This window comes from Paenibacillus sp. FSL R10-2782 (assembly GCF_038592985.1).
Classification (GTDB): Bacteria; Bacillota; Bacilli; order Paenibacillales; family Paenibacillaceae; genus Paenibacillus; species Paenibacillus terrae_C.
In genome coordinates, this window is sequence record NZ_CP151951.1 from 115,001 (window position 1) to 230,343 (window position 115,343).

Annotated in this window: 101 protein-coding genes, 12 tRNA genes, 5 rRNA genes, 1 other RNA gene and 1 riboswitch (1 of these 120 cut by a window edge); of the genes, 98 read left to right on the forward strand and 21 right to left on the reverse strand. The window is 48.1% G+C overall.

Annotated features, from left to right (window positions below):
* Window positions 1–324 precede the first annotated feature (324 nt).
* The 13 genes from NST83_RS00430 to NST83_RS00490 all read left to right on the forward strand — a co-directional run bounded on the left by NST83_RS00430 (window position 325) and on the right by NST83_RS00490 (window position 12,809).
* Window positions 325–3,254: ribosomal RNA gene (locus NST83_RS00430) — 23S ribosomal RNA — on the forward strand.
* Between the two features lie 152 nt (window positions 3,255–3,406).
* Window positions 3,407–3,523 (forward strand): 5S ribosomal RNA (gene rrf / locus NST83_RS00435).
* Between the two features lie 346 nt (window positions 3,524–3,869).
* Window positions 3,870–5,327 carry an IMP dehydrogenase gene (guaB, locus tag NST83_RS00440; RefSeq protein ID WP_014279078.1) on the forward strand — a complete coding sequence of 486 codons (1,458 nt, stop codon included), beginning with the start codon at window positions 3,870–3,872 and terminating at the stop codon, window positions 5,325–5,327.
* Between the two features lie 192 nt (window positions 5,328–5,519).
* The gene (locus NST83_RS00445) at window positions 5,520–5,912 is read left to right on the forward strand and encodes a hypothetical protein (RefSeq protein WP_342416179.1); all 393 of its coding nucleotides are present in this window, start codon (window positions 5,520–5,522) and stop codon (window positions 5,910–5,912) included.
* 212 nt (window positions 5,913–6,124) lie between these two features.
* On the forward strand, window positions 6,125–7,516 hold the full coding sequence (locus NST83_RS00450) for a D-alanyl-D-alanine carboxypeptidase family protein (RefSeq protein WP_342416180.1): 1,392 nt from the start codon (window positions 6,125–6,127) through the stop codon (window positions 7,514–7,516).
* Between the two features lie 143 nt (window positions 7,517–7,659).
* Window positions 7,660–8,541, forward strand: coding sequence for a pyridoxal 5'-phosphate synthase lyase subunit PdxS (gene pdxS, locus NST83_RS00455; RefSeq protein ID WP_014279080.1), 882 nt, complete (start codon window positions 7,660–7,662; stop codon window positions 8,539–8,541).
* A gap of 16 nt (window positions 8,542–8,557) precedes the next feature.
* Window positions 8,558–9,124 carry a pyridoxal 5'-phosphate synthase glutaminase subunit PdxT gene (pdxT, locus tag NST83_RS00460; RefSeq protein ID WP_342416181.1) on the forward strand — a complete coding sequence of 189 codons (567 nt, stop codon included), beginning with the start codon at window positions 8,558–8,560 and terminating at the stop codon, window positions 9,122–9,124.
* 36 nt (window positions 9,125–9,160) lie between these two features.
* Entirely contained in the window at window positions 9,161–10,441 is a 1,281-nt protein-coding gene (gene serS, locus NST83_RS00465; protein ID WP_342416182.1) for a serine--tRNA ligase, read from the forward strand.
* Window positions 10,442–10,534: 93 nt separating this feature from the next.
* A tRNA-Ser gene (locus NST83_RS00470) sits at window positions 10,535–10,623 on the forward strand.
* 145 nt (window positions 10,624–10,768) lie between these two features.
* Window positions 10,769–11,110 carry a hypothetical protein gene (locus NST83_RS00475; protein WP_025683476.1) on the forward strand — a complete coding sequence of 114 codons (342 nt, stop codon included), beginning with the start codon at window positions 10,769–10,771 and terminating at the stop codon, window positions 11,108–11,110.
* Between the two features lie 26 nt (window positions 11,111–11,136).
* Window positions 11,137–11,307 (forward strand): hypothetical protein, encoded by a 171-nt coding sequence (locus NST83_RS00480; RefSeq protein ID WP_170970755.1) that lies wholly within the window; start codon window positions 11,137–11,139, stop codon window positions 11,305–11,307.
* A gap of 71 nt (window positions 11,308–11,378) precedes the next feature.
* Window positions 11,379–11,534 carry a small acid-soluble spore protein P gene (locus tag NST83_RS00485; RefSeq protein ID WP_137061028.1) on the forward strand — a complete coding sequence of 52 codons (156 nt, stop codon included), beginning with the start codon at window positions 11,379–11,381 and terminating at the stop codon, window positions 11,532–11,534.
* 198 nt (window positions 11,535–11,732) lie between these two features.
* Window positions 11,733–12,809 (forward strand): hypothetical protein, encoded by a 1,077-nt coding sequence (locus NST83_RS00490; protein WP_342416183.1) that lies wholly within the window; start codon window positions 11,733–11,735, stop codon window positions 12,807–12,809.
* Window positions 12,810–12,900: 91 nt separating this feature from the next.
* On the opposite strand, the gene NST83_RS00495 is transcribed toward NST83_RS00490, so the two are convergent.
* Window positions 12,901–13,500, reverse strand: coding sequence for a GNAT family protein (locus NST83_RS00495; RefSeq protein ID WP_342416184.1), 600 nt, complete (start codon window positions 13,498–13,500; stop codon window positions 12,901–12,903).
* Between the two features lie 91 nt (window positions 13,501–13,591).
* Entirely contained in the window at window positions 13,592–14,092 is a 501-nt protein-coding gene (gene tadA / locus NST83_RS00500) for a tRNA adenosine(34) deaminase TadA (protein ID WP_342416185.1), read from the reverse strand.
* A 328-nt stretch (window positions 14,093–14,420) separates the two neighbouring features.
* Between tadA and NST83_RS00505 the strand changes: the two genes are divergently transcribed.
* Together NST83_RS00505 and rluF are read left to right on the forward strand one after the other, a co-directional pair.
* Window positions 14,421–16,724, forward strand: coding sequence for a PAS domain S-box protein (locus NST83_RS00505; protein WP_342416186.1), 2,304 nt, complete (start codon window positions 14,421–14,423; stop codon window positions 16,722–16,724).
* A 24-nt stretch (window positions 16,725–16,748) separates the two neighbouring features.
* Window positions 16,749–17,450: a 23S rRNA pseudouridine(2604) synthase RluF gene (gene rluF / locus NST83_RS00510; RefSeq protein ID WP_342416187.1), complete on the forward strand. Its 702-nt coding sequence runs from the start codon at window positions 16,749–16,751 to the stop codon at window positions 17,448–17,450.
* Window positions 17,451–17,584: 134 nt separating this feature from the next.
* Here rluF and NST83_RS00515 read toward each other — a convergent pair whose 3' ends face one another.
* Together NST83_RS00515 and motA are read right to left on the reverse strand one after the other, a co-directional pair.
* On the reverse strand, window positions 17,585–18,412 hold the full coding sequence (locus NST83_RS00515; RefSeq protein WP_137061034.1) for a flagellar motor protein MotB: 828 nt from the start codon (window positions 18,410–18,412) through the stop codon (window positions 17,585–17,587).
* Window positions 18,405–19,199, reverse strand: a complete 795-nt coding sequence (gene motA / locus NST83_RS00520) for a flagellar motor stator protein MotA (RefSeq protein ID WP_137061035.1) — start codon at window positions 19,197–19,199, stop codon at window positions 18,405–18,407. Before motA ends, NST83_RS00515 begins: the two co-directional genes overlap by 8 nt.
* A 187-nt stretch (window positions 19,200–19,386) precedes the next feature.
* Here motA and NST83_RS00525 point away from each other — a divergent pair, with 187 nt between their 5' ends.
* Both NST83_RS00525 and NST83_RS00530 read left to right on the forward strand, forming a co-directional pair.
* Window positions 19,387–19,680, forward strand: coding sequence for a hypothetical protein (locus tag NST83_RS00525; protein WP_342417843.1), 294 nt, complete (start codon window positions 19,387–19,389; stop codon window positions 19,678–19,680).
* Between the two features lie 119 nt (window positions 19,681–19,799).
* Window positions 19,800–20,099: a 4a-hydroxytetrahydrobiopterin dehydratase gene (locus NST83_RS00530; RefSeq protein ID WP_137061036.1), complete on the forward strand. Its 300-nt coding sequence runs from the start codon at window positions 19,800–19,802 to the stop codon at window positions 20,097–20,099.
* Window positions 20,100–20,174: 75 nt separating this feature from the next.
* Here the strand turns inward: NST83_RS00530 and NST83_RS00535 are convergent, their stop codons facing one another.
* From NST83_RS00535 to NST83_RS00550, 4 genes are all read right to left on the reverse strand, one after another.
* Window positions 20,175–20,681, reverse strand: a complete 507-nt coding sequence (locus NST83_RS00535) for a GNAT family N-acetyltransferase (RefSeq protein WP_137061037.1) — start codon at window positions 20,679–20,681, stop codon at window positions 20,175–20,177.
* Between the two features lie 303 nt (window positions 20,682–20,984).
* Complete coding sequence (locus NST83_RS00540; protein ID WP_137061038.1) at window positions 20,985–21,485, reverse strand: C40 family peptidase; 501 nt, start codon at window positions 21,483–21,485, stop codon at window positions 20,985–20,987.
* 5 nt (window positions 21,486–21,490) lie between these two features.
* Window positions 21,491–21,628, reverse strand: a riboswitch (cyclic di-AMP (ydaO/yuaA leader).
* Between the two features lie 284 nt (window positions 21,629–21,912).
* Entirely contained in the window at window positions 21,913–22,740 is an 828-nt protein-coding gene (locus NST83_RS00545) for a hypothetical protein (protein ID WP_342416188.1), read from the reverse strand.
* 11 nt (window positions 22,741–22,751) lie between these two features.
* Complete coding sequence (locus tag NST83_RS00550; protein WP_137061040.1) at window positions 22,752–24,764, reverse strand: M1 family metallopeptidase; 2,013 nt, start codon at window positions 24,762–24,764, stop codon at window positions 22,752–22,754.
* 124 nt (window positions 24,765–24,888) lie between these two features.
* Here NST83_RS00550 and NST83_RS00555 point away from each other — a divergent pair, with 124 nt between their 5' ends.
* Together NST83_RS00555 and NST83_RS00560 are read left to right on the forward strand one after the other, a co-directional pair.
* The gene (locus NST83_RS00555) at window positions 24,889–25,395 is read left to right on the forward strand and encodes a YwhD family protein (RefSeq protein WP_342416189.1); all 507 of its coding nucleotides are present in this window, start codon (window positions 24,889–24,891) and stop codon (window positions 25,393–25,395) included.
* 304 nt (window positions 25,396–25,699) lie between these two features.
* Window positions 25,700–26,206, forward strand: coding sequence for a PTS glucose transporter subunit IIA (locus NST83_RS00560; protein WP_342416190.1), 507 nt, complete (start codon window positions 25,700–25,702; stop codon window positions 26,204–26,206).
* Window positions 26,207–26,324: 118 nt separating this feature from the next.
* On the opposite strand, the gene NST83_RS00565 is transcribed toward NST83_RS00560, so the two are convergent.
* On the reverse strand, window positions 26,325–27,074 hold the full coding sequence (locus tag NST83_RS00565) for an MBL fold metallo-hydrolase (protein WP_342416191.1): 750 nt from the start codon (window positions 27,072–27,074) through the stop codon (window positions 26,325–26,327).
* 226 nt (window positions 27,075–27,300) lie between these two features.
* On the opposite strand from NST83_RS00565, the gene NST83_RS00570 reads away from it, so the two are divergent.
* Window positions 27,301–27,846: a histidine phosphatase family protein gene (locus NST83_RS00570; RefSeq protein ID WP_342416192.1), complete on the forward strand. Its 546-nt coding sequence runs from the start codon at window positions 27,301–27,303 to the stop codon at window positions 27,844–27,846.
* A 161-nt stretch (window positions 27,847–28,007) separates the two neighbouring features.
* Here NST83_RS00570 and NST83_RS00575 read toward each other — a convergent pair whose 3' ends face one another.
* A complete protein-coding gene (locus NST83_RS00575; protein WP_137061045.1) occupies window positions 28,008–28,949 on the reverse strand; it encodes a YafY family protein in 942 nt (313 codons plus the stop codon).
* A 183-nt stretch (window positions 28,950–29,132) separates the two neighbouring features.
* Between NST83_RS00575 and NST83_RS00580 the strand changes: the two genes are divergently transcribed.
* Complete coding sequence (locus NST83_RS00580) at window positions 29,133–29,450, forward strand: hypothetical protein (RefSeq protein WP_342416193.1); 318 nt, start codon at window positions 29,133–29,135, stop codon at window positions 29,448–29,450.
* Between the two features lie 27 nt (window positions 29,451–29,477).
* Entirely contained in the window at window positions 29,478–30,341 is an 864-nt protein-coding gene (locus NST83_RS00585; protein WP_342416194.1) for an NAD(P)-binding domain-containing protein, read from the forward strand.
* Between the two features lie 25 nt (window positions 30,342–30,366).
* On the opposite strand, the gene NST83_RS00590 is transcribed toward NST83_RS00585, so the two are convergent.
* Complete coding sequence (locus NST83_RS00590; protein ID WP_342416195.1) at window positions 30,367–31,248, reverse strand: LysR family transcriptional regulator; 882 nt, start codon at window positions 31,246–31,248, stop codon at window positions 30,367–30,369.
* A gap of 118 nt (window positions 31,249–31,366) precedes the next feature.
* On the opposite strand from NST83_RS00590, the gene NST83_RS00595 reads away from it, so the two are divergent.
* The 8 genes from NST83_RS00595 to NST83_RS00630 all read left to right on the forward strand — a co-directional run bounded on the left by NST83_RS00595 (window position 31,367) and on the right by NST83_RS00630 (window position 40,689).
* The gene (locus NST83_RS00595; protein WP_014279106.1) at window positions 31,367–32,326 is read left to right on the forward strand and encodes an NmrA family NAD(P)-binding protein; all 960 of its coding nucleotides are present in this window, start codon (window positions 31,367–31,369) and stop codon (window positions 32,324–32,326) included.
* A gap of 250 nt (window positions 32,327–32,576) precedes the next feature.
* On the forward strand, window positions 32,577–34,406 hold the full coding sequence (locus NST83_RS00600; protein WP_342417844.1) for a sensor histidine kinase: 1,830 nt from the start codon (window positions 32,577–32,579) through the stop codon (window positions 34,404–34,406).
* Window positions 34,394–35,974 (forward strand): response regulator, encoded by a 1,581-nt coding sequence (locus tag NST83_RS00605; RefSeq protein ID WP_342416196.1) that lies wholly within the window; start codon window positions 34,394–34,396, stop codon window positions 35,972–35,974. The genes NST83_RS00600 and NST83_RS00605 overlap by 13 nt, the downstream gene beginning before the upstream one ends.
* Window positions 35,975–36,092: 118 nt before the next feature.
* Window positions 36,093–37,406 (forward strand): extracellular solute-binding protein, encoded by a 1,314-nt coding sequence (locus tag NST83_RS00610; RefSeq protein ID WP_342416197.1) that lies wholly within the window; start codon window positions 36,093–36,095, stop codon window positions 37,404–37,406.
* 67 nt (window positions 37,407–37,473) lie between these two features.
* A complete protein-coding gene (locus tag NST83_RS00615; protein ID WP_342416198.1) occupies window positions 37,474–38,346 on the forward strand; it encodes a sugar ABC transporter permease in 873 nt (290 codons plus the stop codon).
* Between the two features lie 21 nt (window positions 38,347–38,367).
* Window positions 38,368–39,225, forward strand: coding sequence for a carbohydrate ABC transporter permease (locus NST83_RS00620; RefSeq protein WP_043922591.1), 858 nt, complete (start codon window positions 38,368–38,370; stop codon window positions 39,223–39,225).
* A gap of 115 nt (window positions 39,226–39,340) precedes the next feature.
* Window positions 39,341–39,967: a polysaccharide deacetylase family protein gene (locus tag NST83_RS00625; RefSeq protein WP_342416199.1), complete on the forward strand. Its 627-nt coding sequence runs from the start codon at window positions 39,341–39,343 to the stop codon at window positions 39,965–39,967.
* A gap of 275 nt (window positions 39,968–40,242) precedes the next feature.
* On the forward strand, window positions 40,243–40,689 hold the full coding sequence (locus tag NST83_RS00630; RefSeq protein WP_342416200.1) for a transporter: 447 nt from the start codon (window positions 40,243–40,245) through the stop codon (window positions 40,687–40,689).
* 144 nt (window positions 40,690–40,833) lie between these two features.
* Here the strand turns inward: NST83_RS00630 and NST83_RS00635 are convergent, their stop codons facing one another.
* The gene (locus NST83_RS00635; protein ID WP_342416201.1) at window positions 40,834–42,891 is read right to left on the reverse strand and encodes a PBP1A family penicillin-binding protein; all 2,058 of its coding nucleotides are present in this window, start codon (window positions 42,889–42,891) and stop codon (window positions 40,834–40,836) included.
* A 604-nt stretch (window positions 42,892–43,495) separates the two neighbouring features.
* Here NST83_RS00635 and NST83_RS00640 point away from each other — a divergent pair.
* The gene (locus NST83_RS00640) at window positions 43,496–44,788 is read left to right on the forward strand and encodes an MFS transporter (RefSeq protein WP_342416202.1); all 1,293 of its coding nucleotides are present in this window, start codon (window positions 43,496–43,498) and stop codon (window positions 44,786–44,788) included.
* A 180-nt stretch (window positions 44,789–44,968) separates the two neighbouring features.
* Here NST83_RS00640 and NST83_RS00645 read toward each other — a convergent pair whose 3' ends face one another.
* From NST83_RS00645 to NST83_RS00660, 4 genes are all read right to left on the reverse strand, one after another.
* Complete coding sequence (locus tag NST83_RS00645; RefSeq protein ID WP_342416203.1) at window positions 44,969–45,550, reverse strand: TIGR00730 family Rossman fold protein; 582 nt, start codon at window positions 45,548–45,550, stop codon at window positions 44,969–44,971.
* A gap of 12 nt (window positions 45,551–45,562) precedes the next feature.
* The gene (locus tag NST83_RS00650; RefSeq protein WP_137061054.1) at window positions 45,563–45,877 is read right to left on the reverse strand and encodes a MazG-like family protein; all 315 of its coding nucleotides are present in this window, start codon (window positions 45,875–45,877) and stop codon (window positions 45,563–45,565) included.
* Window positions 45,878–46,082: 205 nt separating this feature from the next.
* Window positions 46,083–47,822: an ABC transporter ATP-binding protein gene (locus tag NST83_RS00655; protein WP_342416204.1), complete on the reverse strand. Its 1,740-nt coding sequence runs from the start codon at window positions 47,820–47,822 to the stop codon at window positions 46,083–46,085.
* Window positions 47,819–49,573, reverse strand: coding sequence for an ABC transporter ATP-binding protein (locus tag NST83_RS00660; RefSeq protein ID WP_342416205.1), 1,755 nt, complete (start codon window positions 49,571–49,573; stop codon window positions 47,819–47,821). The genes NST83_RS00655 and NST83_RS00660 overlap by 4 nt, the downstream gene beginning before the upstream one ends.
* A gap of 150 nt (window positions 49,574–49,723) precedes the next feature.
* Here NST83_RS00660 and NST83_RS00665 point away from each other — a divergent pair, with 150 nt between their 5' ends.
* The 3 genes from NST83_RS00665 (at window position 49,724) to argS (ending at window position 52,825) form a co-directional block, all read left to right on the forward strand.
* Window positions 49,724–50,614, forward strand: a complete 891-nt coding sequence (locus NST83_RS00665; protein ID WP_137061057.1) for a LysR family transcriptional regulator — start codon at window positions 49,724–49,726, stop codon at window positions 50,612–50,614.
* Window positions 50,615–50,708: 94 nt separating this feature from the next.
* Window positions 50,709–51,149: a DUF1934 domain-containing protein gene (locus tag NST83_RS00670; protein WP_342416206.1), complete on the forward strand. Its 441-nt coding sequence runs from the start codon at window positions 50,709–50,711 to the stop codon at window positions 51,147–51,149.
* Complete coding sequence (gene argS / locus NST83_RS00675; protein WP_342416207.1) at window positions 51,146–52,825, forward strand: arginine--tRNA ligase; 1,680 nt, start codon at window positions 51,146–51,148, stop codon at window positions 52,823–52,825. The genes NST83_RS00670 and argS overlap by 4 nt, the downstream gene beginning before the upstream one ends.
* A gap of 83 nt (window positions 52,826–52,908) precedes the next feature.
* Here argS and NST83_RS00680 read toward each other — a convergent pair whose 3' ends face one another.
* Window positions 52,909–53,769, reverse strand: coding sequence for a hypothetical protein (locus tag NST83_RS00680; protein WP_137061060.1), 861 nt, complete (start codon window positions 53,767–53,769; stop codon window positions 52,909–52,911).
* 127 nt (window positions 53,770–53,896) lie between these two features.
* Entirely contained in the window at window positions 53,897–54,790 is an 894-nt protein-coding gene (locus NST83_RS00685; protein ID WP_342416208.1) for a LysR family transcriptional regulator, read from the reverse strand.
* A 199-nt stretch (window positions 54,791–54,989) separates the two neighbouring features.
* Between NST83_RS00685 and NST83_RS00690 the strand changes: the two genes are divergently transcribed.
* Genes NST83_RS00690 through NST83_RS00705 form a run of 4 tightly spaced genes read left to right on the forward strand, consistent with a single transcriptional unit; the run spans window position 54,990 to window position 60,097 of the window.
* A complete protein-coding gene (locus NST83_RS00690; RefSeq protein ID WP_342416209.1) occupies window positions 54,990–55,994 on the forward strand; it encodes an ABC transporter ATP-binding protein in 1,005 nt (334 codons plus the stop codon).
* Between the two features lie 20 nt (window positions 55,995–56,014).
* Entirely contained in the window at window positions 56,015–57,085 is a 1,071-nt protein-coding gene (locus NST83_RS00695; protein WP_137061063.1) for an ABC transporter substrate-binding protein, read from the forward strand.
* A 4-nt stretch (window positions 57,086–57,089) separates the two neighbouring features.
* Window positions 57,090–58,760, forward strand: coding sequence for an iron ABC transporter permease (locus NST83_RS00700; RefSeq protein WP_342416210.1), 1,671 nt, complete (start codon window positions 57,090–57,092; stop codon window positions 58,758–58,760).
* A complete protein-coding gene (locus NST83_RS00705; RefSeq protein ID WP_342416211.1) occupies window positions 58,757–60,097 on the forward strand; it encodes an MBL fold metallo-hydrolase in 1,341 nt (446 codons plus the stop codon). Before NST83_RS00700 ends, NST83_RS00705 begins: the two co-directional genes overlap by 4 nt.
* 22 nt (window positions 60,098–60,119) lie before the next feature.
* Here NST83_RS00705 and NST83_RS00710 read toward each other — a convergent pair whose 3' ends face one another.
* Window positions 60,120–61,280 (reverse strand): S8 family peptidase, encoded by a 1,161-nt coding sequence (locus tag NST83_RS00710; protein ID WP_342416212.1) that lies wholly within the window; start codon window positions 61,278–61,280, stop codon window positions 60,120–60,122.
* Between the two features lie 405 nt (window positions 61,281–61,685).
* Between NST83_RS00710 and rpoE the strand changes: the two genes are divergently transcribed.
* The 52 genes from rpoE to NST83_RS00970 all read left to right on the forward strand — a co-directional run bounded on the left by rpoE (window position 61,686) and on the right by NST83_RS00970 (window position 106,010).
* Window positions 61,686–62,234, forward strand: coding sequence for a DNA-directed RNA polymerase subunit delta (gene rpoE / locus NST83_RS00715; RefSeq protein ID WP_137061067.1), 549 nt, complete (start codon window positions 61,686–61,688; stop codon window positions 62,232–62,234).
* 400 nt (window positions 62,235–62,634) lie between these two features.
* Window positions 62,635–64,236, forward strand: a complete 1,602-nt coding sequence (locus NST83_RS00720; RefSeq protein ID WP_137061068.1) for a CTP synthase — start codon at window positions 62,635–62,637, stop codon at window positions 64,234–64,236.
* Between the two features lie 214 nt (window positions 64,237–64,450).
* Window positions 64,451–64,837, forward strand: coding sequence for a response regulator (locus tag NST83_RS00725; protein WP_342416213.1), 387 nt, complete (start codon window positions 64,451–64,453; stop codon window positions 64,835–64,837).
* Between the two features lie 229 nt (window positions 64,838–65,066).
* A complete protein-coding gene (gene fba, locus NST83_RS00730) occupies window positions 65,067–65,921 on the forward strand; it encodes a class II fructose-1,6-bisphosphate aldolase (RefSeq protein WP_342416214.1) in 855 nt (284 codons plus the stop codon).
* Window positions 65,922–66,129: 208 nt separating this feature from the next.
* Window positions 66,130–67,383, forward strand: a complete 1,254-nt coding sequence (locus tag NST83_RS00735) for a UDP-N-acetylglucosamine 1-carboxyvinyltransferase (protein WP_025683194.1) — start codon at window positions 66,130–66,132, stop codon at window positions 67,381–67,383.
* Window positions 67,384–67,761: 378 nt separating this feature from the next.
* Window positions 67,762–69,096, forward strand: coding sequence for a transcription termination factor Rho (rho, locus tag NST83_RS00740; RefSeq protein WP_342416215.1), 1,335 nt, complete (start codon window positions 67,762–67,764; stop codon window positions 69,094–69,096).
* 150 nt (window positions 69,097–69,246) lie between these two features.
* Window positions 69,247–70,518, forward strand: a complete 1,272-nt coding sequence (locus NST83_RS00745; protein ID WP_342416216.1) for a radical SAM protein — start codon at window positions 69,247–69,249, stop codon at window positions 70,516–70,518.
* 157 nt (window positions 70,519–70,675) lie between these two features.
* Window positions 70,676–70,873, forward strand: a complete 198-nt coding sequence (rpmE, locus tag NST83_RS00750) for a 50S ribosomal protein L31 (protein ID WP_134911660.1) — start codon at window positions 70,676–70,678, stop codon at window positions 70,871–70,873.
* A gap of 107 nt (window positions 70,874–70,980) precedes the next feature.
* Window positions 70,981–71,247: signal recognition particle sRNA large type (gene ffs, locus NST83_RS00755), an RNA gene on the forward strand.
* 159 nt (window positions 71,248–71,406) lie between these two features.
* Window positions 71,407–71,817, forward strand: coding sequence for a GNAT family N-acetyltransferase (locus NST83_RS00760; protein ID WP_342416217.1), 411 nt, complete (start codon window positions 71,407–71,409; stop codon window positions 71,815–71,817).
* A gap of 201 nt (window positions 71,818–72,018) precedes the next feature.
* Complete coding sequence (gene dnaX / locus NST83_RS00765) at window positions 72,019–73,761, forward strand: DNA polymerase III subunit gamma/tau (protein ID WP_342416218.1); 1,743 nt, start codon at window positions 72,019–72,021, stop codon at window positions 73,759–73,761.
* 45 nt (window positions 73,762–73,806) lie between these two features.
* The gene (locus tag NST83_RS00770) at window positions 73,807–74,118 is read left to right on the forward strand and encodes a YbaB/EbfC family nucleoid-associated protein (protein WP_013308226.1); all 312 of its coding nucleotides are present in this window, start codon (window positions 73,807–73,809) and stop codon (window positions 74,116–74,118) included.
* 26 nt (window positions 74,119–74,144) lie between these two features.
* Complete coding sequence (gene recR / locus NST83_RS00775; RefSeq protein WP_025683200.1) at window positions 74,145–74,744, forward strand: recombination mediator RecR; 600 nt, start codon at window positions 74,145–74,147, stop codon at window positions 74,742–74,744.
* A 213-nt stretch (window positions 74,745–74,957) separates the two neighbouring features.
* Window positions 74,958–75,269, forward strand: a complete 312-nt coding sequence (locus NST83_RS00780; RefSeq protein WP_342416219.1) for a DUF2508 family protein — start codon at window positions 74,958–74,960, stop codon at window positions 75,267–75,269.
* A complete protein-coding gene (locus tag NST83_RS00785; RefSeq protein WP_342416220.1) occupies window positions 75,266–75,541 on the forward strand; it encodes a pro-sigmaK processing inhibitor BofA family protein in 276 nt (91 codons plus the stop codon). The genes NST83_RS00780 and NST83_RS00785 overlap by 4 nt, the downstream gene beginning before the upstream one ends.
* Before the next feature lie 451 nt (window positions 75,542–75,992).
* Window positions 75,993–77,550 (forward strand): 16S ribosomal RNA (locus NST83_RS00790).
* A 159-nt stretch (window positions 77,551–77,709) separates the two neighbouring features.
* Window positions 77,710–77,826: ribosomal RNA gene (rrf, locus tag NST83_RS00795) — 5S ribosomal RNA — on the forward strand.
* Window positions 77,827–77,864: 38 nt separating this feature from the next.
* Window positions 77,865–77,941, forward strand: a tRNA-Ile gene (locus NST83_RS00800).
* A gap of 21 nt (window positions 77,942–77,962) precedes the next feature.
* Window positions 77,963–78,038 (forward strand) — tRNA-Ala (locus NST83_RS00805).
* A gap of 254 nt (window positions 78,039–78,292) precedes the next feature.
* Window positions 78,293–81,222: ribosomal RNA gene (locus NST83_RS00810) — 23S ribosomal RNA — on the forward strand.
* Together the 16S, 23S and 5S rRNA genes with 10 tRNA genes alongside form the textbook arrangement of a ribosomal RNA operon.
* Before the next feature lie 134 nt (window positions 81,223–81,356).
* Window positions 81,357–81,448, forward strand: a tRNA-Ser gene (locus tag NST83_RS00815).
* Window positions 81,449–81,479: 31 nt separating this feature from the next.
* Window positions 81,480–81,556: transfer RNA gene (locus NST83_RS00820), tRNA-Met, on the forward strand.
* A gap of 10 nt (window positions 81,557–81,566) precedes the next feature.
* Window positions 81,567–81,642: transfer RNA gene (locus tag NST83_RS00825), tRNA-Val, on the forward strand.
* Between the two features lie 4 nt (window positions 81,643–81,646).
* Window positions 81,647–81,722: transfer RNA gene (locus NST83_RS00830), tRNA-Thr, on the forward strand.
* A gap of 16 nt (window positions 81,723–81,738) precedes the next feature.
* A tRNA-Asp gene (locus tag NST83_RS00835) sits at window positions 81,739–81,815 on the forward strand.
* A gap of 77 nt (window positions 81,816–81,892) precedes the next feature.
* Window positions 81,893–81,965 (forward strand) — tRNA-Phe (locus NST83_RS00840).
* A gap of 9 nt (window positions 81,966–81,974) precedes the next feature.
* Window positions 81,975–82,060 (forward strand) — tRNA-Tyr (locus NST83_RS00845).
* Between the two features lie 7 nt (window positions 82,061–82,067).
* Window positions 82,068–82,140, forward strand: a tRNA-Lys gene (locus tag NST83_RS00850).
* 163 nt (window positions 82,141–82,303) lie between these two features.
* On the forward strand, window positions 82,304–83,452 hold the full coding sequence (locus tag NST83_RS00855) for a helix-turn-helix domain-containing protein (protein ID WP_342416221.1): 1,149 nt from the start codon (window positions 82,304–82,306) through the stop codon (window positions 83,450–83,452).
* A 103-nt stretch (window positions 83,453–83,555) separates the two neighbouring features.
* On the forward strand, window positions 83,556–84,680 hold the full coding sequence (gene ugpC / locus NST83_RS00860) for a sn-glycerol-3-phosphate ABC transporter ATP-binding protein UgpC (protein WP_342416222.1): 1,125 nt from the start codon (window positions 83,556–83,558) through the stop codon (window positions 84,678–84,680).
* A 294-nt stretch (window positions 84,681–84,974) separates the two neighbouring features.
* Complete coding sequence (hprK, locus tag NST83_RS00865) at window positions 84,975–85,913, forward strand: HPr(Ser) kinase/phosphatase (RefSeq protein WP_342416223.1); 939 nt, start codon at window positions 84,975–84,977, stop codon at window positions 85,911–85,913.
* Between the two features lie 43 nt (window positions 85,914–85,956).
* On the forward strand, window positions 85,957–87,015 hold the full coding sequence (lgt, locus tag NST83_RS00870; RefSeq protein WP_137061189.1) for a prolipoprotein diacylglyceryl transferase: 1,059 nt from the start codon (window positions 85,957–85,959) through the stop codon (window positions 87,013–87,015).
* Window positions 87,012–87,665 (forward strand): pyrophosphatase PpaX, encoded by a 654-nt coding sequence (gene ppaX / locus NST83_RS00875; protein WP_342416224.1) that lies wholly within the window; start codon window positions 87,012–87,014, stop codon window positions 87,663–87,665. The genes lgt and ppaX overlap by 4 nt, the downstream gene beginning before the upstream one ends.
* Entirely contained in the window at window positions 87,662–88,156 is a 495-nt protein-coding gene (locus NST83_RS00880) for a DapH/DapD/GlmU-related protein (RefSeq protein WP_342416225.1), read from the forward strand. Before ppaX ends, NST83_RS00880 begins: the two co-directional genes overlap by 4 nt.
* A gap of 323 nt (window positions 88,157–88,479) precedes the next feature.
* Window positions 88,480–89,685, forward strand: a complete 1,206-nt coding sequence (locus tag NST83_RS00885) for an ATP phosphoribosyltransferase regulatory subunit (protein ID WP_137061192.1) — start codon at window positions 88,480–88,482, stop codon at window positions 89,683–89,685.
* Complete coding sequence (hisG, locus tag NST83_RS00890; protein WP_342416226.1) at window positions 89,682–90,332, forward strand: ATP phosphoribosyltransferase; 651 nt, start codon at window positions 89,682–89,684, stop codon at window positions 90,330–90,332. Before NST83_RS00885 ends, hisG begins: the two co-directional genes overlap by 4 nt.
* A 56-nt stretch (window positions 90,333–90,388) precedes the next feature.
* Window positions 90,389–91,702 (forward strand): histidinol dehydrogenase, encoded by a 1,314-nt coding sequence (hisD, locus tag NST83_RS00895; protein ID WP_342416227.1) that lies wholly within the window; start codon window positions 90,389–90,391, stop codon window positions 91,700–91,702.
* On the forward strand, window positions 91,686–92,294 hold the full coding sequence (hisB, locus tag NST83_RS00900; protein WP_342416228.1) for an imidazoleglycerol-phosphate dehydratase HisB: 609 nt from the start codon (window positions 91,686–91,688) through the stop codon (window positions 92,292–92,294). The genes hisD and hisB overlap by 17 nt, the downstream gene beginning before the upstream one ends.
* Before the next feature lie 3 nt (window positions 92,295–92,297).
* On the forward strand, window positions 92,298–92,927 hold the full coding sequence (gene hisH / locus NST83_RS00905; protein ID WP_137061195.1) for an imidazole glycerol phosphate synthase subunit HisH: 630 nt from the start codon (window positions 92,298–92,300) through the stop codon (window positions 92,925–92,927).
* 44 nt (window positions 92,928–92,971) lie between these two features.
* Entirely contained in the window at window positions 92,972–93,703 is a 732-nt protein-coding gene (gene hisA, locus NST83_RS00910; protein ID WP_044645048.1) for a 1-(5-phosphoribosyl)-5-[(5-phosphoribosylamino)methylideneamino]imidazole-4-carboxamide isomerase, read from the forward strand.
* Window positions 93,704–93,714: 11 nt separating this feature from the next.
* On the forward strand, window positions 93,715–94,473 hold the full coding sequence (gene hisF, locus NST83_RS00915; RefSeq protein ID WP_025684761.1) for an imidazole glycerol phosphate synthase subunit HisF: 759 nt from the start codon (window positions 93,715–93,717) through the stop codon (window positions 94,471–94,473).
* On the forward strand, window positions 94,470–95,210 hold the full coding sequence (gene hisIE, locus NST83_RS00920) for a bifunctional phosphoribosyl-AMP cyclohydrolase/phosphoribosyl-ATP diphosphatase HisIE (RefSeq protein ID WP_342416229.1): 741 nt from the start codon (window positions 94,470–94,472) through the stop codon (window positions 95,208–95,210). The genes hisF and hisIE overlap by 4 nt, the downstream gene beginning before the upstream one ends.
* A 36-nt stretch (window positions 95,211–95,246) precedes the next feature.
* Window positions 95,247–96,071 carry a histidinol-phosphatase HisJ gene (gene hisJ, locus NST83_RS00925; protein ID WP_342416230.1) on the forward strand — a complete coding sequence of 275 codons (825 nt, stop codon included), beginning with the start codon at window positions 95,247–95,249 and terminating at the stop codon, window positions 96,069–96,071.
* A gap of 239 nt (window positions 96,072–96,310) precedes the next feature.
* The gene (locus NST83_RS00930; RefSeq protein WP_342416231.1) at window positions 96,311–98,092 is read left to right on the forward strand and encodes a tetratricopeptide repeat protein; all 1,782 of its coding nucleotides are present in this window, start codon (window positions 96,311–96,313) and stop codon (window positions 98,090–98,092) included.
* Between the two features lie 39 nt (window positions 98,093–98,131).
* Entirely contained in the window at window positions 98,132–99,085 is a 954-nt protein-coding gene (gene trxB, locus NST83_RS00935) for a thioredoxin-disulfide reductase (RefSeq protein WP_137061200.1), read from the forward strand.
* Between the two features lie 288 nt (window positions 99,086–99,373).
* Entirely contained in the window at window positions 99,374–100,324 is a 951-nt protein-coding gene (locus NST83_RS00940; protein WP_342416232.1) for an ROK family glucokinase, read from the forward strand.
* 53 nt (window positions 100,325–100,377) lie between these two features.
* Complete coding sequence (gene rapZ, locus NST83_RS00945) at window positions 100,378–101,277, forward strand: RNase adapter RapZ (RefSeq protein ID WP_342416233.1); 900 nt, start codon at window positions 100,378–100,380, stop codon at window positions 101,275–101,277.
* A 12-nt stretch (window positions 101,278–101,289) separates the two neighbouring features.
* On the forward strand, window positions 101,290–102,276 hold the full coding sequence (locus tag NST83_RS00950; RefSeq protein WP_137061202.1) for a YvcK family protein: 987 nt from the start codon (window positions 101,290–101,292) through the stop codon (window positions 102,274–102,276).
* Between the two features lie 5 nt (window positions 102,277–102,281).
* A complete protein-coding gene (gene whiA / locus NST83_RS00955; protein WP_014279171.1) occupies window positions 102,282–103,226 on the forward strand; it encodes a DNA-binding protein WhiA in 945 nt (314 codons plus the stop codon).
* Between the two features lie 135 nt (window positions 103,227–103,361).
* The gene (locus NST83_RS00960) at window positions 103,362–103,631 is read left to right on the forward strand and encodes an HPr family phosphocarrier protein (protein WP_007428150.1); all 270 of its coding nucleotides are present in this window, start codon (window positions 103,362–103,364) and stop codon (window positions 103,629–103,631) included.
* 271 nt (window positions 103,632–103,902) lie between these two features.
* Window positions 103,903–104,661: an SIMPL domain-containing protein gene (locus NST83_RS00965; protein WP_342417845.1), complete on the forward strand. Its 759-nt coding sequence runs from the start codon at window positions 103,903–103,905 to the stop codon at window positions 104,659–104,661.
* A gap of 236 nt (window positions 104,662–104,897) precedes the next feature.
* On the forward strand, window positions 104,898–106,010 hold the full coding sequence (locus NST83_RS00970) for a DUF4163 domain-containing protein (protein WP_342416234.1): 1,113 nt from the start codon (window positions 104,898–104,900) through the stop codon (window positions 106,008–106,010).
* A gap of 128 nt (window positions 106,011–106,138) precedes the next feature.
* On the opposite strand, the gene clpP is transcribed toward NST83_RS00970, so the two are convergent.
* Window positions 106,139–106,735, reverse strand: coding sequence for an ATP-dependent Clp endopeptidase proteolytic subunit ClpP (gene clpP / locus NST83_RS00975; RefSeq protein ID WP_025686039.1), 597 nt, complete (start codon window positions 106,733–106,735; stop codon window positions 106,139–106,141).
* Window positions 106,736–106,943: 208 nt separating this feature from the next.
* Window positions 106,944–107,018: transfer RNA gene (locus NST83_RS00980), tRNA-Arg, on the reverse strand.
* Between the two features lie 235 nt (window positions 107,019–107,253).
* On the opposite strand from NST83_RS00980, the gene NST83_RS00985 reads away from it, so the two are divergent.
* The 8 genes from NST83_RS00985 to rnr all read left to right on the forward strand — a co-directional run.
* On the forward strand, window positions 107,254–108,291 hold the full coding sequence (locus NST83_RS00985) for a sugar-binding domain-containing protein (RefSeq protein WP_137061204.1): 1,038 nt from the start codon (window positions 107,254–107,256) through the stop codon (window positions 108,289–108,291).
* 86 nt (window positions 108,292–108,377) lie between these two features.
* The gene (gene gap / locus NST83_RS00990; protein WP_014279176.1) at window positions 108,378–109,388 is read left to right on the forward strand and encodes a type I glyceraldehyde-3-phosphate dehydrogenase; all 1,011 of its coding nucleotides are present in this window, start codon (window positions 108,378–108,380) and stop codon (window positions 109,386–109,388) included.
* 123 nt (window positions 109,389–109,511) lie between these two features.
* Window positions 109,512–110,693, forward strand: coding sequence for a phosphoglycerate kinase (locus NST83_RS00995; protein WP_342416235.1), 1,182 nt, complete (start codon window positions 109,512–109,514; stop codon window positions 110,691–110,693).
* A gap of 59 nt (window positions 110,694–110,752) precedes the next feature.
* Window positions 110,753–111,505 carry a triose-phosphate isomerase gene (gene tpiA / locus NST83_RS01000; protein ID WP_044645033.1) on the forward strand — a complete coding sequence of 251 codons (753 nt, stop codon included), beginning with the start codon at window positions 110,753–110,755 and terminating at the stop codon, window positions 111,503–111,505.
* A 1-nt stretch (window position 111,506) separates the two neighbouring features.
* Window positions 111,507–113,051, forward strand: coding sequence for a 2,3-bisphosphoglycerate-independent phosphoglycerate mutase (gene gpmI, locus NST83_RS01005; RefSeq protein ID WP_342416236.1), 1,545 nt, complete (start codon window positions 111,507–111,509; stop codon window positions 113,049–113,051).
* Window positions 113,052–113,114: 63 nt separating this feature from the next.
* Window positions 113,115–114,401: a phosphopyruvate hydratase gene (gene eno, locus NST83_RS01010; RefSeq protein ID WP_044645031.1), complete on the forward strand. Its 1,287-nt coding sequence runs from the start codon at window positions 113,115–113,117 to the stop codon at window positions 114,399–114,401.
* A 340-nt stretch (window positions 114,402–114,741) separates the two neighbouring features.
* Window positions 114,742–114,975 (forward strand): preprotein translocase subunit SecG, encoded by a 234-nt coding sequence (gene secG / locus NST83_RS01015; RefSeq protein WP_043922593.1) that lies wholly within the window; start codon window positions 114,742–114,744, stop codon window positions 114,973–114,975.
* A 187-nt stretch (window positions 114,976–115,162) separates the two neighbouring features.
* Window positions 115,163–115,343, forward strand: the 5' portion of a protein-coding gene (gene rnr, locus NST83_RS01020; RefSeq protein ID WP_342416237.1) for a ribonuclease R. It continues 2,447 nt past the right edge of the window; only the first 181 of its 2,628 coding nucleotides appear in the window; the start codon lies at window positions 115,163–115,165; its stop codon lies off the right edge, out of view.

Here is a 115,343-nt window from a genome sequence, read left to right on the forward strand (position 1 = left end):
TCCTGCAACGGAAACATTCAAATATGAAGCGTAAGCTTCAAACACTTACTCACTCGTTGCTCAGTTTTGAGAGCTCAAACTCTCTAGCTTCGACGAATGTTTCATTCACACATCCGTGTGGAACCGAAATATTCATCGGGTTTCGCTTCTTTGAAGCGAATTGCACCTTGAAAACTGGATACCGAAACGAAATTGCGTTTTAGAATATTCCTTTACGCTGATCTTGTGTAAACAAGTGAAATAAAGGTAGCTGCCTTGAATTTCATTCACACATTCGTGTGGAACCGAAATTCAAAGCAAATCGCATTTACGAAGTAAATGCTAGGTTAAGCTACAAAGAGCACACGGAGGATGCCTAGGCGCCAGGAGCCGACGAAGGACGTGGCGAACAACGATAAAGCCTCGGGGAGCTGTAAGCAAGCTTTGATCCGGGGATGTCCGAATGGGGAAACCCGGCTGTCTTCATCGACAGTCACTTTCTGCTGAATACATAGGCAGAACAGAGGCATACCAGGGGAACTGAAACATCTAAGTACCCTGAGGAAGAGAAAACAATAGTGATTCCGTCAGTAGCGGCGAGCGAACGCGGATTAGCCCAAACCAAGGAGCTTGCTCCTTGGGGTTGTGGGACGTCTCACATGGAGTTACAAAGGAACCGGTTAGATGAAGAGGTCTGGAAAGGCCCGCCAGAGAAGGTAAAAGCCCTGTAGTTCAAAACCTGTTCCCTCCGAGACGGATCCCGAGTAGTGCGGGGCACGTGAAACCCCGTATGAATCCGGCAGGACCATCTGCCAAGGCTAAATACTCCCTGGCGACCGATAGTGAAGCAGTACCGTGAGGGAAAGGTGAAAAGCACCCCGGAAGGGGAGTGAAATAGATCCTGAAACCGTGTGCTTACAAGAAGTCAGAGCCCGATCTATGGGTGATGGCGTGCCTTTTGTAGAATGAACCGGCGAGTTACGTTCCCGTGCAAGGTTAAGGTGAAAAACTGTAGCCGTAGCGAAAGCGAGTCTGAATAGGGCGACTTGAGTACGTGGACGTAGACCCGAAACCGGGTGATCTACCCCTGTCCAGGGTGAAGGTGCGGTAACACGCACTGGAGGCCCGAACCCACGCATGTTGAAAAATGCGGGGATGAGGTGGGGGTAGCGGAGAAATTCCAATCGAACCCGGAGATAGCTGGTTCTCCCCGAAATAGCTTTAGGGCTAGCCTCGGAATAAGAGTCGTGGAGGTAGAGCACTGATTGGGTGCGGGGCCCGCAAGGGTTACCAAGCTCAGTCAAACTCCGAATGCCATAGACTTGGTTCCGGGAGTCAGACAGTGAGTGCTAAGATCCATTGTCGAAAGGGAAACAGCCCAGACCATCAGCTAAGGTCCCCAAGTGTGTGTTAAGTGGGAAAGGATGTGGAGTTGCACAGACAACCAGGATGTTGGCTTAGAAGCAGCCACCATTGAAAGAGTGCGTAATAGCTCACTGGTCGAGTGACTCTGCGCCGAAAATGTAACGGGGCTAAACACGCCACCGAAGCTATGGCTTGATACTTAGGTATCAGGGGTAGGGGAGCGTTGAATGCGGGTTGAAGGTGTACCGTAAGGAGCGCTGGACTGCATTCAAGTGAGAATGCCGGTATGAGTAACGAAAAGATCTGTGAGAATCAGATCCGCCGAAAGCCTAAGGGTTCCTGAGGAAGGTTCGTCCGCTCAGGGTAAGTCGGGACCTAAGGCGAGGCCGAAAGGCGTAGTCGAAGGACAACAGGTCGAAATTCCTGTACCACCGTAATCCGTTATGAGCGATGGGGTGACGCAGTAGGGTAGTGACGCGGACTGATGGATGTCCGTCTAAGCAGTGAGGCTGGTGTGTAGGCAAATCCGCACATCGTAAGGCTGGGCTGTGATGGGGAGCGAAAATTACAGTAGCGAAGGTCATGATCTCAGACTGCCAAGAAAAGCCTCTAGCCAGGAGAAGGTGCCCGTACCGCAAACCGACACAGGTAGGCGAGAAGAGAATTCTAAGGCGCGCGGAAGAACTCTCGTTAAGGAACTCGGCAAAATGACCCCGTAACTTCGGGAGAAGGGGTGCCTCGGTAGGGTGAATAGCCCGAGGGGGCCGCAGTGAAAAGGCCCAAGCGACTGTTTAGCAAAAACACAGGTCTGTGCGAAGCCGCAAGGCGAAGTATACGGGCTGACGCCTGCCCGGTGCTGGAAGGTTAAGGGGAGTGGTAAGTCCTTTTAGGGCGAAGCTATGAACCGAAGCCCCAGTAAACGGCGGCCGTAACTATAACGGTCCTAAGGTAGCGAAATTCCTTGTCAGGTAAATTCTGACCCGCACGAATGGCGTAACGACTTGGGCGCTGTCTCAACGAGAGATCCGGTGAAATTTTAATACCTGTGAAGATGCAGGTTACCCGCGACAAGACGGAAAGACCCCATGGAGCTTTACTGCAGCTTGATATTGAATTTGGGTACGATCTGTACAGGATAGGTGGGAGCCTGAGAGACTTGAGCGCCAGCTTGAGAGGAGGCATCCTTGGGATACCACCCTGATCGTATCTAGGTTCTAACTTGGTACCGTGATCCGGTACGAGGACAGTGTCAGGTGGGCAGTTTGACTGGGGCGGTCGCCTCCTAAAGAGTAACGGAGGCGCCCCAAGGTTCCCTCAGAATGGTTGGAAATCATTCGAAGAGTGCAAAGGCAGAAGGGAGCTTGACTGCGAGACCTACAAGTCGAGCAGGGACGAAAGTCGGGCTTAGTGATCCGGTGGTACCGCATGGAAGGGCCATCGCTCAACGGATAAAAGCTACCCTGGGGATAACAGGCTTATCTCCCCCAAGAGTCCACATCGACGGGGAGGTTTGGCACCTCGATGTCGGCTCATCGCATCCTGGGGCTGAAGTAGGTCCCAAGGGTTGGGCTGTTCGCCCATTAAAGCGGTACGCGAGCTGGGTTCAGAACGTCGTGAGACAGTTCGGTCCCTATCTGTCGTGGGCGTAGGAAATTTGAGAGGAGCTGTCCTTAGTACGAGAGGACCGGGATGGACGTACCGCTGGTGTACCAGTTGTTCCGCCAGGAGCACCGCTGGGTAGCTATGTACGGAAGGGATAAGCGCTGAAAGCATCTAAGCGTGAAGCCCCCCTCAAGATGAGATTTCCCAATTAGTAAGACCCCTTGAAGACGACGAGGTAGATAGGTTGGGGGTGGAAGTGCAGTAATGCATGGAGCTGACCAATACTAATCGGTCGAGGGCTTATCCTAAAGTATAGAACGCAATGGAGTTTCGGATCCAGTTTTCAGGGTGTAACACCTTGAAGGTATGTAGAGGATACATACAAATACGTTGGATTTCTATACACGCAGTAGCGTGGTACCAGAAATCTGCACGGAAGAATTTACGATGTAAATTCATGTTTGGTGGCGATAGCGGAGGGGTTCCACACGTACCCATCCCGAACACGACCGTTAAGCCCTCCAGCGCCGATGGTACTTGGACCGCAGGGTCCTGGGAGAGTAGGACGTCGCCAAGCAAAAGGAAGAAGGACTATAATCTCTTGGAGATTATGGTCCTTTTTTGTATATTGCGTTCCAGAACCTTATATGTAACCCCTAATCTGTCTTTTTCCAAGCGGGTTATTTTTTTATAAAAGGGTCGACTATTTCTCAGGAAACGCTTAATTATAAAGGATGTCCTCCCTGCGAGTACACTTGTTTGTACAGGGGAATACTAATAGTTATGGCTGTGAGGAAGGCTTGACACCCCTATACCGCTTTGCTAAGATTGCAATAATATATTTTCAGAGAGCCTTGATTTGTCCATGTTGGACAGACAACAAGACCAATACAGACTAAACAATTTGAAGGAGGATCATCTTGGTGTGGGAAGATAAATTTGGTAAGGAAGGCCTTACCTTTGACGATGTTTTGCTGGTACCTCGCAAGTCGGTGGTTCTGCCGAAAGAAGTAAGTGTAGCGACCCGTTTGAGTGATAACGTAAAGCTGAATATTCCTTTGATGAGTGCTGGTATGGATACTGTTACTGAGGCAGTTTTGGCAATCGCGATGGCTCGTGAAGGCGGTATCGGTATTATTCATAAAAATATGTCAATTGAACAGCAAGCAGTAGAGGTAGATAGAGTAAAACGTTCAGAGAGCGGTGTTATCACCAATCCATTTTCATTGACTCCAGATCACTTGGTATCCGATGCTGAAGCTGTTATGGGTAAATATCGTATTTCTGGCGTACCTGTTGTAAACGAGGAAAATAAGCTGGTGGGTATTATCACGAACCGCGATCTTCGTTTTATTCATGATTTTAATCTTAAAATTAGTGAAGTTATGACGAAGGAAAAGCTGGTAACTGCACCTGTAGGTACGACTTTGCAGGAAGCGGAAGGCATTTTGCAAAAGCATAAAATTGAAAAGCTTCCTTTGGTCGATGATGGAAATTACCTCAAAGGCCTTATCACTATTAAAGATATTGAAAAGGCTATTCAATTTCCAAACGCAGCGAAAGATGCACAAGGGCGTCTTCTGGTCGGTGCGGCTGTAGGTATTTCTAAAGATACGTTTGATCGGACTGAAGCACTCGTAAATGCAGGTGTGGATCTGATTGTTGTCGATTCTGCTCATGGTCATCATATTAACATCATTGAGGCGGTTCGCAAATTGCGTGATGCTTATCCTGATTTGACGATTGTAGCAGGTAATGTAGCTACTGGTGACGGAACGCGTGAACTGATTGAAGCCGGAGCTTCGGTTGTAAAAGTCGGCATTGGTCCAGGCTCTATCTGTACAACGCGCGTGATCGCCGGGATCGGTGTTCCGCAAGTAACAGCTATTTATGATTGTGCGACAGTAGCACGGGAATATAATATTCCGATTATTGCAGACGGTGGCATTAAATATTCCGGTGAAATTACGAAGGCCATTGCGGCGGGAGCTTCTGCGGTAATGCTGGGTAGTCTTTTTGCTGGTACGGAAGAAAGTCCAGGCGAATCCGAGATCTATCAAGGCCGTCGCTTTAAAGTATATCGTGGTATGGGTTCCATGGCTGCGATGAAGCAAGGAAGTAAGGATCGTTATTTCCAAGATGATGATAAGAAATTGGTACCGGAAGGCATTGAAGGACGTGTCGCTTATAAAGGGCCACTTTCCGATACAGTACATCAGCTGTTGGGCGGTCTTCGTTCCGGTATGGGATATTGCGGTACTGCTAATATCGAAGAGCTTCGTAATGATACGAGCTTTATCCGTATTACGGGTGCAGGCCTACGTGAAAGCCATCCGCATGATGTGCAAATTACGAAAGAAGCGCCAAACTATTCATTATAAAGTTCGACTGTAGCAGACTTGAAGACAGGCAGGGCGTATTTCGCTCTGCCTGTCTTTTTACAGATTAACATCATGGAATTTATAAGTAAAAAAAATATTCGAGAGTAAAATGTTTATTTATTACATGTATTGTGTTATATTGGATATGTGGAAGTGGTAAATTACTATTTTTTTGAGAGGATGGAAATATTAATGAAAAAGAAGTTTGCTTTTACTAGCCTTATTACTTTTCTTATTGCTATGTTAGTTGCTGTACCTGTTTTTGCCGCTACAGGTTCTACAAGTTTTAACTTAGTAGCCGGTGGAAAGCAAAGCTTGAAGCAAGCATTACAGGTAAATAGTAGTGGCAGTGTAACTGTTTCCGTTAATGGTTTGTCAAATGGCTCGACAATTAGAGTAGTAGTTTACAATATAATTTCTGGAAATGAGCTTAGTGCTACATTTACTCAAAACAATCAATCTCGAACATTTACAAATTTGAGAACTGGTGAATACAATATACGTATTGAAAATATTGATTCTTCACCTGTTAGTGGTTCTATTGGGTTTAATTGGACTGGTAGTTGGGGTAAATGGATTGAATAAAGCATGTGACCTTTTAGGGCTGAATGTTAATATGGAAGGACAGATAGGGCTTTACCCTATCTGTCCTTTTTTTGCGTATAACCCTGTGATAGAATAGATAAGAATTGTTTTAGTAGTTGAGGGGCTTATATCTATAAGTGGACCGATATTAAAATAATAGATTTTGCAAAATTTATTTAAGTCAGTGCAATTTAGAGAGGGGTCCATATTCATTGAAAATTAACAGAAGCCAAAACAAATATAAAAAAAGTCAGGTATTTAAAAAAAGTGTAACTGCTATAATACTGTTAAATATGATGTACATGTCGGCATTGCCGGTTGTGGGCAATTTCGATTCGAGCGTGGCTACCTTTGCCGCTGGAGCGACAACACAGGCAACCAATATTACGGGGACAGGTTCTATTAATCCCCCTAGTCTGGCACTACGTTCCGCCATTTTGATCGAGCCTTCCACTGGGCAGGTATTGCTGTCTATGAATCCAGATGAGCCGCTTCCACCAGCCAGTATGACTAAAATGATGACAGAATACATCGTGGCTGAACAGGTTAAGCAAGGTAAACTCAAGTGGACGGATAAGGTTACGGTTCAAGAGAATGCTGCCAAGAGCATCGGATCACGTATTTTTCTGGCTCAAGGTGATCAACATACGGTAGAAGAACTGTATATTGCCATGGCGGTAGGCTCTGCTAATGATGCAACAGTAGCTCTAGCCGAGCGTGTATCTGGAACCGAGCAGGACTTTGTAAAATTGATGAATGAAACAGCTCAGAAAATGGGCATGAAAAATACGTATTTTATCAACTCAACTGGTTTGGATCGTAAGGATATGCCTACAGGGTTTCAACCAGACACAGACCGGGAAACTGTGATGACAGCGAGAGACGCGGCTACTCTGGCTGGTTACATCATTAAGGACCATCCGGATTATACACGGTTTACCACAATTCAATCTTACAAATTCCGTCCGACCGACAAAGCGCCAATTATTAACTATAATTGGATGCTAGAAGAAAATAAAAATATTACTAACTTTAGAAAGTTTGCTTATCCTGGCTTAGACGGAATGAAGACAGGCCATACCAATAATGCAGGAAATTGTTTTACAGGAACAGCCGAACGCAACGGAATGCGTCTCATTAGTGTAGTTATGGGGGCTGACTCGGATGCGCACCGTTTTACAGAGACTGCTAAAGTATTAAACTATGGCTTTGATAATTTTGAAGTGAAGCAGGTAGTGGCTCCAAAGACAGTGGTTAAAGGTGTAGAGAATGTGCCTGTCACCAAGGGAACTGAAACAGGAGTACCTGTTGTGACTAAGGATGCGGTAAGCTTTGTCGTACCTAAAGGCGCAGCCAACCCTAAAGTGACGTTTTCAACGAACATTACACCGGAAAGCTCACTTGTAGCGCCTTTGAAGCAAGGGGCAAAAGTCGGAACGATTAGCTATACGTATAAAACGGATGGTGTGGAAAAAGGTCAGGTGAAAACCGTTGATCTGGTAACTACGACGGCTGTAGAAGAGGCTGGCTGGTTCCGTATGCTTTTCCGGGCAATTGGTAACTTCTTCGGTGATTTGTTCCAGGGCATTAAAAACCTGTTCTAATCGTCTGATTACTAGACCGACAGAGCCGAGGATTCATTGCTCTGCCTTACGTATTTTGCTGATTGAAATGATTGTGTATTTGGCGTCTGTACGGTAAAATATTAAGTTAGAATCTAAACGTAACCCTTACAGGAGGAAACGAGATGGAAACGGGAACTTCACGTGTAAAAAGAGGTATGGCAGAGATGCAAAAAGGCGGCGTAATCATGGATGTCATGAACGCTGAACAGGCTAAAATTGCAGAGGCGGCAGGAGCTACAGCAGTAATGGCTCTTGAACGGGTGCCTTCAGATATCCGTGCGGCTGGCGGGGTTGCCCGTATGGCTGACCCAACGATTGTGGAAGAGGTCATGAAGGTGGTCTCTATTCCCGTTATGGCTAAGGCTCGTATCGGCCATTTTGTGGAGGCGAAGGTGCTGGAATCTCTGGGTGTTGACTATCTTGACGAGAGCGAAGTGCTGACGCCTGCGGATGAAGTTTTCCATATCGACAAGCGGGAGTTTACCGTTCCATTCGTTTGCGGAGCCAAGGATCTGGGAGAAGCACTGCGCCGTATCGGCGAAGGGGCCTCTATGATTCGTACAAAGGGTGAGCCTGGAACCGGGAATATTGTCGAAGCTGTTCGTCATATGCGTTTTATTAACGGCCAAATTCGCAAGGTGCAAAACCTGTCGAAGGACGAGCTGTATGCAGAAGCGAAAAACCTTGGCGTTGCTTACGAATTGCTGCTGGAAGTGCATGAGCACGGCAAGCTGCCAGTGGTTAACTTTGCAGCGGGCGGCGTAGCAACACCTGCCGATGCGGCATTGATGATGCATTTGGGCGCTGATGGTGTATTCGTTGGTTCCGGTATTTTCAAATCCGATAGCCCTGAGAAATTTGCACGTGCCATCGTGGAAGCGACTACTCATTATACGGACTACAAGCTGATTGCAGAAGTGTCCAAGAATCTGGGTGCTCCAATGAAGGGTATCGAAATTTCCAAGCTGGCACCGCATGAACGCATGCAGGATCGTGGTTGGTAAGAAGGAAGGGACAGGCATGAAAATAGGGGTTCTGTCGCTGCAAGGCGCTGTGGCTGAGCATATACGAAGCGTTGAACGTGCGGGTGCAGAAGGTGTGGCGGTGAAGAAGATCGAGCAGCTCGATGAGCTGTCCGGTCTTATCATTCCCGGCGGTGAAAGCACGACGATTGGCAAGCTGATGCGCAAGTATGACTTTATTGATGCCATACGCCAGTTTTCCGATCAAGGCAAGCCTATCTTCGGCACTTGTGCGGGATTGATCGTGCTGGCCAAAACGGTTCAAGGACAGGAAGAGGCGCATCTGGGACTGATGGATATTACGGTGTCACGTAATGCTTTTGGTCGCCAGCGGGAAAGCTTTGAAACAGACTTGGACATTAAAGGGATTGAGGAACCGGTTCGTGCTGTGTTTATACGCGCGCCATTAATACAGTCTGTTGGAATGGGAGTAGACGTGCTGTCTGAGTATAACGGCGAGATCGTGGCGGCCCGTCAGGGTCATTTGCTGGCTTCATCCTTCCATCCGGAATTAACGGACGATTACCGATTACATCAGTATTTTGTGGATATGGTCCGCGAATAGCGGAAAGTCAGGTTTGTAGTGTAGGAGGGATTACCTGTGTTAGATATAAAGATTTTACGTAATGAGCTTGGTCGGGTTGAAACAGCTTTGCAAAATAGAGGAAAATCTCTGGATCTGATAAATGGCTTTACGGATTTGGATGTGAGTCGTCGTGAGCTGCTCCAGGAAAGTGAAGCGCTCAAAAATCGCCGAAATGTTGTATCCGGTGAAGTAGCCAAGTTGAAGAAGAATAAAGAAAATGCGGATGACCTTATTGCTGAAATGCGTCAGGTTTCCGACCGTATTAAAGAATTGGATGAGCAAGTGCGCGAGCTGGAGGTCCAGATCGACGAGCTGGTAATGTCCATTCCGAATATCCCCAATGAGTCAGTGCCTGTAGGTGCTTCGGAGGAGGATAATGTAGAGATTCGTCGCTGGTCCGAGCCACGCGAGTTTTCTTTTACGCCAAAAGCACATTGGGAGCTGGCACAGGAGCTGGACATTCTCGATTTTGAGGCGGCAGCAAAGGTGACGGGTTCCCGTTTTACGTTCTACAAAGGACTGGGGGCACGCCTGGAGCGTGCGCTGATTAACTTTATGATGGATCTGCATAGCAGTGAGCATGGTTATGAGGAAATGCTGCCTCCATACATTGTGAATCGGGATAGCCTGTATGGCACGGGACAGCTTCCGAAGTTTGAAGAGGATTTGTTCAAGCTGCGCGATACCGAGTATTATCTTATTCCTACGGCTGAAGTTCCGGTAACGAACTATCACCGCGAAGAGATTATGAACGCGGATCAGCTTCCAAAAAATTATGTGGCATACAGCTCTTGCTTCCGCTCTGAGGCAGGATCGGCAGGACGGGATACACGTGGTTTGATCCGTCAGCATCAATTCAATAAGGTAGAGATGCTCAAGCTGGTTCACCCAGATACCTCCTATGAGGAACTGGAGAAAATGACGAATAATGCAGAGCGTGTTTTGCAACTGCTTGGACTTCCATATCGTGTGCTGGCACTTTGCACCGGGGATATGGGCTTCACGTCTGCCAAAACGTATGATCTGGAAGTGTGGCTACCTGAAAGTGGCATGTACCGTGAGATTTCTTCTTGTTCCAATACAGAGGACTTCCAGGCGCGTCGTGCTAACATCAGGTTTCGGCCGGAGCCAAAAGCAAAGCCTGAATTTGTACATACACTGAACGGTTCAGGATTGGCTGTAGGACGCACAGTGGCTGCTATCTTGGAGAATTATCAGCAGGAGGACGGAAGCGTTGTAATCCCAGAAGTGCTGCGTTCATACATGCGAGGCGCTGAAGTTATCGCTCCCCAATAGTAACCATTGCATTCGTTTAAAGTCTGTGGTAAAATAATTTTGTTGCGCCTGAGATTATTTTAAATGGGAAGCAACTTTATCCAATTACCACCTGGAGAGGTACCGAAGCGGTCATAACGGGGCGGTCTTGAAAACCGTTAGAGTGCAAGCTCACATGGGTTCGAATCCCATCCTCTCCGCCATTATAATAAATGAGCCAAGCCATTCGAATACGATAGCTGATTCATTAGCCTTTATGTGCTGATGTTTAGAGATCGTAAAGGATGGCTTTTTTGTTGTATAAAAATCCTGTTTTTTTCACACGTTATCAGATGTGGAGGTGCTGGCATGAATCGAGAAATGACAGTAGATCAGCAAAAGCTGGTAGAGGCCTGGCAGGAACAACTGCCGAGACTTTTAAATTCAGGAGATAAATCACAGGTACAAGCAGATGAAGCAGACAACCGAACTATACGAATCCATATTGAGGTAGAGGGCCGACAAATGTACTCCTTTGATTTTGCATGTACTTATGTAGATTCTAGAGAAGTACAGGTTAGCTTGGTCGATGTAGAACGGGACGGACAGTCTGTGGATGAACGAACAGATATCATTCAGCAACTGGTGTCCGATTACACTCGACATATTCACCAGTGTGCTCAGACGTTACAGTCATTGACACATTCGTAGTCATGAAGGAATGAGGGGGAAGCTACATGACAAAAGCCAAAAATGGACTGGATAAAAACCTGTCTAACATTGTGGATGATTTGGAGCAGCGTCCGGTTAACAGTCATCAGGCACAGCAAGTGCAGCAGGATCGTAATGACCGCCGTCATCAGGATGCACTTAACCATGATAAAACAGAAGACCTGCACCATCAATAGTCCTACTTTAAATGGTAATAAACGGATTTACTAAGGTATTTAAATATAGTCTGAGAACGGAGGATGCATAAATGAGCAAGCCTAAAGCCATTCCTGTTCCCGAGGCACAGGACGCCGGTGAAGGAAACGAAAAGCGTGAGCGCAATCATCAACAGGAGCCACTATCTGGTTCCAAAAAGGTGAAGCAGCGGAATCATGTAGACCATCACAACAGAGAAGGATCATAAGCAGTTAGACTTTTTGCCTAAAAATTTGGTGAAATACAGGACACTCTGGTTAGAGAACCAGGGTGTCTTTGTGCTTATTGTAAGAAAATTTTCCAATAAGTGTTTCATTGCATGTGAGTATGCGGTAAAATGGAGGGGTGTGTATTTTTTTGTTAGTATTATAAAAGGGGTTAATTACGAGAGGAGAGAATCTACACAATGAGTAAAAAGTTATCTGTCTTGGTACTCACTATGGTGTTGCTTTTGACGGTAGCCCTGGTAGGTTGTAGCAAGAAACTGGAACCGAAGGAAGCTGTTACGAACGGTACGGCTAATGCAATGAAATTGACTTCTTATGAATCCAAAAGTCAATTTTCGGTTAAAGATCTGACGATCACATCTGCTTCTGTTCCAAGCGAGCAAAGTGCAATGGTAACGAGCATGCTGAAAAATGCAGATATTACGCTGGATGGCGTATATCAAAAAGAACCTTTACAATCTGAAATGACGCTGGGCATTCATTTGAAAGGTGATCTTTCCACTAGCTTCACCATTCCAATGGTTATGACCAAGGATAAATTGTACGTTAAAATTCCGAACATTCCATTTTACCCGCTTCCACAGGACGTAGTAGGCAAATTCCTGATCATTGATCCTCAGGAGCTGGCTAAACAGTCTGGACAAGAATTTAATCCTGCATCAATGGATCAGGAAAAATCGCAGAAATTTGCGAATGAAGTCATTGCTGCTATTCTGGGCGAGTATGATCAGGCAACGTACTTCTTTGATATTGATCCTAAGGATGCTAAATTGCCACAAGGCATTAAAGCTAAGCAAGTCGTACAATTTAAAGTGACAAACGACAACGTGAAGCAAGCTGTCGATACTTTTGTTACTAAGGCCATTCCTAAAGCGATTGATGTGATGTCAAAAGACGAGTACATCAGCTTGTTCCAATTGAAGAAAGAAGATCTTACCGCAGCAAAACTTGCAGTAGAAACAAACACCAGTGATTTCAAGAAAAAGCTGGATGAGTTGAAAAGCTATTTGACAGTGAAGCAGTTTGACATTAACATAGCCTTGAACAAGGATGATATTCCTGTGTATCAAGACCTGAATGCGAATGTAGAAATGAATGATCCGACCACAAAAGATAACGTAAAATTGTCTGTGACTGGCTACACGCAATACAGCAAAATCAATGAAAAAGCAACATTTAAAGTGGGTATTCCAACAGGGGACCAAGTCCTGACGATCGAACAATTTCAACAAAAAATGCAAACTGTTGCTCCTTAAATAAAGGAACGACGTGATTGTAAAGGCATTATCCATATCATCTGATGTAATACAACAAAACCGCTTGGCTTAGAGCCAGGCGGTTTTGTTGTTATATATGGCTCTGAGCAGATGGTGTAGCGGTCCAGGTTTGCCACACGTTATCCTCGGCTAAAAGCCCGAACATTCGATGATCCTGCCATGTCCCTTGAATTTGTACCAGCTTGCGGGCAATGCCTTCAGGCTGAAAGCCGCATTTTTGCAGTACACGCTGTGAGCGTTCGTTATGCAGCAGGGTGCCGGCTTGCAGTCGGTGAAGTGATAGGGCGCGGAATGCAAATTGTATGGTCAGCTTCAAAGCTGCGGTCATGTGTCCTTTGCCTTGTTCGTGCTGATCCATCATGTAGCCGATATCGGCGAATTGTCCCACGCCTCGCACAAGATTAGAAATAGAGATATACCCGATGAGACGCTCGTCCTCCAAGAGAAAGATACCGAACGAATATCCCCGATCCTCCTCGGCTTGACGCAATTTTTGACGGATATATTCCTGCTGTTCTTCCAGCGTGAAAAATGAGTCGCCGTGAAGTGGCTCGTACGGTGCATGAGACTCCCTATTTGTAAGCCTGAGGGCCAGTAGAGCTTCACTATCCGCCAGGCTAAATGGTCGCAACAAGATACCTTGAGGCATGTTATACAGGCTCATAGGCATGGGCTGATCTCCTTCCATAGGAAATTAGCAGTGAGACGTAAATAACGGCTGCACCACTGTTGTGTATAAGTAAGCGATCTAGCTCCCATCCTCAGGATGAAGACGGTGGAGAAGGTAGCTTGGCAGCGGCTCTTTTTTGCCGTAGCTGACGAAAAAAATCCGTCAGCAGCGAGGCGCATTCCTCTTGAAGAATGCCGCTGATCACCTCAGTGCAATGATTGAATCGAGGCTCCTGTAGGAGATTCATCAGCGTGCCCGCACAGCCTGCTTTCGGATCAGTGGTGCCGTAGATCAAATAGGGAACCCGTGATTGTACAATGGCTCCGGCGCACATGGGACACGGTTCCAGAGTGACATACAGCCTGCAATCCAGCAGGCGCCAGGCCCCCAGATGCTCGCTGGCCTGACGAATGGCGACCATTTCGGCATGTGCTGTCGGGTCAGCGTTCGTCTCACGCAAGTTGTAACCGCGTCCTATGATTTCATTATCTTTTACGATGACAGCTCCGATGGGCACTTCACCCAACGCTTCTGCCTTATACGCTTCTTGAATAGCTTCTTTCATCCAATAAGCGTGATCTATCGTGGTCACTGGTAAAAAAGCTCCTTTCAAATGCGAATTATCCAACGAACAAATATTCCGCTGTTAACATGATGTGAATAATTTTGTGGATAACACGACACTTGTCCACAGGTTTATCCACAGTTTATAATAAAGGCTGTGTATTTGTGGACGACTTGTGGATGATTATCTTATTATATTGTAGGCAAACGTTCGCATATTGACAACTGTATACAAGCTGTGTGTATTTATGTTTATCCGGGAAATGTAAATGCTGGTATCACAGGCGGTATTACGGTATCATTGAGTTAGCAATTGCCAGTAATCGCCAGCATACGGCAAGAGGTGAGAAATCAGTGTGTCGATAAAAATCAAAATTACGATCATTTTGTCGGGGTCCCTTCTGTTTATCCTTTTGTTAAATATTGCACTCAACTATTACACGACCCACGAAAATTTAAGAAGTGACAGCGAAACGAAAATGGTTCTGACGGCCAAGACTATTGGAGGTGCCATTGAACAAGCTCAACAAAGCTGGGTGGCTGTAGACAAGCAGCTTGGATATAATTTGTGGCTCTCTGCCACACTGGCTGCCAGCAAGCTAGATCCTGATATCGATCATATTACGCAGGAACAACTCGAACAGATGACCAAGCGCAGCGGGGATATTGATATTTCCTTGATGGTGCGTGATGGAGAGGGGTATAAGATCGCCAAATCGTCGAATCCAAAAGAGATCATGTCTGGCGATCCGTTGACCGGCTATTGGAAAAATGCAGTTGATCAATTATATGAGCATGGACAGGCTGGATTGGTGCATGGTCAACAACTGGAACATTTTTGGACTGGAGCATTTGACTATACAGGCTCAGATGCCACCCATATTAACAAGTGGGGATTTTATTATGACCAGAAGCGAAACTATATGATCCGAATCTCCTTCCAAGACAGTGAAGTTCAAAATTTTATACCGATTCTCAATCCCGATGAAATCGTAAAGCAAACCCAACAAGTGGATTACCGCATCATGGAGATAACAGGAATTAACCCCACAACCTTCGGTGGCCCTACGATGGACAGCCATGGAAACGACCGAAAATATTATTACATGTACAACAAACCTATCCGATTCGGCACGTATCAACTAGCGAGGGTGCAGGAGGATCGTTTGGCTGTGTCCAAGGCCGTTTTCTCCGGGGAGAGCATTGTACAGGAATGCTATATTAAAGGTGAACGGGTCCTCGTCAGTTACATACCATTTTATCCGGCTAACCGTGATGCCTATGTCATTCGAATTGTTATGAATTATGATACGATCTCTTCCGTTATTTATAAGCAATTAATCAGTCTGATCGCCATCTCTATTGTCTTACTGGAGGTTGTAATCATTGGCAGTTATGTGCTGGCAAGTATATTTGTCCGCCCAATTCAGTCGATATTGGGAAAAGTGAACGAGATGGCTGACGGCCATTTTGACACACGACTACAGATTAAGGGCGGCCATGAGCTTGCACAGCTAGGTGAGCGCATCAATGCGATGGCCTACAATCTTGGGATGTATACACGGAGACTCGAACAGATGTATGAGGAAAACCGTTCTGTAAAAGAGCATTTGGAGTCTGTCATTAACCAGACTGCTGATGCGATTCATGTGACAGATCAGGATGAGCGTATCATCCGGGTCAATCATGCCTTTGAAGCCCTGTACGGCTGGACCAAAAAGGAATTGGTCGGACGTAAGCTCCAGTTTGTACCGCCACAGCAAGAGGAAGAGTACGAATTTCAGAAGGAAAGATTGCTTCAGGGAGAGAGTATGGTGTCTATTGAGTCCATTCGAATGCGTAAGGATGGAAGTACGGTGGAGATTAGTATGAGTACATCGCCCATCCTGGATGAAGAAGGCCAGATTCTGGGATTTATCAGCGTCTCGCGGGATATTACAGGCCGCAACCGGATGGAGGAATTGCTGCGCAGATCGGAGAAGCTGACGACGGTAGGACAACTGGCGGCAGGGGTGGCGCACGAAATTCGTAATCCGCTGACCACGCTGCGTGGGTTTCTCCAGTTACAGCAGCAAAATAAAGCGCTGAATCTGAAGCATAACGATATTATGCTGTCCGAGCTGGATCGTATTAATCTGATCGTTAGCGAATTTTTAATATTGGCGAAGCCGCAAGCTGTACATTTTCAGAAAAGAGATGTGCGCAATATTGTGAGTGACGTTATTTCCTTGCTTGATAGTCAGGCGCATCTGCTGGGCATTGTGTTCAATCTTGAAGTAACGGAGGAGCCTGCCCTCGTACATGCCGAAGTAAATCAGTTAAAGCAGGTATTCATTAATTTGCTTAAAAATAGTATGGAGGCCATGAGTAAGGGTGGTACGATAACGATTCATTTGTTCTTGGAGGGAGAAAGCGTTAAAATCTTCATACGGGACCAAGGGACGGGTATTCCCGCAGAGATGCTGTCCAAGCTGGGGGAACCTTTTTTCACAAACAAAGAAACAGGTACAGGACTCGGACTCATGGTCAGCCAGCGTATTATACAGAGTCATAAAGGAACACTGGATATTGAAAGCATAGAGGGTGAGGGAACAACAGCCCTTGTGCAGCTTCCAACTGCCAAGCCTGAGCAACTGGAGGGGCAGGAGAAGGAAGCGTGACAGTAGAAATGGAGGGTACACAGGTTGCGCATTAACAAGTTTATCAGCGAAACCGGTTTTTGCTCGCGCCGGGAGGCGGACAAGCTGGTAGAGAGCGGCCGCGTGACGATTAACGGCGAGGTGGCGGTGCTGGGCAGTCAGGCGGAGGAGGGCGACGATGTCCGTGTGAACGGCAAGCCACTCCGTGAGAAGTCCAATCACGTATATATTGCATTGAACAAGCCGGTGGGGATTACAAGCACGACAGAGAGCCATATTCAAGGGAATGTTGTCGACTTTGTGGGACACCCGCAGCGGATTTTTCCCATCGGACGTCTGGATAAAGATTCGGAAGGTCTTATTTTACTTACCAATGACGGAGATGTTGTGAATAAGATTTTACGGGCGGAAGGCAAGCATGAGAAGGAATATATCGTAACGGTGGATCGACCCGTCACACCTTCTTTCGTGCAGGGGATGTCCACAGGTGTAAAAATACTCGGTCAGCGGACGCTTCCCTGCGAAGTGACGCGTGTTTCTGAGTACGTATTCCGCATCATCTTGACGGAAGGAAAAAACCGTCAGATTCGGCGCATGTGTGCTGCCTTCGGCTATGAAGTGAAGAAGCTGCAACGTCTGCGGATTATGAATATTCGATTGGGGTCGCTTCAGAGAGGCGCCTGGCGCGACCTGACAGAGACAGAGAAGCAGGAACTAGGTGAGATGCTGAATTACACACTCAGCTAAGCCTGAGGGCTTCTCATGGCTGATAGATGGCAGGGCAATGGATAGGATAAGAGGCAGAGTGGAATAGCACAATGAAAAGGCACCAGCTGCATAAAAAATGCGGCGGTGCCTTTGTCTATATAACATATGCATAATCAACCTTCATTCGAGCTTGAGGTAGGACTGATAACTTGTGTGCCGTTCTGATATTTACGTAGTACGGAAATTTCGACACGGCGGTTTTTGGAGCGTCCTTGACCATCCTGATTGCTTGCTAGGGGACGATACTCACCATAACCGATGGATACAAATTTGGTTGGATCAAGCTGCGGGTTGAGTAGCAAAATGCGCAAGAAATTCAGAGATCGTTTGGCACTCAAATCAAAGTTGGATGGAAACTGGCTATTGGAAATAGGGACATTATCCGTATGACCCGATACGATAACATCATAGCCAGGAAACTGCTGGAGCATGCTGGAGATGGACTTGGCCAGCTTTCTCGCTTCCGGCTTTACTTCGGCCTCACCCGATGAAAACAAGGCGTTATCACTAATAGTTATCATGAGCTGGGATTGGTTCAGTTTTGTATTGAGCAGCGGAGTCAGCCCATTATTTTCAATATACTGATCCATTTGCTTTTTGAGCTTTTTCAAGTCCTCTTCTTCCCGCTGGGCGAGTTGCTTTTGCAGTTCAGCCGTAGAAGTTGCCTTCGATTTTATAGGTTGTGTTACCTGTTCTTTATTTTTGCCCATATCTGCGGATTGTGGCGATGGATTGGCAGCAGAGTGATCCAGTATGCCTGTGCCGCCACTAAAGGCCGCACTCATGGATTGAGCCATAGTTTCAAATTTTTTGGCGTCGAGCGCGCTCATCCCGAATAAGACGATGAAAAGAGCTAGCAGAAGGGTCATCAAGTCGGAATATGGCAACAGCCAGCTTTCGTCGGCATGCTCCTCGTGCGGTTCATGTCTTTTTTTACTCACCGGAATCCCCATCCTTCTCGGTCAGGGTAGCCCGTTCGGTTGGAGTCAGGAATATCGTCAGTTTTTGGCTGATCGCAATGGTGGATATACCTGATTGAATCGACAGCAGGCCTTCGACCATCATCAATTTAAGCTCTACTTCTTTTTTGGATAGTCGTTTCAGCTTATTGGACATTGGATGCCACAGGACATAACCTGTAAAAATACCAAGCAACGTCGCAATAAAGGCTGCCGCGATGGCATGAGACAGCTTGGCCATGTCACTAAGATCGGCCAGAGCGGCAATCAGACCTACGACGGCACCGAGTACCCCGAGCGTTGGAGCGTACATACCAGCCTGAGAGAAGATCAGTGCACCGGAGCGGTGTCGATCCTCGGTGGCGTTAATGTCCTCCATTAGAACATCCCGCACGAATTCCTGATCATTACCATCAATAATCATACGCATACCACCACGCATAAAGGGATCGTCGATCTCCTCTACCTTGGATTCCAGCGCAAGCAGACCTTCGCGACGGGTAATGGATGCCCATTCGGTAAATGTGCCGATGAGCTCTTTACGGTCCAAAAGCTTTTGTTCCGTAAAAATAACCTTGAACAGTTTTGGAATCCGTTTGATTTCTTCCATCGGGAAGGCCATAAAAATACTTGCTGCCGTTCCGACAAAAATAATCATGTAAGCAGCGGGGTTGTTGACCAAGTTGATCACTGGCGCACCTTTGAGAATCATCCCGACGACCAATGACACAATCCCGAGTACAAGTCCAATAATGGTTGAAATTTGCATGATACACCTCATCCATGAGAATAGATTTTGAATCCTTTCATGCCGCCGGGGTCGTCCTTGCCCCAGGCACGTCATTACAAGACGGATTATAGTATTTATCGACAAAACTCTCTTTTTTGTTAAGTACGAATTTCCGGTATAATAAGGTGATTATGTAATGAATGGCGGAAGAATTGGAGGAAATGGCATGGGAGTGAAGCACGGACGGGAGTATGAACAAATTTTGAACGATTTGACAGAGGCTGTGGGACGCATTCCAGATAGCTATGAATTTTTCGAAATGGAAGCAGAAGATTGGGACAGGCTGGACCCGGCAGGGCGTCAGGAAGTCAATGAAGCACTGGCTGAAGATCTGTTTTATGCGCTGGGTACAGAGCCTGTTATCGCTGTGGGCAGCGGCGTTGTTATCTATGAACCGGGGCGGCACCGTATCTATGTGCTCATTGGAGATGAGGAGTTGACGTCGGTACCTTTGATTTGAACAGGCCGTTTTATGGATTTATCAACGGGGCCGTGGTAATATGGACACCAATATATCGTAGTTTTGGTCGCATTCAAAGCGGCTGAAAGGCTTCCGTACAAACAGGGAGGAGTCGTATCATGCCTTTTACACAAGGAGAGATTGAAGCACATCTGGAGAAGCTGGAGGGCTGGGAACTGGAGGAAGGACGATGGATTGTCCGGAAATATAATTTTTCCAGTTTTATGAAAGGGATTGCATTCGTGGATGAAGTTGCTGCTATATCGGAAGCATTTAATCATCATCCATTTATTACGATTGATTATAAGACCGTGACCCTGCGTTTAACCTCCTGGGATGACGGTGGCATTATGGCCGTGGATATTAAGGAAGCCCAACAATATAATGAAGCTTTTGAGAAAATGCGTAGCAGTCATTGAGCTAATCGTAGCCTGCCGTATGATAAAAGCGCCTTCGATATACAACAATGCTGTTGTATGCCGAAGGCGCTTTTATCATAGAACACGAGGCTGGTGGTCGGGATGATATACCATACAATGAAACGCCTTCTTGCCATCGGGAGTCTGACGTTCATAGGTATCGGTAAGCTCAAATCCGGCTGCCTTGTAAGCACGGATGGCGCGCCCATTCCAGGTCAGCACCTCCAGATCAATTTCATTCTCAGGATTGCGTCGTCTGGCTTCCTCGGCAATGGCACGGACAAATTCGGCGCCTCTGCCATGTCCACACAATCCGGGATGCATTCCCAGACCTAGCCGGGTCACGCCAATCATCGGGAAATATTGAGCAAATCCGGTTAGTATGTTCTCGTCGTCCAATACGGCTACGTATTGATCTTGGCGAAGCGAGGGGCTTCCAAATTCGACCTCAAGCGCCTTCATTTGTTCCCAAGGCAGCCAGCCGTATATATTGTAGGGTGGATCATAGCGCCACTCACATATCGCAGCCGCCTGCTGCTCGTCCATCGGCACGATTCGGTAGTTAGATATTGAGGCAGGCATGTCTTCCCGTCCTCCTTTTACAAGTACTTAAACCATTAACAACAGATTGTAGACAAGTTGCAGGGGATTGGCAAGCGTGTTTATTTCATACCCAAGTCGGGTATACATTCAATAAGAAGGCTTTACTGCTCATATGCTCCCCCCGCCGTGACGGTAAAACCGACGATGTTCGCAACAACTGAAACCTTTTGAGGTGTCAGTTCGTCAGTAAAGATAACGTTTCTGATGTCGCGGACATAAAAAACCGCAATTCGATTCCGGCCAGAATCAAATTGCGGCTCAGGTTAGCTTGCTGTTCGTTAGTTATTCTACGTTGTCGTCATCAGGAGTTTCAGAAGCTACAGCGTGGTAAGCATCTGTGCTCATAATTCTTTTGGCACCGACATATCGGTTAGCGTAATAATTTTCGTTCAGTGAGCTAACAACTACACCACGTGAAGATGAGGAGTGGGCAAATTTCCCTTCACCCATGAAGATACCTACATGGGAAATGCCTCTACCTGTGGTGTTGAAGAACACCAGGTCTCCAGGTCTCATTTCATCGCGGGATACGGAAGATCCCATTTTGAATTGTGATCCGGATTGATGCGGCAGTTTAATTCCCAGTTTTTGATATACATACATTGTGAAGCCGGAGCAATCGAATCCGTCGAGTGTAGTGCCTCCGCTTCTGTAGCTCGTTCCTTTGGTATCTTGGATGACCTGGTCCATCTTGGAGTCTGCAAATGCACTGCCGCCACCGAATGTAAAAGATGTAAAGGCAATGGCAAGACCCATGACTGCGATTGTTAGTTTCTTCTTCAAAAAAAATATACCCCTTCCAATGCCTGCGAGGTTAGCTTAAGGATTCGGTAGAAGGTTCCCCTATGACCACTCTGTTGCGAGATCAATTCACCCAAACTGGTTCCCCCGCTTCCTAGGTGCCAGGAATTAGGCTTAACTTAAGATGTGCACCTTGGAGAGCAGTATTCACGATAACGATGCTTTAAGGTAAAGGTTACAATAAAGATTACAAAGTTGTTACTATCAGTTCACTGCGATTATTGTAACAAAGTCGGCTGGCTTTGGCAAATGTTTCATCGCAAAAAGTTACAAAAAAATCTGCTCCCTTTATCGCGGGAACAGATTTTGTTAAGAGTATTCAGTTATGTGCCGTTTACATGGATAGGAATGGATATAGATAGTCGCCTTTCGACAGCCAGAAATTGCTCAGGAGGAACGGAGTGGGGGTTCAACCTCTGCCGGAGATATCGGTATGCCATAGGCGGTACTGTGAACTGATGTGCCATAGCCTGACCAGACTGGTAACAAAATGATACGTTTGCTGGAGAATGAGTGCCAGCATGCCAGTCCAAATCATCGCCACCGTGCCGAATAGGCCAAGGACAAGCAGCACACCTGCGCCGAGCAGAAGCGAAATACCGATAGCCGGGAGGATTTGGCGAAAGAAGGCGAGCAGCGACGGCAGTATGGCGTGACCACCTACGGTGCCTAACTGCATGTACAGGATGCACTGGCGGATGAACCAGCCATAGGCGATCCAACCGATGGCATAGGGCAGCACATGCAGCAGATAGGCGGGAGATTGCAGCGCCCCGGCTACGATAGGGTAGAGCCTCGGCACCACCCAGAAAGCAGGGAGCAGCAGGAGCCCAAGCTCGATGATGTAATAGATAATAGATGATAAACCATGACGTTTCATTCCACGGAAGAAAGACAGACTTTGCGGCTCGGTTGCATGGGTGTGCAGACTTTGGTATATTCCCGCCCGGATGAAGGGGGTAATCAGTATACGCAGCGCCGTTGCCCCCAGTAGTATCCACAGATACATATGAACCTCCCGGTTGTCCGTCAGGGCAATATGGCTCTCCATCCAAAACAAGGTCTTTCCCAGTTCGTTTTGACCCTGGTCAGGGTAGCGCAGCAGCAGGGGAGTAACGGCGGATTGTACCACTCGATAGAGAAAAACGCCCCATAGCAGTCGATACAGAAACAGAATGATGACAATATAAAATTGTATGCGCACAAGCGCCCAGCCTTCTTTTATAACAATACGCATCTATAGACACCTCACCATGACAGACTTCCAAGCATTGTCTCCAGCAGCTTGGTTACACTTATGCTCCAACGGGTCTGTGTTTTCTCGTCCAGTTCGGCCTTCAGGTTGTTGTTGATATGCTTGTTCTCCAGTGCAATCGTGTACAGTGGATCAACAATCACATGAGAGACCGGGGATGCACTTTTAAGTCGATAGGTGGTGCTTTTGCCCATACCGTCCCATGCCTTGAATAGCGTTGTGCCGTCCTTGAAGGTAATTTGAACAGGGACCTTCGGATAATCGGCCCCTTTTTTGCTGAGTGTAATGATTGCTTCGTATCCGTTGGTCAGCGGGCGGTTCGTAATGCGATCTACCGAAAAGTCCGCCATCTGGCCGTCGTATACATATTGTTCAAAATAATGGCTCCACGAACGTCCGGTGGCTCTTTCGACGATACGCTGAAAATCCTGTGAGGTTGGATGCTTGAATCGATAGGTCTGGACGTAGGTACGCATAATTCGGTCCATTTTTTTCGCGCCGACCTGGCGTTCAATGCCACGCAGCACCAGTTTACCCCGAGAATAGGCATTTTGTGCATATTCAGTAGCCGAGCCGTACTTCCAGGACTCGCGGTTTAACGGCTGTGGGGAAGACACCTGTCCAGACTGTAACGGCAAGTTGGGGATCAGTCCGTACTCTTGCTCCATGAGTCGTTCCTCTGCATAAGAGGTAAAGCCTTCATCCAGCCATGGTTCCTCAAATTCGTTGTTTGCAACCATTCCATAGAAATATTGATGCCCAATCTCATGAACAACTGTCCGCTCCAGATTGTAGCCGGGATTCAGATTATCCGCGGCTGCGGCTGTAATCAGTGTGGGATACTCCATGCCGCCCGCGCCGCTGCCTGCTTTGGGTGGTACAACGATGGACAGGGTCGAATATGGATAAGGCCCGTACCACTTGCTGTAATAGGAAAGAGCGGCCTTGGCTGCGCTCATATAACGTCCCCGGAGTTCCTTGTGCGATGGGTCGAGATATAGCTTGACTTTGACTCCCGGTACCTCAGCAGAGGAAAATGGTTCTTCTACAGCTACAAAATTTGGTGAAGCGGACCATGCAAAGTCGTGCACGTCATCGGCATAGAATTGATATATTTTCTGCCCATTTTGCCGGATTGCTCCACGGGTAGGGAATCCAGTTGCGGCCACGATGTATGTTTCGGGCACTCGAATACGCACACTGTAAATTCCGAAATCGGCGTAAAACTCGGAGTTTCCATGATACTGATGCAGATTCCAGCCTTCCTCGGCGCGTCCACGCTGTCCTGCGGTTTCATAGACGCTAAGTTTGGGAAACCATTGACCCGCCATGACAAAATCATCTGTTGCGCCCATACGTGCGAAGATGGCGGGTAGCTTTACCTCAAACTTCATATATAATGTAATGCTTTCACCGCCTCGGACCGGCTTGGGGAGACGCACCTTCATGAGCGAGTGGTCGTTCACGTTACCGTCATCCGGCTGCACATACTGTGTCCGGTGCATGAGGGATAAACCGTCTTCCGTTTTAAGTTCAGTTAGTGTCATGGAGCCAAAGCCGTTCTTGGGCATGGTGTCACTGCGCAGCTTGCCCCCGGATTCCTTCATAAAGGTGGTTTCCATGGAAGAGAAGGCATTGGGGTACAGGTGCAGATACAGATCATTCACGGTTTTTGTGCCCGGATGCTTCCAGGTGAGCGTCTCGGTGCCCCTTAAAACCTGCCCTTCTTCCAGGGACACGTCAATGTGGTATTCCACCACACGCTTGCTGAGAATTTCCGAAGCGGGCTGTGGAGGACTTTGGGGCACGTCAGGCAGGATGTTTGCTCCCAGGGGCTTGCCCATGTTTGGCGCAAGCGCAGACTCTGACTGGGAATCGTACGGCGGTTTGCCCAAGGATTGCAGATCCGACTCAGGTTGAGGCTGCCAGGCAAACCATAACGTCCCTGCGAGGAGACCGAGGGCTAGTGTAGACAATAAAACGATTTTGGTGTGTGCTGGGGTCATACAATGGATACCTCCCGTTGACAAGCATCTACAGCATGTATATGTTTGCTTTCGGGAGATTATTAGTTAAAATATTTATAGTGTAGAATGAGTGTCAAGACGGAAAATGGAGGCCTAGTGACGCATGAGCGAAAATCAGCCAGACGGCAAAAAACAGATTGCACTGAACATTGTCAGTGGCAAGAGTAAACATAAGGGTTTCGGCGCAGGTTCAATCGACCTGAACAGCATGTCCCCGGTCATTATTGACCGCGGCGAGGCGAAAATTGATGTCGGTGCCATGCATGCCAAAAGTAAAGTAGAACGCGGGATTAAGTTTTCTACCAATAAAGAGGATGTACCAAACGGGCGCCAGGTATGGCTGGTATGGGTAGCCGTGGATCGCACACCCGAAGGGCGTGTATATGGTGGAGCGACGGCTTGTGAGATGCTGATTGACGAAGAAGCCAAACGCGGCTGGAAAATCCTTGCTGATCACGTCAACCGTATGGATTACGCGCTCAAGCGCCGTTTCATGCTGGACGATCTCGGAAGCGAGGATAAAGCAGCGCTCAAAAGCCTGCTGATCTCGCATAACGAGGAATGGTGGGATGCCTCGCCTGAGGAATTGAAGCAGGCGCTGGAAGGGTAAGAGAAAGATCAACCACAGAAGCAGTTTCTCCGTATTTGGAGGAACTGCTTTTTTAACGGAGATAAGGAATCAGTAAAATATTTGAAGAAAAAAACTGTATTTACGTTATAAAATGAGCTACACTGAGAGCCGGGTTATTTTGCGATGATAGCGCCTTGACATCATGGAAAGGCATTCACTATAATTCAAATAGAAATTGGTTCCAAGCCGGTTTTTATTTATTTCTGGAACCGGTTCCTAAAAGGGTGTAGTTAAGTCCTATTCACTGTTTATGAATGTAATCTGTAAATAAGGTGGCATCGTTATGTTTAAATGGTTGAAAAAGAAGGTGGCTCCTCGTATTGAAGAATTCGACATGGTAGCACCAATTAGAGGACAAGTGGTTTCCCTTGAGGAAGTTCCAGATCCTGCGTTTTCTACGAAGGCTATGGGGGAAGGCATCGCTATTCATCCGTCTGAAGGCAGGGTCACGGCTCCTTTTACGGGGAAAGTCGCTCATGTGATGGAGAAAAGCAAGCACGCGCTGATCATTGAACATGAATCCGGTGTACAAGTTTTGATACATGTCGGGATTAATACCGTCTCACTCAAAGGGAAGGGCTTTAACCCTCATGTCCAAACAGGAGATAACGTTAAAGCGGGGCAATTATTGATGGAGTTTGATCTGGACGCTATTCAAGAGGAGGGATTGCCTGTAATTACTCCGGTAATCGTTCCAGATGGGCAAGAGATGATCAGTCATGTGGAAATATTGGAAGGCTCGTCTGCTTCTCCTGATGCACCTGTATTGAGAGTCTATTTGAAAGTCTAGTCAGTATTCAGCTTCCTACTTCGTAAGATCATTAGGTAAGTTCTTAGGGTTTAACAGTAAAATATGTAGGATAAGACTAACTGGAATTTCTGGTTAGTCTTATCTTTAGATAAGTAAGTCACAAACCGCATATTTCAGCTATCCGCCGATTACAATTGCCTTCGTAAAGCCCTCCATGAAAGCAAATCACTTTTTTTATATCATATGTGAGCAGATTTTTAAGAGATTCCTTCGCCATGTTATAATCATGACAGTATTGTGGATCTGGCCCCTGTAGCTCGCCACTCACTACGTTCAGAGCATCTCCTGCAATCAAAGTTTGACTGGTCTTATGATAGAAGCTTAGGTGCCCCGGTGTATGACCAGCAGTATCTACAACTACGATCCCTCCACAGAAGGGCAATTCCTCCCCGGGAACGATCGTGGAGTTTACGGCAGTCTTCGGGGGATTTTCAAGTGTGCGCCGGAATGCATGTCTCCACTCTACCGGGACAGATTCGGGCATGGAGTTTACAGCTTGAGTTATCGCTTCTGGTGTCAGCTTTATAAGCTGCTTTTCTCCCTGTATATAGGGTTTTTCGATAGAACTGGAAAACACCTGAACTGGGGATGGACAAGTCTGGATTACATCTGCCAAACTGCCGATATGATCAAGATCCTGGTGTGTAATGAATATGGAGGTAAGATTATGGATGGTGAATCCGGTACTTAGAATAGCCTCTTGTAAAAGCGGTAATTGCCCGGGGTAAGTCGTGTCCACTAAAATCATATTATCTTCGTCCCACATTAAGGTGGGGTGAATGCTCTCTGTTCGTCCCATAATGGTAGAAGAAACCTGAAGTAGCTGTATTCCCTTGTCCAATTGCATCGAATCCCTCCTGAAAGAGTTGATGTAATACAAAGGAATCGTATCACGAAATTAAAATTTGTAAACCCCAATTATAACATAAAAATAATTATTTGTCAATATGTAGGATTCTAAATTTGTGTGACAATGACTCTTGCAAAGAGTGCTTTTTTACTTTCATTCAGGTTAATCAGAGGTTCACGAAAGTAGAGAAGTGTAACTAACTTTACTGGTTAGGAGTGATTACGTGAAGAAGATTTACTTTGTGAGACATGCCAAAGCGACAGGACAGGAGCCAGATGCCCGACTCACCGATGAAGGTATCCAACAAGCTGAGCAGTTGGCTGATTTTATGGAGAATGTAGGTGTGGAATATATCGTATCCAGCCCGTGGGAACGGGCCGTGCGAACCATTCAGCCTTTGGCTGAACGGAAACAGTTGCAGGTATATACTGATCTACGTCTTCAGGAACGGGTGCTTAGCCATGAGCATTTGGATCATTGGATGGACGTGCTGAAACAGACCTATCTGGACGAGGATTTCAAGCTGGAGGGAGGGGAATCATCTCGTGAAGCGGCAGATCGAGGAATACAGCTTGTTCAGGAGCTTATAGAACGGACAGAAAAAACGATCATCATTGTAACTCATGGGGCTCTGCTGTCACTTCTCATTCGACATTACGATTCGCAGTTTGGGTTTGAGGAGTGGAAAACACTTTCGAATCCGGACGTATATTTGCTTGAAATCAAAGAAGCAGAAGCCCAGATTCGCAGAGTGTGGACTACGGATTGAAATTAGTGAAGTGCGTTTATCATAGAGGTTTAAGTATGATTGGAATCGACAGGGGCGGCGCAAGCTGAGTGCAGGGGTGATATTAATGATTATCGTCCATGGCACACCTCTGAGCCTGTCACTCTAATTCAGAGCAGGCTCAGAACAATTTTAAAATATGGCTAACCATATTGGTTCAGCAGATCATGGAGTTTATTTTTTATTTGTTCACGCACTGCCTGAGGTTGCTTTACGTTTGCTTCCATGCCAAGTCCAAGAAAAAAATGTACCGCCCATGTTGCAAATGATGAACTCATTGTTGTACGAATCGTGCCCGAGCCATCCTCATTCAATTCGATAGACGGTGCCAACCACAAGTCTGACTGACATCGCCGCACACCCTCGGATGTTAAATCTACTTCCAATTCTGCCATATCACTTTCATCCATGCGCATAACCCACTGCTCAATATGATCCCCGTTCATATCGATTTGCTTGCTTTGGTCCCCTCCATCAGAGAAATCCTTCACTCGATCCACACGGAACACTCGATAATCCTCTGCAAGAAAACAATAAGCCTGGCAATACCATAATCCGTTCATTGTATAAATACCGAGTGGCTGGATCATCCTTTCTCGACGCGTGGCTGCTTCATAAACAATTGTAATGACGCGTTGTTCCAGCGCACTCTCCAGTAGCTCTCTGAGAAAAGGCACTTCTATGTCATGCGGAGGTATCCAGAAGACAAGCCGCTGCTGCATTTGTTCGATCTTTTGCTTAAGTTCACTAGATAGATAATGAAAGAACTTGTGCAATGCGGAATCTACTTCGTTTTTAAAGGGGAGAGATTTGTAATTTCGTAATGATTGGCAGGCAAAAAATAATGCCATGGTTTCGTGTTCTGTGAAGCTGATTGGCGGTAGTACCTTCTCGCGCAGTACGCGGTAGCCACCTCCAGGCCCTGTTTGAGAATATAGGGGAACTCCGAGTTCACTTAGCTCCATCAGATCACGAATCATGGTTCGACGTGAAACGCCGCATTCGTCCGCTAACTCCTGTATGGTGAATTTTTTGCGTTCATTTACTAACATGATGAGCTGAACAAGTCGTTGTGCTTTGTGCATGTTTTGCTCCTTTTTTAAGCAAATAAATATTGGTGACAGTAGTTGGCACTATTATCACGTATGCTTAACCTCGAAGTCAAGGTTCACACATCTGAAATAACAGTGAGTCAGGCTCGCATGGAATGACTGTGACAGAAGGTGTGAGGACGCTTTTTAAATGAAGAGGATGAGGGGAGTTTTAAGATGAAGAACGAGCAATACGTAATGGAGCTAGTACTATTCAAGTTAAAAGAGGGGACGGATAAGGACTCTTTTCGTAAAGCTGCCGCTGAATTGAGTGATGTGCTACAAGCCCAATTACCGGGATTTAAAGAGCGTCAATTGCTACATACCTCTGACGAAGCACAATGGACAGACATTGTATATTGGTCTGATATGCAAATGGCAGTGGCGGCGATGGAAAAGCTCAAATCTGTGCCTGCTTTCCAAACGTTTGCCTCTATGATTGATTCCAAGGACATTCATTTACTACATCTGGTTCCAGTGAATCTGGAAGCGTAAAGAAAGGGAATGGAGAATGTGAATAATATGAACAGCGTATCTGTAATAGGCTTGGGCTCTATGGGCGTTGCAATCGCTCAATCGTTACTTCAAAGTGGTTATAGAGTTACGGTATGGAATCGGACAAGTGAGAAGGCTGAACTGATTGTGAAGACAGGAGCGATTTTGGCACCTAATGCTGCGGCAGCAATAAGCGCGAGCGCAGTGTCCATTATCTGTGTATCTGATTATGCAGCGTCGTATAGTATTTTGGACACGGATGAAGTGAAAGCGGCTCTGGCAGGACGGATTCTCATCCAGTTAAGCACAGGAAGCCCGCAACAGGCCCGAGATCATGAAGTATGGACTCAAACATACCAGGCTGAATATATAGAAGGAGCGATCGTAGCTTCTCCTACCCAGATGGGACAACCGGAAGCTACCATATTTTCATCTGGTTCTCCTTCTGCATTTCACAAGTGTGAGCCGTTACTTAAAAGCGTAGCTGGAAATGTGCTTTATTTGGGAGAGCAGGTTAGCGCAGCTTCGACGACGGACTTGGCATTTCTTTCGTATCTGTTTGGCTCGTATCTCGGTTTTTTCCACGCTGCACGTATTCTTGAATCAGATGATCTTCGTGTGGATACCTTTGGGGCCATGATTGCCCAGATATCTCCCGTTATTGGCGGGGTAATGAAGTATGAGAGCGAGTTAATTCAGAGTGGAGCTTACGATAAGCCACAAAGTTCTGTAAATATGAGTATGGTTACCGTAGATCTTCTCATGGAACAGGCTCGTGAAGCAGGGATGAATAATGAATTCCCCGTATTTGCCCAAGGCCTCTTCAAAAAGGCTTTAGATGCAGGATACGGTGAAGAAGAAGTATGTGCGCTAATCAAGGTGATGCGTTAGGCGCATAGGGCTGAATGGGTAATGTTTAAGAGAATAATTGTTTTAATATCGAAATCCATTGTTTGACCTCCAACCGCTCTTCGCTACGCAGACAGGCAATGCCGTATACCACTTCTTCCGAGGGGCTTAAAGGAACGAACGTAATCTCTTGATCCTGCACAATCACGAAGTTAGGAAGTACCGAGATACCCAAATCGCTTTTGATCATGGTATGTATCGTATTTACGCTATCTCCGTAGGTATACATGGAAGCTGGACATTGCTCGGCAATGATCCTTTGTATTCTTTTAAGCGTTGGGGGAGATTGGTGCTCGTCGAAAAAAATGAGAAATTGATGATCTAATTGTTCGATTGTTAATTCCCTTTCGTTCGCAAGAGGGTGATTATGGGGCAACACGCAGACATATGAGCCTTTATATACGGGATAGAAGCAAAAATGGCTGTCCTTGCCCAAATTATCTTCCGTTGTAAATATAATATCGAATTTTTGGTTCAATAAATCCTCTTTCTCTCTGGTCAGGTTGGATTTTCTAAGCTGAATTTGAATCTTCGGGTATCTCTCCTTAAAGCGCTTGATAACGTCAGGCAAAACCTTCTTCTCAAAGATCGTCTCCGTATAGCCGATGACCAGAGTACTTTCGTATTGTTCCGAAAGGCGTTTGGATTTCAAAATGGATTGGTCCAAACGGAACAGCAGCCCTTCAATATCGTCGTAAAAGCTCTCGCCCGCTACAGTCAGTTTAACCGACCTTTTGTTTCGAACAAGCAACACAATGCCCAACTCATGCTCCAGGCTCTTGATGTTGTGGCTCACTGCAGGTTGCGTCAAATGCAACTTATCGGCCGTTGTCGAAAAATTAAGCGTCTCCGCAAGAGAAACAAAGCATTTCAGTTGTTGAATGTTCATTCGAAGTATCCTTTATATGAAATTTATTTATTACTCATAAAATAAGGTGATTTCACGCTGGCGTCAACCTGTGATATGTTTTCTTGTGAATATAATCACTAAGGAAGAAGGAATACGCATGCGTTATATCGTCACTGGTGTGGATGGTCAATTGGCAAGTCGGATAGCGGAAACCGTTCTGGCCGAAGTAGGGGGTCGCGAGCTAACCTTCACATGCATGAACAAAGAAAGAATTCCCAAAGATGCGTTGCAGCGATGGGAACAGGCAGGTGTAAGTATCTTTGAAATCAATTATGATGATATTCCATCTATGGTACGGGCTTTCAAGGATGGGGACCGAATCTATATCGTCTCTGGCCTTGAGGTCGGCAAAAGGGTGCAGCAGCACCGCAATGCGATTGATACGGCGATCAGAGCAGGAATCTCGCACATTACTTACAGTTCATTTATCGGTGCAACGGACCCGGATTACGCACATGTCTATGTCACCCCGGATCATACCGCTACTGAGCAGTATTTAAAGTCAACAGGCATTGCCTATAATGCTATGAGAAATAACTTGTATTTGGAAAACTATTTAACGATGTATACCATGCTGGCGCTCATGTCGGACCATAAATGGTTAAGCACCGCCGGAGAGGGCAGAGCCACTTTGGTGCACAAGGATGATTGTGCAAGAGCAGCGGCTGCGGCCCTGCTGGGAAAGGCCGAGGACAACAGGGCCTATGATATTGTTGGATCAGAGTCTGTTTCTGTAAGAGATCTGTGCAATCTCATACAGGAAGTTTCCGGCGAGGATATGGAGTACATTCCCGTTGATGCGGAGCAATACTATAAATATCTCGAAAAGCTGCATATTCCCAGAGAAATTACGGGGGATTTCTCCCGCTCTCCGGTTCCTTTTTGCGGGGAAGATCTCATGACGACCGATGCCAGCATTAAGGAAGGACTTTTGAACGTTAAATCCGACGCCATTGAAGTATTAACTGGGCAAAAGCCCAAAACAGCGAGAGATATTGTCGGAAAGTACAAATATATCTGGGAGAACCACATTCGAAGCTGGCGAGACATGAAGTAACCGGCGTAGATAATCAGGAGCTCATTTCCAATGCGCCCTATCCAAGCATGACCGACTAACTTGGATTCCCTCGACTCTTTTGCCTGCATACCTGTTCGCTGAGACCATCCTATGGGGTGGTCTTTATTGCGTATACAACTAATTTAATTCACCTTCCCAAAAGGCTCGTTGAGATTGAATTCGGACAACGGCTATAATGATAGAATATAGAATATGGAATTCAACATGATAAGCGGAGGGTCATACGGTGATGCTACAGCAAATAAAAAGCTTGATAGCCTTTATTCACAGCAAGCCGAAGAAATTATCCTTTACCATACCATTCGCCTACTTCTTAATTATCCTACTTACGGTGGCATTCAGCTACTTGGTCCTGAATCAAATCGCTGCGAGCTCCGCGCAGAAGAAGATCAATGAGGCCTCCTTGCAGACGATCAGCTCCATCCAGACCAACGTCGATCTAATGATTGAGAATGTAAACAACTATTCCAAAATGATCTTCTCAGATCATAATCTGCAAAATCTGCTAAGGCAAGGGGATGTATATGCCAACCTGCAGACCCAGTCCAAGGTCAGCGCTTATTTGTACAATTTGATGCAAGCGGTTCCAATCATTGATTCCGTGTACATTTTCGACAATTCGGGCCATCGTTTTTCCGTCGGAACGCAGGAATTGCCGACTTTTAAGGAAGCCAATGTAGAGGACGCTCCATGGTATGAGCAGGCTGTGCTCAATAAAGGAAAGTATATTCTGAAGCTGAATGGCAGTGGAGCCTTTTCGGAGGGAAGTACCCATGAGAATTTCGTTTCTTTCATTCGATTGATTCGAGATATCGACAACACCTCCCAGCTCGGGGTCTTGGTCATGAACATTAAGGTAGGCTCCTTTGAACAAGCGTATTCCAATCTCCTGAATCAAAACTCGTTTCAAATTGCCATTCTGGATGAGAATAATCAGATCATTGTGGACCATTCCACAGAAGCTCAAGGCGACACAGCCTTTCAGCACCTGCTGACAACCCACCAGGATGCACTGGAGCAGCAATTTCAGAAAAGCAGCTCAGGATTTTTTGCCTTGAACTCCGGTTCACAGAAATATACGGTGTCCTATCTCGCAGTCGGAGACTATCCTTGGAAATTCATAAGTATAGATCAAAACAACAGTATGGATTCCAAAAACAAGTCGCTTGTGCTGTTAGCGTTGCTTCTACTTGTGATCAATGGAATCGTTTTCTTTGTGAGTTCATTCATTATCTCACGCAGTATTATCAAGCCGATCCATAAGCTTTTGCGATCCATGAACAAGGCCCCAAGCGGCAACCTCAGGAAAGTGAATGTGGAACTGAATAGCTATGAATTTGAAAAGCTGTTTATTGGCTACAACGACATGATCGAACAAATTGACCAGATGCTGAAGCGAACTATCGAGGAGCAGAATACGATTCGTAGGGCGGAGCTGAATACGCTGCAAGCTCAAATCAAACCACACTTTTTATATAACACGCTGGACTCCATTACCTCGTTAGCCCTTTCTGGATTAAATGCTCAGGTTTGTGATCTGCTTGAGGCCTTGGGGAACTATTATCGCATGAGTGTCAGCAAGGGACGCGAAGTTATCACGGTTGGCGAAGAAATTGAAATTGTTCGAAATTATCTGATAATTCAGATGACACGCTACCAGGATGTCTTTGAGGTTCAGTTCGATGTGGACGAGGATTGCTGCCAGTCTCCGATTCCAAAGCTTGTACTGCAGCCCTTGGTGGAAAATTCGCTGTATCATGGCATTCGACCCAAAGGAACCAAGGGAACGATATGGATCAGCGTGCGAAAGACGGAGGATGATGTGCTGAGGATATCCATCGCTGATGATGGTGTGGGCATGTCGGAGAAAGAGATTTCGCAAATTCTGTATACGGAGCGAAAAGGCCAAATCAAGAGCTTCGGCCTATGGGGCACCATGGAGCGTTGGCGTATTTTTTATGGAGATGACGCTGGAGTAAGCATCGAAAGTCAGCCGGGGAAGGGAACGACGATAACTTTGATGATACCGAATGGAGTAGATGCTTTATGGGAAAATTAAAGGTTTTGATCGTGGATGATGAATATCTGATCCGGAATCTGCTGCGAATGCGCATTGACTGGGAAAGGCAGGGCATGGTGATCGTAGGCGAAGCCTCCAATGCACACGAGGCACTTGATCTGGTGGAGCAGCAGAGACCGGATGTTATTTTTACGGATATTTGCATGCCGACAATCGACGGAATTGAGTTTAGCGGTATGGTATTGGAAAAGTACCCAGACATTAAAATTGTGGTCGTTACCGGTCATGATGAGTTCGAATATGCGCGTCAGAGTATCAAAATTGGCATTGCCGATTTTATATTAAAGCCGATTCGCCCTTCAGAGCTGCTAGTAGTAACCGATAAGCTGAAAGGTAAGATTGATGAGGAGCGTACGCGTGATAAGGAAATGGAGAAGCTGAAGGTGGTGCTGGAACGAAACTTTCCATATATTAGGGAAAAATTCCTGAACCAATGGTTAAATGGTGCTCTATCACAGGAAGAAATTCATGAAAAAGTCGAATATTTCAAAATACCCCTGCACCTTGGCGTAGAGGCGTGTCAAATAGCCGTGATCGAGATTTTCTCGACAACGGCGAAGCAGACGGAGGAACAACTTATCCTACTGCGAATGGAATGCAGTAATAAAATAGAAGCGTTCTATCAGGAGGATTCTCAAGTCATTATTCTGACGGACACTCGAGACCAGGTTGTGATCATTTCATGGAGCCAGGCTGTCGATCTGGTAAGCGATTGTGAATGGCTCAAGACCGATCTGATTCATTCCCACAAATGCTTGGTAAGCATCGGTGTCGGGCGCAAGCATAAGGATATACAAGAAGCACATCTAGGCTATCAGGAAGCATGTCGTGCGCTTCATTACCAGGCCTTCGTTGGAAAAAATCAAGTGGTCTGCTTCGAGGATATTGTGGATCACAGGGAGCAGACGTATCGGTCCAATGCAGAGCTTCTTCAGCATCTGCAATTTTACATCAGTGTCGGTTCCTCTGAACGCGCGACTCAGATGCTGAGTCGAATCTTTGACGTGTCGTTCTCCAGTGTGTCGCAGTTTCGGATGGCGGCGATGGATGTGATTACCGAATGCCAGCGTGCGGCGATGGAACAGCAGATGGAAAATGAACACGTATTTGATAAAGAAATGCTGGTCTCCATTCTCACCGCAGATCATCTGCCAGAATTAATGAGAACATTGGAGAGCTATGTCCGATATGTGTCGGGGGCCATTCATTCGAAAAACCAGACCAAGGAAGGCAACCTGATCAGCCAGGTGAAGGAGTATCTTGAGCACAACTTGAGCGATCCGGGTGTGGGATTGGCGAGCACTGCTGCGGTCTTCTTCGTCAGTCCAGGCCATTTGGGACGGCTGATGAAGAAGGAGACGGGTCAGACCTTTGTGGAGCATCTTACGAATATACGCATGAAGAGGGCGGAAGCCTTACTGAAGCAGACCGATTTAAAGGGATACGAGATCGGTGAGCAGGTTGGGATCACGGACCCGCACTATTTCAGTGTCTTGTTCAAAAAAACCATGGGCAGGTCCATGAATGAGTACAGACAAAGTAAATGATGGTCGGAAAGATGTTTGAATTTTGAAAGCGGATGCACGTTTTTTGAATGGAGATAAGGGGTAGCCTTCCCATACAATAAGCCCTAGAAGCAGCCAAAACGATTAGGGAGGGTAAAAAATGAAAGCGCTATTAAAAAATACGATGGTCATTATGCTGGCACTGGGCCTCACAGGCAGCATAACCGCATGTTCATCCGGGTCATCGGAAGCGACGCAGCAGGAAGGAAGCGGTTCTATAAAATTGACGCTGTGGGATCAGTCAGTAGGCAATACGGACCCGTCAGCTAAATTATTGCCGCAAATCATTGAGAAGTGGAACAGCGAGCATCCCGATATCCAGGTTGAACGGACAGGTACGACCGGTGAGCAATATAAAACCAAGATTAAGACTTCCATTGCCGCAGGTGAAGCACCCGATGTTTTTTACGGCATGGGGGGCGGAAGCTTTATGCAGCCCTATATTAAATCTGGGAATGTTCTTGAAATTACCAGCTATTTAAAAAATGACATCAAGGCAAAAATGGCCCCAGGCATGTCGGAAGCCATCGAGACGGACGGTAAAATTTATACACTGCCTGTTTACACACATATCGCCAATCTTTATGTCAATACCGAGCTGTTCGATAAAGCGGGCGCAAAAATCCCGACGACCTACACAGAGCTGCTTGATGCGGTGGAGAAACTAAAGACAGCGGGGATTACTCCGGCTCTTATCGGCGAAAAGGATCGCTGGCCAGGCATGTATTGGTATGACATTATTGCGATGCGCCAAGCAGGAAATGCCGCAGTACTAGGGGCGTTCAAGGACTCTGCCAAATGGGATTCGCCCGACTTCGTCGCGGCAGCCACTAAAATGCAGCAACTGGCTAAGGCAGGCGCTTTCAACAGCAGTATGTTCAGCATGAGCTATGATGAAATGCTTGGTGCGTTCAATGCAGGGAAGGGGGCCATGATGTTCCAGGCCAACTGGGTGAACGCCGGGATCGAAGACCCCTCCTCGACAGTCAAAGGAAAGGTGAAAGTCATTCCCTTCCCAATATTTGAGGACGGCAAGGGCAAGAATACCGAAATATTCGGTGGCGCGGTCGACGGCTTCTATGTCAGCAGCAACACAGAGCATCCGAAGGAAGCTGTTGAATTTCTCATGTATTTAAGCGAGCAGCTTGGCACGAAGGGATTTCTGGCGGGGGCAGGGCTTCCTAGCTGGAATACAGATGGGCTTGACACCTCAGGGCTTTCCACACTGGATCAATCCAGCGCAAACATCATGAAAACGGCGACCTCGTTTATCGCGTGGTGGGATAATATTCTTCCGGCCGATTCGGCAGAAGCACACAAAAACCTGATTGCGCAGCTTTTGGCAGGCGATATTACTCCAGAGGAATTCTGCAAGCAGATGGCTCAACTGAAGCCGACGGAATTGAGTCTCTGATCAAAACATACACCCAAACAGGATGTGGTCAGGAGTAATCCCTGGCCACATTTTTGAAAGGAGACCGATGATGAATTCTGTATTTTCGAATAAAACAGCCATTACTATATTTGTCCTGCCTACTCTCCTTATATTTTGTGGCATTGTATTAGTTCCGATCTTCGTCTCCAGCTATTACAGCTTGCTGGACTGGAATGGTGTAGGCAAAGGAACGTTTGTCGGATTGAACAATTATGTCGAAATGTTCAATGACCCACGTGTATTGAACTCTATCAAAAATTCGCTGCTGTTTGCAGCAGCTTCGATTTTCATCCAATTGCCCTTGTCGCTTCTGCTTGCCCTGATATTGGCGTCTAATGTCAAGGGAGAAGGGTTTTACCGTACGGTATATTTCATTCCGGTTCTGATTTCAACCGTGGTGATCGCGCAGCTGTGGTCTAAGATCTATAACGCGGATTATGGCCTCTTGAACTCTTTGCTTGAGAGCATAGGTCTGTCCCATTTGGCCCAGGACTGGCTTGGACAGAAGCATACGGCGCTGGTGGCTTCGTTTATTCCGACCCTGTGGCAGTATGTCGGTTATCATATGCTGCTGATGTATGCCGGTGCGAAGTCGATTTCAAATGATATTATCGAAGCAGCCAAAATTGATGGAGCTTCCCGCATTCGGACAGTCTTCTCCATCACCCTCCCGCTAATGAGGCCCATTCTCAAGGTATGTCTCATCTTCTCCGTCATCGGTGCCTTCAAGGTATTCGATCTGATCTATGTATTGACGAACGGCGGTCCATTCTTCACCACCGAGGTACCGAGCACCCTGATGTACACGACCATTTTCGATACCTACAGGTATGGCTACGGAAGTGCGATATCCGTCTTCATTATTCTGGAGTGTCTAGTATTCACAGTTATCATCAATAAATACTTCAAGACTGAATAGGGGGTGATCGAGGTGAGTACGATGCAAGTAGTGTTGCAAAAAAAACGGAACTTTACGAAATATATTGGAAAAATATTGTTACAAGGGTTTTTAATCATAGTGGCGATCACGCAGATTTATCCTCTCATCTGGCTGACATTCTTCTCACTGAAGGATAATAGTGAGATATTCAGCGGCGATGTGGCAGGACTTCCCCAAAAATTTCTCTGGAGCAACTATACCAAGGCATTATCTGATGGTCATGTATTAACTTATTTTTTTAATAGCGTGCTGGTAACTGCTGTGTCCATTATCCTGGTGTTGATCCTCTCCTCCATGACGGGATATGCCATCACGAGAATGAAATGGAAGCTCAGCGGTTTAACGATGACGACAATTCTTCTGGGGATGATGGTGCCGATTCACGCAGCTTTGCTGCCCCTCTTTATGGTACTTAAGAATCTGGGCTTGCTGAACACCTATTGGGCATTGATTATTCCTTATGTTGCGTTTGGCATTCCCATGGCGGTGTTCATCCTTGGAAGCTTCTTCAACGGAATTCCACGTGAGCTGGAGGAAGCCGCGGTCATCGACGGATGCGGGATCTACAAAACGTTCTTCTTCATTGTATTGCCGCTTGTTCGTCCTGCCTTGTCCACGGTGGCGATATTTACATTCCTTTCCTGCTGGAACGAGCTGATGTTTGCGGTGACATTTATTAATAAGGCATCCTATCAGACACTAACGGTGGGGATGATGTCTATGGTCGGGACTTACATTACACAGTGGGGAATTATCGGAGCAGGGCTCATGATCACGACCATCCCGACGATTGTGATCTATTTGCTGCTTAATAAGCAGGTGCAGAAGAGTATGATTGCGGGCGCTGTCAAAGGATAAAGGCTGTCAGAACGGCTGGCTGTCGCTGCGATGAAGGATAAGTGGCAATTAAGAGTAGCATTAGGATAAGGAACGTAAGAGGTTGCTTTAGTCATTAAGGGGAGGAGAATTGCTGATGGTCAAATTATCAATGGTGCATAAGGTTCCAACCCGGGAGAAGGCCGTCGCCTTTACGTTTGACGATGGTCCGCATCCGTTATATACGCAACAACTGCTGGATATCTTCCGCCAAGCGGGTGGCAGAGCTACGTTTTTCATGATCGGTCAGGAGATGGAGGCGTTCGAGGACATCGCAGCCGAAGTTCATGGTGCCGGTCACGAGATTGCCAATCATACCTATTCTCATCCTGATTTGACCAAGCTAACGCTGGATGATGCGCGGGCTGAATTGCAGCGGGCGGAAGAGAGGATACAGCGGGTGACGGGGAAGGCCGCGTTGTGCTTCAGACCTCCATTTTTTGGCGTTAATGCCGACATTCTTTCGCTTGCAGCGGAGCTCGGATATTCAGCAATCGGTGCCGTGAACGGGGAGGCAAAGGATTGGGAGCAGCCTGGCGTCGATTTTATTTTGGAGCATACGAGGTTGACTGTTGCGCCTGGCAGCATATTTTTGTTCCATGACGGGTATGGCGAACGATCACAGACGGTCGAGGCTGTCCGGGTACTGGTGGAAGAGCTTGCTGCAGAAGGGTATCGGTTCGTTACCGTCAGCGAGCTGCTTGAATTCACCGATCACGCCTGAATCAGATGGGCTCCGCATTAAGGCGACCGCTCACATCAGCGGGTTCACCTGTACATGTACACCACCAGTTTCGCCTTCCATAAATCATCAGTGAGAGAGGGAAGTCCAGAGCTGATTTGGTGGCGCTGATCTGGGAGTAATGGAGACAGGATATAATAATTATGGATATAAAGGGACGAAATAGCGGAATGCGGCGACGGTATGGGGATTCGCCCAGTCCACGGGCTGATGTCTCGCATAGGATACATCAGCCTAGAACACAAGGAGTGAAACACATGTCTTTAATGCCACAGGTCCCTTTCGGAACACAACCGGGTATTCCGGGTTCATTCACACCGTCAGGGCCTTCGCTTCCACAATTTCCTGGCCCGCAGGATTCGTTCCCGTCACCAATTGGCCCGCCACCAGGGGGAGGGCCGCTTGGTCCAGTAGGCCCGGGACCCCAAGGTCCATACGGACCGCAAGCTCAAGCGCCAACTGCCCCACCGCCGCAATTTACGCCACCGAAGCCGCTGGTCACGGCTTATGCTATTGATCCTTTAGCCATTTCCGGTTGCTTGTTCCGCAACACGTTTGTATGGCTGACGAATGGTGAGCGCTTCTGGCTGTATCCCGTCTTTGTAGGCAGAACATCCGTAGCGGGATTCCGATGGAATGGTCGTTTTTGGACTTATTATGGTGTAGATACCAACCGTATCGAGTCGTTTAGTTGCTTTTGGTAAGCACACCTTTGGGGAAAAGCGTACCGGAAGGGAAAGCTGCGGAACATTGTAGCAAGAGAGAGACATGGGACATATGAGCAAATAAAATGAAGTAAAAAAGGACTGAGAGAAGCGCTCATAGCGTTCCTTCAGTCTTTTTTGTTGTTACTCCATCCACCATCGCTTGAAATTGCTCCACCATGATTTCTTTTCTGCCTGCCGCTCCGATTGGTCAGTCTGTGTCGCTGTCAGCGGGTTATTCTGTCCTGACAGCGTTTCCTTAGGCTCCGTGCCGCTGACGAATACCTCCAGCCGCTTATCCGGACTGTCCGGCGCAGCCAGCTTGCCACTGGCTGGATCAATATAGGCGCTGACTACGCCGTCAGGGATGGGAAAGATTTTGGGCGGCACATTCTCCAGCGCTTTCTCCGTATATTGCGCAAAAATCGGTGCTGCCCGCCGGGCATCCTGCGTGCTGATGGCCTTGCCCTTGTCATAGCCGACCCAGACGGCGGTGGACAGCTCGGGTGTGAAGCCAACCATCCACGCATCGGTGTTGGTCGTGCCGCTCTTCCCGGCAACCGGGCGCTTGATCAGCTTCGCGACCCGGTTGCCGGTGCCACCTTCCTCAAACACGCCTTCCATAAGGCGTGTGAGGACGTAGGCAGAGGCGGGCTTCACCACCTGCACAGGCGCGGCCTGCGGTGCTTCGTAGAGCGACCGCCCGGCCGCATCGGTGATGCGCAAAACCGCCACTGGGGCGACCTTTTGCCCGCCGCTGCCGATGACCGAGAAGGCCGAGGCCATCTCGAACGGGCTGACGGGCGATACGCCCAGTGCGAGGGAAGGCACGGGCTTCAGCTCGCTCGTAATGCCCATTTTGCGGGCGAGGTCCATGACCTTATCCGTCCCCACCTTCAAAATGGTGCTTACAGCATAAATGTTATCGGACGCCGCAATCGCACGTCGCAGATCGATTTCGCCCAAATATTTGTCTCCAAAATTTTTGGGCTTGTAGGTTTTGCGGTTGTTGTCGTAGTGAAATAACGTGGGTCGGCTTTCAAACTTGGATGTACTCGTTAATTCTCCGGAATCCAGTGCGCTCAGATACATAATCGGCTTAAAGGATGAGCCGGGCTGCCGGGTTGTGACAAGCGTATGATTATACTGATTGCCGACATAGTTGGTCCCGCCAACCATGGCCTTCACATGCCCGTTGCGCGGGTCAATGGAGATCAACGCTGTTTCCAGTCCGTTGCTGTCCTTCATGCCCTCATTTACAGCCGCTTCGGCTGCTTGCTGCATGTGCATGTCCAGCGTGGTATAAATGCTCAGGCCGCCATGCTCCAGCACACTTTCACTAATTCCCAGCTCATTCGTTGCAAGCTGGCGGACGTAATCACGGAACCATGGCGCGGCTTCTAGCGTCCGGCGCTGGCTCTCGGGCCGCAGGGCGAGCATTTCCTCATAGGCCTTGGTGGCTTGGGCCGGGGTAATTTTGCCGGTGAGCGCCATGGAATCCAATACAATTTTTTGCCGATCCTTCGCGTTTTTCATATGATTATAAGGTGAATAATAGGTTGGTCCCTTCGGAATACCTGCCAGCAGGGCGCTTTCAGCCAAATCCAGATCTTTTGCGGATTTACCGAAATACATCTGCGATGCCGCTTCAATTCCATAGGCACCGTGGCCATAATAAATTTCGTTCAGATACATTTGTAGCAGCTCGTTCTTGGTATACTTCATTTCAAGCTGCGCAGTATAGATGGCTTCCTTGGCCTTGCGTGTCCATGTTTTCTCATGAGATAGGTACAGATTGCGTGCAAGCTGCTGAGTCAGCGTGCTGGCTCCTTGCGACATATCCCAGTGGGTCAGATTGACAAGCACGGCCCGGCCCAGGCCTTTGAAATCAAAGCCGAAATGATCGTAAAACTTCCGGTCCTCCACAGCCAGCGTAGCTGCAATCAGATCGGGGGAAATGTGACCCAACTGGACAGGGATGGATTCCTTGCCTCCGGCAGAGAAGGTGGCAATGACCTGCCCCTGGCTGTCGAGCAGCCGTGAATTCCGGTCCGTATCCGCGAGCGGAAGACTGGTCGCATATAAATAGGCGAGCAGAATGCAGGCGGCGATGACCGTCAGAATGGTGAGTGACAGCAGTCCCTGAAACCATCGAAGCCAGAGTGGCTTGCGTTTGGGGGATTGCCCGGTTGTACCGCCCATCACGCCACCTCCTTCCTTGGTTGATGTTCTCAGTATTGTCAATCCGAAAGCGTCTATTCATCAGATGCACGTACGTGTGTATTTTATACGAGGTCAAGTCTAAAAAAGGATTTTTCAGGCTATCCGGGTATCGTTTATCCTGCAAAAAGTGTGAAAGCACAGTGTGTTTGGTACAATAAATATAGCAAACTTGGCGTTTGCGTGTTGCAGATATCAAGGAAGTTAACGTTTATATTGCCTAAATTTGTGGAGGATTTAACGAGGTAGAGAGCACAATGAGCTGGATATATTTCCAAGTATAATCGTGTTATGACACAAAAAATAAATGTAACTGGTATATTAAGAAGCGTCGCAGTGCTTTTTGTCGCCTATTTTCTGGTGTAAAAGAGTGCTATAGGCGCTTTTTTATTTGAGGTCAGGTTGGAAAATAGGCGGGAAAGCTTATTGGACACCGAATTTCCTATAAAGATAAAAGAAGGAAATTTAAGGGTGTGTGTAGAATATACAAAAAACCAGACATTTTACAGAATTGTAATATCAACAAGGGGAGGTTTGGTTATGGCAATACATAATTCGGTGAAATACCAAAGAGGGGGAAATTTTTTTGATCAGGCGCTCTTTTTATTACCTGTGGGGGTCTCAGACGATCTCCAACGTAGCAGATATCATCTACATGTTGAGTGTAGTGGTATTGGTGTTCAGCTCAAGTAATTCTTTAATGACGACTATTTTGATTCCGCTTTTCCGATTGTCTGCCCAAGTGCTAAGCGGGCTCGTTGCACCGATAGTCCTCGGCCGATTTCGACTAACGCGTATTTTGCTATTTTCCCAATTTGGACAGTTTGTCATCTTTTCGCTGTTGCTGCTTTATTTGTGGATCGTACCTGAGCAAAGGTCATTTCTGTTTATTTTTGTGATGGTGTTCGGTATGTCTTTTCTGGATGGCTGGACCAATCCTTCACGTAATGCACTAGTACCTCGTTTGGCCACTGGCGAAGGGCTGATGCGGGCGAACGGTATGGTGGCAGTCAGTGATCAAGTGGTCAAATGCGCAGGTTGGGCGTTAAGTGGAATCATTGTGGCTTGGCTGGGTTCCCTCAATACGCTTGTGATCGCATCATGTTGTTACCTCGTCGCTGTAACCGTTACAGCCTTCATCCGTGATCCGCTGGATCAAAAGGAATTAACCCCCGAATCTTCAGCATCCTCAGAAAATTCAGTAGAAACCGCAAACCAAAAGGAAAAAGGCTCCCATTGGAAAGAGCTTGGAGAAGGCTGGCAGATCATTTGGCATAACCGCCGCATTCGTTCTTTGATGATCGTGGATAGTGTGGACACCATTGGAGGAACCTCCTGGCTTGGCGTATTTATTCTGGCGTATGTTACTCAGGTGCTGCATCAGGATGCAAGCTGGTGGGGCTTTATGAATGCCTCCTTTTTCTCGGGTACGATTCTGGGCGGACTGCTTGTCGTTGGCTTGGTCAAGCGGCTGCAAAGAAACAGCTTTCTGTACATGCTGGGAGCGTTGCTCGTATATGTGCTGATTACGGTGGTGTTTGCGCTCAATACGATCCCGGTCGCTGCGCTTGTTCTTTTTGCTGTATCTGGCTTACCGGTTCAAATGGCAGGAATTATTCGCCGTACCTTGCTGCAAACGAGTGCACCGGCCGCTCAGCTCCCTAAAGTGATGGCGGGTATTGATGTGCTTACGAATCTCGCTTTCGGACTGTCCTTGTTATTCCTGGGGTGGTACGCAGACCGTTTCGGCATGGTGCAGGTGTATTTACTGGCTGCGGCTATGACAACCCTTGCCGTTCTGATCGGCTGGTTCTATCGCCGTGATTTTCAGGAAAGTGAGCAAATCGATCATCCAACCGCTACAAGCGCTGGCATTTAAAATTGGCGTTCTCGTTAGACATGACATCGTTCATTGGATGACTACATAGTTAAATGCAGGTGTATAACCTGTAATTTCTCTCAATTTCACAGGAACACCACTGGGATGATGTTGTCGGTGGTGTTCCCTTCATATCATTTGGGACAGTATGTCTGTTGAGCCATATGTACCCTTCTAATGTCAGGTCTGTTTGCTCGTGATATATGTTTTGACGGCAGGAGGAATGTAATTGGTAAATTGCCGTAGGATTCCTTGCGGAGTAGTATCCGTAAGTACCATCGCACGATATTTTTGTTGCATAAATTGTTCCTCAGCCATACGATCAAACAAGGAAATAAGAGGATCGTAATAATGGTTAATGTTTAAAAGACCACATGGCTTTTCGTGCAAGCCTAATTGTGCCCATGTAAAAACTTCAAAATATTCTTCCATCGTTCCTGGGCCACCTGGTAAAGCAATAAACCCGTCCGCAATCTCTGCCATTTTAGATTTTCGTTCATGCATTGAATCAACAATGATTAGTTCGCTCAGGCTATTATGCGCAATTTCACGGCTTTGCAAAAAGTGAGGGAGCACACCGATGACGTTACCTCCTGCATGAAGTACCGCATCAGCTACTGCACCCATTAAACCAACGCTTGCTCCTCCATAAACCAGGCTTATCTCTTGTGCGGCAAGTGCCTTGCCCAGAGCAATAGCATGCTCTCGATAAATCGCAGACGCTCCATCACTGGAACCGCAGAAAACAGCAATGCTTTTCATATTAGATCCCCCTTATGAATATCTCTTTGCAAGTTTTTGCTGGTGTGTCCGAAATATGTCTTCCAAGGTGATATCATACTTGTTGGCGATTACGATAAGATTACCCAGTACGTCTCCAAGTTCTTCAGTTAAATGTTTCTTGTTATCCTCGAATGAACCATCCATTTCATCGGGACGGTCTCTGCCGATTTCCAGGGCGCGAATGGCTCTCGCAACCTCTCCAGTTTCTTCTGCCAAGAAACCAATTCGGACGAATATATCTAAATCCGACCAGCTTCTCTCCTGGTAATACTGCTTTACCCATTGTTGAAAATCATTAATATCCATATCCAGCCTCCAAATATAAACCAATGAATAGGCGTCGGCTATACACAAAACCTCAAGGTTTACATAAAACCGAAACATTTGTTCGTGTTTTTTTATTATATAAGATGAAAGGGTATTTTTCAAAGAAAAAAATATTTTTGGAGCGACCCACGGCGTTCAGCCAACCTTGCGTTTAAGTCCACTGCGACCGTATCAGGTCAGCTTGCTAGGCCGTAGTGAACTGGCTGTTATAGAGCGAGGCATAATGTCCCCCGCTTGCAAGCAGACCCTCATGGGTTCCGCTTTCGACCACATCGCCGTTTTTCATGTATAAAATCAGATCCGCTTCGCGGATGGTCGATAGTCTGTGGGCGATCACAAAGCTGGTGCGTCCGGCAATCATTTTCATAAACGCCTTTTGAATACGCGCTTCTGTCAGGGTGTCTATACTGCTGGTCGCTTCATCTAGAATGAGCATAGGTGGATCGACGAGGATTACCCGCGCGATGGTGAGCAACTGCTTTTGACCTTGCGACAGGCTGTCGCCTGAACCGCTGATGACCGTATCGTAGCCATGAGGCAGACGCTTGATGAAGCTATGTGCATTGGCAGCCTTTGCAGCCGCGATCACTTTTTCTTCCGTTGCTTCCGGCTTTCCGTAAGCGATATTGTCCCGAATCGTACCGCTGAACAGCCATGTATCCTGGAGTACCATGCCAAAATTAGTCCGCAAGCTGTCCCGGCTCATGTCATTGATATTGACCCCGTCGATGGATATCGAGCCGCTATCTACATCATAGAACCGCATGAGCAGGTTGACGAGCGTTGTTTTGCCTGCCCCGGTTTGACCGACAATCGCAACACGGGTACCCGGCTTAACCTCCAGACTAAAGTCCGTAATGAGCGTACGCTCCGGGGTATAGGAGAATTTGACATGATCAAAAAGAATCGTGCCTTTGCTGCGTTCCAAATGTACGGCGTTCGATTTTTCCGGCTGCTCAGACGGTGAGTCCAAAATAGCGAATATGCGCTGGGCAGAAGCCGTAGCCGCTTGGAACTGAGTTAGCACCCCTGTGATTTCATTAAAGGGCTTGGCGAACAGGTTCGTATAGATCAGAAAGCTTGACAATCCGCCTACCGAAATTACACCCAAAATGATGGATATACAGCCGATCATCGCCGTGACCGAGAAGGTCATGTTGTTCACTAGACGGGTGGAGGGATTGGACAATGATCCATAAAACTGTGATTTTACCCCGGCTTGATACAGTTGGTCATTTTTGGCGGCGAATTCGTCAAAAGAACGGTTTTCATAATGAAAGGCTGTAACCACCCGTTGTCCGCCAATCATTTCCTCCACATAACCATTCAGACTTCCTAAAATTTGGGCCTGTTCGCGGAACATGCGCTGGGATCGTGTGGTAATGAACCGTGCCACGCCATACGTAACCGGGGCTGACACCAGCACGACCAGCGTCATGATCGGACTGATATACAGCATGAGCACAATCGAGCCTATAATCGTAATAATCCCAGTTATCAAGGTGGAAAAACCTTGAAGTAGCCCATCCGACACGGCATCCATATCGTTCACAAAACGGCTGATACTGTCACCTTGCGGGTGATTGTCATGAAAGCTTAATGGCAGGATATTAAAATGATCAAATAACTCTCGCCGCATATCATTGACCGTCTGATAAGCAATACGGTTCGTCAAATAGGTGAGCAGCCAGCTAAACAAGCTGCCTACGGCATACACCATGCCTAATCCGGCAAGAATATGCGCAATTCCTCTAAAATCCACTACTCCCTTATCCACCATATGGTCGATGGCCTGACCGATCATATAGGGACCTATCAGACTGGCAAGCACGCTGAGAATTGCGCTGACAATGACCCAAAACGCTGTTTTTTTATATTGACCCACATAGGTTAACAATCTTCTCCAGGTTTCCTTGGCGCTCATTGGTCTACCTCCTGCGTTGAGAGCTGGGAACGATTAATTTCCTGATATACATCTGAACTGCTCATCAACTGTTCGTGTGTGCCGACAGCGACAACCCGCCCTTCGTCAAACACAATAATTTTATCAGCATGCTGTACGCTGCTGACCCGTTGCGAGACAAGCAGGACGGTCATGCTGCTGCTATTTTCCCGTAACGATTTACGCAAGGCGGCATCGGTTGCAAAATCAAGTGCACTTGATGAATCATCCAAAATGAGGATTTGCGGATTCCCTACAATAGCTCTGGCAATGGTTAGACGTTGCTTTTGACCTCCCGACAGATTAAGGCCCCCTCGGGCAATCGGAGCATCGTATTTTTCGGGCAGATTGGCAATGAACTCATCCGCTTGCGCAATCGCTGCTGCTCGGGCGATCTCCTCATCGGTGGCGTGTTCATGACCCCAGCGAATATTATCCGCTATGGTGCCGGTGAACAGCAGCGCCTTTTGTGGAACAATCCCGATTTTCTGCCGCAATGGTTCAAGCTTATACTGGCGAACGTCGATGCCTTCGATTTGAACCCGCCCCTCCACCGCGTCATAGAACCGGGGAATGAGATTCACAAACGTAGATTTCCCCGAACCCGTTCCTCCGATGATACCGACCGTTTCACCGGGGTAGATGTCAATGGTAACATCGCTAAGCGCCAATTGTCCCGTTTGGTTGTATCCGAAGGAGACGTGATCAAAAGCGATAACTGGTACGTTTTTTTGTGAGGACGTATGATCTTTAACCGGCTGACCTTCAGATATAGCAACATCGGAGATCGAAGCTTGGGTATCCAGAACCTCCTGAATCCGTGCTGCCGAGGTTGCGGCTTTGGTAAACAGAATAATTAAATTGGTCACCACGATGAGAGCCAGCAAAATCTGCGTGATATAATTAATAAAAGCAATAATCTCCCCTTGCGTAAGAGATCCATATTGAATATGAATGCCGCCGACCCACAGAATCGCAATAATGGCTCCGTTGACCACCAGCAAGGTGGCTGGGCTGAGCAAAGCGGAAATGCGCCCTACACGGATGGCGGTTTGGGTCAGGTCATCCGAGGCTGAATTGAACTTGACTCGTTCGGCTCCTCTTTTGGCAAAGGCCCGTATGACCCTTACCCCTGTTAGATTTTCGCTGAGTACAAGAGCGATGTTGTCTAGCTTTTTCTGATACTGGCGGTACAACGGCGAAGCCTTCGTAATAACCAGATACAGGATCAAAGCCAGAATTGGCGTAGCGGCCAAAAGTACCAAAGCGAGGCGAAAGTCCAGGATCATCGACATGATAATAGCCCCAATGCAAATAAAAGGAGCCCGAATGACCAGACGAATCAGCATCGCCACAGCCGTCTGGAGTTGATTCACATCGTTCGTGATCCGATTGATGAGTGAGGGTGTACCAAACTTATCCAGATCGGCATAAGAGAACGATGAAATGTGCTTAAACATCGTATTGCGCAGCGTCGTTCCAAATCCTTGAGAGGCCCGGGCTGCGTAGAACTGGCACACCATTGAGCTGCCAAAGCCCAGCACGGTCATAAGCAACATCAAAAGACCCATCTGCCAAACATAATGGGTATCACCTTTGCCAACGCCATGATTGATCATTAGCGCTACCATCGTAGGCAGCAACAATTCCAGAATCGCCTCAATCAGTTTAAACAGAGGCCCAAGAATACTTTCCTTTTTATAAGGCTTCAAAAAAACAGCAAATTTCAGCAAAAAAACCATCACCTAACCTGAATAATGTATAATGCCCGTTGATTCAACCTGATAACTGAATATGATTATGGCATATCCCAAACCATATGAATAATATTTAATATATATTAGAGGTATATGTATTACATATATCAGTACCGGAGGTCCATGATGGAATTGAGACATCTCAAGTATTTTCTGGCAATTGCAGAGGCGGGACAAATCACTGCGGCAGCCAAAAAGTTGCAAATCGCACAGCCTCCCCTAAGTCAGCAACTCATGCAGCTTGAGGAAGAGCTGGGTGTAAAGCTCGTGCATCGAGGCCCGCGAAGCATTCATCTGACGGAGGCCGGAATCATTTTGCAGAACAGGGCCAGGCAGATTTTGGAGCTGACCGATGCCACGACGAGGGAAATAAATGATTTTGCCAAAGGTATGAAGGGAACGCTCACGATTGGAACTGTCTCTTCTTCCGGCGCAGCCCTGATGAAAGACAGGCTTTCCGAATTTCACAAAACCTATGCGGGCGTAAAATTTGAAATCCATGAGGGAAACACGTTCATGATCCTAGATCTGTTGAAAAAGGGGATCGTAGAGGTCGGTATCGTTAGAACGCCGTTCAACACTACCGATCTGGGGTGTAGATATGCAGCCTCCGAGCCGATGGTCGCGGTGATGACAGAAGAGCATGACTGGAACCCTGACCAGAAGACGATTCCGTTGTCTGACTTGAAGAACAGACCGCTCATCGTGTACCGCCGCTTTGAGCAATTGATCCACGACGCCTGCATGAAGCACGGCTTTGAGCCGAATTTCTTTTGCAAAAACGATGATGCCCGCACTACGCTTCATTGGGCTAATGAAGGACTGGGTATCGGTATGATTTCACGGTCCGCACTGACTCTGGGCAGCAATAACCAGTTAATGGTGAAGGAAATTATGTGTGAAGAACTGCATACTCGTGTGGCGGCTGTCTGGCTCAAGGATCGTTACATGTCTTCTCTGGCCTCCCGATTTATCGAAAGCTTTAGCCAGGCACCCGATGGAGTCACTCCACAATAGCTGTTTTTTTTGTGGATGAAAGCATCTTTTTGTAAAATCTCATTTGAATTGCAAACGGGAACTGGATATAGTAGTACAGTAGGATAGCGATAGAATGGAGTTTGAACACATGCCACATAATGCAAAGGTCCAAATCCGTCTTCATAGTCATCACGACGGAGAAGATGTGGTGCAGGAGCTTCCCGGAGAAGCCATCGTGCGTGGGAAGCATCTATATATAAGGTACGATGAACCCCAAGAGGGACCTGAGGGCGGAACGACACGGAACACGGTCAAAATCGGACCGGATGAGTTGAAGCTGATTCGTCATGGCGAGGTGCAATCGGAGCAGTCATTTGCGCTGGGACGAAGATTGCCGGGATTTTACCGATCGCCTTATTTAAGCCTGAACATGTCTGCGCATACGCAGAAGCTCGATATTCGAATGGACGGATTTACCGGACAGGTGAGCTGGACTTATGATCTGTACGTATTTGAGGATTTCTCGGGGCATTTTGCCATCAGTTTGCATATACAGGAGGAGCAACAATCATGACAAGCAATCCACTGGAACTCATTAATCAAAAGGTGACCTCAGCTATCGAGGCGGCGGTACTGGCTGCTGGAATCGTGAGCCGCGAAGAGCTGCCGACGATCACGCTGGAGGTGCCGAAGGACAAGTCGCACGGTGATTTGGCTACGAACGCGGCGATGCAGCTCACCCGCATTGCGAAGAAAAACCCGCGTCAAATTGCAGAAGATTTGATCGCAAATATGGACTTGGCTGCCGCTTCAATTGAAAGCGCGGAAATTGCCGGACCGGGCTTTATTAACTTCCGTCTGAACAAGGGCTACCTTTATGCTGTCATTAAACAAGTGCAGGAGCAGGGAGCGGATTACGGACGTATACAGGAAGGTGCAGGCAAAAAGGTACAAATCGAGTTCGTCAGTGCGAATCCGACAGGTAGCCTGCACTTGGGCCATGCACGTGGTGCGGCAGTGGGGGATGCCCTCTGCAACGTGCTTGATTTTGCCGGATACAAGGTAACTCGTGAATACTACATTAATGATGCGGGCAACCAGATTTACAACATGAGCCGCTCGATTGAGGCCCGTTATTTGCAAGAGCTGGGACAGCCTGCGGAGATGCCGGAGGACGGGTATCACGGTGAGGACATCATCGGATTTGCCAAGGAACTGGTGGCCGAGAAGGGCGATTCCCTGTTGTCTTTGACACCAGGCGACCGCGCAGCTTATTTCCGTGACTACGGTCTGGAAAAGGAACTGAACAAGATCAAGCGCGATCTGGAGCTGTTCCGTGTACCTTTTGACTCCTGGTTCAGCGAAACATCGCTGTATGAGAACGGTGAAGTACTTAAAGCGCTGAATGAGCTGCGTGACCGTGAGGAGATTTATGAGAAGGACGGAGCCACATGGCTGAACACAACCAAGTACGGCGACGATAAAGACCGTGTCTTGATCAAAAATGACGGTACATACACGTACCTGACCCCGGATATCGCTTACCATCGCGACAAATATGCCCGTGGGTATGACACAATCATCAACATTTGGGGAGCGGATCACCACGGCTACATTCCACGGATGAAAGCAGCTATGGAAGCACTGGGCAACGACCCGGATAAGCTCAAAGTGCTGATTGCCCAAATGGTCAGCCTGTTCCAAAATGGGGAAAAGGTAAAAATGTCCAAGCGTACCGGTAAGGCCGTGACGATGGAAGACCTGATGGAAGAAGTGGGCGTGGACGCGATCCGTTACTTCTTCACGATGCGCAGCATGGATTCGCATCTGGATTTTGACATGGATTTGGCGATTTCCACTTCTAATGAAAATCCGGTATTCTACGTGCAGTATGCCCACGCGCGGGCGTGCAGCGTATACCGTCAAGCTGAGGAGCAGGGCATTGCGGTACTGCCGTTGGCAGAGGTTGATCTGTCCAAGCTGACGGCTGAGCATGAATACGACCTGTTGCGCAAAATCGGCGAGCTTCCGGAGGAAATATCGGTAGCGGCTGCGAGCTTTGCGCCACACCGTATGATTCGTTACGTCTACGAGCTGGCATCGCTGTTCCACAGCTACTATAAAGCAGAACGTGTGATCACTGAGGATGCCGCTCAAACGCAGGCCCGCTTGGCACTGTTTGGCGCGGTGCGCACCACCATTGCCAATGTGCTGAAGCTGGTAGGCGTGTCTGCACCGGAACGCATGTAAGCAAGCCACTTTAATGATAAAAGGAACCGTCTGTACCATCCCCAGCAGGGTGGCACGTGCGGTTCCTTTTTTGTACGAGCAGCTTAGTAGCGTTCCAGTACCAAATTCGTTTTCAGGGAATCGGCGGGAACCAGCCACCCTTTGGATTGCAGCAGATTGATCAGCTTGGTGCGATTGCTGGAGGCAACGCTGTAGTCCGAGGTTTTGAAGGAGATTTCAATGATGGTATCTGTACCTGATCCGTTCGCACTGCGGATAGGCCAGACTTCAACATCGGTATCCAATCCCTGGAAGCTGCCTCCATATTTGCTGACCTGTACAGGACCGCGTACTCTGGAGTCTGCCAAGGCTTGTTTGCCCCAGTTGCTGGTTTTCCAGTTTTGCAGCTTGCCTGGAAGATTGTCCAATAGTTGCTTTAACGCCTGATCCGGGGAAGGAAGAGTTAATCCTTTGGAAGCGTTCGTTTTTTTGTCATTGGAAAAGCTCAGTGTCTGTTTGCTATAGCCCCAATCCACCTCAGCATCGTAGTTATCGTCGGATGCGCTGAAGCCTTCTTTATTGGCTTGGGTGAGAGCCGCGTTGATATCTCCGTTCGTGACTGTGTACCGTTTCTTGTAGGTTAATTCATAATTCTTTTTATCTTCTTTTTTGCGAAATCTGACATTCCAGCCCTCGTTGTTCAATTGCAATTGATCCGTGTCAAAATATTCGACGCTCAATCGTTGCGCAGCTTCGCTAATTTGAAACTCGTTGGCTACGCTGCTTTTCAAAGAGCCGTCCGCATTGAGGACCTTAGCTGTATCCAGCATCAGTTTTACCTCATAGCTTGGTGTGGCATTAGCGGCAGCCTGCGCAGGCTCGGCCCCTTTCCATCCCGTTACAAGCAGCACTGCACTCAGGGTTAATACTGACAAAGCCTTTGTGATACGAAGACCGGTTTTCATCCAATCATCTCCTGTTCGTCCGAATGGGGGTACACGCTACACTTTACGGGTGTAATGTCAGTCGTATGTCAAGGCAAGCTGGTACTCTGGTTAAAAAATAACATAATTTCTATATGACAGGTAAGATTTATTCTTGGTTCCCTGACAAATATTCAGCAAATTGGCGGATTAGAGCGGAGCGGTGGCGGTCCTTATTGCTAACCATATAAATGTACCGCTCTACACGTTGGCCCGGAATAGGCCGTATGACGAGCATCCCGCGTTCAACCTCAGACTGCACAGCTATGCGGGAGACGAAAGAGACGTGTTCTCCCAGCATGACCGCCTGCTTGATCGCCTCCAGCGAATCCAGCTCCAAATAGGAGGGGAGGCGGCGTCCGCCATGCTCCAGCCATTTGTCTGTCATTTGGCGTGTGCTGGAATCCTTGCCGTGCAGCACGAAAGAGGAAGAAGCGATTCGCTCAGGTGTTAAATCGGTTTCGCTTGCGAGCGGGTGATCCGGTGCGCAGATCAGTACCAGCTCATCCTCGCCCAAGGATTCCGATACCAGTGAGGGCACTTGAAACGGCTCTGTTGAAATAACGCCAAGGTCGATTTCGTGACGGGCAAGCATGTCCTTGATCACCGGAGCAGTTTTCACGGACAAGGCAATATGAATTCCCGGATGTTCCCGGGCAAAACGGTGCAGCACCGCAGGAAGCACATAGGTAGCTGGTACATAGCTTGCGCCGATTCGAATGCTCCCCCGCTGGAGTGTGTCGAACTCGCAGACAACCCGCTCCGCCTCGGCGGCGAGCGCATTAATCTTGCCGGCATAGTGGAGCAGCGCGTACCCAGCATCCGTCAGGATGATTTTGCCCATACGCGTGTCGAACAGCTTCACCCCCAAATCCCGCTCCAGGTTTCTCATATGAAAGGTGATGGTCGGTTGTTTCAGACCGAGAAGCTCAGCTACTGTGGTAATTTTATGATGCTTGTTCAGCAACTCTACAATATGCAGCTTCAGAAGACTTAAATTCACTTGGATGCCCCGCTTTCTGTTTGATCGGAAACTCATTCCGCTCCATGCGTGGCGGTATCAATCCCCTCTATATAGATTAAATCTATGAGTGTTAACACAATTCATTGAAATAATTAATTTTGCTTTAACTTTCCAATAACACAGGCTGCGAATTCAAGCTTTACACTGGGGTCAGTCATAAGAACAGGCAGGTAATGCGATGAATCAGGATCTATATATTCACGGTTTGAGTAAAACCTTCGGTCATATGACCGCATTGCACGAGACGAATCTGGTCGTACGACGGGGACAATTCACGACACTCCTCGGTCCGTCCGGCTGCGGGAAAACAACGCTTCTACGCATGATTGCAGGGCTGGAAATGCCGGATACCGGCACGATCACGTTGGGGGAGGAAGTTCTTTTTTCGGCAGAACGCAAAAAGGATATTCCCGCTCATCTCCGTCATTTCGGCATGGTGTTTCAGGATTTCGCGCTGTGGCCGCATATGACGGTGTTTGAAAATGTGGCCTTCGGGCTGCGTGCGGTCAAGCAGGCCAAAGGCGTCGGCTCTGGCAGCGTGCGTGGCAAGGAACTGCGAGCGGCGGTGCTGGAGGCGCTGGACAAGGTCAGACTGTCGGGGATGGAGGATCGATATCCTCATCAGCTATCTGGTGGCCAGCAGCAGCGAGTCGCTTTTGCCCGCGCGGTCGCCATCCGACCCAGGCTCGTCTTATTCGATGAGCCGCTCAGTGCACTGGATGCGGTGCTTCGCGAGGAGATGCGCATCGAAATGCTGTCGCTGGTGCGGGATCTGGGGCTGACCGCTCTGTACGTCACCCATGATCAGATTGAGGCTATGTCGATGTCCGATGAAGTGGTCGTCATGAGAAGCGGACATATTTTGCAGACCGGAACACCCGAAATCATCTACAGTCGTCCATCTCATCCAGAGGTGGCGAGGTTCATCGGCAAGTCGAACTGGCTGGAGCCGGAGCGGACGCTATTCCGTCCCGAGCATGTTCGCTGGGAACAGAATCAAGTGGATCAGCATTCTTTTACAGTAGAGATTCGGCATGTCAGCTATGTTGGAGATCGTTATGAAATCCGCATATTGGCGGAGAACGGCGAGCTGTGGACTGCGTATCATTCCACCCGCTTGCCTATCGGAGAACAAAAGCAAATTTGGGTATCACCGCAACACATCCACCAACTCGATTCATAGGGAAAAGGGGTATATACAAGATGATAAACAAGCACGTTTTTCGTTCAGGTTGGAAAAAGGGCGCGATGCTCGCATTAACATTGACCTTTGGACTGGCTGTCGCAGGCTGTGGAACGGCTACACCATCCAAGGATGGTGCGCAATCCACCGGATCAGCAGGACAAGCCGGGGCGGCATCGACCGATCAGAAGCTGGTTGTCTACAGCGCAGGCCCTGACGGACTGGCAAAAAAGCTGGTAGCTGGGTATGAGGCGCAAAGCGGAGTGAAGGTCGAGCTGTTCCAGGGAACGACAGGTAAAATTTTGGCCCGCATGGAAGCCGAGAAGGCGAATCCGGTAGCAGATGTGGTGGTGCTGGCATCTCTTCCGTCCGTACAAGGCTTGAAAAAAGACGGCCTCACGCTGCCCTACCCGGATGCCCAAAACGCGGACAAGCTGAATCCCGATTGGTCCGACAAGGAAGGCAACTATTTCAGCACCAGTGCTTCCGCGTTAGGTATCGCGTACAACACGAAGCTGGTGAAGACACCGCCGACTTCATGGGCCGATCTCGCGAAGCCGGAATACAAGGACCAAGTTAACATTCCTGATCCGTCCCTGTCCGGCTCGGCGCTGGATTTTATGACTGGCTACCTGAGTGCCAAAGGCGATGGGGGCTGGACGTTGTTCGAGCAGTACAAGGCTAACGGCGTAGCGATGGCTGGAGCCAATCAGGAAGCGCTGGACCCGGTCATTACCGGAGCCAAAAGCATGGTCGCTGCTGCGGTTGATTACATGACCTACAAGGCCAAAGCCAAAGGCGAGCCGATCGACATTGTTTATCCGAAGGAAGGAACAGTCATCAGCCCACGCCCTGCAGCGATTCTCAAATCGACACAGCATGAGCAGAACGCCAAGGCATTCATTGACTATCTGCTGTCGGACGAGGCACAGAAGCTGGTAGCGGACGCTTCCTTGCTTCCGGGACGCACGGATGTCAAAGCAGATAAGCGCGCCAATCTGGATGAGATTCCGTTGCTGAAGACCAATTGGGAATGGATGGGCGAGCACGGGCCTGACGTGACAGAGAAGTTCACGCAAATGTTCAAGTAAGCGGATGGGGTTCTTATCCGTCAAACAGATCAGAGCGTGGAGTCTGACACTCGCTCTGATCGCGCTTGCTTTACTGATCGTGCTGCCGTTGCTACAAATCTTCATCCAAAGTGTGTATGTAGATGGACAATTACAATGGTCTGCGCCTTTCCAGACGTTGGCTGCATCCCGATTTATGGGTGTGCTGTTCGGCTCGATCTGGCTGGGCATTTGTGTTATTGCCGGAACGACGGTGCTTGCACTTCCGCTCGCGTGGGTCATGTCCAACACGCGTCTCGCTAGCTGGCGCTGGCTGGACGTGGTGCTATTGATTCCGTTTATGACCCCACCCTATATCGGGTCCATGGGCTGGATTTTGTTTATGCAAAAAAACGGGTATCTGGAGCAGTTGTTTCCGAGCCTGCATTTCTTGACCCCGTTCTTTTTCAGCTTTGGCGGCATGGTGATGATCATGAGTCTGCATCTGTTTCCGTTCCTGTACCTGCTGCTGCGCGGTGCGCTGGTTAGGATTGGCGGCAGTCTCGAAGAGGCCGGAGCCGTTATGGGCGGCGGCTTTCTGTACAGGTTCCGCCGGATCATTTTACCGCTGCTGCTGTCGGCTTACGGAATGGGCGCGCTGCTCATTTTCGTCAAAACGATTGCCGAGTTTGGAACCCCCGCCACTTTTGGGCGACGTATCGGGTATGAGGTCATGACATCGGAAATTCACAAATACATTTCCAGTTGGCCGATTGATTTCGGCAAGGCGACATCCATGGCCTCAGTGCTTTTAACTGCCTGTCTGCTCGTGTGGTATGTGCAATCGGTGATCAACCGTAAGTACACATACAGGCTGGTAGGTGGTAAAGGTTCTCGTCCTTCCCGTCTTCGTGTATCCGGCTGGACTACGGGACTGAGCATCGCATTCATTCTATTGTTGCTAATGGCGTCCATTGGTATCCCTTATTTTTCAATTATCGCCGCTTCCACCATGAAGCTGCGGGGGATCGGCTTGGCTTGGGATAACTTTACGCTCGATTATTACAAGGAACTGCTGTCTTGGGGCTCAGAGAGCATGGAGGCGTTGCTGAACAGCATATTTCTCTCTTTGGGGGCATCGACGATTGCCGTTATGCTGGGCACATGGTTTGCGCTCGTCATTGGCGGCTCGCGTACGAGGCTCCAGCGGACGGTGGATGCATTCAGCTTGCTTCCGAACACGGTTCCGGGGATTGTTATGGTAGTCGGCCTTATTTTATGGTGGAACTCGCCATGGATGCCGATTCCGTTGTATAACACGTACGGTATGGTCATTCTGACGTATGTTGTCTTGTTTGTTCCTTATACAGTCCAGTATGTCAAAAGCGCCTTTACGCAGGTAGATACTGCTCTTTTTCAGGCAGGACAGGTGTTTGGCGGTCGACCGACTTATGTATTCCGGCGGATTGTGCTGCCGCTGATTTTACCGGGCATGCTGGCAGGCTGGATGATGACCTTTACCATTGCTTCGCGCGAACTGGTCGGCTCGTTGCTGATTTTGCCGCCATCCATCCAGACGTCTGCAACCTACATTTTTGCCCAGTTCGAACAGGGGCAGGTGTCGCTTGGTATGGCAATGGCGGTCATATCGGTCGGTTTGACCACGCTACTGCTGATCTTAATGGAAAGCTTAAACTCGCAAAGAAAGTGGAAATGATGATGACGAAGCTTCGAATTTGGGGCGGAGCGGGCGAACACGGCCGCTCCTGCTATGTTTTGGAAGGAAAGCAGCATCGCATCATGCTGGATTGTGGTGTGAAAAAGGAAGGAACCGGGCAGTATCCGGTTTTTCCGCCGCAGGAGGCGGAGAGGCTGACTGCTGTATTGCTGTCTCATGCACATGAAGATCATTCGATGGCGCTCCCCTTACTGTACAAAAATGGATACCGGGGAGAGGTGTGGACGACAAAGGCCACTGCGGAACAGCTAGGTTCCTATTTTCGCTCCTGGCATACTTATGTAGAATCGAGAGGCGGAAAATTGCCTTACGACGAACAGGATATCGAATCCATCACTTACCGTTATCTGGAGGATGAAGCGCCGTCAGGGGTGTGGCAAGAGGCTAGTCCGGGTGTACGGATCATGTGGGGACGCAGTGGGCATTTGGCTGGCGCTGTGTGGTACGTAGCAGAAATGGAAGGGAAGCGGTTATTCTTTTCGGGAGACTACAGCCGCGAGTCCGAGCTGCTTGTTGCCGATGTACCAGAACCCAATCTAGCCGATATCTCCATTATGGACAATGCCTATGACATGGATATAGACCCGCAGCCGGTGAAGCTGGAGCGGCTGCGGGTCGAGATGGAACGGATTTTGTCTGCTGGTGGTCATGTGCTGCTTCCGGTACCTGCCTTTGGTCGGGGACAGGATTTGATCGTGTGGGCCAGCGAACAATTCCCTGAACAAGTCATGATTATAGAGCCGGACATATGGCAGGGATTACAGCGTCTGAGCTGTTTGAAAGAATGGCTACGCCCGGAAGCACCTGTACGGATAGAACATGTGCTGCACAGTGACAGGATCTTTGTGCCTCGTGATGCTGCGGAGCGAGTACGGCTGCTGGAACAGAGTGCTGCGGCTATCATCGTAACCGGGGATGGGATGATGGATTCGCCACGGGCACGCTGGTACTATCAATATTTGTCGGATCAACCGTCGAGTGTGGGGGAGGGCAAAGGTAGCGGAAAAAGTAATCATAACGGTGTTATTTTGACGGGACATGCTTCAAGCGGTTCTTTTGGTAAACATCTGCTGGAACGTGGGGATCAGGATGACTGTTGTATCGTTCGGCATTTGATTTACAAGGTGCATCAGGGGATATCGGATGTGAGACAAATGTTGAAGGTGTTGCCTGGTAAACAGGTTGTGCTCGTTCATGCGCCCAAGCCGCAGACCGATCTTGTGCGGGGCGAGCTGATAAGAGAAGGCTGGACCGAGCACGAAAGCTCTGTAAAAGCCATTCACTCTTTGGAACCAGGCGCAACGTTAAACGTTTAGATGATTCATTTTGCTCCATCCGTTATTTCGTACCCTCCTGCATCAGTCGGAAGGCATCGACTTCCCCAAGTTTCGTGGATATAGTGTTGCGCCCTGTGCTTTTACGAAGGCGCAGCGGTGTAGCGGTACGCTTGAGCAGTGCTTTGATTTCTCCAGGCCCCATCTCCGGTCTCAGTGAAAGGAGCAGGGCAATGCTTCCGGTTACGTGAGAAGTAGCCATAGACGTACCGCTCATTTCGTGATGCTTGCCGTGTATCCATGAGGAAATAATCTTTTCACCCGGCGCGTACACGTCTACGAATTGTCCCCGGTTGCTGAAAGGTGCGATGCGTCTGTATTTATCGGTAGCTCCGACCGAAATGGTCTGGGAATAGCGGGCGGGGTAGTCAATACTCCGGCGCTTGCCCTCGTTTCCCGAGGAAGCTACGATCACAATACCGTTTTGATACGCTTTGTTCACCATATCAAGCAGCGCCTTGCTGCGTGATTTCATACCGAAGCTCATATTGATAATATCGATACGATTCAATACACACCAGTCGATGCCAAGAATAATATCCGAAACGTAGGCGGCCCCGTTATGGTCAAACGCTTTTACAGGATGAATCAGCGCCTGAGGTGCTACGCCAATCCTACCCTCATCATAGTTGGACGCCGCGATGGTACCGGCAATATGAGTGCCGTGACCGTTATCGTCATAGGGTAGCATGGTCCGATTAAGCAAATTGATGCCTCTGGCGAGAGAATGACGCAGATCAGGATGTTGAAAATCCGCTCCTGTGTCAATCACACCAATCCTGATTCGGTTTCCTGTAGAGGAAGGCCAAGCCTTGTGTGCGCGTACCTGTTTGACCCCCCACGGCATGGGCAGGTTTTTCTCCGTCTTCGGCATATGGGCCGCTCCTCCATGTACCCTCATGCGAGTATCTTCTTCAACGGTAACACCGTTGTGATATTTGCCGAGCCTGTTTCCCCCTGGAAGCGGGGCAATCAGGGCGCGAATCAGCCGGGCCGGTTGTACTTGCCGTAATCCCGCAAGCTCGGGTTTCAGCTTCCTGAGATAGGACAGGCATTCCCGGTATTGGTGAGGCTTATCGAACGTAATGATCTGTTTGTGTCGTCCACTGCGGGACGGCTCCGAAATCCCCTCGTGCAAACGCTGCAAAAAACCCGGATAGTCCATTTGAGACAGTCCCCCTCCGATGAGCCATGCTGAGGTATTGTATGAGCAAGCGTCAGCGGCGGCATGGGAAACCTGCCCCTTTTTTATGGAAATAGGCCTGCTTGTCGTGTCAAAGTGATCGCGGACACATACGATACATGGAGGGCATAAGCTCTTGTGCAACAACTTTGGGAACTTCTCCCGGAGCGGGTACAGTCGAAAGACGGGGGGGACTCCGTCTTTTTAACGTGCGCCGCCTTGTTCAAGGCATACTACTGCAAATTGTACGGATACCCATGTTTAACTTGCAATTTGCTTCCAAATAGGTTTTACTTAGTTTTGATAATGGATATGTTAGTATTGCATGTATCGTGTATGCTCTGAAACATGTTCTTGTGAATTACGTGTGAGAGGAAGTGTCCCTAGGTGAGTACCCCACTCAACTTGAAGATTGACCCGGAGAAAGTCCACGAGACTCCAATGGTGGATTTGGCATTTATGGTATTGAAAGCGGCCAATACTCCATATTATTACCGTGACCTGATGAATGAAGTCGCCAAATTGCGCGGCATGTCCGACGAAGAAATTAATGACGTTATCGCTCAGCTATATACTGAAATCAACATTGACGGGCGTTTTGCCTGTGTCGGTACGAATCTGTGGGGCTTGAAGCGTTGGTATCCAGTGGATAAATCCGAAGATGCTCTGACAGGCGCCAAGCGTCCTCGTATCATTAATGACGAAGACGATGACGACGAAGAGGACTATCATGAGGAAGAAGAAACTTACAGCACCGATGATGACTTCGATGCAGACAGTGAAGACGAGGATAGCGAAGAAGAACTGTTCGACGGTGAAGATGACGATAGCGATGAAGACGTGGTTATAGACGATGAAGACCTCAGTGATGAGGAAGATACAGAAGATGAAAATGATGACGAATCGACAGACGACGACGATGATTCGCTTCGTTAGGATCAGGCTGTAAGGGGAGAGGTATTCTCCCCTTTTTCATGACCATTTTCTTGAAACTGCCTTCAGATTTGAAGCTTTCAGATGGATTCCCTTTAGTTTTGTCAATGGGCAAATTAACAAAGATAACTTCCTTGACAGCGGATTGGACACGGGGTAAACTATTGCTTGGGCTTATGATTGATTCACTTATATGTTTGCTTTTTGTATAAAAGTGCCCCGTACTACGGGAGTGCTTTTTTGTTTTTTTATAGGGTGTTTCCACTCATGAAAGAGGGCTAAGGGCGGCGGGTATGGAAAATGATTCGCTGTCTTCTTCATGGATGATAATCCGTGTAAACGGGTTACGATAACATCATAATGTCGCCTGAATTTTGGACTTTATTTAGGAGGGTTTTAAACAGTGACAAAGTATATTTTTGTGACAGGCGGGGTTGTGTCTTCCTTGGGCAAAGGGATTACGGCAGCTTCACTGGGAAGGCTTCTGAAGAACAGGGGACTAAAGGTAACGATTCAAAAATTCGATCCGTACCTTAATGTCGATCCGGGGACGATGAGCCCTTACCAGCATGGTGAAGTGTTTGTAACGGATGACGGTGCGGAAACGGATCTTGACTTGGGACACTATGAGCGCTTTATTGATATCAATCTGTCCAAGAACAGCAATGTCACGACAGGTAAGGTATACTCCAGCGTAATCAGCAAAGAGCGTCGCGGGGAGTATTTGGGCGGTACGGTGCAGGTTATTCCACATATTACGAACGAAATCAAGGAGCGCGTATATCGTGCAGGTCGTGAAGCGGGTTCGGACGTAATTATCACAGAAATCGGCGGTACTGTGGGTGATATCGAGAGCTTGCCATTTTTGGAAGCGATCCGTCAGCTCAAAAGTGAGGTAGGACGTGAGAATGTAATGTATATTCACGTAACCCTCATTCCTTATATTAAAGCTGCTGGTGAGGTTAAAACCAAACCAACTCAGCACAGTGTAAAAGAACTACGCAGCATCGGCATTCAACCGAATGTCATTGTTTGCCGTACAGAGCATGAACTTTCCTCCGATATGAAGGCCAAAATCGCGCTGTTCTGCGATATTGATGCTAACGCAGTAGTAGAATGCCGCGATGCCTCGACTTTGTACGAGGTTCCATTGAACTTGCGTGAAGAAGGCTTGGACGAGATCGTAGTCAATCACCTCAAGCTGACAACACCTGCACCGGATATGACGGAGTGGGAAGGGCTTGTTGAACGGATCAGAAAGCTGGATAAAACGGTTGAAATCGCCATTGTTGGTAAATATGTTGCACTGCATGATGCTTATTTAAGTGTGGTCGAATCCCTTTCGCACGCCGGATTTGACGCCAATGCGGATGTGAAAATCCGTTGGGTGAACGCAGAAGAAGTAACGGACGAGAACGTAGCAGACATGCTGGGCGGCATTGGCGGTATTCTCGTACCGGGCGGCTTCGGCGATCGCGGAATTGAAGGTAAAATCAGTACCATCCGTTATGCTCGTGAACAGAAAATCCCGTTCTTCGGTATTTGTCTTGGCATGCAAGTATCTGTCATTGAGGTAGCCCGTTCCCTGGCTGGTCTGGATGGAGCCAACAGCTCGGAAATCAATCCGGCTACGGATTACCCGGTCATCGACTTGCTGCCTGACCAAAAGGACATCGAAGATATGGGCGGAACGATGCGTCTCGGATTGTATCCGTGCAAACTGACGGAAGGTTCGTTGGCTTCGGCTTGTTACAACGATGAGCTGGTATACGAAAGACACCGTCATCGGTATGAATTCAATAATGAGTATCGTGAAGTTATTGAAAAGGCAGGTCTTCGCATTTCCGGTACTTCACCGGACGGACGTTTGGTGGAAATTGTGGAACTGCCTGGGCATCCATGGTTTCTGGCGGTACAATTCCATCCGGAATTCACTTCCCGTCCGAACCGTCCACAGCCGTTGTTCCGTGAATTTGTTAAGGCGGCATTGCAGCTTCAAGGCTAATGCTGCGGCCTGTAAGACCTCCTCAGGGAGGTCTTTTTTTTATTCCACGCTTCCTGATTATGAAAGAATATTCCACAATTATGTATAAGAGAAGGATTTTCTTTTTGCAGGAGCGAATATAGTTTAGGGTATGGGACGGATATTGTACGTCATCGGACGCTGTTATGGCAATAGCTGCATGATCCTCGTTTTAAGATCTTAGGAGGTTAAAACATTGGAAAAGAAAAAAGTGTTAATCGTCGATGACCAGAATGGAATACGAATTTTGCTGATGGAAGTGTTCGGAAGTGAGGGTTACGAGACCTTTCAGGCAGCAAACGGAAAAATTGCACTTGAAATTGTTGAAAAGGAACCTCCTGATTTGGTTCTGCTCGATATGAAAATTCCGGGTATGGACGGACTTGAAATCTTGAAGCATCTAAAGACCATGAATCCCGATATCAAGGTTATTATGATGACAGCTTATGGAGAACTGGACATGATTAAAGAGGCGACGGAGCTGGGAGCACTCATGCACTTTACCAAGCCCTTTGATATTGATGAAATGCGAATCGCCGTAAACAAGCAACTCAGGGGTAACGAAGAGAGTCACTTTGGTTGAAAACTCTGTTAACACAACAGGGTTTTTTGTTTGTGTTTATGGGAAATACTGAAAGTAAATCCTCTCCTTATACAATTCTATGAAAAAACGGCGTCCTGAGCGTGATTTTCGTATGTGTTGATGTGCAAAAGCTTGTTTAGTATTTAACATGGGTTGTGGTATAATAAGCCCGTATGTGATGTCGGCTAAAATATAGACAAACCCAAACACCCTTAGGAGGACTGTAACCATGCCATTGGTATCTATGACAGACATGTTGAACAAAGCACTTGAAGGAAAATACGCGGTAGGTCAGTACAACATTAACAATCTGGAGTGGACTCAAGCTATTCTGGGCGCTGCTGAAGAAGAAAAATCCCCGGTAATCCTGGGTGTATCTGAAGGTGCAGCACGTCACATGGGCGGTTTCTACACTGTTGTTAAAATGGTAGAAGGTCTTATTCATGACATGAAAATTACGGTTCCGGTTGCGATCCATTTGGACCACGGTTCCAGCTTTGAAAAATGTAAAGAAGCCATTGATGCTGGTTTCACATCTGTTATGATTGACGATTCCCACAGCCCAATCGACACAAATATCGAAACGACTAAAAAAGTCGTTGAATATGCACATTCCAAAGGCGTTTCTGTTGAAGCTGAAGTTGGAATGGTTGGCGGTCAAGAGGATGATGTTGTAGGTGACGTAATGTACGCGAAGCTTGACGACTGTCTGCGTATCGTTAACGAAACAGGTATCGACACACTGGCTCCTGCACTGGGTTCCGTTCACGGACCTTACAAAGGCGAGCCAAACCTTGGATTCAAAGAAATGGAAGAGATCTGCACTGCAATCAAACTTCCACTTGTTCTGCATGGTGGTACTGGTATCCCAACGCATGACATCAAAAAAGCAATCTCGCTGGGAACTTCCAAAATCAATGTAAACACAGAGAACCAAATCGTGTTCGCGAAAGTGGTTCGTGAAGTGCTTGCTGAGAAACCGGATGCTTATGACCCACGTACATTTATCGCTCCAGGTCGTGAAGCGATTAAACAAACCGTTATCGGTAAAATCCGTGAGTTCGGTTCCAACAACCAAGCGTAAGAATAAGTTGATGTACCGTGCATCTGCATGGTTCAATGTATCTCTTGATTGTAATTGTAGTTCTGCACAGAGGATTTGAATCTGTTCAGTTGAATAGTTTGACTTGGAAAGCACACCGCTTAGCCGGTGTCTTTCCATTTTAACCACCAAAAAGTTGAAAGTTTATTATTTGACCGACTGCAAAACAAGTAGGGGGACCCTCAAGCTTATGGAAAAATTGATGATCACCGGTGGACGGCCGCTTCAAGGTACAGTTTCCATCAGCGGTGCCAAAAACAGTGCCATCGCCTTGATTCCCGCCGCCATTCTGGCAGAGTCGGAAGTCATTTTGGACAATTTGCCGCTGTTGAGTGATGTGGCGGTATATTCCGAAATACTGGAGGAACTTGGTGCAACCGTTGCCTGGGAAGGCAGCCAGATGAGAATAGATCCATCCTCCATTAAATCCATTCCCATGCCGAATGGACCTGTTAAAAAATTACGGGCATCCTATTATATGATGGGAGCCATGCTAGGCAGATTCAAGGAAGCGATCATCGGTTTGCCAGGAGGGTGTAATTTTGAACCTCGGCCCATTGATCAGCATATCAAAGGTTTTGAAGCACTGGGTGCTACGGTGACGAATGAGCACGGTGCTATTCATTTGCATGCCAAAGAGCTGCGAGGTACCAAGATTTATTTGGATGTCAGCAGTGTAGGAGCTACGATTAACATTATGCTGGCGGCCGCACGTGCCAAAGGCGCCACAATTATCGAAAATGCGGCTAAAGAGCCTGAGATTATAGATGTAGCAACCTTGTTAAACTCCATGGGGGCCATTATTAAGGGCGCCGGAACGGAAACGATACGGATTGAAGGTGTGTCCGAGCTACATGGCTGCCGTCACTCCATCATACCTGACCGCATACAAGCGGGCACATATATGATTGCTGCTGCGGCTACTCGTGGTAATGTTTTGATTGATAACGTAATTCCCAAGCATATGGAGGCTCTGACTGCAAAAATGCAGGAAATGGGTATTGGCATAGAGGAATATGACGAAAGTATTCGTGTTCTGGGTTCACCTTCATATGAGCATGTTGATGTTAAAGCCTTAATTTACCCCGGATTCGCCACAGACTTGCAATCTCCTATGACCAGTTTGCTTACTCAGGCGCAAGGGGTCAGTGTACTGAGCGATTTTGTTTATAGCAATCGTTTTAAACATGTCCCTGAACTTGTACGAATGGGGGCTAAAATCCGCGTAGAAGGTCGTTCGGCTATTATTGAGGGGGGCAAGCTAAATGCGGCTAAAGTCAAAGCGGCCGATCTGCGTGCTGGCGCAGCGCTTGTCATTGCCGGACTTACCGTAAGTGAAGGCGTAACCGAGGTGTCAGGTGTAGAATACATCGACCGTGGTTATGACCATCTTGTCTCCAATCTGCGTCTTTTGGGCGCGGACGTATGGCGGCAGACAGAATAACAAACTTCTTACATTTTGGGACTCCCGAAACGGATGAACAATAGAATGGATAGTCTCTATGCAGCCGCTGCATGATACAAGATATAGGTTTATACCTGAATCAATTTCATAATCCCCTCAGTAGCTTTAATCAAGAGTACATATAGAGCAAAATGGTTTAGTTTGTCTATATGTACATACATTTCGTTGGCTTAATCATGTATGAAATGGATTCACCTAACAATCTTTTATCGGAAAACCGTAATAATTCGGTATAATCCAGGCAGATGGCTGCATAACTTTATTTGTTTTGGTTAAAATTATGTTGATGGCGTTTATGATATCATTGTCTATCATTTAGTTTTGAATGGACTTAATAATTGAATAGGTGGTTATTATATGGATCTGCAAATTTCCGATCTGGAAGAAATGAAGCTGACCGATCTGTACAAACTGGCCAAGCAATACCAGATCCCGTACTACGGAACGCTCAAGAAAAAAGAATTAATTTTTGCCATCCTGCGTGCACAAGCCGAGAAGAGCGGATTGATGTTTATGCAGGGTGTTCTGGAAATACTTCCTGAAGGTTACGGCTTTCTGAGGCCGATCAATTACCTCCCGAGTACCGAAGATATTTACATCTCTGCTTCACAAATCCGCAAGTTTGACTTGAGAACAGGCGATCTAGTATCCGGTAAATGCCGGACTCCGAAAGAGAATGAACGATATTTTGGATTGCTTCAAGTTAACGCCGTCAATGGAAGAAGTCCTGAACAAGCTGCTGAGCGGCTACACTTTCCTGCACTGACTCCACTGTATCCGCAAACTAAATTAGTCCTTGAAACTACCCCCAATAATTTGTCTACGAGAATAATGGATATATTGGCCCCTGTCGGACTTGGACAGCGTGGACTCATTGTGGCACCTCCCAAAGCTGGTAAAACACTTCTGCTCAAAGAAATTGCCAATAGCATTTCTACCAACAATCCCGAGATTGAGCTGTTTGTCTTGCTGATTGATGAACGTCCGGAAGAAGTGACCGACATGCAGCGTTCTGTTAAAGGTGAAGTTGTTGCTTCCACTTTTGATGAACTGCCTGAGAACCATATCAAGGTAGTGGAATTGGTTCTAGAGCGTGCCCTTCGCCTTGTAGAGCATAAAAAAGACGTGGTTATCCTGCTGGATAGCATTACTCGTCTTGCACGTGCCTACAACTTGGTTATTCCAGCATCCGGTCGTACGCTTAGTGGGGGTATTGATCCAGGGGCTTTCCACCGTCCGAAACGCTTTTTTGGTGCGGCACGGAATGTGGAAGAGGGCGGAAGTCTTACCATTTTGGCCACAGCGCTCATTGATACAGGATCGCGGATGGATGACATTATCTATGAAGAGTTTAAAAGCACAGGCAATATGGAGCTTCATTTGGACCGCAAGCTTGCGGAACGCCGCATATTCCCGGCTATTGATATTCGTCGCTCCGGTACCCGGCGTGAGGAAATGTTGTTAGGTAAGGAAGAATTGGATACTATTTGGGCCATTCGTAAAAATATGACAGAAAGCCACGATTTTGTGGAAGGCTTCCTGAAGAAATTGCGGAACAGCAGCAATAACGCAGAGTTTTTGGCCTCGTTTGAACCAACGGCACCATCCAATGGTTCGCAAAGCAGTTCAAGTACTCCGCAACGGAGGACCACGCGTTCCACCACAGCATCGGTTCCAGCTTCAACCAACTAAAACCAGCCACATAGCTACCCTGAATAACAATGATCAGCCTATGGATAATCGTCATTTCCATAATAGGTATTTATCTGTTCCTCAAGCACGCACCCGTCACGGTTCGACGGGTTTCAGGCGTGCGCTTGGCGGAACGAAAGGAGCTTCACAATGTATTTGGTATATGCCGACGAAAAAGGCAATGTATATGATCATGCTTCTTTGTATGGGCTTGCCCGCAGTGCGGACATGATTGTTGAAATCATGGAAGATGAGCTCATTCCGCTACCTGAAGGAGCTACGCTGGTAAGTCTGCCCAACACACGCCCGGTCGGTATGAACCCTGAATCCGGGGAAATGGTTTCCTTGCCAGGCGATATGCAGGCAGTGGGGGCTTTGTTACCTCAAGGCTTTACACGCTTGTGCCTGCCAGGGTATGTGAAGACCGATAAGGAGTATAAGCTCCCCTTGTTCGGTTATTCGGCCGTGGTCTGGAAAGATGGAGCTTTCTATGTAACGGCCGAGCGGAGTGATAATCCGTCCAAATGGAATCCGGAAAACTGTGACCGCCACGAGGTAAAGCAGGGCGTGCAGCGGATGACGGAGCAGTACCCGGAAAATCGGCTGTACCAACATTTGTCCAACTGTGCCTTAGGCTATGAGTGTCTTACCTCCTCGAACACGTTCCTAAATCGCTGGGAGGGTGGAGTTCCGGTATCTTACTCTTGTAATGCCGGATGCTTTGGCTGCATCTCGGAACAGCCGGATAACAGCGGTTTTGTATCCCCTCAGACGAGAATGAACTTCCGCCCTCGTGTCGAGGAGATTGTGGAAGTCATGCTGGAGCATTTGAAAACACCGGAGTCCATTATTAGCTTTGGCCAAGGGTGTGAAGGGGAGCCTTCTACTCAAGCCAAGTTGATTATAGATTCGATCAAAGAGGTCCGTTCCGTTACAGATATGGGATACATCAATATTAATACGAATGCAGGCTTGAACGATCATATCCGGGGTATTGTAGATGCCGGGCTTGATCTGATGCGGGTCAGCACGATTAGCGCGCTGGACGACCATTACAATGCGTATTACAAACCGCGTGGTTACACGTTAGCCAATGTGGAAAAATCACTTCGTTATGCTTCCGAGCAGGGAGTATATACGTCGATTAACTATTTGATTTTTCCGGGCGTGACAGACCGCGAGGAAGAAATCGAAGCGATGATTGAGTTTGCCAAACGCACAAAGCTCAAGCTTATTCAGATGCGCAACCTGAATATTGATCCAGAAAGCTATCTGGAGCTGATTCCACCTGCCCAAGGAGAGATTCTTGGCATGAAGCAAATGCTTGAGATTTACCGGGAGGAACTGCCCGATGTCGTTATCGGGTCTTACACCCATGTACCGCCTCAAGGGCTGGCGCGTCCCAAATTTGCCAAGGCCTAAAACGGTCAATAGCGGGTTGAACTGCACCTGTTTTACGCCATTTTTGGATACAAAAAAGAGTTGTTGAAACGCTCATATCCAGGTGCTATAATGTGAACATGTGTTCATACAACTCTGGGCTGACAGGACGTTCAGGGCGGAAAGAGGTGAAAGTTCAATGCAACAAGCTATTCAACCGAAATTTAACGTAACTAATGTCACTTGTGCTTGCGGAAATACGTTCGAAACCGGTTCAGTGAAAGGTTCTCTGCGCGTGGAGATTTGCTCCGCTTGCCACCCATTCTTCACAGGGAAGCAGAAATTCCTTGATGCTGGCGGCCGTGTGGATCGTTTCAAGAAGAAGTACGGTATCTAATTGATTACCGCAGGTTATAAAGTTATTAGAGCCTTCTGCTATTGCAGAGGGCTCTTTTTGTTGTGGATGTTTGCTTTTTGTGCGGCCTTGAGATATACTTATTTTCACCGTGCTAGATGGGGAGGTAGCGGTGCCCTGTAACTCGCAATCCGCTATAGCGAGGTTGAATTCCTGTTAGAGGTGTTGTTGATGTGAGGCTGGTCCCTGCGCACAATGTTGACGGTTGGGTCCTCCGCAATGAGTACTTGTGAACCTGGTCAGGTCCGGAAGGAAGCAGCCATAAGCGAGAACACTCTTGTGCCGGAGGGTGGCCTAGCCCGAGTTGTTGTTCAGGATTGCCGCTCGGATCACAACGATCAATAACAGGTGCACGGTATATATTAGAAATTAGAACATCTTGGCAGTCACTGCGAAGATGTTTTTTTGTGCTTTGGCTATGTTTAATTGCATTCATGTTTTTCCCCCTAAACTAACTGGCAGGGAGATTTACAAATGATGGATTAGTTGTTAATGTGACATAAAGGGGGGTAAAGATGAGAATTGTTTTTGCAACTGATTCCGACTATGGATACATACGAGACCGTGACCATCATATTTCAGAGAGTTTAATACAGGTGAAAATAAAGGGAAAAGAAATATATATATTGCGAAACCAAGATGAAAGTAATATTGGATGGATGAGGTATGGATACTTTTGGGACAACACACCTTTCCTGAACATGATTTGGGTCGATGAACAATATCGAGACAAGGGTGTGGGGAAGCAGGTTGTCCTCTTTTGGGAAGATCAAATGAAACAAAAGGGCTTCAAATTGGTTATGACATCTACTCTGGCAAATGAAAAGGCTCAGCACTTCTATAGAAAATTAGGATATCGGGACGCAGGGTGTTTATTACTCGAAAATGAGCCGTTAGAAATAATTTTGACTAAAACATTACTTTAATTCGTTTTTTATCTACTTAAAAAATGAATTTAACCGCTTTTCATAAGGCGGTTTTCTTTTGCTCGAATATCAACAATAAACAAAAACATAGCCTTGTGTTTATTATTTGAAAGGTGTCCGGTTTAGATTCGGACGGGAGTATAGTATAATGAAGTGTAGATTAATGTTCATGAAAGTGAATGGGAAAGAGGGTAACGCGCATTGGAACATATAGCGTTGTACCGTGCTTGGCGGCCACAGTCGTTCAAGGATATGGTAGGGCAACAGCATATTATCCAGACATTGCAGAATGCCATCCGCGAAAATCGTACGTCCCATGCCTACCTGTTCAGCGGTCCGCGAGGAACGGGTAAGACGAGTGCGGCCAAAATTTTGGCCAAGGCAATTAACTGTGAGCATGGACCGGCGCCGGAGCCTTGCAACGAATGCGAAGCCTGTAAACGGATCACGGCCGGAGCTGTCATGGATGTACAGGAGATTGACGCAGCCTCCAATCGGGGCGTTGAAGAGATTCGTGATTTGCGCGATAAAGTCAAATATGCGCCGACTGAAGTGCGGCACAAGGTTTATATCATCGATGAAGTGCACATGCTGACGACGGAAGCGTTCAATGCGTTGCTTAAGACGCTGGAAGAACCGCCGCCACATGTGATGTTCATATTGGCTACGACAGAACCGCACCGGATTCCGGCGACGATCATTTCGCGTTGTCAGCGTTTTGACTTTCGGCGGGTATCGCTGGAAGAGCAGACGGAGCGGCTTGACCTCATATGTCGACAGGAGAACATAGAGGCTGATTCGGACGCATTGCAGTACATTGCGCGTCTGTCAGATGGCGGAATGCGGGATGCACTTAGCGTTCTGGATCAGATATCTTCGTTTACAGACGGTCGGGTTACTTATCAGCAGGTGCTAGATATGACAGGAGGTATTGCGTCTGAACAATTCGGCAAGCTTGCCTTGGCATTGCTGAAAGAAGATGTTGGCACAGTACTGCAAATGATTGAGAACTTTATGCAAGAAGGTAAAAGCGCAGATAAATGCATGGAAAATCTGCTGTACTATTTCAGGGATTTGCTTATGATTAAGATGGTGCCGCAGGCGACTAACATGACAGAACGCGTGCTGGAGCCGGAGCAGTTCAAGGAAGTGGCAGAAGCTTTTACCAAGGAGCAGCTCTTTAGCATGATCGATACGCTTAATCGCTATCAGAGTGAGATGAAGTATGCCGTTCAACCGCAAACCTTGTTTGAGGTAGCTCTATTGAAGCTGTGCAGCATTCCTGGAGCCGCTGCTCAGCCAACCTTGCAGCATTCCGGAGCTGCTGCGAATCAGGAAGATGTAGCCGTTTTGAAGCGTCAGCTTGCCGAACTGGAGAAGAAGCTGGAACGCGCTTTACAAGGCGGATTGGCTACCGGGACAGGGCAGGATGCATCGTCTGGGAGTCGCCAGGCCTCTGGGGGGCGTGCTCCCGCTCCGCGGATTTCTGCTCCAGTCAAGCTTCCTTCGCAGCTAGATCGCTATATCGCCGAGAAGTCGGGAGAGGCATTTGCGGCTGCGGGGCGTAAGTGGAGCCAAATTTTGCAGGGAGTCAAAGAAGCGAAAGTCACAGTTCATGCATGGTTTATGGACGGCGAGCCGGTGTCTGTATTAGAGGATAGTGTACTCGTGGCGTTTAAGAACAACATTCACCGTGAAACTACTGAAAAGCCTGCCAACAAGCAGGTCATTGAGAAGGTTCTGCATGAACAGTTAGGCCATCCCTATCGTCTGGTGACAATGATGCAAAAGGATTGGAATGCTGCGATTGAAGGAGTTCCCGACCAGCCTGCCGAAGAATTCCAACTGGAGCAGGAGCATGACGCGCCGGGAAAGTCCAAGGAACCCTGGATTGATGAAGCTATTGAACTTTTCGGGGAAGATCTGGTAGTTATAAAGGATTAAAATCAAAGTGTCTGGATGTATACTTCATTAAGGGAGATGATTGAAATGAACAATATGAACCAAATGATGAAGCAAGTGAAAAAGATGCAGGAGCAAATGCTGAAAGCCCAAGAGGAGCTTGGCGGAAAAGTAATTGAAGGTACTTCCGGCGGCGGTGTTGTTACTGTAGAGGTAAACGGACATAAAAAAGTGCTTTCCATCACCATCAAACCGGAGGCTGTAGATCCTGATGATGTGGAAATGCTGCAAGATCTTGTGTTGACTGCGGTCAATGATGCTTTGTCCAAAGCAGATGAACTGGCTAATGATGATATGGGTAAATTTACAGGCGGTATGAAAATTCCAGGCTTGTTCTAGACTGTGCATAAAGGAGAAACACACTATTGTATTATCCGGAGCCGATTGCAAAGCTGATTGATGCATTTACGCGCCTGCCGGGAGTGGGGCCGAAGACGGCTGCCCGGTTGGCTTTTCACGTACTGAAAATGAAGGAAGACGATGTGATTGATTTTGCCAAAGCACTGGTCAATGTGAAACGGAATCTTCACTTCTGTTCCGTCTGCGGCAATATTACGGACACGGACCCTTGTCGGATCTGTCAGGATAAGACGAGGGATGCTTCCGTCATTTGTGTTGTTCAGGATTCCAAGGATTTGGTAGCTATGGAGCGCACCAAGGAGTTTAACGGCTTTTATCATGTGCTTCATGGAGCAATCTCTCCTATGGAGGGAATTGGTCCTGAGGATATCAAGCTCAAGGAATTATTGAACAGGCTTAGTGATGAACGCATCAAAGAGCTGATTTTGGCTACGAATCCGAACATTGAAGGAGAAGCGACGGCCATGTACATTTCCAGGCTGGTGCGTCCTTTTGAAATCAAAGTTACTCGTATTGCCCACGGATTGCCAGTAGGCGGGGATTTGGAGTATGCCGATGAGGTAACACTGTCCAAAGCGCTGGAAGGCCGCAGAGAGCTGAACTAATAAGTACATGTATATGTTATAGATATTTTTAGTGTCGATAAATCGTATGGATTGTCTCGACACAATGGGGAGCCGTTATGGCTCCTTTTTATTTTGTGATGATAGGGCCGGTATGGGCAGTTCTTGTTCTAAGTTTGTCCTCTGTTAAATAAGTATGAATAAGGTAGTCTTACAGACTGTGCACATAATTCAGCTTGTGAGGAGGATGAATGGATGTGGGAACGGGTGAAGCAAAATTTTCGTCGACAAGAGCACGGCAAATCGGAAGCAGAGTATCGTCAGGAGTTGTTTGCCCAGATTCGGGCTTCGCACGCGGATTGGTTAAGAGCGCATCGGTTATTTCATGAAGCTACAGGCGAGGACGAGATCGACTATGCCATTTTTGTTCTGGAAGCTGCGGAGCGTAAATATCAGATACATTTAAAATGTGCCAAACAGCAAGGGCTGCATCGCTTCCACCTGCCCGCAGATGAACCGGGGTATGACAATGACGCAAACCGTGTTCATAAACGGAGAGCTGAATGAGAGATGCTGTCTGGCTTGTTCTGATTGCTTGTATTGTGGTGCTGTCATATCTAATCCTCAAAAAACGTCTGGGTATTGGCTGGCTTACTGTGTTTGGGGCACATATGGCTCTGGCGGCAATTGCCCTGTATGCCATTAATTATTCGGGGTGGATCACGCAAGTGTATATCCCCATTAATCCAGTGACGATGGGAGCCGTAACGGTTTTGGGAATGCCCGGAATTGCGCTTTTACTGGGATTGAAAATGATATTGTTCGGACAGGTTATGTGAGTATTTATAGAGTTTAATCAAGGAACAAGGAATGTCTTTTAGGCAAGGATAAAGTAAAAAATGCTTTTGTTATAAAAATATAGTTGACGGGGATTTCAGTTATATGATACATTAATTCTCGGCCCTTAAAGCCCGGGAATTTTTTTGTGAGAACAACGCTGAATGAAATCGAAAAATAATTTTAAAAAAGTGTTGACTTAAATCCCGAATGTATGTTATATTAATCAAGTCGCCGCTGAGATGCGGTGGTGAAAAAAGCAAGAGAATATGAAGGTTTGATCTTTGAAAACTGAACAACGAGTGAGTACGGATTTTGCTTGCAAAATCCAACGCTGAGATTTTGGTACATGCCGTCAGGCTGTATAAAATGGAAGCGAACAATGAGATATTTTATCTCGTCAGTTTCAAAATGAGCGAATCGCTCTTTCTATAAACCAGCTTCGGTTGGTCTTTAATGGAGAGTTTGATCCTGGCTCAGGACGAACGCTGGCGGCGTGCCTAATACATGCAAGTCGAGCGGGGTTATTTTAGAAGCTTGCTTTTAAAATAACCTAGCGGCGGACGGGTGAGTAACACGTAGGCAACCTGCCCCTCAGACTGGGATAACTACCGGAAACGGTAGCTAATACCGGATACATCCTTTCCCTGCATGGGGAGAGGAGGAAAGACGGAGCAATCTGTCACTGATGGATGGGCCTGCGGCGCATTAGCTAGTTGGTGGGGTAAAGGCCTACCAAGGCGACGATGCGTAGCCGACCTGAGAGGGTGATCGGCCACACTGGGACTGAGACACGGCCCAGACTCCTACGGGAGGCAGCAGTAGGGAATCTTCCGCAATGGGCGAAAGCCTGACGGAGCAACGCCGCGTGAGTGATGAAGGTTTTCGGATCGTAAAGCTCTGTTGCCAGGGAAGAACGTCTTGTAGAGTAACTGCTACAAGAGTGACGGTACCTGAGAAGAAAGCCCCGGCTAACTACGTGCCAGCAGCCGCGGTAATACGTAGGGGGCAAGCGTTGTCCGGAATTATTGGGCGTAAAGCGCGCGCAGGCGGCTCTTTAAGTCTGGTGTTTAATCCCGAGGCTCAACTTCGGGTCGCACTGGAAACTGGGGAGCTTGAGTGCAGAAGAGGAGAGTGGAATTCCACGTGTAGCGGTGAAATGCGTAGATATGTGGAGGAACACCAGTGGCGAAGGCGACTCTCTGGGCTGTAACTGACGCTGAGGCGCGAAAGCGTGGGGAGCAAACAGGATTAGATACCCTGGTAGTCCACGCCGTAAACGATGAATGCTAGGTGTTAGGGGTTTCGATACCCTTGGTGCCGAAGTTAACACATTAAGCATTCCGCCTGGGGAGTACGGTCGCAAGACTGAAACTCAAAGGAATTGACGGGGACCCGCACAAGCAGTGGAGTATGTGGTTTAATTCGAAGCAACGCGAAGAACCTTACCAGGTCTTGACATCCCCCTGACCGGTCTAGAGATAGGCCTTTCCTTCGGGACAGGGGAGACAGGTGGTGCATGGTTGTCGTCAGCTCGTGTCGTGAGATGTTGGGTTAAGTCCCGCAACGAGCGCAACCCTTATGCTTAGTTGCCAGCAGGTCAAGCTGGGCACTCTAAGCAGACTGCCGGTGACAAACCGGAGGAAGGTGGGGATGACGTCAAATCATCATGCCCCTTATGACCTGGGCTACACACGTACTACAATGGCCGGTACAACGGGAAGCGAAAGAGCGATCTGGAGCGAATCCTAGAAAAGCCGGTCTCAGTTCGGATTGCAGGCTGCAACTCGCCTGCATGAAGTCGGAATTGCTAGTAATCGCGGATCAGCATGCCGCGGTGAATACGTTCCCGGGTCTTGTACACACCGCCCGTCACACCACGAGAGTTTACAACACCCGAAGTCGGTGGGGTAACCCGCAAGGGAGCCAGCCGCCGAAGGTGGGGTAGATGATTGGGGTGAAGTCGTAACAAGGTAGCCGTATCGGAAGGTGCGGCTGGATCACCTCCTTTCTATGGAGAATCGTTTCCTGCAACGGAAACATTCAAATCAGCAGGTACAACGTACCTGTGAACGGATATTCAATTCGGTTCATCACATCTGTGTGAATGAAGTGAATATCCAAAGCGACTCACTCGTTGCTCAGTTTTGAGAGCTCAAACTCTCAAACGTTTGGTGGCGATAGCGGAGGGGTTCCACACGTACCCATCCCGAACACGACCGTTAAGCCCTCCAGCGCCGATGGTACTTGGACCGCAGGGTCCTGGGAGAGTAGGACGTCGCCAAGCGCAACCACTAAAGAAGAACTTCTTTGGTGGTTTATTATGGGCCCTTAGCTCAGCTGGTTAGAGCGCACCCCTGATAAGGGTGAGGTCGGTGGTTCGAGTCCACTAGGGCCCACCATATAATTTTATATCACCTTTTGGGGCCATAGCTCAGCTGGGAGAGCGCCTGCCTTGCAAGCAGGAGGTCAGCGGTTCGATCCCGCTTGGCTCCACCAATTACAAATTCATTAAAAACTGCATGGTGATCGTGAACTCTTCGGAGTTTGGCTGATAATCACACAGGTTACAGTTTCAATGAAACTGTATTGCACCTTGAAAACTGGATACCGAAACGAAATTGCGTTTTAGAATATTCCTTTACGCTGATCTTGTGTAAACAAGTGAAATAAAGGTAGCTGCCTTGAATTTCATTCACACATTCGTGTGGAACCGAAATTCAAAGCAAATCGCATTTACGAAGTAAATGCTAGGTTAAGCTACAAAGAGCACACGGAGGATGCCTAGGCGCCAGGAGCCGACGAAGGACGTGGCGAACAACGATAAAGCCTCGGGGAGCTGTAAGCAAGCTTTGATCCGGGGATGTCCGAATGGGGAAACCCGGCTGTCTTCATCGACAGTCACTTTCTGCTGAATACATAGGCAGAACAGAGGCATACCAGGGGAACTGAAACATCTAAGTACCCTGAGGAAGAGAAAACAATAGTGATTCCGTCAGTAGCGGCGAGCGAACGCGGATTAGCCCAAACCAAGGAGCTTGCTCCTTGGGGTTGTGGGACGTCTCACATGGAGTTACAAAGGAACCGGTTAGATGAAGAGGTCTGGAAAGGCCCGCCAGAGAAGGTAAAAGCCCTGTAGTTCAAAACCTGTTCCCTCCGAGACGGATCCCGAGTAGTGCGGGGCACGTGAAACCCCGTATGAATCCGGCAGGACCATCTGCCAAGGCTAAATACTCCCTGGCGACCGATAGTGAAGCAGTACCGTGAGGGAAAGGTGAAAAGCACCCCGGAAGGGGAGTGAAATAGATCCTGAAACCGTGTGCTTACAAGAAGTCAGAGCCCGATCTATGGGTGATGGCGTGCCTTTTGTAGAATGAACCGGCGAGTTACGTTCCCGTGCAAGGTTAAGGTGAAAAACTGTAGCCGTAGCGAAAGCGAGTCTGAATAGGGCGACTTGAGTACGTGGACGTAGACCCGAAACCGGGTGATCTACCCCTGTCCAGGGTGAAGGTGCGGTAACACGCACTGGAGGCCCGAACCCACGCATGTTGAAAAATGCGGGGATGAGGTGGGGGTAGCGGAGAAATTCCAATCGAACCCGGAGATAGCTGGTTCTCCCCGAAATAGCTTTAGGGCTAGCCTCGGAATAAGAGTCGTGGAGGTAGAGCACTGATTGGGTGCGGGGCCCGCAAGGGTTACCAAGCTCAGTCAAACTCCGAATGCCATAGACTTGGTTCCGGGAGTCAGACAGTGAGTGCTAAGATCCATTGTCGAAAGGGAAACAGCCCAGACCATCAGCTAAGGTCCCCAAGTGTGTGTTAAGTGGGAAAGGATGTGGAGTTGCACAGACAACCAGGATGTTGGCTTAGAAGCAGCCACCATTGAAAGAGTGCGTAATAGCTCACTGGTCGAGTGACTCTGCGCCGAAAATGTAACGGGGCTAAACACGCCACCGAAGCTATGGCTTGATACTTAGGTATCAGGGGTAGGGGAGCGTTGAATGCGGGTTGAAGGTGTACCGTAAGGAGCGCTGGACTGCATTCAAGTGAGAATGCCGGTATGAGTAACGAAAAGATCTGTGAGAATCAGATCCGCCGAAAGCCTAAGGGTTCCTGAGGAAGGTTCGTCCGCTCAGGGTAAGTCGGGACCTAAGGCGAGGCCGAAAGGCGTAGTCGAAGGACAACAGGTCGAAATTCCTGTACCACCGTAATCCGTTATGAGCGATGGGGTGACGCAGTAGGGTAGTGACGCGGACTGATGGATGTCCGTCTAAGCAGTGAGGCTGGTGTGTAGGCAAATCCGCACATCGTAAGGCTGGGCTGTGATGGGGAGCGAAAATTACAGTAGCGAAGGTCATGATCTCAGACTGCCAAGAAAAGCCTCTAGCCAGGAGAAGGTGCCCGTACCGCAAACCGACACAGGTAGGCGAGAAGAGAATTCTAAGGCGCGCGGAAGAACTCTCGTTAAGGAACTCGGCAAAATGACCCCGTAACTTCGGGAGAAGGGGTGCCTCGGTAGGGTGAATAGCCCGAGGGGGCCGCAGTGAAAAGGCCCAAGCGACTGTTTAGCAAAAACACAGGTCTGTGCGAAGCCGCAAGGCGAAGTATACGGGCTGACGCCTGCCCGGTGCTGGAAGGTTAAGGGGAGTGGTAAGTCCTTTTAGGGCGAAGCTATGAACCGAAGCCCCAGTAAACGGCGGCCGTAACTATAACGGTCCTAAGGTAGCGAAATTCCTTGTCAGGTAAATTCTGACCCGCACGAATGGCGTAACGACTTGGGCGCTGTCTCAACGAGAGATCCGGTGAAATTTTAATACCTGTGAAGATGCAGGTTACCCGCGACAAGACGGAAAGACCCCATGGAGCTTTACTGCAGCTTGATATTGAATTTGGGTACGATCTGTACAGGATAGGTGGGAGCCTGAGAGACTTGAGCGCCAGCTTGAGAGGAGGCATCCTTGGGATACCACCCTGATCGTATCTAGGTTCTAACTTGGTACCGTGATCCGGTACGAGGACAGTGTCAGGTGGGCAGTTTGACTGGGGCGGTCGCCTCCTAAAGAGTAACGGAGGCGCCCCAAGGTTCCCTCAGAATGGTTGGAAATCATTCGAAGAGTGCAAAGGCAGAAGGGAGCTTGACTGCGAGACCTACAAGTCGAGCAGGGACGAAAGTCGGGCTTAGTGATCCGGTGGTACCGCATGGAAGGGCCATCGCTCAACGGATAAAAGCTACCCTGGGGATAACAGGCTTATCTCCCCCAAGAGTCCACATCGACGGGGAGGTTTGGCACCTCGATGTCGGCTCATCGCATCCTGGGGCTGAAGTAGGTCCCAAGGGTTGGGCTGTTCGCCCATTAAAGCGGTACGCGAGCTGGGTTCAGAACGTCGTGAGACAGTTCGGTCCCTATCTGTCGTGGGCGTAGGAAATTTGAGAGGAGCTGTCCTTAGTACGAGAGGACCGGGATGGACGTACCGCTGGTGTACCAGTTGTTCCGCCAGGAGCACCGCTGGGTAGCTATGTACGGAAGGGATAAGCGCTGAAAGCATCTAAGCGTGAAGCCCCCCTCAAGATGAGATTTCCCAATTAGTAAGACCCCTTGAAGACGACGAGGTAGATAGGTTGGGGGTGGAAGTGCAGTAATGCATGGAGCTGACCAATACTAATCGGTCGAGGGCTTATCCTAAAGTATAGAACGCGATGGAGTTTCGGATCCAGTTTTCAGGGTGTAATACCTTGAAATCACGCTTGGTATTCTAATTCACTATGGTGATATGTAGAATAACGCGTTGAATTTTTGCTAAGTGAGTCCATTTACATGGAGAGATACCCAAGTGGCTATAAGGGGACCCTCTGCTAAGGGGTTAGACTGCGAAAGTGGTGCGAGGGTTCGAATCCCTCTCTCTCCGCCATTTAGGACAAGCTAGCGAAGTATTATGTTATGGCGGTGTAGCTCAGCTGGCTAGAGCGTACGGTTCATACCCGTGAGGTCGGGGGTTCGATCCCCTCCGCCGCTACCATACATACCCAGGAGGCTTAGCTCAGCTGGGAGAGCATCTGCCTTACAAGCAGAGGGTCGGGGGTTCGATCCCCTCAGCCTCCACCATTGTGCCGGTGTAGCTCAACTGGTAGAGCAACTGACTTGTAATCAGTAGGTTGGGGGTTCAAGTCCTCTCGCCGGCACCATTTTTGAAAAGTCCAGGGAACTGTGGTGTAGAGGCCTAACATGCCTGCCTGTCACGCAGGAGATCGCGGGTTCGAATCCCGTCAGTTCCGCCATTTTTCAATATGATAGTTTCACGTACTAAAGTGGGAAGGGGTATCCCTCCGCACTTTATTTTTTTGTTAATGGATATGGCTCGGTAGCTCAGTCGGTAGAGCAGAGGACTGAAAATCCTCGTGTCGGCGGTTCGATTCCGTCCCGAGCCACCTTTATATGGAGGATTAGCGAAGCGGCCAAACGCATCAGACTGTAAATCTGCTCCCTTACGGGTTCGGTGGTTCGAATCCATCATCCTCCACCAGTTTTATGAGCCATTAGCTCAGTTGGTAGAGCACCTGACTTTTAATCAGGGTGTCGAAGGTTCGAGTCCTTCATGGCTCATCGAAAGCCATCAACTATAAGTTGATGGCTTTTTTGTTTGCATTTTTGCATGGATTTAGGTTATGTTTCTTACTAACTTTTTTATTTTAAGGTATCGACAGGTTATAATAGGTTCATTATGTTCGCTTAGAGGTTAGTCTAAAAAAAGTGAAGTGGTGATCGTGTGGCTTTGGATACGGAATGGATACAGCAACAGCTTCAGAATATTATTCAAGCACCTTTTACTATACTGCCTTGGTGTCCGGAAATGATTGCAGAAGGTCAGTCAGCAGAATCGGCTGTACCGGATAAGTCATTTGTACGTGATAGCAAAATATATTTCCCGTTCCGTGTGATAGCAGGAGAATTGGTTGCCTTTGCGGTAGAGGCGAAGCATTTGACGGATCGGGAACGGAAGTTGATTGAAGCGTTACTCTGGAACATGGAGCAATTCTGGCAGGATGGGACGAGGACGCAACGGCCCGATAGCCCGGTTTATGCTGAGGAAGAGCGAATGAAGCGTTTTGGACAATGGCTCATACAGCAAGCTGGAAACCTACAGAATGAAGAAGAGCTTCCTGATGAGTTCGGGCTTCGGGATTCGTTGTCGCCGTATATGGTCCCCATTGTACTGACTGGTGAAGGAACACAGGGGAGTGCTATTGCCTACACACAGTTACATCGATTGTTAGCTAGTTATTTTGGCGGGAATGTGCTGCTTACTCCATTGGATGAACAGTCTTGGCTGATTATGGCTAAAAGGGAACTACTGTTGGGAACGGAAGACGACCGGGATAAAGATGTCGAAACCAGGGATACGGATTACACGGAATCGCTGGAGGAGGTTCTTACGGCTTTCAGCCTGGGTTTATACGAGCTTATCGCAAATGAGTGGGTAGGTGTATTTCATTTGGCGGTATCCAAGCCGTCTATACTATTGCAAAGTCTTCCCCAAGAACTGAACTTGTTGTGGGAGACGATCCATCTTGGCAAAATTTTTCATGTAACTGAGCATATTCACTTTTCATGGGAGTTGCATTTGGAGAGGTTATTAAACCGTATTCCAAAGGAGCAACGCGTGCAATTTTTGGAGCAGGTTATGCGGTCGTCCGTCATATTGGAGGATGCTGAAACGATGGCTACATTGGATATCTTTTTTCAACTGGATTGTAATGTGAGTGAGACGGCTAAGCGCCTTTACGTGCACCGGAATACGTTGATTTACCGTTTGGACAAAATTAAACAGGAGACAGGTTTGGATGTGCGGACGTTTAATGATGCGGTTTTGGTCAAGCTTTTTCTACTATTGTACAAAGTGACAAAAAGGAAATAGCATTTTTGTGCAGTTTGCGAATAGCCACGAAGTGGGTACTAGGGTAAGATACAAGTAAGAAATGTATTCGATTTCAAAACTTGATCTTGGGGAGGCAAAAGCTATGGCTGGTGTACGCTTAGAGCATATTTTCAAAAAATACCCGGGTGCAGATAAAGCTACGGTTATTGATGTCAATTTGGACATTCAAGATAAAGAATTCCTCGTATTGGTCGGTCCTTCCGGTTGTGGTAAATCCACTACACTCCGTATGATCGCTGGTCTGGAAGAAATCTCGGACGGAAAATTGTACATTGGAGATCGTGTTGTGAACGACGTAGCTCCAAAGGATCGCGATATTGCGATGGTTTTCCAATCCTATGCCTTGTATCCGCATATGAACGTATACCAAAACATGGCTTTTGGTCTGAAACTTCGCAAGGTGAAGAAAGAAGAAATTGATAAGCGTGTACGTGAGGCGGCTAAAATCCTTGATATTGAGCATCTCCTGGATCGCAAGCCGAAAGCGCTATCAGGTGGTCAACGTCAGCGTGTTGCCTTGGGACGTGCGATTGTACGTGACCCGCAAGTGTTCTTGATGGATGAGCCATTGTCCAATCTGGATGCCAAGCTGCGTGGTCAGATGCGTGCGGAAATCACGAAGCTGGCTAAACGTCTGGAAACGACCGTTATCTACGTAACGCATGACCAGGTCGAAGCGATGACGATGGGTGACCGGATTGTTGTTATGAAGGATGGCATTATTCAACAAGCTGCATCCCCGGATGAGCTGTACAACCGTCCAGTAAATCTGTTCGTAGCTGGTTTTATTGGCTCTCCTACGATGAACTTCATCACAGGTAAGCTGGCGGAGAAGGACGGCGCACTGTATTTCAATGCACCAGGTCTGGATCTGTTCGTGCCTGAAGGTAAGGGACAGATTTTGAAAGCCAAGGGTTATATCGGTAAAGAAGTTATCTTGGGTATCCGTCCTGAGGATATTCATGAAGAACCAGTATTTTTGGAGGCTTCCCCAAATTCGATCTTTACGTCTACTGTGGATGTAACCGAAAATCTCGGTCATGAAATGCTATTGTACCTGAGTGGCGCTGGAAATGATACGATTATTGCCCGTGTAGACGGACGTTCCAATACTCGTGATGGTGTTAAAGCGAAGTTGGCTGTTGATATGAACAAGGTTCATATTTTTGATAAGGAATCGGAATTGAGCATTCTGGTTGGCGAATAAGTTCAATCGATAGAAGAGAGTCGCAGTTTCCCAGCCGGGGAAAGGCGGCTCTTTTTGTATATCCCATACAGCTTCCAGCTTCGGCATTGCATTCATTGGAAAATTCCGATACGATGGGTACATTGGTATGGGTCTGGGTTCAGCATGAACACAGGTAGCCCGAAATCATGTTGAAAAGGTGAGCTTGGGCTGGCACAGGATGAGCTGGCAGTGAGCTATATGGTTGATAGGGTGACGCTACATAAATAAGATTACGTATAGAATCCGGTCATGCAGGATGAAGGGGAGAATACGATGGCTAAAAAGGTAAAGGTATCTGAGCTTGTACAGCAATTTCAAATGGAGGTTATTTCTGGTGAGAAAGGTCTGCGCAGGCTGATCACGGTGGATGATTTGAATCGTCCGGGGTTGGAGATGGCTGGGTATTTTGAATACCACACACAGGAGCGGGTGCAGCTTTTGGGAAGGTCTGAGCTGGCGTTTCTCGGTATGCTTCCTCCTGAGGAAAGAAAGGATCGGATGCAGCGTCTATGTACGGAGCTGACTCCATGTATCATCATCACACGTGGTCTGGAAGTACCTGTAGAACTGGTGGAAGCAAGTGCTGAACGAGATATTCCTGTATTGCGAACTAATATGGCCACGACGATTTTATCAAGCCGGATTACGGGCTTTCTTGAAAGAAAGCTGGCTCCTACTGCCACGATTCATGGTGTGTTGTGTGATGTGTATGGTGTAGGTATGCTCATTACAGGCAGTAGCGGCATTGGTAAAAGTGAAACAGCACTGGAACTGGTTAAACGGGGTCATCGGCTGGTAGCAGATGATGCAGTGGAAATTCGGCAAACGTCCGATTTTCAGTTGCATGGTACGGCGCCGGAACTGATTCGTCATTTGCTGGAAATTCGCGGCGTAGGCATCATTAATGTGATGACGCTGTTTGGTGCGGGTGCAGTGCGTAACAATAAGCGGATTACGCTGGTTGTCCGTCTGGAGGCATGGCAGCAGGACAAGCAGTATGACCGTCTTGGTTTGGATGAAGAAACAACACGTATTATTGACACGGATGTTCCGCTCGTTACGATTCCAGTTCGTCCGGGCCGAAATTTGGCCGTTATTATTGAGGTGGCGGCAATGAACTACCGTTTGAAGCAAATGGGCGTGAATGCAGCTCTGCAATTTACGAACAAGCTGACTGCTACAATTTCTGAAGATATGGAAGATATGGATTAAGGTTCAGTCGTTTGCAAGGAAGAACAAGGAGTGAGAGAAACATATGTCAACGGCAACATTACTGCTGAATCCGATTGCTTTTTCAATCGGGGCCATTAAGGTTCATTGGTACGGGCTTATTTTGGGGCTGGCGGCGCTTGTAGGTTTATATCTCGCCATTCGTGAAGGTAAAAGATTTGGCATACCACAGGAATTTTTTATGGATATGCTGCTGCTGGGTGTTCCTTCGGCTATTATTGGAGCGCGTATTTATTATGTAGCCTTCAAATGGGAAGACTATCGAGATAATCTATGGGATGTTTTCAAAATCTGGAATGGCGGTATTGCGATATACGGCGCATTGATCGGCGCGATTATATGCGCAGTCATCTATTTCCGCTATAAGGGTTATAATTTCTGGCGGATTGCGGATATCTGTGCGCCGGGTCTGCTGATCGGTCAAGCGATTGGCCGCTGGGGTAACTTTGTCAACCAGGAAGCCTATGGTGGACCGACGGAAGAAGGCTTTTTGCGGAATCAACTGCATCTGCCGGATTTCATTGTGAATCAGATGAACGTTAACGGGGTGTTTCACCATCCTACATTCCTGTATGAATCCCTGTGGAGTATTGTAGGTGTGATTCTGCTGCTCGTCATTCGACGTATGGAATTTGTACGTGCAGGTGAAATGTTTGCGTTTTACTTCATTTGGTACTCGATTGGCCGTTTTTTCATTGAGCGTGTACGGACGGATAGTTTGGCTTTTCAGGGACCAGACTGGCTGGCTTCTTTTGTGAATGCTTTGTGGTCTCCTATGGTATGGCTGGGGTTTGAACCAGGGCATCTGGACCCGAGTTACGGTAATGTACGGATCTCGCAACTGCTCCCTATTTTCATTGTTGTAGCTGCTGTGATTTTCATTGTGGTTCGTCGTCGTAAGGGTGCATCTGTTCCGAAATATAGCGATCCGATTGTCTCCAGTAAGGTAGGAGTCGATCAGGTGCCTGACGTGACGCCGGAACAGGCTTCTCGCCCGGGTCAAGATACGATTACGCCGACAACGGCTGCGCCGGATAAGCTACACAAGGAAGACATGGACGAGGACAAGAAGGAGCATCTATGATAAACACGATTTTATTCGACCTGGACGGAACGATTATGGATACGAATGAGCTGATTATCAGCACATTTCTACACATTTTGAATCACCCGGACGCTGACCCGCTGACGCGGGAGCATATTATCCCTCATATGGGTGGAACGCTGGATGACCAGCTTCGTACCTTTTCGGGATTAAAGGATGTGTCTGAGCTGGTTAAAGGCTATCGTGCCTATAACTTGCTCCATCACGACCAAATGGTGAAGCCTTTTCCGCATGTCATCGAGGTTATTCAGGAGCTGCGTGCGCGTGGAATTAAGCTGGGGGTTGTGACGACTAAAATACGTCCCTCTACGATTCGTGTGTTGGATCTGTTCAATCTGACCTCCTCTATGGACTATATTGTGACGGTGGACGACGTAGAGCATCCGAAACCACACGCAGAGCCTGTGCTTAAGGCGCTGGCTGGCTTGAACGCCAAGGCGGAGCATACGTTGATGGTTGGAGACAGCTCTTTTGATATTCTATCGGCTCAAGCCGCAGGCGTGAAATCGGCGGGTGTAGCCTGGTCGCTGAAGGGTGAAGAAACTCTACGGGGATATGGACCGGATTACATTTTGCATGATATGCGGGATTTACTGAAGCTGGAGCTTCAAGGTGTGAATGTATCGTGAGGAAGGTTGACTGTCATCCCGTTGAAGGTCCCAATGCGCTATGGCAAATTTACCGGACAGTAAGCCGCTGGAAAGGAATTAAAAACTTTATTTTTATACAGATCGCCCGGTATTGCCCCGTGCTTTCCTGGAAAAATGCCATTTACCGCAGAGTGCTTGGGATGAAGGTAGGGCAGCATACGGCCTTCGGTCTGATGGTGATGGTGGATGTTTTTTTTCCGGAGCATATTACGATAGGGAACAATTCGGTGATTGGATATAACACGACCATTCTGGCGCATGAATATCTCATACAGGAGTATCGTATTGGTAAAGTAATGATCGGGAATAATGTATTAATTGGCGCCAATACGACCATTCTGCCCGGTGTTACTATAGGTGATGGAGCTGTAGTAGCCGCCGGGGCAGTTGTTCATAAGGATGTGCCGGCAGGGGCATTCGTGGGCGGTAATCCGTTGCGTGAGTTAAGACGGTCGGGTGCGGATGAGTAGTTAATAGCATATCAATAAGGGTCCCTTAAGGATTAAGGGGCCTTTTTGTGTTGTTTTTTGTATAATTTAATCGCAAGAAAAACTTCCGCTAAGCACGGCCTTGCTTCTGTGAAAGTACGTCGATAGATGTTTTTCTTATAGGATTTATGAATTTTGCAATGGATAAAATAAAGAGGGGGAGATTGTTTCGCAATGCTGCTCCAAAATGGGCTGATCCGTTCGGTTGACGTTCACAGGCAAGGCATGATAATATATCGAATATACTTTAGTTTATTAGCACTTTACCATGATAAAGATATTGCGAAATCATGAGGTGAATAGAGATGTCCAAGCCAAAAGGATTTGAAATCCCCGTAGGGGTTCGGGATTACCTTCCGCGTGCGGTGTCGAAGCTGCGGACGATTGAATTGAATGTACTCGAATGTATGGAGCGTTGGGGCTATCGTCAGATTATGACGCCTACGATGGAGTATTACGATACGGTGGGTGTGGCTAGTTCTACTTCGGATCGGAAGCTGTTCAAGCTGCTCAATAACCGGGGGACCACGCTGGTTCTGAGATCTGATATGACCGCGCCGATTGCGCGTGTGGTATCGTCGCTCTTGAAGGAAGAAGAAGTACCGCTTAGGCTCTCCTATCACGCGAATGTATTTCGGGCGATTGAGGAAGAGGCGGGAAGAGAAGCAGAGTTTTTCCAGACAGGTGTGGAGCTAGTGGGCGATGACTCTCCTGAGGCTGACGCAGAGGTCGTGGCATTGGCGATTGCATCGTTGCAGGCGGCAGGGGTGTCCTCTTTTAAAATTGCCATGGGGCATGTCGGATTCCTGAATGGTCTGTTCGAGGAAATCATTCCGGGTCGCCAGGCTGAACAGCAAGCGTTAAAGGAACTGTTATTGAACCGTGATGTGGTGGGCTACCGGACAGCGATTGAGGCTTTGGGTTTGCCTACCGAACATCGGGATAAGCTGGAGGCCATTCTTAGGCTTCGCGGGGGCAAAGAAATTTGCGAGCAGGCTACTCGCCTTAGTGTAGAGCAACAGACGATCCAGTCTATTGCACATCTATGTGAGGTATGGGAAGTGCTGGAGAGCTACGGTGTGTCTGAGCATGTGCTAATTGACCTTACTATGATCGGGGATTTTTCATATTATACAGGAATGACTTTTGAGGGCTATGCGGCGGAAATCGGATTTCCCGTATGTAATGGAGGGCGCTATGACAATCTGCTACAGCAGTTTGGTCGTTCCGTGCCTGCGACGGGATTTGCATTGAAGACGAACCGGATTGTCGATGGCGTAGACGGTATTCAGATCGAGGCGAAACGCCCGGTGCTTATTCGTTATGACGAGCAGGGACGCAGAGAGGCATTATCCGCCGCTGCACAACTTCGAGGAGCAGGACGGACAGTCGTTACAGGACTGACGGGTGGCCCAGAGGATCGCCGCCGCGAGCAACAGGATTTGTACGCAGAGGTTTACAGCTACACAGCCGAAGAAAGACAACCAGTACAAGGGAGGGAATTGCCATGACGGAGACGTTGAAGGTAGCCATGCCAAAGGGACGGATCTATAAGCAGGCTTCCGAGCTGTTTCGTCGAGCGGGGGTTCCTATTCCAGTAGATGTAGATGATACGCGCAAGCTGGTTATTCCGCTGCCTGAACTGGGAATGGAGTTTATTATGGCGAAGCCGGTCGACGTTCCCACGTATGTGGAGTACGGAGCTGCGGATATCGGCATTGTAGGCAAGGATGTTTTGCTGGAAGAGAACAAGGATGTGTATGAGCTGCTTGATCTGGGGATTGCCCGTTGCCGAATGTCGGTCATTGCTTTGCCGGATTGGCAGCCGGGTATTCGTCAGCGGGTGGCTACGAAGTATCCGAATGTGGCTTCCCAGTATTTTCGGGAGCAAGGCCAGCAGGTGGAGGTTATCAAGCTGAACGGTTCCATCGAGCTGGCACCGTTAATCGGTCTTGCAGACCGGATTGTCGATATGGTGGAAACAGGGCAGACCTTGAGAGAGAACGGATTGGTCGAGCAGATCAGCATTTTGAATATTACGAGTCGGCTGATTGCCAATCGGGTCAGCTACCGGATGAAAAATGGTCCGATTCAGGCATTGTGTGACCGATTGCATCAAGTGATTCCGACTACGGTGGCACCTAGGACTAAGGAATAGGCCAATGGTTAGGAGAATAGAACATTCTGCAAGCTGCAAGTAAGGGGGAAGGGACAATGAAGATCGTATCAGCCCGTGATTTCAATCTCCAGCGCGAGGTGGATTACGGTACGCCTGAGCAAAATGAAGCCGTTCGTGCGATTATCCGTTCGGTACGGCAGGAGGGAGATGCGGCTGTACTGCGGTATACGGAATCGTTCGATGGTGTATCGCTGACGGCGGAGCAGCTCCGTGTGACGGAGGAAGAATTGAAGGCGGCATATGACAAGGTGGAGCCTTCTTTTTTGCAGGCGATTCGGGAGGCGGCGGACAATATCCGTGCTTTTCATACGAAGCAAAAACGTAATTCGTGGATGGATTTACAGCCGGACGGCAGCTTGCTGGGCCAGATTATCCGACCTTTGAAGCGCGTAGGTGTGTATGTTCCCGGCGGTAAAGCGGCTTATCCATCCTCGGTGCTGATGAATGTGATCCCGGCTCAGGTGGCTGGTGTACCGGAGATTGTCATGGTGACACCCCCGGCAACAGGCGGCAAGGCGGGAATTGATCCATATACACTGGTAGCTGCGGCAGAGGCGGGTGTGACAGAAATGTACCGGGTTGGCGGAGCGCAGGCGATTGCGTCTCTCGCTTACGGGACAGGTAGTATTGAACCGGTCGATAAAATTTGCGGTCCCGGCAACATTTATGTAGCGCTGGCGAAGCGTGAGGTGTACGGTGCGGTGGATATCGACAGTATTGCAGGACCGAGTGAAATTGTCGTGCTGGCTGACGATACAGCGAATGCCTCTTATGTAGCGGCTGACCTGCTCTCGCAGGCAGAACACGACGAAATGGCCTCGGCCATTCTGGTTACGCCCTCGCAACGCTTGGCAGCAGAAGTATCAGCCGAGGTACAGCGCCAATTGGCGGAGCTGCCGCGCAGAGAGATTGCTGCTGCATCCGTTGATGCCTATGGAGCGATTATTGTCGTGGATACGTTGCATGAGGGGATCCAGATTGTGAACAAACTTGCCCCGGAGCATTTGGAAATCATGACGGAGAATCCAATGGGGCATGTCGGTCTGATCGAAAATGCGGGAGCGATTTTCCTGGGAGCGTACAGCTCGGAGCCGGTAGGCGATTATTTTGCCGGTCCTAACCACATTATTCCGACCAATGGAACTGCGCGGTTCTCATCTCCGGTCGATATTGATGATTTTATCAAGAAGTCGAGTATGATCTATTACAGCAAGGAAGCGCTGCTGCGCAATGGAGAGACGATTATGCAGCTTGCCCGGCATGAAGGGCTGGAAGGCCACGCACGGGCGATACAGGTTCGATTGGACAATGAGAAGAAGGCGGTGGATGGCGATGGGGAACGAAAATAACGGAGCAGGGCGTGCAGGCAGCGTCAGCCGAAAGACGAACGAAACGGATATTCAGCTATCTTTTGCGGTAGACGGTACAGGACAAGCGGAAATTGAGACAGATGTTCCTTTTCTGAACCATATGCTGGATTTGTTCACCAAGCATGGACAATTTGACCTGAACGTACAGGCCAGAGGGGATGTTGATATCGACGACCACCATACCGTAGAGGACATTGGTATCTGTCTGGGGCAAACCTTGCTGGAATCGTTAGGCGATAAAAAAGGAATCAAGCGGTATGCCAGCGTCTTTGTACCGATGGATGAGGCGCTCGCGCAGGTCGTCATTGATCTAAGTAACCGACCGCATTTTGAGTACCGTGCGGAGTATCCGTCACAGCAGGTAGGAAGCTTTTCGACGGAGCTGGTGCATGAGTTTCTGTGGAAATTCGCGCTGGAGGCTCGTATGACGCTGCACGTCATTGTTCACTATGGGCAAAATACCCACCATATGATCGAGGCGGTGTTCAAGGCACTGGGACGTGCGCTGGATGAAGCGACATCCATTGACCCGCGGGTAACGGGAGTGCCTTCGACGAAGGGAGTGCTGTAGTCCATGTCCATTGCTATTGTGGATTACGGCAGAGGCAATCTGCATAGTGTGAGCAAGGCGGTTGAGCGCCTTGGCTATGAGGCTGTAGTGACAGGAGATGCGAAGGTGATTCGTTCCGCCAGCGGTGTGATTTTGCCGGGTGTAGGAGCGTTCGGAGACGCTATGGAGCATTTGCGTTCCAGCGGCCTGGATCGAGTCATTCAGGAGGTTGCGAGCGCCGGACAGCCGCTGCTTGGCGTTTGCCTGGGGATGCAGCTGCTGTTCACTCGTGGCGAAGAATATGGCAGCCATGAGGGGCTGGATATTTTGCCGGGAGAGGTCGTGCGCTTTGCTCCTGATCTGGGTGTGAAGGTACCGCATATGGGCTGGAATCGTCTGCACATGACGCAGCCGGAACATCCATTGTTGCAAGGCTTGGAGGAAGGGCATGTGTATTTTGTGCATTCTTATCATGCCAAGCCGGAGGTAGAAAGTGATTTGCTGGCGGTGACCGATTACGGTGGGCCGGTAACAGCTATCGTAGGCAGAGGCCATGTATACGGTATGCAGTTCCATCCGGAGAAGAGCGGGGAAATGGGAATGCGACTGCTTCGCCAGTTTTTGCAACTGGCTGAGGCGGAAAAGCGAGCGTAATTACACACAGGTATTTTTGAATAAGCTCACAAGGGGGTCATACTTTGTTCACGATATATCCGGCGATTGATATTCGCGATGGCAAATGTGTACGGCTGGTGCAGGGTGATTATAACCAGGAGACGATATACAATGAAAATCCGGTGGAGGTGGCCCGGGAATGGGAGCGCTTGGGCGGTTCCTACATTCATTTGGTCGATCTGGACGGTGCTAAAGCGGGTCAACCTGTGAATGATGAGCTGATCGGACGCATCGCGTCTGCGGTACAGGTCCCTGTACAGGTAGGTGGCGGCTTGCGTACACGCGAGCATGTGGAGCGGCTGTTGTCACTGGGCGTGAGCCGCGTGATTTTGGGCACGGCGGCGATTGAGGACCGCGCTTTTACGGAAGCGGTGCTGGGCACCTATGGCGACCGGATCGCTATCGGTCTGGATGCACGAAATGGCTATGTAGCGACGCGCGGATGGCTCGAAACCTCGGAGGTTCGAGCAGATGAATTGGCTGCGGAGCTGGCTTCCAAGGGAGCGGAAACGTTTATTTTCACAGATATTTCCCGCGACGGAATGATGCAGGGGCCTAATGTGGAGGCGATCGTGGCACTTGCGAAAAGCAGTGGACGCACCGTAATTGCTTCCGGCGGTGTCAGCAAGATGGACGATCTGATTACGTTGAGTGCCTATGCGCAAAAAGGTGTAGGCGGCGCTATTGTGGGTAAGGCATTGTATACAGGCAGCATTGATTTACAGGTCGCCGTACAAGCTGTAGCAAAGGCATAGGGGGAGTAGGCATGCTGGCTAAACGTATTATTCCCTGCTTGGACGTAAAGGATGGCAGGGTAGTTAAGGGCGTCAATTTTGTGAATTTACGTGATGCAGGCGATCCGGTAGAGCTGGCGGCACTTTATGACCGGGAAGGGGCGGACGAAATCGTATTTCTGGATATTTCCGCTTCGGTTGAAGGTCGTGCGACTATGGAAGAGGTAGTTCGCCAGACAGCCGGGGAAATTGCCATTCCCTTCACCGTGGGCGGCGGAATATCCCATGTCGATGATATGAAGCGCATCCTGCGTGCAGGGGCGGATAAAATCGGCATTAATACGGCGGCTGTTCGTAACCCTCAGCTGATTGCGGAGGGTGCGCGCAGCTTTGGCTCACAATGCATCGTGGTTGCGATTGATGCCAAGTACAATGAGGCGTGGGGCGAGTGGGAAGTATACACGCACGGAGGCCGCACGCCATCCGGTATCCGTGCCTTGGCATGGGCCAAGGAGGCTGAACGGCTGGGGGCAGGCGAAATTCTGTTGACCAGCATGAATGCGGACGGAACCAAGGATGGTTTTGACCTGCCGCTGACCTCTGCGGTGTCGGATACCGTGGGTATTCCGGTCATTGCTTCCGGTGGAGCGGGTAAGCAGGAGCATTTTTATGACGTGTTTACGGCGGGTAAAGCGGACGCTGGCTTAGCGGCGACAATTTTTCACTATAAAGAAATAGGAATTCCCGAGCTAAAACGGGATTTGAAGCGCAGAGGAGTGGAGATACGATGAGCAACGAATTGAACCAGCAGCTATCTCTGGAACAGGTATTGGATAATATCCGCTGGAATGAAGCGGGACTTGTCTCAGCGATTGTGCAGGATGATGCCACGCTTCAAGTATTGACGCTGGCCTATATGAATCGAGAATCGCTGAAGCTTTCTCTGGAATCGGGAGAGACATGGTTTTGGTCCCGTTCCAGACAGGAGCTGTGGCACAAAGGGGCAACGTCGGGGAATACGCAAAAAATCACCTCCATCCAGCTGGATTGTGACGGTGACGCTCTGCTCGTCCGTGTAATTCCCAATGGTCCCGCCTGCCATACCGGAGAAACGAGCTGCTTTTTCCGTGATATTTCCGTGCCAGGAACAGCTGTAGCTCCTGCTAAGGAAAATGCCGGGGGCCAAGCGTCGGTGACGACTCAAACGGGCACGGCTCATGCGGCATCAGACCGCTTTGAAGTGCTTGCCCAATTGGAAGCAATCATTAAGGAGCGGGAAGTGACACGTCCTGAAGGGGCCTATACGACCTACCTTTTTGACAAAGGCGTGGATAAGATTCTAAAAAAGGTTGGCGAAGAAGCGTCCGAGACGATCATTGCTGCCAAAAATAAGGATAATGAGGAGCTTCGTCTGGAGGTCAGTGATCTGATCTATCACTTGCTGGTACTGTTACAGGAGCGCAAGCTGCCGCTGGATGATGTGCTGGCTGAGCTGAACCGTCGTCATGAGCGTCCCCGTCGTGATTAAAATGGGTGATGTAGCGCTGAGAGAGGGGAGAGCCGCATGAAAATTGACTATCATACGCATCATGCCCGCTGTGGTCATGCGATGGGAAATCTGGAAGAGTATGTGCAGCAGGGTATTCGGCTGGGACTGGATCAGCTCGGCCTGTCCGATCATATGCCGCTACTGCATGTAAATCCGGCCGACTATTACCCGGAGATGGCGATGCCTATGGAAGAGCTGCCCCGATATGTGGAAGAATGTCTGGAACTAAAGGAACGTTATAAGGGACAGATTGACATTCGTGTCGGCTTGGAAGGCGACTACATTGAGGGCTGGGAACGGGAAATCGAAGACATCATCACTGCGTATCCGTGGGATTATGTGATTGGCTCGGTCCATTTCCTAGGTGAATGGGATGTCACGGACTATCGCCAGGTACACCATTGGGAAGGTAAAAATGTGCTGGAGGTGTACCGCACTTATTATGATGCAGTTACCAAAGCGTCAGCTACCGGATTGTATGACATCATGGGGCATCTGGATGTCATTAAGCGCTTCGGCCACTATCCGAAGCTGGAGGAAGCGGAGGAGCTGCGCGAGCTGGAGCGCTCCACACTATCGGCCGTTGCCCGCAGCGGGCGGGCGATCGAGCTGAACGCATCGGGGCTATCCAAGCCCTGTGCGGAGATGTTCCCGAGCCGACGCATGCTGGAGGAGGCATTGTCGCTGGGCATCCCGCTGACGGTAGGCTCGGATGCACATGATCCGGCGAAGCTGTCCGAGCATTTGGAGAAGGCGCGTGCGCTTTTGCATGAGGTCGGATATCGTGAGCTTGCCGTATTCCGACAGCGTGAGCGCTCGACGGTGCCGTTGACGCTTTGATGTCTATGTTCTGCCTAAATATAGCCTATATAGCCCGATGACCAGCCGAACGCTGCCTTTTTACACATGAAGGCGCGTGCGGCTATTTGGCTTATTCACTCATTTTTCAGCGGCTGAGCCAGAGCCAGGTTCCGTTTTTTGGGATGAGGTATACCCTACTGTCAAGTCGTTTTGAAGTTGTGGTATACTGAAGGGTATGAACATGCCAGTTACAGTTAAAGGAGGTGCCTTTGTTATTTATGAAAGGGAAACATCTGCGAGCTTCGGGACCTAGCCCTAAGATTATTGTTTTGCGTTTCGACGCATCTTTCTTTTTTGAGAAAGCTGTGCGCTCGCTTGATCGCAATCATTATGACAAGGCATTGAAATATTTTCGCAAAGCCGTTGAATATGAACCGGATAATCCGGTGAATCATTGCAATATGGCGGGTATATTATCAGAGATGGGGGATTATGCAGGTTCGAATGAGATCCTGTCCTCTGTTCTGAGCGACGTAGACCCGTCGATGACAGAGTGTTACTTCTATATGGCGAATAATTACGCCAATATGGAGCAGTTTGAAGAAGCGGAGAAAGCCTTGGTCACGTATTTGGAGGAGGACGAAGAAGGACAGTTTCTCGATGAAGCCGAGGAAATGATGGAGCTGCTCTATTATGAGTTGGACCGTCCAACCAAGCTGAACCGCATTAAGGCCCGGCAGGGAGTGGTCGAGCATGATCAGGCCCGTGTCCTGCTGGAGGAAGGGAAGTTTGCTCAGGCGGCCCAATTGCTTAAGCAAATTTCAGAGGAACAGCCGGACATGTTCGCTGCGCGGAACAATCTGGCGCTGGCGTATTACTACATGGGACTGTTTCAAAATGCGAAGTCTACCATTCTTCGGGTGCTGGAGGATGAACCGGGTAACTTGCATGCGCTATGCAACCTGGCGATCTTTTATCAGCATGAGGGCGGCGGCCCTGAATTGGATCGTCTGATTCAAACGTTGACGGTCACCATACCATTTCAGGAGGAGCAGGTATTCAAGCTGGCTACTACGATGGGGATTCTCGGACGTCATGAGGAGGCTTACAGACATTTCCGCAGGTTGCTTCAAGGCGGCGGAGAGAATAATGATGACGCCTCCCTGTATCATTATACGGCAGTGGCTGCCAGCAATACGGGAAGATATGCAGAAGCCCGGCGGTTGTGGGGGCATTTGCAAAAGCAGGATGCTTCCTCGGAAGTTCCGCGGTTTTTCCTGTCCCGGCTGGAGGAGCTCCAGCAGGAGGGTACACCGCTACAAGTGCTTAGCTACCATTACCACCTCCCCTTTGAGGAACAATTCCGCATGTGGGAGAAGTTCGGAGCTGACCAGGTGCCTGACAGTATGAAGCGGGACCCGCTAATCCGGTCTTCCTTCTTCTGGGCGTTGCGCCACGGCGATCGAGCGACACAGCTTCAAGTCATTCAGGCGCTAAGCCTGATCGGTGACGATGAGGTGCGGCAGGCATTGGAATCCTTCGTAGAAGACCCGGATCAGGAAGGCGAGTTGAAACGGCGCGCCTTGCAGGTGCTGCAAGAGCTGACGGAGCCGCCAGTTAAGGATATACAGGAGACAAATCAGGAAATGGAACGAATTCTGCGACCAGAGTCAGAGAAGGTTCACCACGTATCCGAAGATGAGGTGCCTGCCCATTCAACTGTCCATCCAGAATGGCAGGCAGTGCTGGATAAGGTACTTGACGTGATGAGCAAGCCGTCCGATCCGGTCATGCAGCGCGATTTGAGGTCACTTTGGCTGGAATATCTGGATCGGCTTGCCCCGGAGGTCCCGATTGTTCAGCATACTGAGGGATGGGCAGCGGCGCTGGAATACTTGACAGCCAAAATGAATCATCATTCGGTGACCTATCAGGAAGTAGCTGACCGTTATGGTATTTCCGTATCGACCGTAAGCCGCTATGCACGCCAGATTGACAGCGTGTGCGGTATCAAGCAGAAGATGAAACAGCCGCTCTCCACGTTTAAAAAGCAGGTCTGATACCTGCTCCAAACACCACCTAAAGGAGGCAACAAACGTATGTATAAATCCATAATTATTGGTACAGGTCCTGCAGGCTACACAGCAGCTATTTATTTGGCGCGTGCAAACATGAATCCACTGATCATTGAGGGAATGCAGCCCGGCGGGCAGCTTACCACAACGACTGAAATTGAAAATTTTCCGGGTTTTGAGCAAGGCATCCTCGGACCTGAGTTGATGGATAACATGCGCAAGCAGGCCGAACGCTTTGGCGCTGAATTTACTTCCGGCTGGGTAGAAGAAGTGGATTTCAGCAAGCGTCCTTTTAAAGTGAAGGTAGAGGGAAAAGGCATCATTGAGGCGGAGTCGGTGATTATTGCTACAGGAGCATCCGCCAGATATCTCGGTATTCCGGGTGAACAGGACAATGTAGGACGCGGAGTCAGCACTTGCGCCACCTGCGACGGCTTCTTTTTCCGTGAGAAAAAGATCATTGTAGTGGGTGGTGGCGATTCAGCCATGGAGGAAGCGAGCTTCCTGACCCGGTTTGCTTCCAGTGTAACCTTGGTTCACCGTCGCGATGAGCTGCGGGCATCTAAAATTATGCAGGATCGCGCACGGGAAAATGAAAAAGTACATTGGGCGTTAAACCGGACTCCTTTGGAGGTCGTAACGGGAGAGACGGGATTAAAGGGCTTGAAGGTACACAATAATGAGACGAATCAGGATGAGCTGATCGAGGCAGATGGTGTTTTCGTGGCAATCGGACATACGCCTAATACGGGCTTCCTGAACGGTCAAATCAGTACAGACGATCATGGCTATATTCAAGTGAAGCCTGGAACGACAGAAACGAACATTCCCGGGGTATTTGCCTGCGGGGACGTGCAGGATAACCGTTATCGTCAAGCCATTACGGCTGCGGGAACGGGTTGCATGGCGGCTATGGACTGCGAGAAATATCTCGAAGGCAGCGCTGTTCATGACTGGAGCGAAACACTGGATCAATAAAGAAAGCTACAGGATACAGTATGGCTAAGGTAGGGGCTAGGGTAGGCCCTGTTAAGCCGTGTCTTAGATTCAGGAAGAGAAAGCCTGCTGCATCTGCACAGGCTTTCTCCTTTTTATGGAATATGAGACTTGGAATTCCGCTAATCCTGCACTTTTCAACAGGGAAGTGTCCTTGACCGTAACGGGGGCTTCAATTATAGTTGGAACGTAGGTAACTATTATAAGTTCAAGATTTTAATCATATATTTCATACACAGTTTTTAAGTAAACATAAAGGTGGCTTGGAACATGTCTGAAAGTATCTATGTGGGTGTCGATTTGGGCGGTACAGCAATCAAGGTGGGCATTTGTAATGAAGACGGACAGCTTTTGCACACATACGAAGGACCAACGGAAACAGCTAAGGGCGTAGACGTTGTGATCAGCAATATCGAAAAATATGTGCGGCACATTGTTGAGCAATCTCCTTATGAATGGGATCAACTGAAGGGTGTCGGAGCGGGCGTTGCCGGTTTTACGAATGTTCGCGAAGGTATTATAGTTCTCGCTCCCAACATTGGCTTTCGTGACGTACCGATTCGTGCGCTGTTGGAAGAACGGATCGGCAAGCCTGTAAAAATAGACAACGATGCTAACGTCGCTGCACTTGGCGAAGCTTGGGCCGGGGCGGGCAAAGGCATAGAAAACTGCGTATGCTATACCCTGGGTACGGGTGTAGGCGGTGGTATTATTATCAATGGGAAAATCTATCAGGGCTTCTCAGGTATGGCCGGAGAAATTGGCCACATTAGCGTCGTACCGGATTTGGAGGCCATTCAGTGTGGCTGCGGCAAAATGGGCTGTCTGGAAACCGTATCTTCCGCAACGGGCATTATCCGTATGGCAAATGACGCTGTGGAACGTGGAGATCGGACTTCCCTGGCGCTGGTAGATCAAATCGCAGCCAAAGAAGTATTTGATGCAGCCAAGGCCGGGGATGAGGTTGCGTTGCGTATCGTGAAGCGGGCTGCCTTTTATTTGGGTAAATCTATGGCAGCGGTTGCCACCGTGCTAAACCCGGAGCTGTTTATTGTAGGCGGTGGTGTTTCCAAAGCAGGCGATTTCTTGTTCGAAGAGATGCGTCTGGTATATGCCAAACTGACACCTGAGCCACTCCAGCAAGGGGTATTTATTGTTCCGGCGGCGCTTGGCAATGACGCAGGTATCGTAGGAGCAGCGGGTTTGCTGCTGCGCTCCTGATCCATAGGTTACTGACATAGAGTGTGTTGAAGCAAAAGGAGAGGGAAGTCCATATGACAGACAACCTAAAAAACGCTGCGCCGTGGGCAACACTCATTATTATTACGGGAATGTCAGGTGCAGGGAAGACCATTGCAGTGCAAAGCCTGGAAGATTTGGGCTTCTTCTGCGTTGATAATTTACCGCCTGTGCTGATTCCCAAGTTTGCTGAACTAATCGAGCAGTCCAACGGTAAGATAGGTAAAGTGGCGCTGGTGATTGACTTGCGCGGACGAGAATTTTTTACAGCTTTGTCGGAATCATTGAACTATATTAAGGATCATTTTACGATTCATTGTGAGATTTTGTTCCTGAATGCCAACGACGGTGTTCTCGTACAGCGATACAAGGAAAGCCGTCGCCGTCACCCGCTTGCTCCGGATGGTATGCCTCTGGACGGAATACGACTGGAGCGCAAAATGCTGGAGGAGCTGAAAAGCTCGGCAACACAGGTCATTGATACAAGTGTGATGAAGCCTGCAACTTTAAAGACGCGGATTATTTCCCGATTTTCTCATCTGGAGAGCAGCATGCTTTCCGTAAACATTACCTCTTTCGGCTTCAAATATGGTATTCCCATTGATGCCGATCTCATATTCGACGTGCGTTTCCTGCCCAATCCTCACTATGTGGACCAATTGCGGCCACACACCGGACAGGATAGTGATGTGTATGATTATGTTATGAAATGGCCAGAGACTCAGGCATTCCTGACCAAGCTGCTGGATATGTTACATTTTTTGATTCCGCAATACCGCAAGGAAGGCAAAAGCCAGGTCATTATCGGTATCGGGTGTACCGGCGGTAAGCATCGTTCTGTCGCGATATCTGAATATTTAGGAAAAATGCTGGGTGCCAGTGAAACAGAATCAGTTTCTGTTTCACATCGGGATGCTGATCGGGACCGGCATTAATGAGGTGAAAACATGAAAGAGACCGGATCACAACGGGAGCGCCCTCGTATTGTTGTTATGGGCGGCGGAACCGGCTTGTCCGTCATGCTGCGGGGGTTGAAACAAAAGCCGCTGGATATAACGGCCATTGTTACAGTCGCTGACGATGGCGGAAGCTCCGGGATATTGCGCAGTGAGCTGCAAATGCCCCCTCCGGGGGATATTCGAAATGTATTGACTGCACTGGCTGATGTAGAGCCGGTGATGTCCGATATGCTGAAATACCGTTTCGGCGCAGGATCAGGCTTGGCAGGCCATAGTCTGGGCAACCTGATTTTAGCGGCGATGACCGATATATCGGGTGATTTTGTGACGGCGGTGCGTGAGCTTAGCCGTGTATTTGCTGTACGGGGGCGTGTGCTGCCAGCGGCTGAAGAAGGCGTTGTGCTGAGTGCCGAAATGGAGGATGGCACGGTGGTTACCGGTGAATCCAAAATCCCGGAAGCGGGCGGCAGAATCAAACGTGTTTTTCTTGAACCGACTCACGTGGAGCCGTTGCCTGAGGCTGTAGAGGCCATTAATCAAGCTGATGCGATCCTGATTGGTCCTGGCAGTCTGTACACCAGCATTTTGCCTAATCTCCTCGTACCGAAGCTTGCAGAGGCTGTGGTGAAATCTGACGCCATCAAAATATTCGTCTGCAACGTCATGACTCAGCCGGGTGAAACGGATGGATATACCGTAGGAGACCACTTGCAGGCTATTTATGAGCATGTAGGGCATCATTTGTTTGATTATGTAATTGTCAATAATGGAGATATTCCGCCCCAAGTACAGGAAATGTATGCCGAGCAGGGAGCCAAGCCAGTTCAAGTAGACATGGGAGAGCTGACCGACCGGGGATATAAAGTGGTTGCAGATACGCTTGTTCTGTTCCGCACCTATTTACGGCATGATGCCGACAAACTGAGCCAGCACATTTACCAATTGGTACAAAACTGGATATTAAGAAGGAGGTGAGTCCCTTGTCCTTTGCGGCACAAACCAAAAAAGAGCTTACGATGATTGAAAGCCAGCCCTGCTGTGAAAAAGCGGAACTATCTGCGCTCATACGTATGCTCGGGTCCGTACAACTGTCCAATAAAAGGGTGATATTGGATGTGTCCACAGAAAATGCCGCGATTGCAAGGCGGATTTACTCCTTGATCAAAAAACATTTTCAAGTTCATATCGAGCTGCTTGTACGGAAAAAAATGCGTCTGAAAAAAAATAACGTGTACATTGTCCGCATTCCTAGCGGTGTACAAGAGCTGTTAAAGGATCTTTATATCGTATCAGAAGGGTTCTTGTTCACGGACGGGATTAATCGGGATATCATTCGGAAAAACTGTTGTAAGCGGGCTTATTTGCGAGGCGCTTTTATGGCAGGTGGTTCTGTGAACAACCCGGAGGGTTCGTCTTACCATCTGGAGATTTCCTCGATGTATGAGGAGCATTGCCAGGCGCTGGTCGATCTGGCGAATGAGTTTCATCTGAATGCCCGTTGTATTGAGCGAAAAAAAGGCTTTATTCTCTACATCAAGGAAGGCGAAAAGATCATTGAGCTACTTAGCATTATTGGGGCGCATCAGGCTTTGTTCAAATTTGAGGATGTCCGCATCATGCGTGATATGCGCAATTCCGTGAACCGGATTGTTAATTGCGAAACGGCTAATCTGAACAAGACGATTGGAGCTGCTGTCCGGCAAATTGAGAATATCAAGCTGCTGGAGAGAGAAGTTGGCCTGGATACGCTGCCAGATAAGCTGCGCGAGGTGGCGGAAATCCGTCTCGCTCATCCTGATTTGAATTTAAAAGAAGTCGGGGAAATGCTCAAAGGGGTTGTGAGTAAGTCGGGTGTCAATCATCGACTTCGCAAAATTGACGAGATGGCTGACAAAATCAGGGGAGAAAACGGCCTGATTCCATAAAAGGAGTGTCTGTGGGGCTTCTGCCCCGGTTTTTTTAGTTTTTTTTCTAGTGTCTGTCCCGGGTTAATGTTATAATGTGATAAATAAAATGGAGTAAGTAGTGTCCAGATTTATTTGATGAGGGGGTAAGCTGACATGTCAAAACATCCGGTAGTCGTACGCTTGAAAACAGGACTGCACGCCAGACCTGCTGCGTTGTTCGTACAGGAAGCGAATAAATATTCATCCGAGATTTTTGTGGAAAAAGAAGACAAAAAAGTTAATGCCAAGAGTATTATGGGTATTATGAGCCTTGCTATCAGTACAGGTACTGAAATTTACATTAGTGCTGAAGGTGCGGACGCCGAGCAGGCTGTAAACGCTTTAGTAAGTCTGGTTAGTAAGGTAGAGCTGGAAAATCAATAAACAAACATCTGTTTTGTGATATGGTATATGCTCTTAGTGAAAAGCCCCTTTGGGGCTTTTTTTGTACCCGAAAAAACAGAGTGGGCAATCCCCCCGTTGGGCTTATCCAATGTGGTCTCATTGAATACCGACACTGTGTTTGGCCCAAGCTACAAGTAATTTACATTCTGTGATGGTATTCTATTCGGAAAATGTGACGCCTAACTGCAACCTTTTCTCTTTGTTTCCGTCTGGAAGGTACACACATCATCAAGAAAAGAGGGCGAATATGATGAAACATTGGACAAAAGCTGCAAATACAGCGGTTCTGGCAGGAGCATTATTGGCAGGAGTAGTAGCGGGAGGATTATGGACAGGAGCAGATCGTGCCTATGCCGCGTCAGCAGCTACGACGGTTAGCAGTGTAATTAATGTGAGCGGCAGCGGGGAAGTATTGGTTAAGCCCGATATTGCCTATTTATCCATCGGCGTACAATCTGAAGGAAATACAGCCGCTGCTGCTCAGAAAGCCAACGCCTCTAAAATAAGTAAGGTCACACAACTGCTGAAAGAAAAGTGGAGCATCAGTGCTGATGACATACAGACGAGCCAGTTCTACGTACAGCCTAACTATACCTACGACGAAAAACAAGGTCAGAAGCTCAAAGGCTACATTGCCAACCATACACTTTCCGTCAAGTACCGTAATTTGGATAAAATTGGTCAGTTACTGGATGAGGCTACACAGTCTGGAGCGAACAACGTGGATAATGTGCGTTTTTCAGTAGAAAACTCTTCAGCTTATGAAGAAGAGGCGATTGCCAAGGCGTTGGGAAATGCTCAATCCAAAGCCAGTGCTGTAGCCAAGGCAACCAAACGCGGGCTTGGAACTCTCTTGAACGTAACGGTAGATGGGGGAGATGCCCAAACCTTCACACAACGTGAGACTGCTATGAACAAGGCACTCTTTGATACAAATGGTGGAACAGAGATACAATCTGGTCAAGTGACTGTGAAAGTCCAAGTGTCGGCACAATACGAATTGAACTAACGTACAGATGATAACGGAGCCACAAGCGCCTGCTTTATGCAGGATGCCTTGCTGGCTTTTTTTATAAGCCGAAACTATTTTGTAATGAGTCTGTAACAGCTGGCGCCTACTAGATGTACAGATTGAAATCGGGGAGTGTACAGATTGTAAACTACGAACATAGGGGTATAGATATAATAAGTAAAGTAATCAACACACATAGAGTACGCACATCTACAACAGGAGGAATACTTAATATGAACAAGCACACGAAAAAATGGGGCTCCGCACTGCTGGCAGCGGGAATTTTAGCAGGAGTCACAGTTGTTCCCGTTTCCTATAGTGAGGCGGCTTCATCCAAACAACAGGCTACAGCACAGCAGCCAGGTATTTCTATCCATTGGAACGGTAAAACGTTGGCAGCCAAAGGAGTCCAGGTAAACGGAAGCACACTCATTCCAGTAGCAGCACTGCGCGACAGCCTGGGAATTCCGGTGAGCTATGATACCAAATCAGCGACATATACCGTAGGCAGCGGGTACAATATTCTATACATCATGTCCCCTTCCTCCGATGGTTCCTATGTCAATGTCAATGGAATAAGCACACGCAATATGGATGCCAAACAGATCGCCGGGAAACTGTACATTCCTATGAGTCTGCTGAAAGACTATCTAGGAATAGACGCTCAGTGGAATGCAGCAGAGAAAACAGTAGCGTTGAGCAAAAGCCAGCTGAATCCGATCACGATTACCTCCCAATCCCTTGCAGCTACAAGTGACTCCGAGGTGACCTACAAAGTCAAATATCCGCAAATCAGTGGTAGCCGGTTGAATGCCGAAGCTCAGCAGGCGATTAACGGTGTGCTTAAAAAGCATGCGGAAGAAGTGCTGGCAGCAGGCAAAAAGCAAGTGGCTGAGGGAGGCGCTACGGCGCAAAGACCGTATGAGTTTGGCAATGATTTTGCAATTGCTTATAATAAGGACGGTATTTTGAGTGTAATTATGCAGGATTACTCGTATACAGGTGGTGCGCATGGCATGACCGTCCGTAAAGGGTATACGTTCTCGCTGTCGGATGGCAAAATGCTTCAATTGTCTGACGTGCTGAAAGCTAACCCGAATTACAAAAAGTTCCTCAATAGTGACCTGAAGAAAAAATTTGATGCACTTCAGGCTGACGCAGGAGGTTTCGGTGGATTTAAGGAGCTTGCAGCTAATCCGAATTTTTATGTAACCAATAGTGGTTTGACGCTTGTTTTTGATCTATATGAATATACACCATATGCGTATGGGATTCCTGAGTTCACCTACTCGTTTAGCCAACTGTTACCTCAAGGTGGTAAGCCTTTCGCGGGACAGAATCCATAGTACAAATGGATAATAGTCGGATTACCTATACAAAATGAACAATAACCAAGAAAAGCTGCCTACCAGATACGAACATCCGGGGCAGCTTTTTCCGTTTACCAGCTAGTCAGAGGCAATAACTCGTTCTCTTATACACCTTCTGGAGAAGAGCTAGTTAGCACTTTATCAATAATACCGTATTCCTTGGCATCGTCTGCGGACATGAAATAGTCACGGTCTGTGTCCTTTTCAATGCGTTCCAGTGGTTGGCCTGTGCGGTCTGCAAGAATGCGGTTCAATTTGTCGCGCATTTTCAGAATGCGGCGTGCGCGGATTTCGATATCCGTTGCCTGGCCTTGTGCACCACCCAATGGTTGGTGAATCATAATTTCACTGTTCGGCAAAGCAAAACGTTTGCCCTTGGCACCTGCGTTCAGCAAGAACGCACCCATAGAAGCCGCCATACCAACACAAATTGTAGACACGTCAGGTTTAATGTATTGCATTGTATCGAAAATGGCCATACCGGCTGTGATCGAACCGCCAGGGCTATTAACATACAAGTGAATGTCTTTTTCAGGATCTTCGGCAGCCAAAAACAGCATTTGCGCAATAATAGAGTTGGCTACAACGTCATTGACGTCCGAGCCCAACAAAATAATGCGATCCTTCAACAGTCTGGAATAAATGTCATAGGCGCGTTCGCCGCGGTTACTTTGTTCTACTACCATAGGAACATAGCTCACGTCAAAAAACCTCCCTTTAATATCGTTAATGGATTTGGTGGACATGCCGATTACACGTCCCTATTTATAAACTGTTACCGTATTAACTACATGATAAACAATTTCAAACAAAAAGTCAAAGAAAGTCAAACTAATAGTCAAAAAAAAGAGCCCTCTGCGCTCTTATTGGTTAAAACAGTATATAGAAGAATTTAAACATCATATAAAATGGCGCGCCCGCGAGGAATCGAACCTCGATCTCAGGCTCCGGAGGCCTACGTCATATCCGTTGGACCACGGGCGCACAGCTAATTGGAAACAAAGATGATTATATGATATACGGCATTGAATTGCAAGCTTTTATTACGTGCGCATATTCACATAAAAAGTTGAGAAATATAGGTTCAGATAGACTTGCATGTGGAGCAAATATTGGGTAAGATATACGTGGGACTTAAAAAGTTAACCCGGGACGTTTTGAGACCAGTTAGTGATATAGCATTAGAGAAAGAACTTAGAAGTGTGCGGGAGTGGAAAGCATGCGAAAGATATTAGAAATACAGAAGCAGCTTCTGCCCGACCTCATGGATGTTTTGAAAAAAAGGTACACAATCCTGCATCAGATTATGCTGTCCGATGTTATTGGACGCAGAACGCTGGCGGCTTCACTGGACATGACCGAGCGCGTGTTGCGCGCCGAGACCGATCTTCTTAAAGCCCAAGGGCTGATTGAGATTGAGAGTGTGGGCATGAAGGTGAGCAAAGCAGGACTGGATCTGCTGGAACAACTGGAGCCGATTGCGAACAACTTGTTCGGCCTGTCCCAATTGGAGGATCAGATTCGTCAAGCCTATGGTTTGAGGAAGGTGGTTGTCGTTCCAGGGGATTCGGATGCTTCTCCTTTAACGAAGCAGGAGTTGGGTCGTGCTGGAGCAAAAGCACTGCTGAGTGTTATGGACGACGAGGATGTGGTCGCTGTAACAGGTGGCACGACGATTGCCGACGTGGCGGACCAACTGACACTACCTGCTAATGGCCCACTTAAGGGCGGATGGTTCGTACCGGCACGTGGGGGTTTGGGAGAAAGCATGGAAATGCAGGCGAACACAATTGCTTCCACAATGGCTCGTAAGGTCGGCTCACAATACCGTCTGCTCCATGTACCGGATTTGCTCAGCAATCATGCTTACAACTCCCTGCTTGAAGATACGAATATTCAGGATATTTTAAGCCTGATTCGAGAGAGTCGGATCATCATTCACGGGATAGGCAACGCCATAGCTATGGCACGTAGACGTAAGCTCGACCCTGAAACCTTTGCCCAGATCAGCAGTGAGGGCGCGGTTGCCGAATCGTTTGGCTATTATTTTAACGAAGACGGCGTTGTGGTTCACAAAATGCTGACGCTTGGACTACGTTTGGAGGATATCAGGCGAACCGAGACGATTCTAGGCGTAGCTGGAGGTAAGAGCAAGGCGGCCGCTATTCATGCGGTGCTGCGTTTCGGGCAGGAAGATATTCTTGTCACCGACGAAGGCGCTGCTGCCGAGATTGTAAGCCGTTATTTAAAAAGTTAATGCGATTGATTAAATGTGTTGTCTTGACGGGCTTTCGGGTCTGTCTTGAATATATAAACTAAACGAACTTTGGGAGGAACTCACTCATGACAGTTAAAGTTGGTATTAACGGTTTCGGACGTATTGGACGCCTTGCTTTCCGCCGGATTCAAAACGTGGAAGGTATTGAAGTAGTAGCAATTAATGACTTGACAGATTCCAAAATGCTGGCACATCTGTTGAAATATGATACAACACAAGGTACTTTCCAAGGAGAAGTAGAAGTACACGATGGCTTCTTCAAAGTTAACGGTAAAGAAGTTAAAGTTTTGGCTAACCGCAACCCTGAAGAACTGCCTTGGGGAGACCTGGGTGTAGATATCGTTCTGGAATGCACAGGTTTCTTCACAACTAAAGAAGCTGCTGAGAAACATTTGAAAGGCGGCGCTAAAAAAGTTGTTATCTCCGCTCCAGCTACTGGCGACATGAAAACTGTCGTTTACAACGTAAACCATGAAATTCTGGACGGTACTGAAACTGTAATCTCTGGTGCTTCTTGCACAACAAACTGCCTTGCTCCTATGGCTAAAACTTTGCAAGACAAATTTGGTATCGTTGAAGGCCTGATGACTACAATTCACGCTTACACTGGCGACCAAAACACTTTGGATGCTCCGCATGCTAAAGGCGACTTCCGTCGTGCTCGCGCTGCAGCTGAAAACATCATTCCTAACACAACTGGTGCTGCTAAAGCCATCGGTCTGGTAATTCCTGAACTGAAAGGTAAACTGGATGGCGCGGCTCAACGTGTACCGGTAGCAACTGGCTCCCTGACTGAGCTGGTAACTGTTCTGGAGAAAAATGTAACTGTTGAAGAAATCAACGCTGCGATGAAAGAAGCTTCCGATCCTGAAACTTACGGCTACACTGAAGACGAGATCGTTTCTTCCGACATCAAAGGTATCACTTTCGGTTCTTTGTTTGATGCAACTCAAACTAAAGTCCTGACTGTTGGCGACAAACAACTGGTGAAAACTGTAGCTTGGTACGACAACGAAATGTCCTACACAGCACAATTGATCCGTACGTTGGAATACTTCGCTAAATTGGCTAAATAAGAACAGTCTCATCGCGCAACATCATAGAGCGGAAACAGCAGTTATTGTTTCCGCTCTTTATATATCAAAATGTGCCTTAAATTCCTGTTTCGTAAAATTAAAAGGGTGCGGAGGAATATGGAGATGAACAAAAAGAGCGTACGTGATATAGAACTGAATGGAAAACGGGTGTTTGTTCGTGTAGATTTTAACGTTCCGGTTGAGGACGGTAAAATTACGGATGACAAGCGTATTCGTGAAACCTTGCCAACGATTAACTACCTGATTGAAAAAGGTGCAAAAGTTATTTTGGCGAGTCACTTTGGACGTCCAAAAGGTCAGGTCGTTGAATCCATGCGTCTGACTCCTGCTGGCGTGCGTTTGTCTGAGTTGCTCAAAAAGCCTGTAGTTAAAGTGGACGAAGCAGTTGGTGAGGCTGTTAAAGCGAAAGTAGCTGAACTGCAAAACGGCGACGTGCTGTTGCTTGAAAATGTACGCTTCTATCCAGGAGAAGAGAAAAACGATCCTGAACTGGCAAAGCAATTTGCTGAACTGGCTGACATTTTCGTGAATGACGCATTTGGTGCAGCGCATCGTGCTCATGCTTCCACAGAAGGTATCGCGCATCTTCTTCCGGCTGTTTCCGGCTTGCTGATGGAGAAAGAATTGTCTGTAATCGGTAAAGCTCTTTCAAACCCAGATCGTCCTTTTACAGCCATTATCGGCGGTTCCAAAGTAAAAGACAAAATCGACGTGATCGACAACCTGCTGAATATTGCAGATAACGTAATTATTGGCGGCGGTTTGGCTTATACATTTTTTAAAGCTCAAGGGCATGAAGTGGGTCAATCCCTGCTGGATGAATCCAAACTGGATGTAGCTCTTGGATTTATCGAAAAAGCGAAGAAGCTTGGCAAAAAATTCTATCTTCCGGTAGATATCGTTGTTTCTGACGATTTCAGCGCTACAGCGAACACGAACATTGTGGACATCGACGGTATTCCTGCAGATTGGGAAGGCGTGGATATCGGTCCGAAAACTCGTAAAATCTATGCAGATGTGATCAAAAACTCCAAATTGGTTGTTTGGAATGGACCTATGGGCGTATTTGAAATCGAGCCTTTCGCTGGCGGTACTCGTGAAGTAGCGGAAGCCTGCGCAACAACAGAAGCATATACCATCATTGGTGGCGGCGATTCTGCAGCAGCGGCTGAGAAATTCCATCTGGCTGACAAAATGGATCATATCTCTACTGGTGGCGGCGCATCCCTTGAATTTATGGAAGGCAAAGCACTTCCGGGTGTTGTTGCACTTAACGATAAGTAATCAAACGTACTGCGCATAATAAATGCTTTAGGGCACCTAATAGTTAGGAGTTGAAACCATTGAGAACACCGATTATTGCGGGTAACTGGAAGATGTTTAAAACCGTACCAGAAGCTAAAACCTTCATCGAAGAGATCAAAGGCAAAGCAGAGGTTGCAGGGGTGGAAAGCGTGATCTGCGCACCATTTACGAATCTTCCTGCTCTGGTTGAAGCAGTAAAAGGTACATCTATCAAAATCGGCGCACAAAACCTGCACTTTGCAGAAGATGGCGCATTTACAGGCGAAATCAGCGGCGGGATGCTGAAAGATCTGGGCGTAGACTACGTTGTGATCGGGCACTCCGAGCGTCGTGAGTATTTCAACGAAACAGATGAAACGGTAAACAAAAAGGTTCATGCGGCATTCCGCCACGGCCTGACTCCGATCGTATGTGTAGGCGAAAAGCTGGAAGACCGTGAAGCGGGTCAAACCAAAGAGGTTGTAAAAGTGCAAACTGTAGCAGCTTTTGCTGGTTTGGCTAAGGATCAGGCTGCACAAGTCGTTGTTGCTTATGAGCCAATCTGGGCAATCGGAACAGGTAAATCCTCCACTTCGCAGGATGCGAATGAAGTGATTTCCTACATCCGTAGTCTTCTGAAAGAACTGTACGATGAAAATACAGCCAATGCTGTACGGATTCAATACGGTGGCAGCGTGAAACCTGAAAATGTGGCCGAGTACCTGGGCCAAAGCGACATCGACGGCGCACTCGTAGGTGGCGCTAGTCTTCAACCAGCGTCTTACATCGCGCTTGTTGAGGGGGCGAAGTAAGATGGCAGTACCAAAACCGGTAGCTTTAATTATTATGGACGGATTCGGGCTGCGTGACACCGTGGAAGGCAACGCGGTTGCACAGGCTAACAAACCGAATTACGACCGTTATTTAAAACAGTATCCTCATACAACGCTGACAGCTTCTGGTGAAGCGGTGGGTCTGCCGGAAGGACAAATGGGTAACTCCGAAGTAGGTCACTTGAACATCGGCGCAGGCCGCATTGTATATCAAGACTTGACTCGTATTTCGAAGTCCATCCGTGAAGGTGAGTTCTACGACAATGAAACACTGGTTAAAGCAGTGCAACATGCCAAGAACAACAACACGAAACTTCACCTGTACGGACTTCTGTCCGACGGCGGTGTGCATAGCCATATCAGCCATCTGTTCGCTATGCTGGACCTGGCGAAAAAAGAAGGCTTAACAGAAGTATACATTCATGCTTTCATGGATGGACGCGATGTTATGCCTGACAGCGGCGTGGGCTTCATGCAGCAGCTGATCGCTAAAATTCAGGAAGTCGGCATTGGCCAAATTGCGACTGTACAAGGACGCTATTATGCCATGGACCGCGACAAACGCTGGGAACGTGTAGAGAAATCTTACCGTGCAATCGTGTACGGCGAAGGTCCTCAATATACAGATCCAATGGAAGCATTGAAAGAATCGTATGAAAAATCAGTATTCGATGAATTTGTGGAGCCAACGGTTATTGTGAAGGCCGACGGAAGCCCTGTGGGACTGGTCGAGAGCAATGATTCTGTTATTTTCCTGAATTTCCGTCCTGACCGTGCGATTCAATTGTCTCAAGTATTCACGAATGCGGATTTCCGTGGCTTTGATCGTGGACCGAAATTGCCTAAAGATCTGCACTTTGTTTGCCTGACATTGTTCAGTGAAACGGTTGAAGGCTTCGTTGCCTACGAACCGAAAAACCTGGATAACACATTCGGCGAAGTGCTTGTGCAGAACAACAAAAAGCAATTGCGTATTGCCGAGACCGAAAAATATCCGCACGTTACCTTCTTTTTCAGTGGCGGACGCGATGTGGAGCTGCCTGGCGAAACTCGTATTTTGATCAATTCGCCTAAAGTGGCTACATATGATTTGCAGCCAGAAATGAGTGCGTACGAGGTTGCGGATGCTGCTGTTAGGGAAATCGAAGCCGATAAGCATGATGCGATTATCCTGAACTTTGCCAATCCTGATATGGTTGGACACTCCGGCATGCTGGAGCCAACGATCAAGGCGGTAGAGACGACGGATGAATGTGTTGGACGTGTTGTAGATGCGGTTAAAGCCAAAGGTGGCACTGTTATCATCATTGCCGACCATGGTAATGCGGATATGGAAATTGACGAGCAGGGACGTCCGTTCACAGCTCACACAACTAACCCGGTTCCGTTCATTTTGACTGATGAAAATATCGTTTTGCGTGAGCATGGAATATTGGCTGACGTAGCTCCGACGCTTCTGGATTTGATGCAACTTCCGCAGCCTGCGGAAATGACAGGAAAATCTATGATTGCATCCCGCAAGTAAGCTTGATTTAATAAGTATAGGCTTGACCAATAAATCATGATCGACAAAGGAGATTAAGTACAAATGACTATTATTTCTGACGTGTACGCTCGCGAAGTCCTCGACTCCCGTGGTAACCCAACTGTTGAAGTGGAAGTATATCTGGAATCCGGTGCTATCGGTAGTGCCATCGTTCCTTCCGGTGCCTCTACAGGCGCTCACGAAGCTGTAGAGCTTCGTGATAACGACAAATCCCGTTACCTGGGTAAAGGCGTTCTGCAGGCTGTTAAAAACGTGAACGAAATCATCGCTCCTGAGGTTATCGGCTTGGATGCGGTAAACCAAGTGGAAATTGACACATTGATGATCAAGCTTGATGGTACACATAACAAAGGTAAATTGGGTGCAAACGCGATTCTAGCTGTATCCATGGCTGTAGCTCGCGCTGCTGCTGAAGCTCTGGGTCTGCCACTGTACACTTACCTGGGCGGATTTAACGCTAAACAACTGCCAGTACCAATGATGAACATCGTTAACGGTGGCGCACATGCGGACAACAACGTTGACGTACAAGAGTTCATGGTTCTGCCTGTAGGGGCTCCTACTTTCAAAGAAGCTTTGCGTATTGGTGCGGAAATCTTCCACAACCTGAAATCCGTACTGAACTCTAAAGGTTTGAACACAGCTGTTGGCGATGAAGGCGGTTTTGCTCCTAACTTCAAATCCAACGAAGAAGCTCTGTCCACTATTATCGAAGCGATCGAAAAAGCTGGTTACAAACCAGGCGTTGACGTATTCCTCGGTATGGACGTTGCCTCCACTGAGTTCTACAAAGATGGAAAATACACACTGGAAGGCGAAGGCAAATCCTTCACTTCTGCTGAATTCGTTGACCTGCTTGCTTCTTGGGTTGATAAATATCCAATCATCACCATCGAAGATGGTTGCTCCGAAGATGACTGGGAAGGTTGGAAATTGCTCACTGAAAAATTGGGCAACAAAATCCAATTGGTTGGTGACGACCTGTTCGTAACCAATACAGAACGTCTGGGTAAAGGTATCGAAGAAAATATTGGTAACTCCATCCTGATCAAAGTAAACCAAATCGGTACGCTGACTGAAACATTCGACGCTATCGAGTTGGCTAAACGTGCAGGATACACAGCTGTAATCTCTCACCGTTCCGGTGAATCCGAAGACAGCACCATTGCTGATATCGCTGTGGCAACAAATGCAGGCCAAATTAAAACAGGTGCGCCTTCCCGTACTGACCGTATCGCGAAGTACAACCAGTTGCTCCGCATTGAGGATCAACTGGGTGAACTGGCTCAATACCACGGTCTGAAATCTTTCTACAACCTGAAAAAATAATATTACGCAAAGATGCTGACGGTGGTCAGGCGGCTGTGATTCAAGAACACGCAGTCTGAGTGCTCGAAGCCTTTTAAGTAATTACAAAACAGATCTGTTTGCTAACGCGAGCAGGTCTGTTTTTTTGTTTTTGCCCATGCGATGTCGGTTTTACTCTTTTGCAAGGCTTAATGAAGTGACTCGGTATAGCTGGTTGTTATCTACTGGAAGCTGTGGTAGAATAAAAATAGTGTTTTGCGTTAATTTCCGGCTATTCATAACATGATATGATCATGTTTTCATAAAAGAGGCTGTGTTGTTTTGCAAAACGGATGTATTAGCTCAGGAGGTGGGATTTTTCATGGAAATCTTTTTGAAAGTGCTGCTCGTTGTGTTCTCGATTGCTGTTATTGCGGTTGTTTTACTGCAAAAGGGGAAAAGTGCAGGTTTGTCCGGTGCCATCTCTGGCGGTGCTGAGCATCTGTTCGGCAAGACAAAAGCTCGCGGTATGGATTTGATTTTACAGCGCGTGACTGCTGTTTTGGGTGCGGGCTTTATGATCGTTTCCGTTTTGGTTGCATTTTTTGCAAAATAAGCTAAATAATAACCTTAAGCCTTCGTTTCACGGGAAACGGGGGCTTTTTTGGATTTTAGATAGGCAGGGATGCCGTCGATTGAATTCGTGTATACTAGGGTATGAGTATATAAAGAGCCTTGTATCAGGAACAAGGAACATGCGGATTATTACTGAAAATTAAAGGTCACCCGAGGTGGACGATATTATGATAACAGAGCAACAATTACTTGATTTTATGCGCGAGACCGCATACAAACCTATGACTTACCAGGAGCTTGAGCAGCATTTTGAAATTAAGGATGCGGCGGATTTTCGCGAATTCCTTAAGCTTTTGAACGCGCTGGAGGAAGACGGAAAAATTCTGCTGACCCGTACGAACCGCTATG

Bases quoted from the DNA above. Each gene is read 5' to 3' on its own strand.
- NST83_RS00565 (WP_342416191.1), bottom strand. From the start codon at position 27,074: ATGCAATTGGACAAGGGAATACAGCTACTTCAGGTTTCTTCTACCATT.
- hisF (WP_025684761.1), top strand. From the start codon at position 93,715: ATGCTGGCTAAACGTATTATTCCCTGCTTGGACGTAAAGGATGGCAGG.
- NST83_RS00575 (WP_137061045.1), bottom strand. From the start codon at position 28,949: ATGCACAAAGCACAACGACTTGTTCAGCTCATCATGTTAGTAAATGAA.
- NST83_RS00965 (WP_342417845.1), top strand. From the start codon at position 103,903: ATGAAACATTGGACAAAAGCTGCAAATACAGCGGTTCTGGCAGGAGCA.
- NST83_RS00680 (WP_137061060.1), bottom strand. From the start codon at position 53,769: ATGAAAACCGGTCTTCGTATCACAAAGGCTTTGTCAGTATTAACCCTG.
- ugpC (WP_342416222.1), top strand. From the start codon at position 83,556: ATGGCTGGTGTACGCTTAGAGCATATTTTCAAAAAATACCCGGGTGCA.
- secG (WP_043922593.1), top strand. From the start codon at position 114,742: ATGGAAATCTTTTTGAAAGTGCTGCTCGTTGTGTTCTCGATTGCTGTT.
- NST83_RS00525 (WP_342417843.1), top strand. From the start codon at position 19,387: ATGGGAGTGAAGCACGGACGGGAGTATGAACAAATTTTGAACGATTTG.
- hisD (WP_342416227.1), top strand. From the start codon at position 90,389: ATGAAGATCGTATCAGCCCGTGATTTCAATCTCCAGCGCGAGGTGGAT.
- NST83_RS00655 (WP_342416204.1), bottom strand. From the start codon at position 47,822: ATGAGCGCCAAGGAAACCTGGAGAAGATTGTTAACCTATGTGGGTCAA.
- NST83_RS00580 (WP_342416193.1), top strand. From the start codon at position 29,133: ATGAAGAACGAGCAATACGTAATGGAGCTAGTACTATTCAAGTTAAAA.
- NST83_RS00985 (WP_137061204.1), top strand. From the start codon at position 107,254: ATGCGAAAGATATTAGAAATACAGAAGCAGCTTCTGCCCGACCTCATG.
- NST83_RS00780 (WP_342416219.1), top strand. From the start codon at position 74,958: ATGTGGGAACGGGTGAAGCAAAATTTTCGTCGACAAGAGCACGGCAAA.
- NST83_RS00590 (WP_342416195.1), bottom strand. From the start codon at position 31,248: ATGAACATTCAACAACTGAAATGCTTTGTTTCTCTTGCGGAGACGCTT.
- NST83_RS00610 (WP_342416197.1), top strand. From the start codon at position 36,093: ATGAAAGCGCTATTAAAAAATACGATGGTCATTATGCTGGCACTGGGC.
- NST83_RS00585 (WP_342416194.1), top strand. From the start codon at position 29,478: ATGAACAGCGTATCTGTAATAGGCTTGGGCTCTATGGGCGTTGCAATC.
- NST83_RS00745 (WP_342416216.1), top strand. From the start codon at position 69,247: ATGTATTTGGTATATGCCGACGAAAAAGGCAATGTATATGATCATGCT.
- fba (WP_342416214.1), top strand. From the start codon at position 65,067: ATGCCATTGGTATCTATGACAGACATGTTGAACAAAGCACTTGAAGGA.
- NST83_RS00620 (WP_043922591.1), top strand. From the start codon at position 38,368: ATGCAAGTAGTGTTGCAAAAAAAACGGAACTTTACGAAATATATTGGA.
- pdxT (WP_342416181.1), top strand. From the start codon at position 8,558: ATGAAAATAGGGGTTCTGTCGCTGCAAGGCGCTGTGGCTGAGCATATA.
- NST83_RS00490 (WP_342416183.1), top strand. From the start codon at position 11,733: ATGAGTAAAAAGTTATCTGTCTTGGTACTCACTATGGTGTTGCTTTTG.
- NST83_RS00635 (WP_342416201.1), bottom strand. From the start codon at position 42,891: ATGGGCGGTACAACCGGGCAATCCCCCAAACGCAAGCCACTCTGGCTT.
- motA (WP_137061035.1), bottom strand. From the start codon at position 19,199: ATGCAAATTTCAACCATTATTGGACTTGTACTCGGGATTGTGTCATTG.
- gap (WP_014279176.1), top strand. From the start codon at position 108,378: ATGACAGTTAAAGTTGGTATTAACGGTTTCGGACGTATTGGACGCCTT.
- NST83_RS00550 (WP_137061040.1), bottom strand. From the start codon at position 24,764: ATGACCCCAGCACACACCAAAATCGTTTTATTGTCTACACTAGCCCTC.
- NST83_RS00690 (WP_342416209.1), top strand. From the start codon at position 54,990: ATGAATCAGGATCTATATATTCACGGTTTGAGTAAAACCTTCGGTCAT.
- NST83_RS00630 (WP_342416200.1), top strand. From the start codon at position 40,243: ATGTCTTTAATGCCACAGGTCCCTTTCGGAACACAACCGGGTATTCCG.
- NST83_RS00670 (WP_342416206.1), top strand. From the start codon at position 50,709: ATGGAGTTTGAACACATGCCACATAATGCAAAGGTCCAAATCCGTCTT.
- hisH (WP_137061195.1), top strand. From the start codon at position 92,298: ATGTCCATTGCTATTGTGGATTACGGCAGAGGCAATCTGCATAGTGTG.
- NST83_RS00695 (WP_137061063.1), top strand. From the start codon at position 56,015: ATGATAAACAAGCACGTTTTTCGTTCAGGTTGGAAAAAGGGCGCGATG.
- NST83_RS00885 (WP_137061192.1), top strand. From the start codon at position 88,480: ATGTCCAAGCCAAAAGGATTTGAAATCCCCGTAGGGGTTCGGGATTAC.
- NST83_RS00545 (WP_342416188.1), bottom strand. From the start codon at position 22,740: ATGCGTATTGTTATAAAAGAAGGCTGGGCGCTTGTGCGCATACAATTT.
- NST83_RS00600 (WP_342417844.1), top strand. From the start codon at position 32,577: ATGCTACAGCAAATAAAAAGCTTGATAGCCTTTATTCACAGCAAGCCG.
- gpmI (WP_342416236.1), top strand. From the start codon at position 111,507: ATGGCAGTACCAAAACCGGTAGCTTTAATTATTATGGACGGATTCGGG.
- hisB (WP_342416228.1), top strand. From the start codon at position 91,686: ATGGGGAACGAAAATAACGGAGCAGGGCGTGCAGGCAGCGTCAGCCGA.
- NST83_RS00595 (WP_014279106.1), top strand. From the start codon at position 31,367: ATGCGTTATATCGTCACTGGTGTGGATGGTCAATTGGCAAGTCGGATA.
- NST83_RS00605 (WP_342416196.1), top strand. From the start codon at position 34,394: ATGGGAAAATTAAAGGTTTTGATCGTGGATGATGAATATCTGATCCGG.
- NST83_RS00950 (WP_137061202.1), top strand. From the start codon at position 101,290: ATGAAAGAGACCGGATCACAACGGGAGCGCCCTCGTATTGTTGTTATG.
- NST83_RS00475 (WP_025683476.1), top strand. From the start codon at position 10,769: ATGAATCGAGAAATGACAGTAGATCAGCAAAAGCTGGTAGAGGCCTGG.
- NST83_RS00560 (WP_342416190.1), top strand. From the start codon at position 25,700: ATGTTTAAATGGTTGAAAAAGAAGGTGGCTCCTCGTATTGAAGAATTC.
- argS (WP_342416207.1), top strand. From the start codon at position 51,146: ATGACAAGCAATCCACTGGAACTCATTAATCAAAAGGTGACCTCAGCT.
- ppaX (WP_342416224.1), top strand. From the start codon at position 87,012: ATGATAAACACGATTTTATTCGACCTGGACGGAACGATTATGGATACG.
- hisJ (WP_342416230.1), top strand. From the start codon at position 95,247: ATGAAAATTGACTATCATACGCATCATGCCCGCTGTGGTCATGCGATG.
- NST83_RS00555 (WP_342416189.1), top strand. From the start codon at position 24,889: ATGAGCGAAAATCAGCCAGACGGCAAAAAACAGATTGCACTGAACATT.
- hisIE (WP_342416229.1), top strand. From the start codon at position 94,470: ATGAGCAACGAATTGAACCAGCAGCTATCTCTGGAACAGGTATTGGAT.
- hisG (WP_342416226.1), top strand. From the start codon at position 89,682: ATGACGGAGACGTTGAAGGTAGCCATGCCAAAGGGACGGATCTATAAG.
- rpmE (WP_134911660.1), top strand. From the start codon at position 70,676: ATGCAACAAGCTATTCAACCGAAATTTAACGTAACTAATGTCACTTGT.
- NST83_RS00445 (WP_342416179.1), top strand. From the start codon at position 5,520: ATGAAAAAGAAGTTTGCTTTTACTAGCCTTATTACTTTTCTTATTGCT.
- NST83_RS00530 (WP_137061036.1), top strand. From the start codon at position 19,800: ATGCCTTTTACACAAGGAGAGATTGAAGCACATCTGGAGAAGCTGGAG.
- rho (WP_342416215.1), top strand. From the start codon at position 67,762: ATGGATCTGCAAATTTCCGATCTGGAAGAAATGAAGCTGACCGATCTG.
- NST83_RS00970 (WP_342416234.1), top strand. From the start codon at position 104,898: ATGAACAAGCACACGAAAAAATGGGGCTCCGCACTGCTGGCAGCGGGA.
- trxB (WP_137061200.1), top strand. From the start codon at position 98,132: ATGTATAAATCCATAATTATTGGTACAGGTCCTGCAGGCTACACAGCA.
- rapZ (WP_342416233.1), top strand. From the start codon at position 100,378: ATGACAGACAACCTAAAAAACGCTGCGCCGTGGGCAACACTCATTATT.
- NST83_RS00930 (WP_342416231.1), top strand. From the start codon at position 96,311: ATGAAAGGGAAACATCTGCGAGCTTCGGGACCTAGCCCTAAGATTATT.
- NST83_RS00535 (WP_137061037.1), bottom strand. From the start codon at position 20,681: ATGCCTGCCTCAATATCTAACTACCGAATCGTGCCGATGGACGAGCAG.
- NST83_RS00960 (WP_007428150.1), top strand. From the start codon at position 103,362: ATGTCAAAACATCCGGTAGTCGTACGCTTGAAAACAGGACTGCACGCC.
- NST83_RS00710 (WP_342416212.1), bottom strand. From the start codon at position 61,280: ATGGACTATCCGGGTTTTTTGCAGCGTTTGCACGAGGGGATTTCGGAG.
- NST83_RS00995 (WP_342416235.1), top strand. From the start codon at position 109,512: ATGAACAAAAAGAGCGTACGTGATATAGAACTGAATGGAAAACGGGTG.
- pdxS (WP_014279080.1), top strand. From the start codon at position 7,660: ATGGAAACGGGAACTTCACGTGTAAAAAGAGGTATGGCAGAGATGCAA.
- NST83_RS00615 (WP_342416198.1), top strand. From the start codon at position 37,474: ATGATGAATTCTGTATTTTCGAATAAAACAGCCATTACTATATTTGTC.
- NST83_RS00770 (WP_013308226.1), top strand. From the start codon at position 73,807: ATGAACAATATGAACCAAATGATGAAGCAAGTGAAAAAGATGCAGGAG.
- NST83_RS00785 (WP_342416220.1), top strand. From the start codon at position 75,266: ATGAGAGATGCTGTCTGGCTTGTTCTGATTGCTTGTATTGTGGTGCTG.
- lgt (WP_137061189.1), top strand. From the start codon at position 85,957: ATGTCAACGGCAACATTACTGCTGAATCCGATTGCTTTTTCAATCGGG.
- NST83_RS00625 (WP_342416199.1), top strand. From the start codon at position 39,341: ATGGTCAAATTATCAATGGTGCATAAGGTTCCAACCCGGGAGAAGGCC.
- NST83_RS00485 (WP_137061028.1), top strand. From the start codon at position 11,379: ATGAGCAAGCCTAAAGCCATTCCTGTTCCCGAGGCACAGGACGCCGGT.
- NST83_RS00650 (WP_137061054.1), bottom strand. From the start codon at position 45,877: ATGGATATTAATGATTTTCAACAATGGGTAAAGCAGTATTACCAGGAG.
- NST83_RS00940 (WP_342416232.1), top strand. From the start codon at position 99,374: ATGTCTGAAAGTATCTATGTGGGTGTCGATTTGGGCGGTACAGCAATC.
- NST83_RS00480 (WP_170970755.1), top strand. From the start codon at position 11,137: ATGACAAAAGCCAAAAATGGACTGGATAAAAACCTGTCTAACATTGTG.
- NST83_RS00705 (WP_342416211.1), top strand. From the start codon at position 58,757: ATGATGATGACGAAGCTTCGAATTTGGGGCGGAGCGGGCGAACACGGC.
- NST83_RS00760 (WP_342416217.1), top strand. From the start codon at position 71,407: ATGAGAATTGTTTTTGCAACTGATTCCGACTATGGATACATACGAGAC.
- NST83_RS00645 (WP_342416203.1), bottom strand. From the start codon at position 45,550: ATGAAAAGCATTGCTGTTTTCTGCGGTTCCAGTGATGGAGCGTCTGCG.
- NST83_RS00735 (WP_025683194.1), top strand. From the start codon at position 66,130: ATGGAAAAATTGATGATCACCGGTGGACGGCCGCTTCAAGGTACAGTT.
- NST83_RS00495 (WP_342416184.1), bottom strand. From the start codon at position 13,500: ATGCCTATGAGCCTGTATAACATGCCTCAAGGTATCTTGTTGCGACCA.
- NST83_RS00665 (WP_137061057.1), top strand. From the start codon at position 49,724: ATGGAATTGAGACATCTCAAGTATTTTCTGGCAATTGCAGAGGCGGGA.
- NST83_RS00700 (WP_342416210.1), top strand. From the start codon at position 57,090: ATGGGGTTCTTATCCGTCAAACAGATCAGAGCGTGGAGTCTGACACTC.
- eno (WP_044645031.1), top strand. From the start codon at position 113,115: ATGACTATTATTTCTGACGTGTACGCTCGCGAAGTCCTCGACTCCCGT.
- hprK (WP_342416223.1), top strand. From the start codon at position 84,975: ATGGCTAAAAAGGTAAAGGTATCTGAGCTTGTACAGCAATTTCAAATG.